Raw genomic sequence first — 115,343 nt, 5'->3', positions numbered from 1 at the left:
ATATGAAATCATCTGCCCCAGTATTATATGGCGGATCAAGATATAAGCACTTTACTTTTTCTTTGAATCGATCTTTTAAAACTTCAAGTGCTTGGAAGTTCTCTGAATTTATCAGTAGACCGTCACATTGCTCATCGAACTTTTCAATGTTAGAGATAAGGTTCCACTTGAAAGTTTCGCTGAAAAATGCAGTATCTAAAACAAAGTAAGGATTCTGTTTCAGAAAATCCACACTTAACGGTATAGCAAATCCAACTCTATCTTCCGTAAATAAACTACTTGCCTTTTGCTCCTTAATTTTATCAATAGCAAACAACTTAATCCACTCCTGAATTTGCGCTTCATTTTGTGCTATTTCAGGATAAAGCTCCTCAGGCACACGATCAAGTGTAATGCAGTAGTTGGTTTCAACTACAAACTTCTTCTTCAGCCATAGCTTCTTCTGGAAGTTCTCGAGCTGCGCTAAAAAGGCAATGATTTTCTCACCAATCTTTTTGATAGCTTTTATCTGGCTCAGCTGCTTCAGAAACTCCTGCTCATCGCGCGTGTTTAAGTCATCAATAAACAGTACTTCATTTTTGATGTAAAAGTCCAGTTCGCGGGTCAGGAAACCGCCTAAATCTTTGTGTATAAAATAATCAAAGGTATTTCGGGCGGTATAGTCTTGTAAGTGCTTTTGCAGTAGCGTTCTTTTCTTGTCTGCTTTAGTTGGTTTAAGTGTCAGCAGTTCTGTAAAATCAGCAGGTATATGCGGTGTAAGCGTATCAAATGCCTTAGACAACAAACCATCTTGTTTTACTTTTTTATCAGCTGGCTCATAGGTAAAGTATAACTTCAGCTCATCTTCAAGCACCTCTAATGGCTTATCTTCATAAAGTTTAAAGCGCCTTATTTTATCTTTCTGTACTTTATTGTTGTTTTGCTCGGTACTGGCCTCTACAAGCTCAAAAGTTACCTTTTTTTCATCGCTTAGCTTAAAGCTATAGTTTTTAAAGTACTCACTTGTTTTAATGTAGTACTGATCAGCATTAGCCCAATGCAGCTTTACTTCCTCACCTTCGTAAGGTATGGCATACACGTCCCTCTTATAGCGCCTCATTGAGATAAAGTCGCCATTATCAAAGTAGCGCTTAAAGAAGTTAGTTAATAAAGAAAATACTTCATTCTCTAATCCTCCCAAATCAGCTGCTTCACCTAATTTCGCTCTTAGTTGCTGTACAACAGGTGATGTTTCTGGATCATGCCCTGAGACTTTAGATGCTTCAATAACATCATCTATTTTCTTTTGTATAACTTGCTTATCTACTGATAGGTTTTCTGTTAAAACTTGCTTTACCTGTGGTACCAGGTCATGCTTCAGAAATTTGGTAATATCTTCTCGCTTTTGGTTCATGATGCGGTAAATGCCAAAGTCCAATTCGGCTTTATCCAGCATAAAAATCTCCTCAAGGGTAGCGATAAGTTTGTCGTAGTTCGTCATTATGCGTTCTTAAACTAATTTCCAGTTAATGGTAAATAACTTATGTTTTGATATTTCCTGCTTCATGCGTTTCTGAATATCCTCAATCATTTGATCGCGCATGTCAGCAATTTCATCTTCTACTGTAAAAATTTCCTGTCTTTGTTTTCGCTGTTTTTTGGATAGCTCTTGTAACTGCTGCTGAATTTTAAGTTGGGCAGTAGGGTCTGTTGTATTCTGAGACTCCCTTGTTAACTCTTTTATTCTGGCCTTGGTCTCTTTTATAGCCAGTTCAGCTGCTGTTATTCTATCCTCAGCCCACTTGTTTAACTTCTCGGTTTCCAGCCTTAAGTAGGTGCTGTCTTTCTCTGCGATGCTTTTTAGTAGCGAGTCCAGGTGCAGTTTTTCAGCGCTGCTTACACCAGCAGTATCCAGTATACTACCATTAACATGAGCTTCTTTTACTGGAAGCATGAGCAGGCGCTTAGCCTGGTCCTCAGATAGCTGCATATTGTTGTTTGTAGCGCCAAAGGCTAGCAAGTAGTCAGAGGCTTCGAAAGAATCCACGCTTACGGAGATTGTGCTTAGCCAACCGGATTTCCCCTTAAGCTCTTCTAGTATGCTCACATTTCCTTCGTAGCCTGTTAAATCGAAGGTTAAGGAAGCTGATGTGAGCTGCTTCTCTTTTATGCTTTCAATAATCTTTTGCGCCAGCGGGTGACCCATGCGGTACACATGAGCTTCGGTGTACTGCTTACTTAACCTAAAAGGCTCTTTCGGGAAGTGAAACCCTTCATATGGTTGGCTCTTTAACTGAAAGCTCAGGCTGCCATCGTTAAAGTTTGCATGATGGTTAAGCTCATACTTTGTAATTGCCCAAAGCCATTGCTCATACTTATTCAGATATTCACGGCTCTCTGTTAACCTTAGCTTTAGCTTTTCAACAACTTCCTCATCAAAGTTCGCTAATAGCTTCTCCCGCGTAGAGAGCATCTTACTATTAATCTGCTCATCCAGCTCTTTCTGAAGCAGGTCAAACTGTTCTACTATTTCAGCTTCGCTTCTATACTTTCTGTAAATCTCGGCAATGCGCTTCTCAAAATCTACTCCGGATTCGATACTTCCTAAAACATCATCGCTGGCTCCAAATACCCCGCTAAACAACTTAAACTTTTCGTCCAGCAGCTGGAAAACACGCATGTCTGCTGCATTTTTAACATTCAGAAAGTTAACCACTACTACATCATACTTCTGTCCATATCTGTGGCATCTTCCTATGCGCTGCTCAATTCGCTGGGGGTTCCAGGGTAAGTCGTAGTTAATGAGCAATGAGCAGAACTGTAAGTTTATACCTTCAGAAGCAGCTTCTGTGGCAATCATAACGGTTGCCTCGTTGCGGAAATGATCTACCAAGGCAGCACGTTTGTCTGCTGTTGGGGAACCTGATACTTTATCTGTACCGCTATATTTGCTCAGCCAACTCTTGTAGATCTTGTTTGACAGCTCATCATTGTTAGAGCCGTTAAACAAAACCACCTTTCCTGGATAGTGCTGGCTAAGTAAGTTGAAGAGATAGTTCTGCGTTCTGGTAGATTCTGTAAAGATGATAGCCTTCTGATTTGCCTCTTTGTCCATTTTTGCAAATCCTTCTTTTAAGGCAGTAATCAGCTTTTCTCCTTTAGCGTTTTGCTTGATAGACTCCGCTAAATCACGGTATCTTTCCAATTCCTGAATTTCAAGCTTTATAGCTTTAATGTCCTCTTCAGTTAGTTGGCTTTCCTCTTGCTCATCATCTTCATTCCATTCTTCATCCTGCTCTTCAAAAAGCTCATAATCTTCTGTAATCTCATCGGCCATACTTAATCGCTGATGATCTACAATAGCTTGGTTAAGCTTCTTAATTAAGCCGTTTAAAGTGCCAGCAATTGCATAGGAAGAAGAGGCCAATAGCTTGCGCAGGATAAGAGTCATTAAGTGACGTTGGCTTGCTGGTAAAGCATAAATCAAGTCTCTTTGCAGATACCTGCTAACTTCTTCGTAAAGCTTATGCTCTTGTGGAGTTGGCTCAAATCTTATGGTTAACGGAATCCTACTGGTATAGCGGATATACTCCTGTACCTGCCTTCTAAGGTTTCTTATACAAACAGATTTAAGCCTATCGCGCAGGTCTTGGTAATTATCTCCATCTACAGCTCTGGCAAATTGGCTTTTAAAAATCTTTATATCGCCAAAAGTATGCTCGTCAATAATACTTACCAAGCCATAAAGCTCATTCAAAGAGTTCTGTAGGGGAGTAGCTGTAAGAAGTGCTTTTCTTGAGTGTGAGAGTGCTTCTTTTATGGCTTTCCCAATCTTATTGCTGGGTCTATATACATTTCTTAGCCGATGAGCTTCGTCGATTACGGCTAAGTCCCAGGAAACTAATTGCATTAGATCAGCCTTTGCTCTGGCAAATTGGTAAGAGCATATAACTATTTTAGCTTGCTCGAATGGGTTCTTTTTGCCAGCTTTTCTAAACTCATTAAAACTTTTTCTTTCTAGAATAGTCGATTCTAGAAAGAACTTTTCCCAAAGCTCCTGGCTCCATTGTTTTCGCAGGTTGGCAGGGCAAATGATTAATAGCTTTCTTCTTTTCTCGGCCCAAAGCTGAGATAATAGTATACCCGCCTCTATTGTTTTACCTAAACCAACCTCATCTGCCAGTATAGCACCCTTAGATAGGGGAGACTTAAAGGCAAATAAAGCAGACTCCACTTGATGGGGGTTCAAGTCAACCTGAGCATCGAGAAGGGCGGCATTAAATTTTTCAGAGCTGCCTGACGGGAAGCGTCTAGTTAGCTCATAAGCGATATACTGAGCCTGGTGTGCTGTTAAATTCATACGGTAAAGATATTTGAGCAAGAAGTTACTTTTCAAAAGAAGCTTCTTGCTCAAAAGAAATAAAACTTAGGTTAGCTTATTGGCATCTTATATCACCTGAGCTTCTTGCAAGAGGCCTCGGAAATATCTGTTTTCTCTAACTTCAGGATGCCGCTCTACATATTGAGCTATTTGCGGCAGTACTCTTTCATAAAAAGAGACAGCCGCAGGGTTTATATTACCTCGATGAATTCGTCTGCTATCTCTTCTATGCCGAAAGTACAGCGCTTTAGCTAGCATTATACAAATCTCAAAATTTGTATTATTTAATAACCAATTCGCCTCCTGCTCTAATACTTCGTAATCATTTAAGGAATGTATAGTAGGTTCTATGCTACCAAATAGTAGCTCAATTATGAGTTTAGCTTTTTCTGGTTGCTGGCTTGTTGCCTGGCGTAAGCTTCTTGTGAGACGAAGCAACAACTGTTCATCAAGAGTATTGGGGTTTATACTTTTTAGGATAAGTGCATAAGCTGGTAAATGCTCAGGGCGAGCCTGACGAGTGAACTCTCTTAGCAAACTATTAGCACCTTCGCACCCAGAATATTTTAACAGTAGTTCCAGGCTACTTTTTGTAATCTCTATTTCACTACGTCTTACAACAGCTGGACCTATTGGTAATCGGTTGTTAACATATAACCGAAAAATATTGGTGAAAAGCCTGGTGTCATTTTCATTTTCGGCTGTATTAACGCCGTTTGCCAATGTTTGTGCTAGGCTAAGGAAGTATTCTAATTTGTTCATGCAGTTTTAACAGTAGTCAAAAGTTATTCCTTAACTGATGTCGCCTTTGTATCTTTCTCAATAGTTAAATCAACGGTTTCTCCCGGAGTAACTCCGTTATCGTCTTTAGTATCTGAAGTTAAAAGGGTAACTTCAGCCTTCAACTTCTTTTTACTTTTGGTAGACTTGGCGCGAAGTTTTTTGGGTTTCTTTATATCAGGCTCGGCAATAGGCTCAATTCTTTCATTATTGCCTTCTTCCTGTATCGGATCTGTTGAGTTAGAAGGGACTGCATCATTTGTAGTTAATTCAACATTGCTTATAGATGAATTGGAAGGAGAATCTTGTTCTTTGCTGATAAAGCTAAAGCCTAACTGTGTTTCAGCATCTTTTGCACCATCAGTCTCTTTCTCTCTAATTTCAGAAATGTCTGATTTTGCTTCTTCAGATTGACTAACAATTTCAGGAGTAGCTTCATCTGTAATATTAGCTTCAAAAGTTACACGTGAATCTATTGAATCAGTAGAAGCTTCACTTTGTAATGGATCCGGTACTACATCAGAAGTAGGTTCTTCTACAGATAGAACCTCTGTAGATTCTATCTGTAGATGTTGAACATCCGGTGCTTCTGTAGCAGAGAGTTTTTCTGACGGCTCTAATTGTTCCGAAGTTTCGGTCGTCGTTTGATTCTCTGTTTCTTGCTCCGTTGCCGTTATAGCCTCAACCTGGGTTTGCTTGATGCTTTCTTTTATTACTGGTGGTAACAGTGGCTGAGCCTGATAAATGTCTAGATTAACGATATTATAGTATTCATCATAAAAAGCTTTGAACTTGAAAAAAGCTCCTAAAAGAATAATAGCTGCTTTGAATTCAGCATTGAAGTTTTCTCTTGCATGTGTGAAGAAGTTTGAATCTTTCACAGCTGAGAAGCTATCTGCATTTCTAATGTGGTCTTTTAGTAAAAGAAAAAGAGGGGTGAGTACATATTGCCTTATTCCATCTACCGTATTCATAGATTTATAAGGTGCAGCTAACGGCTCATTTTCAATTTTAGATACTACTTTATCAAAACCTGCAGTACTTCTTTCTTTATAAATTTGATTAAGCAGACTGTGTAGCTTTCCGCCCTCAAAAGGTTTGTTTATGGAGTGAGCAAAGATTTGCCCTGCATCATAAAAGTACCCGATACCTTCTTTAGGAAAATAGCCATATCGCTCGTAGGTTAATAGATAGGCTAAATAACTTTCATCTTTTAGGTCAGAAGGCTTTCTGCCCTTACTTCTCAGACTTAGCGCATTTAGTATGCAATCTAAATCCAAAAGTGTGATATACTTATCTTTTTCTGTGTCGTTTTCTAAAAAAATGCTCCAAAGGGCTTCAATACCCTTTATGGTTTCCTCTTTTTGAATTGTGTCTTCAACTTTAGCAAGGCTAGATTCAAAAAGAGGATTACCTAACGTTATACGCTGGTCAATTTTTTGTGCAATTGAAGCTTTAGCCTGCTGAGAAAGCGGATATACAGATGTAAGCTGCTGAATATCAAATTTAATATTACCACCTATAGCTTCACCTTCACTTTGAACGTGAAGTATTACATACTCTTCATCGTATTCGAAGGGCGTAACTTGTAAAAGGAATTTTAATACCTCATTTACCTGTGTTTGACCTACTACTCCATCAAAGGGGATGAGTAGAGCATTAGGAATAAAAGTGTAGCCAAACCTGTAATATAAATTAAACTGTTGCCTTAGTACAGGCGCCAAATAATGATTCATGTTCTAAAAATTAAAATACGAAGTCATCGTCATCTTCATCAATGTCCTCTCTAGGACCAAGATATTCTTCTATATTGATATAAGTGCAATCAGCAATAAAACGATCAACTAAATCATGTGTGTAGCCTTCAAAGGTAAAGTATAAATTCTTTCGGCTACGAGTCATTGCCACCATAAATAGAGTTTCCTCATTGTCTTTACTTATATAAAGGTCATCGTTGGCAAAGGGAATAAAGACATTATCAAAATCTAATCCTTTGGCACTATGATATGTCATGATAATGATGTCCTTACTAGCTTCTGCATCTTTCAAAGAACCATAGTTGCTGCCAATGTACTGTGCTTTAATTCCGTTAGCCTTAAGGTAGTTATTCATTTTGCCATAATCAGGCTTTCTCCAGTAATTGTATTCTGTTTCCCATGAGTCACAATCTTCATTTTCAAGAAGAGTATTCACAAACTTCAGAACCAACTTTGATGTTGGAAGCAGAATAGCACAGGTGTCGCCAACATTGGCACCCTTTCTGGCTTCCTGGTAAATGTACGCTACTTCTTCCTCAACAGAATTTGCCTCGCAGACTCTAATATTGACATCTATTTTAGTAAGATCTCTTTTGGCTCCCCAGATATTCATGGATGGCAATATCTTCTGAACAGCTGAGATGATAGATTGAGTTAATCTATGTATTGTATTAAGCAGGAAAGGACGGGCGTTAATGAGGTCTCCGATAATTTCAGGATCAACAGTGTCATCTCTCCATTGCGGGTCTTTATCATAAATAGATTGATTAGAATCGCCAGCAACTATCACCTTTTTGGCTCTCGCTTTCATTGCATAGAGTACACGGGCAGGTAGATCCTGTACCTCATCACAAAAAACATAGTCGTAAGTTGCTGTTCCCCTTACAAAGTCATAATAAGTCATTACTGGAGCCTTTTCATAAATACCAAGTTCCTTTAAACCGGCTCCAAACATGTCTTTTAAAGAGTGAGTGAAAACAATAATAGCCACCTTTGCATTTGGCTCTTTTATTAGAATATCCCGTAACGAATGTACAAGTAAAACAGACTTACCACTTCCAGCAAATCCTTTAATCCATATGTTACCTACTTTTTTTGACTCAGTATTTACAAAGTCCCTCTGATCGGGATCTAACTGGTCTTCTCTAATCATCCAGGCCATAATTCTGTTTTTAAGCTTTAATAAGTCCGCCTTCTATAATTGTTTGTGTAAGATTTTCTGAATTGTACAGGTTATCTCCTTCAAAGCGGGGAGTTGCTTCTCTAACTTGCTGTGCAAAGGCTCTCATACCTAATTTCTCTGCAGCTGACGATAACCAACTATGATTAGTTTTTGATAATTGATTTGATTCAAATTCTTTTTTCCAAGTTTCGAAAGCTCTCCTGATCATATCTACACCCTCAGGGTTACCTTCTTTTTTGTACCAAGAACCTAGTTCATAACAGCAATGTGGGTCTTCTGGATCTATGTTTAGGGCTTCTTGCAGTAGTTCTTTCGACTTCTGAGGATTTTTATACTTTAATTTATAAGCATAGTTAAAAGCCGCTTTAGCATTTTTAGCATTTTGATAGCCTAGCTCATAGTATTCCAGAGACTTTTCCTCATGGCCAGCCATTGAGAAAAGCACGCCAATATGATTATAGTTGTAGTTCTTAGGGTATAATTCATTTAGAAGCTCAAGTGTCTCAGCAGCCCTTAAATAACTTTCAACTTTTTCGTATGCTTTAACTAGTTCTCTTAGACCTTTTTCTGTAGGTTTACCTCCATTTTTCTCTGCTTCTAAATTGGCTTGCCTTTCCGCTTGTAGCACAATCCTTTCCTCGGCAGTGAGTTCTTTGTTAGCAAAAGGATTCATGGGTTTAACCTCACAGGTTTGTCCAGCTGCAGATGCTCTTGCTAATAAAAGTTTATCAGAATTAATCTCGAGTTCAAGCCGTACCGGTGTGTTCCTCTTGAAGCCTTCTTGGTTAGGGCTAACAATTTTAATATTGAAGAGTAACTTGTTTATATTACCAAGACATATAGGAAGCTCAATGGCCTGTTGCCCATCTGAATGGGTTACAAGATCATCTATAACTATAAGGTCGCAAGGAATTGAAGTGCCAGCTCTTAGAATAACTTTTGGAGTTTCATCCTTAGTTATAACTAGAAGAGGTTCGCTAGTGATCGGTTGAATAATGTTTTTATTCAATCCATTATAAACTAGCGAATGAATAGCGGCTCCTGCCGACACATGCGTTTGTAAGTCGCTTGGTATTAGTAAGTCAGAATCTTTGAAATACTCTTTCAAAGAAGCTTGTATGTATGGGTTTTTAGAGCTACCACCAATGAAGAGTACATAATCAACTTCTTTCTTATCTAGATTTGCTTTATTTAATGCGCTGTAGATAGGGTTATAAATACTGATAAATTCATCTTGTCCAATCCCTTTTCTTGTTGATGTCTTAGTACCTGTTTTTGTAAAAACAGCCATAACATCAGCAAACTGCTTGTAAGTTAATTTAGGTTCGGTTAATGTTAGCTTTCCTTTCCTAGAATCAATTTCAATTGTGTAACCCAATGACACTGATGTTGAGCTAACAGCCGTAGAGGGCAAGATGCGATCTTGCATTAATAGGCCTATTTTGTTGCAGATAGAAATTTTTAATTCTTCTGCTGTTTTCATCAGCTTAGGGATGAAATTTTTATTGATCTCGGGGGTTCTAAAATCCTCCTGATCAAAGCCATTTTCTTCGTATAGTTGAGGAAGCAGATACTCTAATACAATGTATCTATCAATATCATCGCCACCAAGTTTTTCAAATTTAGAAATAGATAGATTTTTAGAATAAACCCCTTTATGATCTTTGCCAACTTCTAATACAGATACATCGCAAGTCCCGGCGCCAAAATCAAATACTAAAGTGTTAAGGTTGTAGCTGTCAGGGAGCTTTAAAGCATTTCCTAACTTGGATGATTGTTGTACATAACTTAAGAAAGCAGCATTAGGCTCATCTATAAGGGCTTGTTTATTTATTGCAATACCATTCTGTTCTAGTGCCTGTACTAACTCTTTTCTTTGATTTGCTTCAAAAGAAGCTGGTATACTAACTGCAAAGTGCAAATTAGTGGGTAAGTTGTGTTTTTCTATATAATGATCGATTTGTGCTTTGATAAACTTAAAAAAGATTTTAGCTGCATCTTTAGGGGTGTAAATCGTGTATTTACTGCCTTTGTTAAGTTGGCTATTAAAGTACTTTGGTCCAATATCTTCACCTAATTCCATTTTAAAGGAATACCAAACATTAACTCCCTTTTTTAGAAGATACTTTAAATCAGCTGCACCCTGCCCAATAAGCAGCTGATTATTATACCAAGCAATAACAGTAGGTATTCTTTCTGATGAAGTTCTTCCGTCTATCAATTTTTGATTTAACCAAATTGCTTTTGTGTCGATACCAGAACCTGCATTAGTGAGAGTAGCGATAGTAACTACTGTAGTAGATGTGCCAAAGTCAATGCCTATAAATGTTTTATTCGATAGATCTGTGTTCGATTGAGCAAGCTGAGGATTTTGGAGTACAGGTACTAAGTTTTGTACCGAGATTTCAGTAGACATATTAAGTTTATAAAGCTTATTATAATGATTCTATAGTTTACCAACACAAGATAAGAATAGGCTAATCATATTCCTATATAAGGATATTTTATTTAATTATAGTTGGGTCTATATCATTTATAACCTCTATGAACGATGTTTAATAATTTATCAAAAAAAGATCCCTCGCTTTTCTTTTTACAGTAGCCAGTAAAGTCGCATTTATAAGGAAAATTACAATGGTCTCCCATTGAGGTGGCGGGCTCTAAGTTTGAGTTAAGAATAGCCTTAAATTCAACTAATTCATCTTTGATAGATTTGACTCTTTTCTCTAACGCAGCTTTAAGATCAACTACTTTATGGGTGCCGGCTTCATTGAACACTAAGTTAAAATTCTTAATCTTTTTAAGATTCTCCTTAAGCACATAGTACTGGATCGCCATATCCCAGTAATGTACTTCCTTAATTTCAGAGCTGTTCTTTATTTCATAAACAGAGTAGCTTCCGTCATCATTTCTCTGTAGAGCATCAACCAGAACCAAAACGCCTTCGAAAGTAAAACCGGCCTCAAAAACCAATTCTTTTTTCAGTTGCATAAGCTTTTTTGTAAAGTAGGGGTAATAGCTGAAAGCATGTCCTAATTTATCTTTAAGATTAACTCCTTCTCCAAGCTTGTTTCTAAATTCATCTTCAAAATGCCTTCCCTTCTTAAATAGTAATTTAGTTTCAGCACTTAATTGATCACGAACTTCCTTTCTATTTTTATTTAGAAATAGAGATTTATGGCATTGTTTCCCTCTTACATAAGTGCTTTTCGAAAGCTTGTAGTATGAATTTATAGATTCAAGCTCATCCTGAATTCCAGTATGGAAATTTATCAAAGCCATAGCATCACCATCATATTCAAAGGCTTTTGCTTTTACCTTCTTAAGGGTTTCAATGTAGCCTAGGAAATCATAAGCAGCTAACTGTTCTTCTGCCTTAGCATAGCCATCAAAATCCATATAGGCATAGTAGTCTCTCATTATCTTTTAATTAATAGTTTCTCTGTTACCGCCCACAAATCCCCGCGTACCCACAATACTCACAGCCTTTAGCATCCTCCCGCTGATCCAGCACACCATCTAAAGACAGTACTTCTTCTAATAAATTGCTGAGCTGTTGCCCCACTTCTTCAGATTGTACAGTATTTAGCGCAACTAGCTTTTCGTCACCAGCTTTTAAGATAGCATCAAAACCTTTGCTGTATAGCTCTTTGCTATTATACAGCGCAGGAACCACACTTTTACCATCAAGTGCTTCTTTGTTATGCTGGGTATAGAGCAGCGAGTAGATTAATACCTGCATGGCAGCTTTGTTTCTGTCTTTTGTTTCGCGGTCGAAAAGCTCAGGTATGGTTGTAAAGGCGCGGGTGTCTTTACCAGTCTTGTAATCCAATACTCTTATTTCTCCGTTTTTCTCGTCAATCCGGTCGACGTGGCCTTTTAGGCGCATGGTTTTGGTCCCATTGCCATAAGGAACCTGTATGGCCATATTAAACGTTTTTTCGAGCCCTACGATAGAGAAGGGAGCATAGGCTTTATCCACTTCCAAGACTTGGTTTACCATCTCAGCTACCATATGCAGGGGCATACTATTGCGGCCCAGGAAGGGTACGACACCAGACTTTTGCTGATAAGCCACTATAACCCTTTGCAGGAGTGGCAGCTCGGTGAGTTTCTGTTCTATACTCTCTTTGGTTACCTCGGCGCCTTCTCCATATTCTTCATAGAAGTTTTGAAGTACCTGGTGCATGAGCAGACCGAAGATTGAACTATCCACATCTTCCTGTACTTCATCAGGCTCTTTAATACCGACCAAGTAGCGGAAAGCGAATTGGGTACGGCAATGCAACCAAGTGTTCAGCGCACTAGGGGAGAGGGCCTTGGCAGGCTCTCCGTTATCGGTATACTTTAACAAAGCTGCTTGTAGCGTTTCTTTCTTTAAGTCAAGTGCAGCAGTTGTGCCCAGCCTGGCATTTAGGTGCTGCTGGTGCGGTTTCACATCAGGCCATAGCTCGTACAGGAGCTGCCTTACAAAGCGGCTGAGTTCGCCTTGTTTACCACCACTGCGGTAGTTACTGTAAAACAAGTGTACCTTTTTAGCACGTTGCAACAGCCTGTAAAAGTGATAGGCATAAACAGCATCATGCTCGTCGGTAGTAGGTAGCCCATATGCGCTGCGGATGAAGTATGGAATAAGGGACGGTTCATCAGAGGCAGCCGGCAATACTCCTTCGTTCAGGCTAAGGATGTACAGGTTGTCAAAATCGAGGCAGCGGGTTTCCAGCATACCCATTACCTGCAGGCCCTGCAAAGGCTCGCCTGTAAACGGAATGGTTAGCTGTTGCAGCAGGTGGCGAATCAGCTTATCCAGCAAATCGGTGCTCAGCTGAATGTCTGCCTCTTCTGCAGTTTTTAGCATATTCTCCAGTTGCGTGCGAGTACGGGAAATATACTCTTCTTCCAGCGTTTGCTGGCTTGTCTGCTGATCGCGGAGCTGCTTATTAACTAGCTCCATTACCTTCAATAAGTAGTTCCCTAAGCCTGCCCCTGAAGCGGCACACTGAAAGATGATGGCTAGGCCTTTGTCTTCCTGCAGCTCAGTTTCGCTAATGTGAATTTTACTGTGCCTCTCAATGTCCCGAAGTACTTTGTAAGTAAGTGTCGGATTGAGACCTCGTACATAAGGGTGTCGGAGCAGGCTGGTAACCGGCTTGTAATGAAACAGCATTGGGTCAGGTGTGCAGGTTTTCTGGAGCTCTAGCAAAGCATCTAATAAACTGTAAACAGGCGTTACCCGCAGGGGCACACCCATAGTTACATTTACTGTAGAATGCTCCAGTTCTGATGGTAACTGGTACAGAAAGGGGAACAACTGACTTTCATCTGGTAGTACAACCGCAGTACGCGTCAGCTCCTGATCAGTGGGCACACCATTTTCTGCTAACTGCTGCTGCAACTGTCGGCCTGCCTCGCGTGCCTGCACATGGTCCAGCGGCAGTTCTGTGAGCTGTATGGTTTCCTGTAACTTTTTAGCTAAAAGATCAGGGACTTGTGCAGGGAAAGTTGGCCCTAAGACATCGTCTTTCCGCCAGCGGCGCATGAATAGGCCTGCTTCCTGCTCTGGTTTAAGTATATGCGCATCCACATCCCAAAAAATTCGGGCAGTGCCTTTTTGTAGCAGTTGCTTGATAACAGTCTCTTCCACTTTGGTGAGATCATTAAACCCACAGAACAGAACGGTTTTACCTTCTGGTGCATCCAGGTATCGTTTTTCTTCTGCCACGCTTCTGGCAATGAGACCGCTATACCCAATGTTTTCCTGTATCAGTTTTTCTCTGAATGCTTTGTACAACTGAGGCAGAACCTCCCAGAAAGCCAGAAACCTTTCTTTATGTCCCGATAACGCTTTTTGTTCCCCGAAACTGCCGTAAAAGGCCTGAAGCGTGTCTTTTTGCTCTTCACTTAGCAGGTCATCGCTTTCCAGCGCTTTTATGTCTTTTAAGTGGTAAAACACTTTGTCAGCATCAGCGCAGGCTTGGTCTAGGTTGTTAAAATCTTTCAGGATGATTTCTGCCCAGGCATAAAACTGGTCAAAAGTCTCATCCCCTGGCATCAACTCTTTATAAATCGGGTATAGCTTAAAACAGAGCAGGAGGTTGTCAGCCCGCTTTAAATCAGAGAATTGTTCCAAGTATTCCCCCATGCTCAATACCTGCGGCGCCCAAGTTGGCGTTTGGCTCAAATCGGCCAGGTGCTTTAGTAGAAACTGACCTGCCCTGCGGTTTGGAAACACTACCTGTATTTGTTCAAAACGTCCCTGATAGTCTTTGAATAGGGTGTTGGCTATTGTTTGTAGAAAATCTATGTTCATAAGGTGAAGTCGTTAGGTGATAAAGAATGATAAAGAGAAAAAACAGGCTATGCAGGTATGGCTTCCCTTGCCACGCTTTCCACAGGATTTTCTTCTTCGATATAGAGTAGGTAGCCTTCGGTTTCACAGCCCATTTGCGCTAGCTGGCTCATGTAGCGCTTTAGCTGTGTATGGTGCGACTTGCTGCGGTTTCCAGTTTTATAGTCTATCACGATTGCTTGCTTCCCTTTCAGTAGCACCCTGTCTGGCCGGTGTATTTCGCCCTTCACTCCTAATATAGGCTGCTCGTTTAGCACCTGCCAATCAATACTAAACCAGGAAGTTACCTGAGGGTGCTGCAAGAGCGCTTCCATTTTTGCTTGCAGGATTTCCGCATCCTTTTGTGTGATCTCCGACTTCAACTGCATACTTTTCAGCACGGTCGGCAGGGAGTCCAGGTAGGTTACTTTAGCCAGTACATCATGTACCAGGGTTCCATAATCTATACTTTGCGCAATGTGCTCGTTCGCTTCAATGTAAACAGGCTTTGCGTGGCGGCGCAGACGCAGAATATGGTCCCAATGCTCTAGTGGCGTATGGTAAGGGGTTTCTGCCTGGGTGCCAGTTGTTGACTGTTTTGTGTGCTGCATAAGTTTGCCAAACACAGCCTGTGTATAGGGAAACTCCTTTTCTCCGATAGAGCAGCTCTTTTCTTCTACTGGTGCATGCATGGCAGCAAGGCACTCTTTCATCACCCAACCCACATGGCGACTTTCACTGTTGTCCTTGAGGTCCTGAGCGGTAATGAGTAAGACATCTTCTGCACGGGTTAGCGCTACATACAACAGGTTCAGGTTGTCAAGATAGGCTTGTAGCTTTTCCTGCAGATGCTCAAAACTAAAGTATGTGGAAGCCAGTTCGCTCTTATAAGTAATGGGTACCCCAGCGAGAGGCAAACCATTAAAAAGCTGGCTATGTATGGATGGAACGCCTTCAGGCTTACAGTCTGCCCAGATGATATTCGTCTTTCCCTGTGTATCAACATCAAGCTTCCAGTTACAATAAGGTATCATGACAACCGGGTATTGCAGCCCCTTGCTTTTGTGGACGGTTAAGATACGAATAGCGTTCGGTGCCTGATCCCGTTTCAAGCTTTGTCTGGCACCTTCGTCTTGCCACCAGTTCAGGAAGCCGCCAAGGTCACCATTTTCTTCATGGCTATACCGGTGCACTTCGTTCATAAAGGCCTCCAAATAATGCTCTTCGTCCCGCAGCCTGTCGAGCCCGAACAGGCGTGTCAGGCGGCTACACAGGTCATAAAGCGCCATACGGCTCAGGCTGATATGATTTTTTGTAAATTCACCGGGCAAGAGGTCTTCCAGCTCTTTGATATCTGCAGTAGCTACTCTTTGCAGTGTGGCAGTATCAGGGCCTGCCGTCTTTCTAATAGCGGCATATAGCTTTACTGAGGCTACAATGGCTGGTTTGTTTTTGATATTGTGCAGCAAATGCAGCAGGTTTACCAGCAGCTGTACCGATTGCGCTGCATTCAGTCGGAGTGCTTCCTCGCTCAAAACATCCAGCCCGTGTACTGATAGGTAAGCCGCTAATTCTCTTGCTTCACCGTTACTACGCACAAGGAGCGCTATATCTTGCAGGGTATATCCTGCGTTACAGGTTTTCTGAATGTTTTTCAGCAGTAATGCTTTCGCCTGATCTTTAAAGGAAAGTTCAAGGGAATCTCTGCCTCTGCTCTGGTCCAGCACCATTTGTACCTGCACAAAACCGCTCTTACAGTCAGGCGAAATTTTATCAGCTGGGAAAAGTTGCGCACTCTCTTCATAAACAGCTTCTATGTTATTCAGCAGGTCCTGAATAATGACTGACCGCTTCTCAGGAAACTGCTTGCCTCTTGCGGCTTCTTCAGCTTGTTCGGCCACTACTTCTGCAGCATGCTTAAACAGACAGTTGTTAAAGTTAATGACTTCTTCGCAGCTGCGCCAGTTATGCTGAAGTTGCTCCTGAAATGCACCTGGTAACTGTTTGCTAACATCCTGCAGCATGAGGCGCAGGTCGCCACCACGCCAGCGGTAAATGCTTTGTTTGGGGTCGCCAACTATCAGGTTCTTGTTGCCGGAAGCGATGCTGTTATCCAGCAAAGGGAGAAAGTTGTTCCAGTGCATGCGGCTTGTGTCCTGGAACTCATCAATCAAGAAGTGATTATACCGACTGCCTGTTTTTTCATACACAAAGGGCGCGTCATCTTCGCCAATAATCTTATTGAGCAGTTCGGCTACGTCTGAAATGAGCAATACATTGTTATCGGTCCGGTAATCTTTAAGCAATTTCAAGTACTCACCCAGCAGGGCACAGGTCGTGAAATGCTCGAGTACGGTACAGGCTGAGCTGTATTCTTCATTAGCGGTAGTAAACAGCATTACAGCTTGTTCCAAACATTCGTCCAGGCATTGTGCTGCCAGTCCATCGATTAGCGCTTTAATCGCTTTATCCTGTTTGTTAGAATACCAGTTCTGTTCTTTGGCTAACACATCCAATACCCGTTTACCGGGTGCATAATCATTTCCCGCAATTATCTTATTAAAGTAATTTGCTACACCAGCCTTGCCATAGCTAAAGTCAGTTATGGAAAGCCCGGCATTTTCAATCGCCTCCAGCGCATCTTCACCAATTCTTCTCATCTCACCCTCAAAATCCCACCTGATTTTGCAAAGGTTGTTTAAGAATGCCTGGGCAACTGTTGGGTCTTGATTGAGTGCCTTTAATCCCTCGCTCTGCTCTGTAAAACCTTCTTTGACAACTTCTCCTATCAGTTTGTGCAGGTTTTTACGGATATCCCAAGACTTACCCTGATTAAGTTGTTCACTGGAGAACCTGATGAGCCAGTCCTTCAGAAAGGTATCAGTAGCCGCCTTGTCCATAAGTTGATCAGTTAAATCCTCTAGGACCTTGGCTGTATTGAGCTCTATCTTATAACCAGCCGGCAACTCTGCTTCGCGTGCAAAAGAGCGAACCACTTTTTGAAAGAAGCTGTCGATGGTGCTCACACTGAAGTGGCTATAATTATGCAGTATGCTAACCAAGGCATTATCTGCTCTCTTTTGCAATTCCTCAGCTTCAATACCAATGGCTTCTAGTAGCGCCTTACCCATTCCCTTATCTGTTTCTCCGGAGGCAATTTTTTCCAGCTCCTTCAAAATACGGGCTTTCATTTCCTGAGTGGCCTTGTTTGTAAAGGTCACGGCCAGTATGCTCCGGAAATAAGCAGGATTATCCTGGCTCAGAAGCAGGTGAAGGTAATTCATGGTCAGGGCGTATGTTTTGCCACTGCCAGCCGAGGCACGGAGTATGGTTAAGCTCATGTAGAATATTTAAGAAATGGTTGAACAAGTATAAGCGCAGTAGCTTGTGCACCTAGCACACTATTTTCTATTTTATCGGACTAAGGTATGAAGTAGCTAGTAGTGTATTCGTTGTTTACAAGCTTGTAATTATCCATTGTCGAGAACTGTGCCTATTCATGGTGAGTACTTAAAAGGTGCTCTTAGTAGTAGATCAAATGTTTAAAAGGAACTGTTTTAAGGCTAATTGTTTATTTTTTATCAAAACTGTACCTGTCCGCTTATAAGGTGATGGAGTGTCAACTACTGAATAATGCTATCCAGTTTTGACAGGCAAGGGCGAAATGATACTCCAATGTTTTAGTAGCGTTCATGCAGGGCGCTATGGTCTTCAGGAAGTGGTATTACTTCATTATAAGCAGCCAAAGCCTCCTCAAACTCCTCCCGCATACTCTCCCTCAAGTGCCCAGGCTCCAGCACCTCCAACTCTGCCCCAAAGCTGAGTAGCTTCGCTTTCAACTCCACATTCACACCTACTTGTAGCGAAAAGGTATGGCTGGCGTCGTCGAGCAGTTGCTGCGATCTGTGCAGGGGTTTGGTTTCGATGTACTTGCGGCGGAAAGGGGAGATGCGGAAAACCACCTGCTCTATACCTGTCGCGGGCATGCTCACGCCAATGAGGTGCTTGAGCTGGTGCAGCAGCTCGTCTGAATCCACAGGTATAGGCAGTGTATTGTTAATTTGGACATCGTGCAGTCGGTCCAGAGCGAAGTTTTGCAGGTTGCTATACTTGTGGTTGTAGCCCACCAGAAACCAGCGTCCGTTAAATTCCTTTAGCAGCAGGGCAGTGGTTTCGTAGGTATTGGGCGCTTCGTGGCTGAAGGGCTGGTAGATAAGGGTCAGGCCCTGGCGCGATTTCACGTAGGGCAGCAGACGGCCCAGCCATTTCTCAGCAGCTGGGTACTCGGTTTTCTCAAACTCGATATAGGTATGCTGGGCATCCGGAGTGCCTACCGACAAACTCTGCTGCAGCTTGGCTTCAACCTGGCGCAAGGCTTCTAACTGCCCCAGTTCGCTGAATTGTTCCAGCACAGCTAGGGCGTTCTGTATGGCTTTGTAATCGTCGTCGGTCAGCGGACTGTTGCTAATCGTGAAGCTGGGGTCGCTATAATAATATATACCGTCTTCGCACACGATAGGCGCTATGTAGCCAAACTTGCCGCTGCGCATGTCTTTTATATCCTCTTGCACGCTGCGCTTGCTAATGCCTTTCTGCACCCCCTCGTACTCGTACAGCGCTTTAGAGCAAGCCTCAACTAGATCATCCAGGGTATAACGGCGGTATTTATTGCGCAGGCAGGCATCTAAGGCCTGCAGGCGAACCAGTTTGTTTTTGTTGGCCATAGCGTTCCGAATATATAGAGAAATTGCTATTGATACAACCTGTGTTAAAAATATGTTTGTTAGAACTTTATTCTTGCCAGTTATAAGCCCCGAGGCTTTATTTTGGGAGATTTTTAGGAGTGCAGAAAGGCTGCACTTTCGGTGAGTATGTTTGCTCCATATAAGTTAATTAAGGTCCTGTAAGAGAAGAACTATGCGATTTGAAGTAGACAAGTATGAGCCTCAAAGCCCCTATTATGTGGAGGTAGAAGACAGTACACCATTCCCTTACCCTTTTATGCAAGCTGCATACTCAGAGGGCTACATCGAAAGTGTCACGTACAAAACCACCATCTATAGAAGCGGCAAGCGAAAAGTAGTGCAGCACCATGAGCCACGCACTATACTTGGTAGTAGGTTGCAGAAAGACAATGAATGGATAGACAAACGCAGGCACTCTAACTATTCTGCTCAATACAAATTCAAGATATATGATGCCGATGTGAACATAATTGCTGAGTTATACCTAGATGAGTTGCAGCATAGTGGTGTCTATGATCTGGTACTAAAAGGGGGGAAGTGGCACATGGAGGGTGAGGGTACGTACGAGAAAAGCACATATGCAGGCTTTCTGATGCAAGAGGTTTCTGTGGAGGAAATAAAGCGGTTGAAGCAAGAATTAAAGACCCCCAAATAAAATATTTTCACAATTTTCTGTGGATGCAGAAAGACTGCACTGCCTATCCGTTCCTTTGTAACATCAATTCACCACACACCCAAGGAACATGGAAAAGCAGACAACTTACATCCCCACCGCGGCCGACTTTATGGACATGTGGCGCCACCTTAACTACTTGGCACATATGCATGGCATTGTGCAGAGTGCCCTGAGCCACCACGGCAACAAGGGCTCCGACTGGATGCACTACTATCTTTTCCGGAACAATTACGAAACCGTAGGGCAGTCGCTGCTGGAGTACTGCCTGCTTCAAATGCTCGATGTAGCAGCCACTGACCAGTTCTCCGACTTCGACCTGACCGGCTATGCCCTGGAGCCCTCCACCGACGAGCCCGAGGAAGACGGTACTGTGGTGCGGCAAGCGCTGATGGAGGAGGATATCTTCCACTTACAGAGTTTCTACAGCCTGCAAGAGGTTAAGACAAAACTGCCGCGCCTGATAAAAGCGCAGGGGAAGCTCAAGGTGCTTGTGCTGCCTGCCTACGACCTCGATAAAATGAGCAAATGCCTGCGCTACATCGAAGAAACCCTGTTTGCCCAAGAGGAGCTGCAAGGCGAGTACATCGTACTGCTCGGGCGCCTCACGCCGCACAACGAGGTGAGCTGGGGCTATCGCCTGTACGATAAGGAGGGGGCCTCGGACTTACTGATGATGCAAGAACTGGTGGAGGAAAACGACTAAACGCAAAACATGAACAACGATACAACGAAGATACCCCTGACTGAACTCGTACTGCTGCCAGCGGGCGGTAGAGCCGCGCTATACCGTGTGCAAGGCGATAACCTGACCTGGCTGGAAACACTGCCCATTGATTTCAAGCACCGCCATGCCCTAGGTGGCAACCGCTGGATTGTGGCGATTGTGAAGGATTCCCTAAAGTATGACACCCACTTGCTTGAGGAGAAAGAGGAGCACGCTCCCTACCTGTTTCGTGCCTTTGTGGAGCACGATGGTACCGTAAATGTTTTCCCAGACGTTCCGCTGCCCCAACTGGCGCTTAACCAGACCCTGGCACTGAAAGGTGAGGTGGTATATCTGGGCGGGCATAAGCGCAGCGCCAAAAAGGACAACCGCGTGATGGGCGAAATGGCTGGGTTCATGGATCTGCGCCTGGAGAACCCCACCTGGAATCCGCTCCCCCTGCCCGTGGAAATGCAGGTGGGCAAAAGCATAGACGATGTGCTGGTGTATAACGACAAGCTGGTGCTGGTGGATAACATCATGTACCCAAAGTACCTGTTCGAGTACGATGTGAGCAATCCGCTGAAGCCTGTGTCCACCAAGACGATCGAGCTGCCCAATAATGGCACCTACGAGCATATTCATCGTGGCAGCATCAACGGCAATTGGCTGGCGCTGCTGTCAAGTAGCGTGGGCCGAGGAGGGAGCCAAGCCTATGTGTCGGTGTTTAATTTGCCTACGTATGAGGTATGCCTGACGGCCAGCTTACAAACATTCCGTAGCCCTGAGCTTGGTAATTCTGAAGCATTTACAACTCTTAAAGAGGAATTAGAGAAGGCTCGTAGGCATGTTGAAATTCATGACTTTGCCGTGGCAGATAATTACCTGCTTGTCGCGCTGGGGCACCGTGGGCTGGCTGTGTTTTACTTGCCTGATTTTCTTGCACAGTACAGAGCTAGTTCCAGCAACCTAGAAGACCCGGATGACTTCTTCCGCCACTTCCGGACAGGCATCAGGTATAGACTCAGCCAAATAACCAAAGATCCTACGTGCCTGCGCACCGTGCCAGGTCTGTACAAAGTACATAAGCTGTTCCAGCTGCCTGACGGACGTGTGGTAGTAGACGGTGAGGGAGAGATCGGCTTTGAGCATACCCGCCGCATTATTGACGTAACAAAAAACGACCTGCATGCATAATCTAGCATTACTGAAGAATAACTTGGACTTACTGCTAGCTCATACCGATGCGGTGCTGGCGCATTCACCTTATTACCACAGTCGCATTTTCTGTTTTCGGCAAGAAGGCAGCGCAGACTTTGTGCCGTCATTTCCGCTCGGTCCATACCTGGAGTTTTGGCGCGAAGTACCCCTGAACAACGCCGCCAAGCTATACCTAACTTACGAGCTGCTGCGCTTCATCCGCATGCAGGATCTTGGCATACGGGATTTATTTGAGGAAGCGCCGAAAACGTGGTTGGAGGAGTTGCTGGAAGAAACGGGCTTTATGGACCGCGACCCGATGCCAGGCATCAGCCGTAGCCAGCTGGCTGATATTCTGCGCCGCTACATGCGGCAGTTTAAAGATGTGGAGCAACTGCCTGTCGGGGCTCCGCTATGGCTGGTGGTGCAGGAGCTCCAGCAGAGCCAAGTCCCGGGCACTCGCAAAAGCAACTACTACGGCATGCTGCGCTCGGAGCTGCGCGACGCCACGCAGGACCTGACAGGTATACCTGCCCTGTACTGTGTGCCTGAGCCAAGTGCAGGTATAGGGCATGCGGCGTATGAGTCAGGGGAGGAGCCACAGCAGGCACCTGTTACGTTTAGGGTGGAGCCGCAGCACAATGGCACCATACAATTGGTGGTGGAGCTGGCCGTGTCGGTAAAGCACCTGTATTATCCGCCCCGGTCGAAATACAAAGGCGCGGCCGCCGCACTGAACGATAAGCTGATCGGCTGTCTGAAAGCCATGGAGCCTCTGCTGGAGAAAGCGGGTTTTACGAAGCTCAAAAGCTATACCTCGGTGAGCGGAAAGGGGCTGGAGGGATTGTTTACCCACGAAATTACTGACCCCGAAGCCCAGCTGGGGCCATCTGGCTTGGCTGATTTTGCCCTGTTGCTGCGCCAGCTCTATGAGATTATAGCGGCTAACGAGCTTTCGGGGAGAGGAAAATAAAAACTAAGCTAAAACCAATATGAAAATCAGAATTAAGATAACGAAGCCAAAGCGCTAGGGTATAGCGCAAGAAGTATTATCAGTTCAACTCAAAAGGATAAAATTATGTGGATTGCATCAAAGTACGGTTTCTTCTCTATTGTAAAAAAAGAAGACGGCCACCATGTGCGGGCGCGTGTAAAGCGCGACCTGGAAACACTAATTGCGGAGACAGGAATAGAAGAGCCGCTGCAGCAATGGCCCGCAGCCGACTACAGGTATAGGGTAGTGGTAAGCGCGCAGGCTATACCCGCTTTATTTGAAAAACTAGGCGAGTCTATCGATTACAGCAATTTTAAAAGCAAGATTGCAGCTACGCCCACGCAGCGTGACAAGGAGCACGCCTATTATGAAATATGGCGTGTAATGTACGGGTTGCAGGAAGATGACGAGGCGTATAGCTAAACTTAGGAGTTATACCTACTGTATAATCCACATGAGGGTGCGCTTTCCTGCCTGTTGCAGCTTCTGGTCTACAATACGCATGGTAGCATTCGACACGACGGGGCAGCCCCAGCCTTCAGGTGTGCCGTTGGGATGTACTTCTTCATCGCTCACCCGCTCCCACGAATGAAAAATGATATCGCGCTTTGTAAAGTTGTTGTTGGTCTGGTCTTGTCCATGCATGAGATATTTTACCTTAATGCCCCACTGGCTGGGGCCGTGCTCGCCTAAGATGTACTTACCAACCGACGAGCAATGGCTGTTGTTCACGTTGCTAAACATGGCCTGCTCTTTTGAGTAGTCGCCGGACCAGGGGTTGTCGCAAGAACCGTGGCTTACCAAAAAACTATCGGTGATGCCGCCCTGGTTGAAGTCCCAGATAAAAAAGCGCTTCAGCCCGGAGTGCATGCTCAGGTCAATAATGATACAGAAATCGGTATTGAGATTGCGGGAGGCTCAGAAGGTAATGGCCGCCTGCGCCGTTCTCGCGATTTTGATATAGTCCAATTGAGGTGTTACATCTTCTGCTTCTTCTTCAGTTGATAATCTGCCGCAGCTGATAATAAATGCTATAAGCAATAATGCTTAGTGATGGAAGGGGGAGATATAAGGTAAAAATGTAGGATTCATATACGATGCAGATTTTATCAACTTCATCGATTCTGTTACGCTCACGAACTACATTACATAGAAGTCTCATCACAAAAAGGGAATTGCATGTGTACCTAAAAATACATAAACAATCCTTTACTTAAATATAACTACAAGTCCCGCTTGGTAATCTTTTACAATTACCTATATTAGCTAAAGAATATATTCTGGAGGTTATAACACAAAGCGTGAAGGTTGATAGTCACCTTTAAGATTAAATTTGTAACGCTTTACTTGCCAATGAGATATTCATGCTCAAGTTGAAGGAAGTTCTTCAAAATGAATCCATCTTGTGAAAAGTGGCTAGATACTCTAATTGAATTCTATCCCGATCCAACTATTAATTAATTTGTAAAACCTTTGGATATAAATACAATATCTCGTCACAATTACTTAATAAGTAAAAACAAGTTTTCCAAAAGTTGTTCAAAGAGCTGCATCTGTTTAAGGTGACAGGAACTGAAAGAGATCTTATGTACTAGATTTACCGAAGACAAGAAAATATATTCAAAGTGATATTTAATTGGGCAATGGGTAGATAGTCAGTTTTAATAATTACTTAGATTAAAATAAATACAATGTTAGATAAAAGCGAAGAGCAATATATTGTTAATTACAAAAGATTCAAGAAACTATTGGAATATTTTGTTGCGCATTTAGAGTGGGTACATAGTGAAGATGTTAATAATAAGAGGGTAGAGGAGTATATAAAACCTTTATTAGATGAAAATATTTTCAAAAGTACGGGCCAAGGATACAAGGGTGCAAATATCCAAAATCAAATAAAGGATTGGGATACATACCCGAATGGTAAAATATATATAAATATACAGCCGAATTTTGGCAGTTATGTTTCTACAAAATGTTACTTAAACTGGGAAGGAACCGGGATAAATGTAATTGCTAAATGGAATAGTAGCAAGACAAGTATTGAAAGTCTTTCACAAGAAGAATATCAATATTGGTTAGACGATCCCCAAAGGAAGGATTTAGATGCTGAAAGAAGCATAGATTCACTTGGCCTATTTGATAGTAAAGAAAATGTTACGGAAGCTCTTAAAGGCTTCTTTGACAACTTCAATAAAAGGATGACTAATTACATCAATAGACAAAAGAAAAATATGGATAAGAAAAGAATAGAATCATATATCTCTCTTCTACAAAAGAACAAAAACCTAATTTTAACAGGGGCACCTGGAACAGGGAAAACATTTTTAGCAAAGGAAATTGCAAAAGCAATGGATGCTGAAATCGAATTTGTTCAATTCCATCCCTCATATGATTATACAGATTTTGTTGAAGGGCTTCGGCCTTTTAAAAGAGATGGATCTGATCTGGGTTTTGAATTAAAAGATGGAGTGTTTAAAAGCTTTTGTAAAAAAGCAGCAAAGAATCTTGAAGACAGTAATAAACCACTAGAAGAACTTCAAAAGCAAAAATCGTTATCTGATAATTTAGCTCTTTTTATTGAAAATCTTGAAAATGAAATAGCTATAAATGGGCATTTTAAATTATATGGAATCGGAGGTAAAGAATGTGCCCAAATGATAGAAATTAGTGCTAATAGTTTTACTACAAGATCTGTTAGTGGTAATAACTTAGTGACCCCATTAAGTAATATATTGTTGAAATATGAGAGATACATGCAACATAATGATATAATTTGGACCTACAAAGAAGTTTCTGAGAAGCTATTGGTGTCATATCATCACACCTACTTTTTTGCTTTTCTTAAAGCATTTGATAGCTTCCTTAAAGAAAATCATACTGTTGCATCAGATGTAGAAATGGTAGAAAGAAAGAACTATGTTATAATCATTGATGAAATTAATCGTGCTGAAATTTCTAAGGTATTTGGCGAATTGTTTTTCTCTTTAGACCCGGGTTATCGAGGCATCAAGGGAAGAGTTAAAACTCAATATTCAAACCTTCAAGATGATGGAGATATTTTCAAAGATGGATTCTATATACCTGAAAATGTTTACGTCATAGGTACAATGAATGACATAGACCGCAGCGTTGAGTCTTTTGATTTTGCTATGCGTAGACGTTTTGCGTGGAAAGAAATAAAAGCAACAGATAGAATCTCAATGTGGAATGATAGAATTGGTGATTGGAAAGATGAATCATTGAAAAGAATGTCATCAATAAACTCTAAAATAGAATCGATTCAAGGTTTAGGTTCCGCATTTCATATAGGTCCAGCCTACTTTCTACACCTTAGTAATTACCAAGGGGACTTTGGGCAGCTTTGGGAAAATCACTTAGAAGGAATCTTGTTCGAGTATTTAAGAGGGTTACCTGATAATGAAATACGGCTGAAAGAATTAAAGTCTGCCTACAATACTACAGTTGAGCCCGTTGAGTATGTTGAGAACGACTGATAACAACTGCGGAATTGAAGTTGGAACAAATTTACTACCCGATCTTAAACTAATTGCAAATAAAAAAATTAGCAGTTTGATTTCGGATGATAATCCTAACCTACTTGTTTTCCCAAATGATTTAAGCCAATACGGTGATAAAATTGGTAAAGAGTTAATTTTTTCACTACATGAGACTACATTAACCACAGGTAATATAATGGGGTTTGTCGGAGTCAATAGTAGTGAAATTACAATACACTCAAGATTTGCAAAAAAAGATAACGACTACTTTTTGCACTACATGCTTCAAAAGGTTTTTTCTATAAATCTTTTTGACTTGAAACATGGAATGAACCAAGAGTCAGTATTTGATTTTTTAATATACCTTTTTCCATTTTATTTGAAGAAAGCCTTAAGACAAGGCTTATACAAAGAGTATCATAAGCAGAATTATAATGACTCAAATGTTCGAGGCACAGTAGATATAAATAGACATCTCAGAAAAAATATTCCCTTTTCAGGGAAAGTAGCTTATCGTGTAAGAGAACATAGCTATGATAATAAGATTACTCAATTGATAAGGCATACAGTTGAGTTTATAAAGCAACATAAATACGCACAAGGCATATTAAATCTTGATTCTAAAACACAAAGTTGTGTGAATCAGATTTTACAAAACACGCCTAATTATGAATACAAGCAAAGAGTAGCTATAATTAACAAGAACCTGAGGCCTTATTCTCATCCGTACTTTTTTGAATATAAAGCATTGATTAAGATTTGCATGCAGATCTTGAGATATGAAGGATTAAAGTATGGAAAAGAAAAGGATAAAGTATATGGGTTATTGTTTGATGGAGCTTGGTTATGGGAGGAGTACCTCAATACTTTCTTAAAAAGTTGTGGATTTGAACATCCTCAAAATAAAAACTCAAAAGGAGCAATCTATCTTTTTAAAAGTTCATTAGGACCACGTTATCCTGACTTTTGGAAAGAAAACTTTATTCTTGATGCAAAATATAAAAGATTGGCAGGTAAAAATGCTGATAGTATTGACAGAGATGATATGAATCAAATAATTTCATATATGTATGTCAAAAAAGCTCAAATTGGTGGGTTTATTTGTCCTTCAGATAATGATGAGCCTAAAGCAGAAATTACTAAAATCGGTCAACTAAATGGATTTGAAGGCGAAGTGAATATTTGTACTCTTTCTATTCCCCAGCAAACAGATGATTTTATTGATTTTTGTTTTAAAATGAAAGAAAATGAAGAGTTTATGACAAGTCTTATTAAATCATGTCAAAAAGAAAGACTTGCGATAGTAGACGGTATTTGTCTGAATTAAATATAGACAGTTTGATTTTTAAACTGTCTCGATTTTAGGGGCACTTACACAGTAATTATACTGTTTGTTAATTTATTGAAAGGAGTATTTCGATGGTGCTGTCTTACACGATTAAAAGTAGTCCCCACCATCCTAACCGAATCTGAAGTGAGTCTGCATCGGTTCTGAAACCTAGCAGTATAGGAGAGGTTGATCTTAGTCTATGTACTGCAAAGCAGTATCTATAACAACCTGCTGCGGAATCCTCTCTTGTTCCAATCTCAAGTTCTCAGCTGACAGTAACTCCAAAACATCCCTTTCCTCTGCCGTCAAGTGAGGCAAGCTTAGACAGTTAGAGGCAGTGCCTTTTACTATATATTCTTTATAATCCTGTAAGACTTTACTATCCATTAGCATGGACTTGGTTTGCGGAAAACAGGAGCGGAGCTGCGAGAGCATCTGGAATCCCTGCACATCCAGGTCACTCCAATAGCAGATGTTTTTGGAAGATAGCCACGCTGCCTCTTTTAAGCTCTCCACGGCAAACCCCTTCCCCCAGATCACGATAGAGGCTAGGACTTGGGGAAAGGTCAGAAAGTTCATCAGGTTCTCAACCACAAAGACATACTCACACGGAAGGGCGAGTGCGGCAAAGGTGTCTCTGGGAAGCGAGACATCATCCAACTGACCGGCCAGGAACAGCTGTTCATCCAGGATGCGAAACCGGATGCAGGGCTGCTCGAACTTAAGCCTGAACCGTTTCTCAAATTCTGTCGCTGCGGGATCTACGATATGGGGGACAAGCTCGTCCAACAGCTTGCGCAGTAACCCTTTATGCTCTTCAATGAACTTGGTGTGAACCGGAATCGGAAGCTCCCGGATGTAATAGCGATCCGGTGCATGCCCCTGCAAAAACCAGTCGCATACAGCAAGCAGGTCATGCCATTTACCATGATGATCCAGCACATGTTGCACATGCTGCACGACCCACGCCTTTAGGGATGGAATCCTGTGAAGGATAAGGCTTACATCCTCCAGGAAAGCGAGGTATTGTCGTTGTTTTCCTGTGAGCCGGAGATAGTCTTCGAGCGTATCAAAGACAATGGAGGCTGGTCTGTCCTGTACCCCATGCAGGCGGGTTTTGACTTGTTCGTAACAGATGGAATAGCCATATCCCTTTCTGTCTTTCGATTCAGCGATCAAGGGTGCCAGCTGGCGGGACATGGCGCTAAAATCACTCGACAACTTTTTATTTGCCCGGATCTCTTTCGGAAAAAGAGGGGCTCCCAATACAGCACACCGGAGAACCTCCGGGTACAGCTTGTCTGCTTTGCGTTTGATTTCTTCTACCGTTATCATATGGCTAGTTCAGCGATTCAAAATAAACCTGCCGGTGCTCCTGCAGTTGCTTGATAGGCATATCATAAACAACAGAATTCCGGTTATTTTTGCGCTGCACAAAGTGCACCCGGGCGATATAGGGCTCCACGATGGCCACTTCCTCTGCTTTGGCCGGCGAGACGACGATCAGCTGAAGATGCAGCTGCTTGCATAGCTCCATTAAGAATCGGGCTTTTTCATCGTCCTGCTTGCTGAAGGCCTCATCCACACAGATAAAGCGGAAGGAGTTTGGGTTCAGGCCATCGCTGTGAATCCCGAATTGATAGGCGATGGCAGAGCTCAGAATGGTATAGGTGAGCTGAGAGCCTTCCCCTCCCGAAAGTTTGGCCGTGCCCGTGTAGCTGCGGAAGGGCACCGTGGGATTTTCGCGGTAGTACTCCACGGCTTTAAACTTAAACCAGTTGCGCACATCCATCACCTCTTTTCTGATACTCTCGCTCGCTGTCAAATCATCCAGCAGGGATTTGATCTTGTTAAAGCTTTCTTCTAAGATGGTATCATCCTGCGTACGCTGGTATTCTGCCATGTTCGGCTGCCAAGTCTTTAAGCGCAGCTTGAAATCCCTGACATGCGGCGAGTAGTCTTCCTCAGCCTGTAATTTGATGAAGGTAGGGGGATTGTTTTTAAAGTTGATCTGGTGCAGGGAACCGTTCAGCACATCTATTTTCTCCTTGATTTCATCTTCCTGTTTGTAGAGCCAAACTTGAAGGTCACTCATCATGGTGATCATTTCCTCGTCTAGGTATTTCTTGAACTGCTGCTTGTACTTCACCAGTTCCTGTGATTCGATACGCGTTAGCAGGGCAATGTAGTCCTCTATAAACTCCACGCTTTCCGATAACCGGTGCGTGTCCACATGCCAATCAGGAAACATTGTTGCGATGGCCGTATCCGGTGTTTTAAACTTTCGCATCAGCCCTTCTGCTGCACTTTCCTCTTTGCGGATGGCGTTTTTCAAGTTATCCAACTGCTTTTGTATCGTCCCCCTTACTTCATATTGAAGAGATGCCAGGGTAGCCAGGTCAACTATTGTATCTTTTACAAAAGCCTGCTCGAAGCGGGACAGGTTCTCCGCATTGGCCGTACCAGGATAATGAGAAATGGTGTTTTCGGCCTCGTGCAGCTTCCGCTGCTTCTCCTCCAGGTCCAAGGATAGGGTGTGAAGCCTGTTATTTAAAACTTTCAAGTGTTGTTTTACCGCCTGCAGCTGACCAAGCACGACCTGCTGCTGTTCTTTCAGCGCCTTTACTTTGTCGTTCGCCTGCTTTAGTTCGGCGATGGATGCTGCATTGGCCTGTATTTTTTCAGCTATATCCCACCAGTTAATTTTTTCAAATGCTTGTATGTCAATGAGACGGTTCAGATCGGCCACATGGTTTGTCGCTTTCTGTTGCCGCTTTTCAAAATGAGTGATCTGCTGCTGTACTTCTGTGAGCTGCGTATGGAGCAATTCGGCCTGGCTTTGCAGGAGGGCAATCTTTTCCTTATTATCCCAGCCGAGCACATAATGCTCGCGGCTCAGCCTTTCTGGGCGATCATCTTTTTCATGGCGATTACCCTGTTTGATCAGGCCTGTTTTGGTCACTGCTTTCTCACAAAGGCTCCATTCCCTCATGTTCTCGGTGCAGATAAACCCAAAGTTGGTTTGGATTTCGTTTGTAAGCCAATCCCTATAGCTCCCTTCTTTAAACGCAAGTTTGTGGATGAGTTCTTTTTCCCCCGCTTGCTGAAAGAGGGGAGGGGCGGATTGTTTGCTATTTATTTTTTGGTAAGTGATGCGCCCTTGGAGGTTATGTTGCTGGACATAAGCATTTACCTGCTCGTAATAAGGCTCCGGTACGCCAATCTGTAAAGCGAAATCACGTAAAAGCCGCTCAATAGCGGGTTCCCAGGATTTTGCTTCTTCCTTTACTTTGATAAGTTCCCCGAAAAAAGGCATTTCATGCACTGTCAGCTCAAGCTGTTGGAGAAGTTCATTCCGGATTGCCGCCGTGCGTCCTGTGATGTTGTTTTTCTGTGATCGCAGCTGCTCTAGCTCATCGGTAACACCCTTGAATTGCAACTGGAGGCTATTGCTACGCGTTTGGGCTTCAAATTCCTGGTGTTTGCAGTGTTGAAGGAATTCGTTGAGCTTCTCCCTTTTCTCCACCGCTTCCTGACGCTGGTCCTCAAACAGTGCCACCGTGTCCGGGTTTTGCTGTAAGTCGAGCGCTTCCGCTAAGGCGTTATAGCGCTGCAGTTCGTGCTCGCGGTTTCTCTTTTCTGCTGTGAGGTTTCTGTTTTGGTTTTCCAGATCGGCGATTCGTTTTCCCACTTCATCGTTGCGGATTTGGATATCCAGCTCCCTTTCTATATTGGATAGTGCTGCCTCGGCCTCTTCTTGCTGCTGGATGGCAGCCTCCGTGACAGCACGTTCCTGCTGCTTTTGCTTGATGAAATCCCCCACCAGTTGCTTTTGTTTCAGGGCAAACCAGAGGGGGAGCGCGGACTGATACGTTTCTTGCTGCAGTTGATCTGCCTTTAAGGAGGACAGTAACACATGCTTAGCACGAATAGGCGCCAATAGCTCGATTTGCCGGTGGGCCTTCACGATGGCCAGGTGCGCGTCGTTGAGCGTCTTAAAGTAGTCTTTGATTTTCTGGAATTCCCCCTCCGCATCCTTTTCCTCCAGCATCTGCATCCGCACAAATTCATCCAGGTTGCCGAGCACCTTGAGCCCTATGGTCTGACTGAAGAGCGTGTGGGCCTTTTCTGACAACATCCCAAATGTTTTGCGCATGAGACGCCCGTACTCTCCCGGGCTGTCTGTCAAATGAATATGCGCTTTGGCGCTCTGCTTGGCATAGGCCTGCTTCAGTCTCTTTTTCCACTCTCCATTGCTGTCCAGGCTAGAGAAGTCGTCCACGATGGAGAGGTCCTTATGTGCCAGGATAAAAGTTCTTTTGAGCTCACCACCGGCGAACCACCGCACCTGCGCGAGCGTGACAAAGCTGGCTTCATTTTGAAACACGGCCAAAAGCACGGACTGGGCCTGTTGTTTGTCGCTTCGCAGCCGTTTAATCTCCCTTGCTTTGGTTTCTGCATTCTCCGCTTCCCCGTACTCCCCCAGCACATAACTTTCTTCTGAGCGCTCTCCCTTCGCGCCAGCCGTCTGATTGTAGAAGCGCATTCGGCGTTCAGGGACCAAGAGCGTCAGCAAACCATCTACCAAGGTGGTTTTGCCAGAAGCGTTGGGACCAATCAGCAAGGAGCTCTCTCCGCCTGGCTCCAGGGTGTAGACTTCACGGTCAAAGGTTCCCCAATTCCAAATCTCATATCTATGAAGTCTGTAACCGGATTCGCTGGGCTTATTGCTAAAGAGACTGTACATCTTCCTCTAATTGTGTTTTAAAATGTGCCAATTCATCGTTGGTGATGCGGGCTTTTAGGATGCGCCGTACTTCGTAACGGTAGTCATCCTTGTCTAGGGACTCTTTGAAAACGAGCTTCAGAAAGCCCATTTTCTCACAGGCCTCTAGGTGGCTGTTCAGCTCTTTGATGAACTTGAGCTCGTTGGTTCTCTCCTGAAAGAACATGTCCATTCTGTCCCGAAACTGCTTGGGGGTGATGTACAGGCGCGCAGCATCCAAGTCGTCTAACTCAAACTCCTCGATCCACTCGCGCAGGAGGACGCAGACGAGGCTCAGCTCATAGCTCAGGGGCATGCGTCTGACCAAGCCAATGGTGCTGCCGTTATCATCCAGCTCCATTTGTTTTAAGTAACTGTAGCCATCGCGGGTATCGATGATGAGCTCTAGTGCGATTTGCTCGAAATATCGTGTGAGCTCTACTTGGTAGCGGATCAGGTCCTCCCACAGATCCGCTTGATCTTCGAATACGGGGCCTTGTAGCAGCTTGGCGGCTACTTTGGCGTAGGGCGCCACGGCGGGGTTGGTGTGTTGCATAGGTTAGGCGGTAAATAGGACTTGTGGCACTTCTAGGTACTTTCCTGCTAATGGGTCAAAAAGAATGATCTCCCGGGTGTGGTTATTGATGAAAAACTTTTCAGAGCTATTCACAAGTGTGAGATACGCTAGCAGCTCGGCAAGGCCTTTGGTGATACCGGCGTGCTCCACTACTTCTTTCAAGGATACCTGGGAGCGTTCTTGCAGCAGCTGGTATATATTACGCAGTAGTTTGGCTTTGTCGATCAGGTCTGCTTGGTAAAGCTTGGCAAAGTCCTCGATGTCCTCTAATTGGAGTGCTGCCTCTGTCGGCGAGGCAACGTGTGTGTTGGTGACAGGCTTGTCACTTAGCTTACGCTCCAGTGGAAGGTATACCTTCGGGTTTTCCGCTAAGGCGAGGTAGGTGTCTCGCTCTTGGGTGGAGGAAAGCCGTTGGAGGGCAAGCTGGCGAATGGCTGCCATCAGCTCACGGAATTTGCGCGTCTCCAACTGATTCTTGGCCATGATCTCACGCGACAGCTTATCAGCCAGCAGTTTGTTTTTATCCAGCACTTTGCGGGCAGCCGTGTGGAGGAAGGGTTTTAACTTTTTAAGAAACCTGGAAGAGATTTCGATCTCTCGTTCTTCCAGTATATGATAGACTTCCTTTGTCAGCTGTTGAAGTTCCTGCTGACTCTCCTCATCCAGCATAAAGTGCCAGAAGGCGTAGAAACTTTTCCCTTGGTCTGTGTTCTTTAAGGCATAGAGCGCATCAAAGGTATCCGCTAGCAGCTGGCCCTTGCTCAAGCCATGTTGCTGCTGTTTCTCGTATATTTTTTGCGTGATTTCCTTGAAGTTATCCTCCACTTCTTTGAAATCACCCATCAAGTCATTGGCAAGACGATTGACCTCCTCGAACCGGGACTTGATTTGATAGTCCTCATAGGTGCTGACATAGCCATCTACCTTGATTTTTCTGATCTCTTCCTCAATGGCCAGTTTCTTTTTCTCCAGTTCGGCAAGGCGCTTTTCCTGATCGGGGTTCGCATGCTCGACTAGATCGCGTAGCTTATGGAAGATGTCCTTGAACTTGGACTCGGTACCGACGAATTCCTTTTCCTTGAGAAGCTCCAATACCTGAAAAACCTTCTCTGTATGCTTTGTCAAGAGCACATAGGGCTCTTTGGTGGACTCATCGACCACGTTGCGGAGGTAATGGGCATCAATCCATCGGTCGAGGTACAGTTTGGCCCGATCTGCATAATCCGAAAAGAAGCGTTCAGGATGTGTTTCCTCGTCCTCTTCGCTGTAATTGTGCTCTTCTAGATAATCCCCAAGCTGTTGCAGCAAATGCTGATAAGGAACCGTGACCTCCTGCGTTTGCTTGAAGGCTTTAAACAGGAAAGCGACAATCAAGGGAAGTTGCCTGGCCCTGAGCAGCTTTAAGCTGACAGAGGTATCCGTCAGCGATTTTGATTTAAGTAATGTTTCCATTTAAGTGATGGAGTTGGGCGTTGATCTTCTGGGCACCTGATGCAACTGAGTCATAGTAACGGCTACAAAATTCTATTCCTCATAGAGTGAGCAGCCCCGAGAACTCAATCTATAATTGCAATCTCCTAGCGCTTATGAAATAGCGTTAGGAAATATGTAGTGAATGACTAAAGTATATCCTGTTTTAACAAATATATAAGAATATATATAATTTTGAGTTTAAAATGCCGGTTTATGTAATGCGCTGGGGAGAAAAGAGCTATACCATATGAAGTTCTGTGTTCGATAGTCAAGCTCAGAATTCTTGGCGAAACCGCTACACTTAAGCAGGGACAGTACTTGCATGATGGGCTACTATCTCCGATTCACATGCTTTTAGATACGCTTTAATCTCATCCCATAAGGCCTCTACGTAGTTTTGTCTAAAATCCGGCTGGATCAGACGCAGCGTTGTTTCATTCCGGAACAGGGTAAAGTTAATCGGGTTGGAAAAATATTTTTTACCAATCCACCTTTGTTCCTGCTTATCATTCAAGTGCCTGATGCTGTGAGCAAGAGGCAAATACGTAGGAGTGCAGCTGATTTCCCTGTTCCCCTTTTTATCTAAGGCGGTGATGCCGTAGTACAGGTCGTTTTTCCCTCGCTGGATGTATAGACAAATCTTGTCAGGACCAGAAGTTGCCAGCTGGAGCATGATGCCATAGGAAGCGCTGCCTTTCTTTTTCCCTGTGACTTGTTTTCGCACGAGTTCATGGTTTACCTCTCTTGCAGGAAGAATAGGGTAGCGCTTTTCCTCTTTGATCAGCGCTTTCAACTCCTTCCAAAAGTTCCATTCTGACTTCTTCCCATGCCTCTACTATCTTGGCTGCCTTTAAAATGTTATCGTCTGTTCTTAGGAGCTCTATGACCTCCGCTCTTTCGCTATCACGCATCGTGTTGCCGGTTAATTGTCTGATGATATCTTCGTATTGTTGTAGGGTTTGGTGGAGGATAGGCAGTTCCGTTGTTTGCCGCTGGCATGCCTCCAGCCATTGTAGGGTATTACTTTTATAGGAGATAAGCTGGATTGAGTCCTTATCTAAATTCCCTCTGTTGTAGGTTGTGGAGCCACGGCCGCTTAAGGTTAAATAGATGACTTTTATGTCCTCATCCCTATAACCTTCCTCCCGCATGACCTCATAATAAGTTTGAAGCTGGTGCTTCCGATCGGAGGCCCAGATCTTATTTTCTATGATGAGGGCTTTGTTGTCCAGCCGGATGAGAATGTCTATATTTTTGTGCTCCTTATGGACTTAAGCTTTTGTATAACTTGAGTGGGGAAATTCTAACTCGTTGAGAAATAGGTTCAAGAATAACGTGCCCTGCCCATGCGATCCCTTCGGGTTCAATAGTTCAGCGATGAACCTAGAGTGCACACGTACTTCATCTGAGTGGCTTCTCAGGACGGAGAAAATATTAAAGCCTTCCTGCTTCTCTAGTTTTTGGTACTTATGGTGAATGGCACCGACATTATCTAATAAATTTTGCATAGACTAGTTCAATAGGCAGATCATGGGTGAGCAATGTGTAAAGTGGCATGCAAGCTGCTTTGTTCGTTTCATGCTTTTATGAAGGTAGCGTAGGATGCGTAGGGAGGTTTGCTGCCGGTTCCATTTCTGCCTTTAGTTGCTTTATCCCTTCTGCCCAGGCAGCTAGATAAACTTCGACCTGCTCCACAAATTCCTGCACGATTTCATCCATTCGGGTGGCAAGGTCATAGTTCAGGCTAGGAGAGTAGAAGCTGTTTCCTTTATCCAAGGCAATATACTCTTTGAGCGCTAGCCAATATTCCGAGTAGGTCAAACCGGGAATGCTAGCTGAGAGTTTGCTCATAACTTTGCTCGCTGCGAGCTTTTCGCCATACAGGAATGTATTTCTCTGACCCTCTTCTGTTATTTTAATTCCGAAGAGGCCGAACGACAACGCCTTCTTGTTGTGTTCTATGTTGAAATATAGTTGATGCACTTGGTCTATATCCAGGACATAGTCAGGATCAGTAAAGATGAAACCACTGCAGCCTGTCTTAACCACTTCACTGGCAGGAATTAGATTGACAATGCCTTTGACAGTCTGTGTTTGATACTGTCTTTTCTGCAGTTCTTTAGCGACAGCGACAAAGAATAGGCTTCTGTAGTGCTCCGTAATGGGGCTCTCTGCCGCTTTGATCTCTTCCCAGTATTTTAGGAAGAGCAGATTTTCTTCTTTTAGTAAAAAGTCTTTGATATCCATGAGAGTGGTATGATGTGGAAGATGGAGGATGTTGTGTTTTAATAGATTTTGATAGTAGTGGATCCCGGCGTATACCAAGGGGTATTTCCACGTTTCTTTGATACATGTCTCCAGCCAGGTGACAATGTGTTCTCGGTATGACAGCTTGTAGTAAGGCTCATCGCCGGCTTGAAGGGAGCCTACACCTTCTAGGGTGAGGTAAAGCACCAAGTATCTTTTCCCCTGTGTTTTACAATACTGGCTGTACCTTTTGATCTGATCAGCCTGTTCTCCTGCTTTGATTTTATTTTCAATGGCAATGTTGAGGGTTGCCGATTCTAGGTAAATATCGATGAACCCGTAGATGTCACCCTGAGTGGATCTGCCGATATACTTTTCCTTATTGACTTGAAAGCTTCCTACCTCCAGCACCACATCAGCGAGCTGTTCTTCAATGCCTGGTATAATTTTGAGCGTTGCCAGAAACAGTTCTAAGAACAGGCTGCCGCAGTGGTGTAATTCCTGCGGATCCAGTAAGTAAGCGATAAAGTTTGAGTGAAGCTCCTCGAGGTGATGTGCCGTCAGGCAGCTAAGGATATTAAAGCGTTCCTTAGAAAATTGGGCGAGTGTGTTTTCCTTGATGCTGCTCTCATGGGTAAGGAGACTAAGCGTTTTGAGAATCTTATGAAGCACTACACGCTCTTTTGCTTTCTCGCCTTCTACTTGTCTCAGAGAATCCATGAAGTTTAGCCAAAAATTTTCTCGAGAAGGAGCGGCAATTTCAACCTGTGTCTCATCTCCAGGTGTTGCATGTCCCATGGGTGCTTGTTTTGGTGTTTTGTCTGGTTGTCTGTGGTTTCAATAAGGCTTTCTTTGCCCGTTATTGTTTGGCTACCTCCAAATGAAAAGAAAGCGCCCCGGTAATCGCTTCAGGCAAGGGAATACTATCGGCAAGTTCCTCGGCAGTCCGAGCGTTAATAGTAAGCTTTTCTCCCATCACGACCTTAAACCATCTCTCCCGGTCTTTCACCACCCGAAACATTTTTTCATCCTGTGTTTCAGCAATGTAGGGCAGGTACACATGGATGGATTTGCCTGTTTGTTCAACTTTTGCTCCAATACGGTCTACCCGCCCTGTTCTTTGCTCCAAGGTGCTGGGGTTCCAACAGAGGTCATGGTGAATGATGTATCGGCAGTTCAGGTGCAGGTCTACACCTTCGGCCATGACACTGGAAGCGATCAGAATGTCGGGATAAAACGGGGTGTTGAAGGTGAGCATTAGCTTCCGGCGCGTCTCCTGCTTTGTCGCACCATATACCAAGCGCACATTGGGCAGCACCACTTCTTTGTCTGTCTCATCGACTTCATCTACCTCATAGTGCTCGGCTATCTCGCGGCTGAGGATTCCCCCGGACTGTATGCTATTCAAGGTGTCAATGTATTCCTTCCTTTCTTCAGGCCCTCTATCCTCGAGAAATTTAAAAAACTGCTGTAGCATCTGGCGTAGGCTTAGCCCACTATCATCTTTGTTGGAGAAGGCGAGGCGTATTGCCTCGTCATCTCGCACGGTGTGATTCAAGGGATAGAAGCGGACAAGGAAAGACGGTGTTCTTAAGTACCTTCTAACCAGCTCCTGTAGTGGGGCAATGTACTCCTGGAGGCTAGGAAAAGGTAAAAGGAGTGCATCGATCTCTTCTGCTATGGTTTTCCGCAGCAGACTATCCTCTCGAAAGAACCTCTTGCCAATTATATCCAATTGGTCCCACACCTCCTCCGCGTCACATGTTAACTTTTCTGCTGCATGGTCCCTGATGCGTTTGCGCATTTCTTTGGAGACATGTGATCGTAAGGCCTTGGCAGTGGCGATATAGTGGCAAAAGATCAGTACTTTTTCGCCTTTTTCCCAAAGGTCCAGCGCCTTGGTGACCGTGGCCTTCATTTTCGGATGAGCGCTTCCCTCTTGTTGTTTGGTATAACCGATCGCGTTGTTGATTTGGCTTAGGTACCAGTGGTCCTTATCACTCATGGCCATTGTGCTGCCACCCTCTTCAGCATCAGCGTCCAGTACGCTTTTCAAATCCTTTTTACGGGTGTCCCGAAATGCTTCAAAGCTGGAGGAGAGGCCTTCTGCAAAGACAGGCCTTTGCTCAGGGGTACAGGCGGTGTAGCGGGCTGCCAGCAGGAAAGGGAGAAGGGCATCCGGTGTTAATTCCAAACCGCCTACGTGCTGCGAAAGGGGCATGTTTGTGGAGATAGCCTTGCCCGACACCTCCAGTCTTCTGTCCACGGTCGCATCCGCTGTATGGATTTTGCGTGACCTAATATGCCGGATCACATAGCCCCGCAGGAGCTCTTCTGCCTTGTCTTTTTTAGCTTTAGCACGGTTATAAAGCGAGAGCAGCTCATGGGTAGAGTCGGTTTTATCCTCAGCCTCACAAACCGCTGCCCACCACCTGTCTGGACAGGTATACCGCTGACCTTGAAGCTCCATATCAGAAAGCCTGAGCTTCCGCCAATGCCGCTCCAGCTGAAGAACGGCGTACTGGTTTTCATCCAGTCTACGACGAAGTGCTTCAATTTGCGTTTCATAGCGCTCTTTCCCCCCTTCAGGGGCGTCTGCAGTGTCCCAGGCTATCCCTTGAAACCTATCTAGTACATTACACAGCTCATAATGACCCAGCTGGAAGGGGGTTGCGGTCAGGAATAGCATACGCTCAAAGGTACCTGCCAGGGCGCCATCTGCACTGTAGTAGGATGCATCTTTGGCGGAATCACTGCTTTGGAATAAGGAGGCGAGCTGCGTTCTGCCGTTCTTGAGGTGATGCGCCTCATCCAGAATTAACAGGGGTAGGCGCTCATCCAGTTCAGAGAGGCACTTTTTCCAGACCTTTGCCATTTCAGCATTGAGCACCTGCCGTGCTTGGTATACCCGTTCCTCCAGTGTAGCGGAAGCCCTTCGGGGGGTGAACTCATCTAATGCATGAAACAAGTTTTGCAAGCTGGTGCGGCTAAATTCTTTCAGGACATTCGTGACCGCTTTTGGAACGGGGTCATCCGCTAAGTAGATTCCCTTTTTCTCTAGAAGACTGCGCCAGTGCTTTGTTTTGTTACTGAGAAGGATGGCGAAGAAATCTGGGCATTGTCTCTCAAAGTGCTTCCTGGAATTAAGTATTTGCCCCAGGTGTTTTGCCAGCCCCTTCTTAAGCTCCTCCGTGTGATGCTTGCCAAAGAGAGCATGCTTCACAAAAGTCACCTTGATAAAGACATCCTGCAAGCCAAGGTGCATGGCTCCCTGGTTGAGGAAAATGATTTGCTTCCGGCTATCTTCCGGATCATCTAGTAGCTTGAGGAAGGCAGCGGCATCCCTTGCCTTGGCACTCCTAAGGGGAAATTCGCCCCTGCCACGCCAGCAACTATGGGCAAACACGTTAAAGTCCCTTTCCCATTTATCCAGCAATTTAGAAGGGACCATAATAACGACAGGCCGCTTTTGCTTGTCGGCAAGCGCCACGGTGACGGCCACAGCCAGGGAGACAAAGGTTTTCCCCATGCCGACTTCATCAGCTAAGATAAGGCCGGGCTGGTGAGCGAGCCTCTCCAAAATAACCTGTGCGGTTTGTTCCTGCCTCCGTGCGTCCATTTCCTGTATCTTGTTTTCAACATACAAGTTGATTTGGGAAGATAGGGGATAAGGGGTAATCATACTTCCTCCTTTGCTTTTTGAAATGCTACTTGGGTATAGGCGGCTATGTCTGGGGAGATTTTACCTGTTGGCAACATCCCTTCTAGAACACAAACCATCGCTTTTAGCTTATCTTTTATCAACTCAGGAGGCAGGGTGCGCTCATGTCTGATGGGCTCAATACTGGAGAGCTCTAAGGCCAGCTCAGCCAGGATAAAGGCTTTTTCGTCCTCTGTCTTGCCTTCCCTGCAGATGGCTTCTGCAAGGGCCTGCACACCCACCGGCCCCTGCAGGCGCCAATGAAGTGATTCCTTGGTATAAATAGGCTTTCTTAGCCTTTCCTGTAGGGCAGTCATGCCAGCAGATACTCTCCTGGTTCGCTGCAAAAGAAAAGCGGAAGTATCTACCTGCTTGTGCGGGTCGAGCAAGATCATATCTTGAGAGGCTTGTCCACCTTCTTCCCTTTTTGATCTGAGAGAGCCCTTCAAGACTTGGTGCAGCGGTCGTGCAGCGCCTAGGACTAAGATGAGCATATCCAATGAAAGGTCCCGCAGCTCTTCGGGAGGGGGAAGCATCGCATAATCCTCTATGTTGATAGGCCACCAGGCTCTTTTTCCTGCGCCAGTCCAGTTAACAAACAAATGAGAGGGGGTAAAACTGCCTTTCCACGCTAGGGTTACCTGATGTAACTGTCCTGCCGCACGCCAGTCTGGCTCGGAGTATATAAGGTTCTCCAGTTGATCAAACAGTTGGAAGTTAGCCGGTGGGAGGGAGTTGGTAAAAGTGAGCGACAGCTGCGCTTCACCTGCTGCGCTCTGTTCCAAAGTCGCGGCACCAAAAAAGGCATCCAGGGGTGTTTCCTCAGACACTTCAACTTCCTCTTCACTGGGAAGAGGAGCCCAAATCATCTGCTTTTTAATCTTTACTTCTTCGGGCCATACGTGGGATAATTGCTTATACAGCTTTGGCTCTTTGTTCTTATTAACTACAAAGACAAGGTTCGCCTCGCGCTGCGTGCTGTTGCCGAGTCCAAGTCCTCCCGAGGTAAAGTTGCTAGATCCAATCACCGTGAGGGCCCAATCATCGTTTTCCAGCCAGATGCTCTTCATGTGCAAAGGGCGGTATACGCCATCTGTCCCTTCTTTGGTGTGCTCTGTTACCTTGTAGAAATTGACTGTAGCCCCATTTCGGTACAAGGGAGCATTCTTTTTCAAGCTCTCTGGGGCATGAACCACCACTTCATTCTGAGAGTCACTTTCTTTGCCTGTCAGCGTATAGTTCACTGTGGCGTCTCCACGGGTCGCCAAGAGGTTCCAAAGCTGGGAAGCGGGGAGGTTCTTACTCTCCGGACTGTCGAAAAAAGGGCTGACCACAAACGCCTCCCGGGCAGGGCTACCAGTATGCCTATTCCATATCTCTTTAAGCCTGAAGAGGAGGTTTCTTTTCTCTGGTGTGCCTGGGGCTAGGAGCAGCGGGTAGATAGCAACTCGCTCCTTGGCGCTGTTAACTGGCTGCGCACTTTTGTGCCAGCTATTTGTCGTTTTCGTCGTCCATTGAAGAAGCGACAATACCCGCTCCGCCGCAGCGGGGGCCATCTGTGTCTGCTCCTGCATAAGGTCTGTTAAGAAAGCAAGCACTTCTGTGAGCACTTCGCTTGGGCCTGAGGCAGACAGGCTATAATCCAGCGCTGCGAATGCCTCTTGGTTGAACCTGTAACCCTGCTCTGTCATGTTAGCCGAAGCAACCAGCAGGCGAACATGGTTTTCCCAACAAATCAGGCTGATTTTCGCATGCATGATCCCGCTGCTGCGCAAGGGCACAAGGTCCCATCGTGGGCTGTGCGCTCCCTGACACTGGCGGTAGTCTGCCAGTACGGCAGCACATTGCACACCAGCCATCTTTTCTTCTCGCTCAATGAGATACAGACTAGGCTCGGCGTCCAGGTCTGACTCCATCCTTAGGAAGCGTGCCAGGCACTCCTCTTCAAAGAAAGGCGTGCTCAGGGTGAAGGTTGTCGTGATGCAACCGATTGGGATGCCTGCACCGGGTGGGGGCGTCCAACAATCGAGCAGCTTAGGCAACTGGGCTTGGGACATGATCTAAGTCTTTTAAAAAGGAAAGAAGCGAGAATGAGCGGTAGGCATTCACGTATGCGCCGGAGAAGGAGGGGGGATCCTTTCGGGTATAGGCTGGCCTAACGGAGTAGTATCCTTTGGACCAATCTTCGATCCAGGGCCTTTTCCCGAAGGGTGGCTTTGCTTTCTGAATCACTTGGTGGTGCGCTATCAGCTTTTCGATAAGTTCTTCCCCCGATAAGGGATGGCTGAAGAAGGCAAATTGGTTCTCAAAGGCAAGGTGAAGCTTGACTGCGGCTAGTTTTTTAGTGGCGTTTACCCAAGCAGTGTGCAGGAGGGCCACCGCATCCTGGACAGCCCTGCAGGAGGTCATCTCGGTTACAGCCAGCTTCGTTTTTGTTTGGGAAAGCAGGTAAAGTACCTCCTCCCACACATTTTGGAGCAGCCTGGCAAAATGCTCATAAGCTAAAATAGCCTCCAAGTGCCCGGCTAAGGGTGTGGAAGCATAGGCCAGCAGGTGCTCGTGGAAATAGCGTTCACTGCGATGCATAGCCAGGATGGCGGCACCATCCCCGGCCATGAACTGCAGTATTTCAGAGCGGTAGCCTTTTTCATCTTGACTCAGAATTCCATACACGAACGTTGCCTCCTCTCTTCCAATTGTATTGGGGTGCAGGCATTCTGCAAGCTCCCTTAACCCTTCCCACCCCCAATTTTCAGAGGTGCCCGATTGCAGGCAGCGCCTGATGGATGTGGTATATTTTGTTCTGAACGCTGCTCCAGGCCCGCTGCTGCTGCTTAAAAAGCCCTGTAGGTTTTGTTCTTTTTCCCATACCTGTACCAGCTTGTGACCGCATTCCCCTAACTGGTGCCTGCCTAGTAGCTGGATTTCTGTGGCCAGGGTGCGGTAGACCCCGTGGAACCCGAAAGTGCCAGGGTTCTTGAGATAGGAAGTGGCAGACAGGGGCTGCTTTAGTTCCAAAGCCCTTCTAGCTTTCAAACTTCCTGGTAAGCCTACTACTTCGGCGCCTCCCTTGTTGAGCTTAGTGAGCGCCTGCACAAGGAGCCATTCATATACCATCCAGGGAGGGGACTGCCCATCTGCAGCTACTTGCTGTTCATCAAATTCCTGACAGAGCACATGTCCCACGGCCATGGCAGTGAGGAACCGTGGATGACTCATGCGCTCCCGAAGACCAGGCACCAAGGTGGTGGCTAATCTCTCGGAGATAAGATAAAGTCCTAAAGGGTCGATGGATCCTTCACTTGTTGCTACGGGATCATAACCTGACAGCTGAGGCAGAAAACTTAACGTCATAGTGCAGCGTGGCATAGGGTGGCGATAGGGATAATCAAATTCCTAGCATGTATATGAAATTTTAGCAGGCTTGTCCTTTAAGCTGATACTCCAAGTATGGAGTTTATATGTCAAAAAAGACTCTATTATCGGTTCCAAGTAACGTAAAAAAACGGATTTATCAGAATATTTTAATATTTTGATGCTCTTCTGCAGTACGATTTCAAAGCCAGGTTCGGAGCTGTTGATTTGCAGCTCGCGTTTGGAGCGGATGCACTCTGCCAGCTTGGTGGTGTCTTTGTTGTGCTGCTTCTCCGTTTCGTCTTTAGGCTGCTTAAAGGTTTAGGGTTTGAGGAACTCGTACTTTCGTTCACCTTCGCAGTAGTAGTCCAGGTAGAGGCTGTTCTTGCCGCTGACCAGCTCTTTCTTTCTTAGCGTCACGCTCATTTGTCTTTGTTACAGGGTTTGATTTTTCTTTAAGACTTCCGTTGTCTGGAAACAAGTACGAAGAAACGGGTAACATACGGGTAACAGAAAAAACACAATTAAGGCAAAGAATAGAAAGTAAAAATTTTAAAAAGGACTTAAAACAAGAAAGGAAGGGGTTTCTGCCTACCTTTGGTTTCTCTTGTTTGCGGGTTATGTAGTCCGTATGGGAATCGAATTATCGATGCCTGTACAGGTGCCAATATAGCTACCTCTCAATAAGGTTCTTTATGGTTGATTTTCTGTATCTTAAGTCTTATTTTTGAGCTGAGAAATCCTGACGGTTGAGCGAGGGTGCAAAATCGGGTACCTAAGTCTGGCTGAAGGCTTAATATGCTGATTATAAACGGCTTACGGTGAGTGCAGAAATCCCTCACTCTCTGCTGCATAACCTGAAAGCCTGTAAACGAGTAGTTTACAGGCTCTTTTGTTTCGTTAGGTATTGCTAACGTTCATCAAATTTCACTCGGCATGACAGGCAGGCAAAAAGCTGTGTTTAATCCTGGGATTGATAGATGGGCCAGAGTTCCTTCCTCCTGAGTATCTGTAATTCTTAGAATTGGGTTCCTCTACTTTCTGTTGAAAAGAGGTATATTAGTATTGCACTATGAATTAATCTAGAAAAGAAGCAGCTGTGTAATTATATACCTAGTTGCCATCTATGACACTCCACACGTAGTGCAGCTAGTGTGAGTTGGTACTCCATAGAGCAGGTAGTTAGCGTTCATAAATAATTAATGAAGACATTTATAAAACTTGGTTCTATAAGAATAGTAGTTACTACAGGTTTATGTCTGTTTTCAGGAATATTGTCAGCTATACTATTTGACAGATTCAAAGACTGTCAGTTAGCCTTATTCACTTTGCCTGGTATTTTGTTTGGGTTGGCAATAGTTGTATCAAACTTTAAGGCGTGTGGGAATAAAATAAAACAAGCGCTAACAACAATTCTTCTCTGCACAATATGCTGGATGACACTGTTGCCATTGTCTTCATTATTAATCTTATTGCCATTTCATCCCTTAGTTGGATTATCAATAGTAGGCTTTATATCCGCAATTGTTGTTCTTTTGATTTTTAGCATCTTCTTGAAGTTTTCAAACTTATTGGAAACAGCAGGTATAGTTGGAGTTGCGGGCATAACTGCATTTGTCATATTTTACTTTATTACAGACAGAAAAGCTGGGGCAGCAGAAAATTTAGAATATCTGTTTGTACTATAGAAAACCTTAGTGGGCTTTGCAATAAGTCTAGGTACTAAAAGAACTACGTCTGCTAATCAAGCACAAGAGCAAAGCTTCGGCTGATGCCTCGCTCACCTCATGTACAAGACCATTCCCCTCAATCATGATGGTACTTCTCACCCCTTAAAATGGTAAAACCACGGTATAACTGCTCTACAAAAAACAAGCGAACCATCTGGTGCGAGAATGTCATTTTGGAAAGGGAGATCTTATCATTGGCCCGCTCATAGATAGCTGGAGGAAAGCCGTAGGCGCCCCCAATAATGAAGATCAGGTTAGTGGTAACGGAGTTTAGTTTCTTTTGCAGGAAGTGGGCATATTCTATGGAGGTAAAGGTTTTTCCTTTCTCGTCGAGGAGCACCACGTGGTCACCGTCCTGTATCTTTTGAAGCAGCAGTTTGCCTTCAGCCTCTTTCAGATTGTCGGCCGTAAATTTGCCGCCCTGCTTAATGTCCGGTATGATCGTAAACTCGAAGGGATGATAATGCTTCAGCCGCTTCATATACTTTTGTATACCTTCCTCCAGAAATACCTCATCTGTTTTGCCGATCGCAATGAGCTTGATTTTCATGTAGCGCTTTTCCTGCCAATTTCGGTCTAAATACACTGTTTTGCAAACTGGCGTGCGTTGGTTCAGGTATAGCAATGTTCTCAAATGAGTTTACTCTTGACCAAACATGTTCGCTAGCCTATGCGCATTCAAAGCTCAGACGCTCCATTTTACCCTAGGCAGTAGACAAGTGATTTCAAAAGGACGATGCTGATAAAAGCGTGAGCAATATAGTTTAGCCTGATTCTAAATTACTGAATAACAGTAGGTATACGTAACCTGCGACGGGTAAAGACAGGTAAATAAGGTATAGGAAATCGATGTAAGACTTATAATAATTCTGATATGGAAGCAACATGCAATAACTGCAATCACTGGGAGCAGGACCAGAACAAGGTTCAACTTCAAAGCAATGAATTTGGTTTGTGTGACGAGTTAACCGGCCAGCATGCCCTGGAGCCAGCTTATGTACTTCCGCTGGTACATGAAGGTCCGGAAGACAAGAAGCCCAGAAGATTTGAGATGATCACTGGCGCTCAGTTTGGCTGCAATCACTTTAGTGAGCGCAAAGGGTGGGTATAAGCCCACCGGACAAGCCTAAAAAACAAATGCCCTGCAGGTGACTGCGGGGCAAATGCTTAATTTAAACACAAACAACCAACACTAATAATATCTATTCTGTATTAAACTATTTTCTATTCTATTTCTATTCTAATCTATTTACAAGGTATAGCCGCCTTGCCGGCCAGTGTTAGTAACGTAAGTAGGGCATGTTGTTCACGCCCGAGAGCGAGTCCAGTATACCTACAAAGTAATCGCCAATAAATAGACCCGTTCCTTTCTTTACAGCGTCCGAGCCTAAAGACGAATTAATCACTTCCCCGTCAATGGTCGAATAATCCTGCGACTCATCGACATGGGAGTTCTGTTTCACTGAATTTAAGTTGTTGAGGCAGCCATTGTTCTTCTTCGGCATACCTATTGAGCTTTCATAGATGTTCATGTGACTGGTGTGGTTTGGTTTTGTATGATACAATAATACAGCACAGCCAGCTCCTAACACAGGAAAGATATTTGAAATAGGTAACATTTAATACTTTTAGTTTAAATATCAATATACCTATTTAAGAGAGGTTTTATATAGACAAATTGCAGTAATAGGTCATTTGAGAGTTGTATCCGTGGTAGAATTGGTTGAAAAGTAACGTGGGCTGATTAGTTTTTATTCTGAAGTGAGCGCAGCACATAATAGCTGACTGTTTGTAAAGCCAGTACGGTGAACGATAATACAGCCCCAGGTATAGCGACCAGCCACCAGGCGGCTGTGTTGGTACGTATACCTGCTATCATCCTTCCCCAGCTAACCAGATCCGTGCTAACCCCAATGTTCAGGAACGACAATGTAGACTCCAGCATCAGCAAGCCTGCTAACCCAAACGAAAAGGCAACCAGTACCGGCCCCAGCAAGTGTGGAAGTGCATGCCGAGCCAGGAGGCGCTTCTGTGTAAATCCCAGACTGATTGCGGCTTCAAAAAATGGAAGTTCCCGGATGCGAAGCATTTCTGCCCTGGCCAGACGGGCTGTTCCCGTCCAGAAAGTTAGCACCAACAGTACAGACAAAGCCAGCAGTGTAGGCAGCACGATAGCTGCCAATACCAATATCAACACAAGCCTTGGAATGCTGGTCTGTATTTCGATCAGTCTAAGTAAGAGCTCGTCAGCCGGAAAATGTATTTTCTTATTAAGGAAAGGAAGTTGGTTGAAAAGAAACGTTAGAACAAATACCAAGGGCAAACTAACACAGACAGCTGCTATACCAGTAAGAATGAAATCTGAATAGGCGGCGCTCTGGCTGAAGAGTAAAGCCGGAAGGTAGATGCCGTAATAAGCGAAAGGTAACAAGCCGATGAGTAAAGCCACTACAAAAGCCCGACGCAGGTGCAGCCGACGGTTGCCAAAAAGTCCCGCCATAGCACCAAGTAACAAGCCGATGAAACTGGCGATTAACATGACAGGTAAGCTGATGGCAAATGCCGTTCGGGCTCCATGTAATATGTTGGCCAATACATCGCGACCCAGACCGTCTGTTCCAAGCCAGTGGCGGGGTTTGTTTGCCTTAGTTACCCAATCAAAAGGGGCCTGATTAATTTGCTCGAGATCCAGTTCGTTTGGCCCATAGCCCAGCGGCAACCAGGGAAGAGCCAACGCGACAACAGCCAGCAACAACAGGTATAGCATAGACAGCCGGAAAGCGAGCGCCTCCTGCCATAATTCACGCGTTATATGCCAAAGGTTTTTCATGAAGCGTGCGAGCGTATACGTGGGTCAGCCAGGGCGTAAAGCAAATCAGACAGCAGGTGCGACAACAGCCTGAAAACGGCCACAATAACAACAATGCCTACAATTACCGGATAGTCACGCGCCAGCACGGCATCGATGAGCAATCGACCCACGCCAGGTATAGCAAAAATAGTTTCGATGATAACTGCGCCCGCCACTAGGGCTGGCAGAAAATCAGACAGCAAAGTGATAACAGGCAGCAGTGCGTTGCGCAGCATGTGGCGGCGAATGACAAGGTGCTCCGGGAGACCTTTTGCACGTGCTGTGCGGATATAGTCCTGACCAGCCACCGCCGCCATGGCCTGGTAAAACTGATTGGTAAGGTATGGCAGATTGGCCAGCACCAGGCAGATCAGCGGGAGCGCCATAAACTGCAGCCACTGACTGGTTTGCTGCAGCCAGCTCTGGTCGTAAGCGTTGTAATAACCCATACCGTATACTGGGAAAAGCTGCAAAAAAGCCGGATTTGCCAGCAACACCAGCAACAGCATCGCCAGCACAAAGAGCGGAACACTATCTAGCAGGAAAAGGGAAGGGAGAAGTGTGCTGCGCCAGACGCGGCCTGATCTCCGAACCATCAGGATGGCCAGTTCCATGGCCAGCAATGTTGCCAAAAGTATACTTGCCAGCAGTAGCCACCAAGTGTTCCCAATCGCATCGCCCAGCACCGTAGCCACCGGACGCCCGTCTCGCAGCGAAGTACCCAGGCTACCTTTGAGCAAACCGGCTAACCAACGGTGGTACTGGTTCTCAGATCCATGCCATTGTACTGACGGAAAAAGATAGGTATAGCCCGGAGAACTCACCACTAAGGTAGAGCCGTTCGCCAATACTTCGCTTTGATATGGACTGTTTGCGGGCAATTGCGCTGCTATACCTGCCAGCGCCTGCTGAAGTTCACCGGGCTCTTGATGGCTATACATGGTGTAGAGATTTTCCTTTACCTGCAGGCGCTCCGTTTCGGACAGGTCTGCTTCCATCTCTTTCAGACTTCTGAAAAACCGGGCGGCGGCATCCGGGTTGCCGTATTGCCAGGAAAGTTTTTTCAGGAAATCACGGTCACGCTCCGGAAAAACCCGGTGCAGGGTGTCAGGTAAGGCGGCAGATGTAACGCTAAAGTAAAATAAAGGCTGGTCCTGACCAGTGGTCTGCAGAAACTGGCGGTAGTTTCGGTCGCGCGCTGCCACATCACTCTTACTATAATAGCCTGCTTCCTGTTCTGCCAGGTATGTGCTTCCAAAAGCGCCCGGCATCAGTTTGCTTAACAGAAAGATGGCAGAAGCAATAAACCAAAGTGTAGGTATAGCCAGCAGAAGCCGCCTGAATACAAAATTGGTCATGGCACGATTAAGGCTTAAGCGTAAACGAACTCAGGTCGTAATATGGCTTCACGCCCGACACCTTTGTATTCGTAAACCTGCTGTGTATCGCAATCCGTTCTTTTCTGAAATAGAGGGGCAGAAAAGCAGCTTCTTCCTGTATGATTTCCTGTAATCTGTGCAAAAACCGGGCTTTCTCCTCTTCACTTTCGGCTTCATTGATCTGGTTCAGAATCAGATCGCTTTCTGGTGTGCCAAACCCTGTTGAGTTGAACCCGCCCGGTCCGGCAAAACTTGTATGAAATAACGGCTTGAAATTAAAGACAAAAGGGTTACCTGATATGCCCCTGAAATGCATGTCATAATCCAATTGCTCTATTTTCTGGCTGTAAACATTTCCCTCAAGCGGCAGCAAGGTAACAGGTATACCTGCTTTGGTGGCGTGCTGCTGAAAGATAAGCGCCATCTGTTCATACATCGTATTGCCGGCTCTGTACAGCAACTCAATGCGCAGGTCTTCCCGCTGGCCGTTTATGTTTCGGTACCAACCCTTTTGATCCTGTATCCAGCCCGCAGTTTTCAATAAAGTGGTTGCCTGAGCCGGATCGTAACTGCGCAACTGTAGCCTTGGGTGATAAAAGTCTTCCCGGTCAGGAGGTATAGGGCCTACTGTTGGCGTCGCGTAGGACTGTTGGCTTACCCGGATCATACCCGGTATATCCAGGAGGTGCGCAATGGCCTGCCGGGTCCGCTTGTCGCGGAACTTTGGCTTGCGCGTGTTGATGGCAGCATAGATCAGGTCATAGCCCTGTGGTGTATGCAGGTCGTAATCTTTAAGGAAGTTTTCATCTCGCCGCAGCTGCTCAAATTCATTGACAGGTATATTATCCAGTACATCAAGCTGTGCGTTCTTAATCGCCAGGAGTGCGGTGGTATTATCTGGGATGATCTGGAAATTGATCTGCTCCGGATTGGCGGTGAGGTAGCCGGCAGCACTGCCCGTGTTATTTCCCCACCAGTTTTCCTTTCGTTTCAGCACAATGTACTGACCAGTTGCCCATTCTGCTAATTGGTAGCCGGCGCTTCCCTGCAAAATGTCTTTGCTATCAGGCGCGCCCAGCGTGTTGCAGCGCGCAGCCACAGCCCTTGTACGATCTGTGTTATATTGGGTGCTGTCAGCCGTGGACCAAGCCTGCAAAGGTATAGTCGTGTATACCTGTTGAGGATCAAGAAGATAGGAGGGGAGGATAAAAAAATCGCCTGTTAGAAGTTGCATTTCAGGTGTATAGCCCAGGCATATGAACGTGAATTTTCTGGGATCAGAAGGGTGAGGTTGAACATCCTGTATGAACTCTAGTTGTGAGCGGATACTCTCATTGCGGATGAAAGGAGACTTGAGCACCTTCAGGGTGAAGGCAACATCCTGTGCAGTAACGGGACTTCCATCCGGCCATTCAGCCTCGGGGCGCAGCTGGTAATGAAAAAAAGTAAGCGAGTCCCTGCGCTCCACTTTCGGGAAAGTGGAGGCAAGGCCTGGCTTCAGTGTGTTATCATCAAGATCTACAGTCAGTAAGCTTTGGTATAGCAGATTAATTATCTGCAAAGCTTCCTGCGAGTTATAGCTTATCGGGCTAATGCTCCCAGGGTCTATAGCCAGGCGCAGACGTACTTCATCGGGCTGTCTTGCTGGCTGACCGCAAAAATTTAATAGTAATAGAAGTAAGCTTAATAGAAATGCCTGATGTTTCCGCATTATTTCTTGACTCCCTTAGCTAAACAGGGTAAAGGCAAGATAGGGAAAATACAGCAATTCCCAAGGACCGTTTGGCTTCCTATTTCTCAATAGTTGTCCAAGTACCAGATCCACCCATGGCGTTCATGACTTCACCGGGTACCTGCGTGGTAGTTGTTGTGGTAGTGCTTGTAGTAGTGGCAGTCTGGTTAGCCTGATCTTTGTTTGTTTCAGTAGGAGTGCCTAACAGAACGTTCAGAATGATTGTGATGATGATAGTTGCCATGATTTTTAGGGTTAAATCGGTTTATAGTGTAACAAAGATTCACTTAGAAGAAGTGAAAAGAAAAGAAAGTTTTTATAAAAAGGTAACTATCAATTTATTAATTTAAATTATAAATAAAGTAATATTTAATTAATAATGTGTCATATAAAGCTTAATATCTATATATTGTTATCTTATATGTTATTAATAGGTAACATATATAGTTTACTTTGGAGCCGAAAATAAGTGGAAACAGTTGTTTTTAATGCAGGCTAGACATTTGAAAGCTTTATAGAATTCTAATATATAGATTTTTAGTTGATCCTTTGCATGAAAGAAATTAAAAAGTTGATTGAGATTGTGCTTTCCTGTAGTCAGGCAGAAACTGCTTTGCTTGATGTGCCAAAGCAGAGTGTAAAGGAGAAGAAGTTTCTCCAAGGTATAGAACTTGGCCTTTATAATTCTGATGAGGAAGCGGCAAAAGATCTGTATGACACCAACCCCAATGATGTGAGGTATAAAATGCTAAAGCATCGGGTTAAAAAGAAGCTTTTTAATGAATTGAACTATGTAAATGCTGAGAAAGTAACAACAAACTACGTACGGCAAAAGGAGATTCAGTGTAACAGTCTCATCTATCAGGCAAATATTGTACGCGCACGCTATGAGTTTGATCTGGTAATAAGTTTAGCCAACAAAGCACTCGCAGTAGCTCATGAATTCGATTTTGTTGACTTAAAAGTTTCTGCGCTGGAGTTGCTTTGTCTGGGTTATTCAGACCAGGGCTTGATCAAGAAATTTACAGTAGCGCAGAATGATCTGAAAACGACGATTCAGCGCTTTGTGAAGGAGCGGGAGGCGGTTTCGATGTTTCAGTTTATTAACATGCAGCTGCGCAAATCGACAAAAACCAGAAAAGAGTTTTTGCCGCAGCTACCGCTCCTTATAAAGCAGTTGGAAGGACTATGGGAGGAATCAGGGACTTTCAGCGCTTACTATGCTTATTACAGAACCTATATCTGGTACCATGAACTGGAAGGTAACTTCAAGGATATTATTGCAATAACCGTTGATGCGCTCAGGTTGGTTGAACAAAACAAAATTAACGCGCATCGTTTCGATCTTACTTACAATAATTTCATCATGGTGTATGCTCACCTAAGAGCTAAACAGCTGAGTGATGGACTAATGTATGCACAGGAGAACCTTGAATATTATCAACCCTCTACCCGAAACTGGTTTGCTTACATGGAGAACTATTTCCTGTTAGCAGTACACGCACGCAGGTATGATCTGGCAGATATTTTACTACTGCAGGTTTTTGAAAACAGCGGTTTGCAGACGATCCCGACCATTGCCAAAGAGCGCTGGATACTGTATCGCTCTTATTTCAGGCTGGTATACCCGCAGGCAACTGTACCGGAAGGAGAGGCCAATAACCCATACCTGCTTTCTTTGCCGGAATACAGTAAAGATAAGCTGGGGTTCAATGTGGCAATCCTGACATTACAGTTCATCTACCTGCTGGAGCGAGGCGAAACTGAGGCATTGCTATACCGGATTGAGAGTATCAAGAAGTATGTTTCCACGCACTTAAAGGACGCCTTCAGTTTGCGCAGCAAACTCTTCCTGAAACTGCTGGTGCTAACCGTAACAGAAGATTATGACGCAGTGGCCTGTCGCACGAAAGGCGAATCGCTTTATAAGAAACTGCTGGATACGCCCGCTCCCGGAGACGCTTATGCTGAGATTGAGATTGTGCCTTACGAACACTTGTGGGACCTGATTCTACAGATCCTGGCAAAAGCCGAAGCGAATACCAAGGCGCGTACGCGCTAAGAAATTATTTTGCTATATTTCTGCTATGCAAAAAAACAACCCCACTATTACCAGAGCCTGGTGCGTATATGATTGGGCCAACTCGGTGTATTCGCTGGTTATCATCTCCACGATCTTTCCGATCTATTACAGTGCGGTATCCAAACACCCTGGTACGGGCTCTACCCTGGTTAACTTCTTTGGGGTAGAACTTCAAAGCTCCGTGCTGTTTTCTTATGCGGTGTCGGGTTCTTTTTTGCTGATCGTGCTCCTGAATCCCTTCCTGACCGCTATTGCAGACTACAGCGGACGCAAGAAGCTGTTCATGCAGCTGTTCTGTTATATGGGCTCCATTGCCTGTGCCAGCCTGTACTTTTTTACCAGAGAGACATTTTCGATCTCGATTATACTGTTTATGCTGGCGTCCATTGGTTTTACAGGCAGTATCGTTTTTTATAACTCATACCTACCCGAAATCGCCACCGAAGATCAGTATGACCGCCTGAGTGCCCGCGGATTTGCGATGGGGTATGTGGGCAGCGTGCTTTTGCTTCTCTTTAACCTCGCTATGATTTTGAAACCAGGCTGGTTTGGCATTGCCGCAGACAATACTAGCCTGGCTCCCCGTATCGCTTTTCTGACTACCGGTATCTGGTGGTTTGGCTTTGCGCAGTATACCTTCTATCACTTACCTGCCAATGTTTATCAGAAAAATCCGCAGGGCAGCTGGATACTGAACGGAGTGAAAGAACTCAAAAAAGTGCTGAACCAGGTAAAGGAGCTGCGCCTGCTCAAACGCTATTTGCTGGCTTATTTTTTCTTTAACATGGGGGTGCAGACCGTGATGTACGTGGCCACTATTTTCGGGATAGAGGAATTAAAGTTGCCGAGCGATAACCTGATTATCACCATCCTGATCATTCAACTGGTTGCAATTGCCGGTGCCTATGGCTTTGCGGCGCTTTCCGCCAGGTATGGCAACATCAGCGCTTTGATCATTGCCGTCATCATCTGGATTGGTATATGCATTGCCGCTTATTTCACGACTACAGCCCTTGAGTTTTATATACTGGCGGCTGTGGTAGGCTCTGTCATGGGAGGTATACAGTCACTTTCCCGCTCTACTTATTCCAAGTTGATTCCGGCCACTACTACAGACCACGCCTCTTATTTCAGTTTCTACGATATCACGGAAAAGGTTTCCATTATGCTCGGTACGCTGGCCTATGGCGTTATTGCGCAGGTAACAGGCTCTATGCGCTACAGCATACTCGCCCTGATCGTATTCTTCGCACTCGGGCTTATCTTCCTGTCGCTGATAAAAGGCAAGAAATCGCTGGAGCCACAAGCAGAAGCCGAGCCTGTTGCCGGATAGGTATAGCAGAGGTATAAAACAAAAGCGGCAGCCCGATCAGGCTGCCGCTTTTGTTTTTAAATAATCAATTTTTACTGTCAACTGATCACTGGTAACTGATTACTATTTCACATATACCTGTACGCCGTTCACGTAGGTGCGGAGTACTTGCAGGCCGCGCATCTGGTCGTTAGGGATTTTCATCAGGTCGCGGTCCACGATGATAAAGTCGGCGAACTTGCCGGGCTCGATGCTGCCTTTTTCTTTCTCTTCAAAAGCAGCTTTTGCAGCCCAGATCGTCATGCCACGCATCGCTTCTTCACGGCTCAGGGCGTTTTCCATCTGGAAGCCACCTTCCGGCCAGTTTTCCCCATCCTGACGTGCCACTGCAGCATGAAATCCGAAGATTGGGTTGATATCCTCTACCGGAAAGTCACTACCGAGCGGAATGTAACCGTTCTGGTCGAGCAGCTGCTTGAAAGGGTAGGCGTGCGCGATGCGTTCTTTGCCCAGTCGGTCACCAGCCCAATACATATCCGAAGTGGCATGTGTCGGCTGCACCGATGGCAGCACGCTATACCTGCCAAACTTGTCCATATCAGCAGGATTAATGATCTGAGAATGCTCTATACGCCAGCGCTTGTCATTCTTCTCCTTCAGCACTTCTCCGTAGATGTCGAGTAACAGACGGTTGGCCGAGTCGCCAATGGCGTGCGTGTTCATCTGGAAACCGTGCTGGTTCATCAAAGCGGCCAGATCACGGAACTCCTGTTCAGAAGCAAGCAGGAAACCATAATGCCCATGCTTATCACTATAAGGCTTGAGGAGGCTAGCACCACGGGAGCCCAGTGCACCATCAGAGTATACCTTGAAAGAGCGCACATTCAGGCGGTCGGTCTTATAAGGTCCATTCGCAAAATAGTGGTCCTGGTTCGTCTTGCCCGGGTTCATCATGGCGTACACACGCATCTGCAACTCGCCGCTTTTGTGCATCGCATCCATCAGATCGACGGTTGACTTGTCAAGACCGGCATCTGCTACGGAGGTAAGACCTACGGCAAAGCAGTTTTTCTCGGCATTGATCAGTGCCAGACGCTGTTCCTGCTCGTCGGCTTCCGGTATCTTGGAGCTCACCAGGTCAATGGCATTGTCGATCAGGATACCGGTCATTTTTCCGCCTTCTACTTCCACCAATCCACCGACCATTTTGGTCTGCGGCGTAATGCCAGCCAGGTCCAGCGCTTTTTGGTTAACCAAAGCGGCATGGCCGTCTACACGGGTAAGAATAATGGGCGTGTCCGGAAAGAGTTTGTCCAGCGTGTCTTTGGTCGGGAACTCTTTAACTGTCCAATCGTTTTGGTCCCAGCCTCGGCCCCTGATCCAGTCTGCCTCCGGGTAGGCTTTTTGCTGGTCCACTACTTTCTGCACCACTTCTTTAAATGAGCCGGTGCCATACAGATCTGCCGACTGCAGTTCAAGACCGTAGCGGTAAAAGTGAGCGTGTCCGTCATTCAGGCCGGGGTAGATGGTTTTACCTTCGGCGTCAAGTTCTTGGGTGGCACTGTACTTAGCCCGGATGTCGGCTGTTGTTCCTACGGCTACGATTTTGCCGTCCTTCACAGCAAAGGCTTCGGCCTGATCAAAATTATCATTCACTGTGTACACGTTGCCATTGTACACGATCAGGTCAACTGACTCGCCGCCGGAGTTAGTGGAGTTGCAGCTACTCAGGAGGCTGAGGCTCAATAGGGCAGTGGCTGCAAAAGAGCGTAGTGTTTTTTTCATGTATCTGCTTATTCGAAACGCATATGTTTCACTGATTCGCCCGAGTTGATCAGTTCGATCAGGGAGTCTATACCGATGCTCAGGTGTTTTTCTACATAATTGGTCGTTACCAGTTTGTCGCTTTCAGAAGTCTTTACACCTTCCGGAATCATCGGGTTGTCCGATACAAGCAGCAGGGCGCCGTGCGGAATTTCATTGATAAAGCCTACGGTAAAGATCGTAGCAGTCTCCATGTCGATGCCCATGGCGCGGATCTGGCGCAGGTATTCTTTAAAATCCTCGTCGTGCTCCCACACCCGGCGATTCGTAGTGTAAACGGTACCGGTCCAGTAGTCCATTTCGTGTTTTTTGATCATGGACGAAACGGCACGCTGCAGACGGAACGAAGGCAAAGCAGGAATTTCTGGTGGCAGGTAGTCATCAGATGTACCCTCGCCACGAATGGCCGCAATTGGTAGAATCAGGTCACCAATAGCCGTTTTTCTTTTCAAACCACCACACTTACCCAGGAAAAGGGCTGCCTTTGGTTTAATAGCCGACAGCAGGTCCATCACAGTGGCCGCCATGGCACTACCCATACCGAAGTTGATGATGGTGATGTTATTGGCCGTAGCTGTTTGCATCGGTTTGTCCAGGCCTCTTATCTCCACGCCGAACCGGTCGGCGAACATACGCACGTAGTTAATGAAGTTGGTGAGCAGGATATACTCGCCAAATTCGTTCAAAGGCACACCGGTATACCTTGGTAACCAGTCACCTACAATTTCTTCTTTGGTCTTCATGTTTTAAATATAAGTAATTAGGTATAAAAAAGCCGCCTTGGCAAAGGAGTTTGCTGGGGCGGAGGCGTTAAAATTGGTAAATTGCGGAATGGAAATGCTGAATTTACCGACGTTTGAATACAAAATTAAGCATTCTGGCGCTAATATCATGATTTTTGACGCCTTGAGGCGTAAATATGTGCTGCTGACGCCGGAAGAGTGGGTAAGACAGCACTTTGTGCATTTCCTGATCGGTACGCATCGCTACCCTAAAAGCCTTATCAGTATAGAACGGGGCACCACCTATAACAAGTTGCAGAAACGCACCGATATGTGCGTATACGATCAATCGGGCAAGCCATACCTGCTTGTGGAGTGCAAGGCCGCCCATGTGCCCATTACGCAGGAGGTAGTCAGGCAGGCGTCGGTCTACAATCAGGTATTGCAGGCCAGGTATGTGGCCATCACCAACGGTCTGGAGCACTATTGTTGGGAAGTGGATTTTGAGACGCGCCAGTATACACCCCTGCAAGGTATACCTACTTTTGAAGCACAGGTATAGCACTTGTCATTAACAAAGCGCTTAGGATTTGTTTCCCTTTATTTCTTCTCCAGCCAGAAGTACAAATCATTGGTTAGCATCTTGTTTTTGAAGTACTGCACATAGGCTTTCAACTGCTGCTCCTGCGCTGTATTTGACTGTTGGGCCGGAGCCATTTCGGGGAAGGTATGGAAGCGCAGCTCGTCGGTTGCCGTCAGTTCGGCCACGCCGCCCTGCTGCACCATGTAGTATGCAACGCCATTGTAAAGCAGCGCATGTCCGGTAGCGGAACTGTCCAGCACCGACTGGCCGAAAAGCATCAGTTTATCGGTAGGAAGTTGCAGGTAGTCTACCATGGTAGGCAGAATATCGACGTGTTGTGTTACCTTTTGCACATCAGCTTTCAGTTTTTTGGCAGGATGGAAGAGTAGAAGCGGTACCCGATGATAGCCCAGCTCGTTCTGGTACTCCGGGCGTATACTTTTCTGGGTATGATCAGCCACCAGTATAAACAAGGTGTTCTCGTACCAGGGCTGCTTGGAAGCTGTCTTAAAAAACTCCCGCAGCGCGTGGTCCGCATAACCTACCGACTCGTGTATCTCTAGTTCACCTTTCGGAAATTTGCCTTTGTACTGAGCCGGAACGGTATAAGGCTGGTGGGAGCTGAGCGTAAAAACCGTGCTGAAGAAGGGCTGCGGAAATTTACTCATCTCCTGCACCGTGTACTGCAGGTATGGCTCGTCAAAAATGCCCCAGTTGCCATCAAAATGCGCTGCCCGAAGTTCTGCAGGATATTCATCCAGACCATAATACTGCGTTATACCTGCCATTTGAGTATACTGATTAAAGCCCATCGTACCATTGGTCGCGCCATGAAAAAAGGCAGTGGTATAGCCAGCGTTTCGTAGTAGATGCCCGGCACTGTAAATGGTGTTGGACTGGTAAGGCGAGGTGATATAAGGATCGGATAGGAGCGAGGGCATACCCGACAGAATGGAAGGTAGCGCCTCAATCGACTTTCGGCCATTGGCAAAACTGTTCCGGAAAAGCAGCCCTTCACCGGCCAGCGAATCCAGAAAAGGGGTATAGCCTTCGCCGTTGTTCAGGGCTCCTATATATTCTGAAGCAAAACTTTCCAGGATGATCAGCACCACATTTTCCTGGAGCGGCGCTCCGGCAGGTATAGCATACCTGCCCGGCTTTACAGGCAGATGCGCCAGCAATTCCTCATCAGATGCAAAAAAGTGCTTTTCTTCTACAGTTGTCTTGCCGATGCTTTTGATAAAAGTAAAAGGTGTATTAAGTGACAGATGCCCCAAAGCAGCATGCTCATGCACAAATGCATGGGCCGGACGCAAGGGTTTCAGCTGAATTCCGCCCCGTATACCTAGCACGACAAAGCCGGCCACCAGCAACAGGCGCAGGTAGCGCTGCCACAGCACCGGCCCCTGCTCAGGTATAGCACCAGACCTGGGGTACAATTTAAATATTGCAAAAACCAACCCGGCAAAGACAAGGCCCATGTACCAATAGTAGCTGGCCAGCTGACCTAATTGACCCAGCACATCGCCCGTAATCGTGAATATTTCATTACCTGACCGTCGGCCGATAAACTTAAAAAACTCTACATCGACCAGTGCCAGGGCGATAAACGGGGCGTTGGTGAGCACAAACAGCCACCGGAGCGTTTGTTGGTAGGTCGGGTGCTGCAGGTTGCCATGTGGCAGCAGCGACAGCAGTATGAAAAGCGAGTTGATAATAACGAGTGCCGCCACATCGAAGCGGAGTCCGTGCACAAAAGCCAGCGCTACCTGACCGGCAGAGGCTTCAGCAAAGTAATCGAAGTTGAATAGGAAGAAAACGGCTCGCAGCAAGGTATAGAGTAGGAAAACAAGCCCTAATCGGCGCAGCAGCAGTTGAAATGAACTGTCAAACATTTTCAGGTAAGAGAATCTTAGCATATAGGCTTCCGCTGTGGTAGAAGCGGGCCGGCATTAAAACACAAAGATATCGAAATTGGTGCGCATTTGGTATGCTGTGTAAAAGAAGAGCGCCTTCCCGATCAGATCAGGAAGGCGCTCTATTATTATCAGGCTATAACTTGCTTACAGGATAGAGTCAACTTCTGTATACTCCAGGTTGAAAGCCTCGGCAACGCCTTTGTACACCACTTTGCCGTGTACCACGTTCAGACCTTTTTTCAGTTCTTCGCTGTCAGCGCAAGCTTTCTTCCAGCCTTTGTTCGCAATTTGGATCGCGTAAGGCAGAGTAGCGTTGGTAAGTGCCAGTGTTGAAGTATAAGGAACAGCACCTGGCATGTTAGCTACGCAGTAATGCACCACATCGTCGATGATGAAGGTTGGGTTTTCGTGCGTAGTTGGCTTACAGGTCTCGATGCAACCGCCTTGGTCAACGGCTACGTCTACCACTACAGTTCCTGGACGCATTTCCTTCAGCATGTCGCGTGTGATCAGACGAGGAGCCTTAGCACCCGGGATCAACACAGCACCGATGATCAGGTCGTGCGTAGGAAGCAATTCGCGGATGTTGTATTCATTTGACATGAAGGTGTTTACGTTGGCTGGCATAATATCGTCCAGGTAACGCAGACGGGCCAGGTTCGTGTCCAAGATCGTAACATCGGCTCCCAAACCTGCCGCCATTTTGGCTGCGTTTGTGCCTACGATACCACCACCCAGGATCATTACTTTAGCAGGACGCACACCCGGTACGCCACCCAGCAAAATGCCACGGCCTTTCAGGGGTTTCTCCAGATACTTGGCTCCCTGCTGAATAGACATACGGCCGGCCACCTCTGACATTGGTACCAGCAATGGAAGGCTTCTGTCAGCGCGCTCTACTGTTTCGTACGAAAGGCAAACTGCTTTGCGCTCGATCATAGCGTTGGTAAGAGGCTCATGAGAAGCAAAGTGGAAGTAAGTAAACAGCAGCTGGTCTTCTTTGATCAGGTTGTACTCTGACTCGATCGGCTCTTTCACTTTGATGATCATCTCGGCGATGCCATATACTTCTTCGATGCTTGGCAGCACGGTAGCACCAGCATTGGTATAGTCATCGTCCATGAAACCGCTGCCTTCGCCGGCGGTTGCCTGTACGTACACGGTGTGGCCATTGCGCACCAGTTCCACCACGCCGGCAGGAGTCACGCCTACGCGGTTTTCATTATTCTTGATTTCCTTTGGAACACCAATAATCATGTCTTTATTTCTTATAGTATTAGTTATTGGAAAAGCTGCGCAAATATACCATATCTATCTTGAAATAAAAGGCTAAACACAAATCCTGTTTCAACAATGTTTAAGCATCTGCATCCGGCTGATTTAAAGAGCCTTGTAAAAGCAGCAGGGGAGGAAATATATGTCTGATGAGCCAGCGTTTTAAGTTCGGCCTGCATTAAGGTACCCGTATACCTGAAAATTGCATCGTGCTACGCTGACGTGCTTTTGCGGAAAGGTACAAAATGAAAAAAGGCAGTGATAGAATCACTGCCATTAGTACAAAATAAAACTATGAAAAAAACTATCTGAAAGGTACCGGCTGACTGCCCTCCCTTAACATATTCTTTTGAGCCAGACTCTCTACTATATTCGCCTTAAGCGTGAGCTTCAGGTCTGGCATTACGATATCATTTGAAACGATGGTTACTACCTCATTTTGCTCCTTTAACATTGTAGGAATATAGGTTAGTTCCAAAGTTGCCTGCTGTCCCGGTTTTAATGCTGGTTCCGAAACTTTATACGTTACGCAGTTGCAGTTTGACTTCACGCCCTGCACTACCAGGTCCTGCCGACCTGTGTTTTTGATTGTAAACTTTGCTACCGCTTTTTGTCCTTTTTCAAGTTTTCCGAAGCTGTGTGAAGTAGTTCCAACAGCCAAACGCGGCGAGTTTGCTTTTTGTTCCGGCGTGAAACTTGTTTTTAAATCTTTTGGTCCAACCTCTCCCTTAATGAAGATAACAGCCTGTGGCGTAGCAGCATTAGAGATCACAGAAATTGACTTGTGAAACGGACCCGGACGGCCGTTGCTGTTGTACATCGCCTTGATCACTCCTGTTTTGCCCGGCATGATCGGGTCTTTGGTCCACTCCGGCGTGGTGCAACCGCAGGAAGGCTGTACCTGAGCGATAACCACAGGCTTGTCGCCTACGTTCTTCACTACAAACTCGTAAGAAGCGATTACGCCCTCGGCAAATTTGCCGAAGTCATGCGTCTCTTTCTCAAACTTGAGTTCGCCTTGCGCCTGGGCCGTAAAACCGGCCAGCAGCAGGCTAAGTACTGTGAGTAAGTAAAATTTTCTGTTCATGATGCGAATTAAACAAATTTTGCGAATGAAAAAAGAGGTTCTGCAAACAAACAAAGATATAAAATCTTTTAACAAAAAGACAAGTCTAAGTCTAGGTGTGTGACGGTCTGACCGGCGCTCCAAATTTGATTTTAGGCTAATGTTCTGTACTTTTGAAGAGAAAATCCACTATAAGCTTTTATAGACAAGACATGCAAACTGCTGAAGCATCTATAACTCAACGAATAAGCACCCAGGAAATACTCAACGACTACCGCATTGCGTGGGAGAGCCGTCATGCGAGTCTTGCCGGCCGCAAAGAGGTTTTTATGGGCAAGGCCAAGTTCGGTATTTTCGGCGACGGTAAGGAAGTAGCCCAGCTGGCCATGGCCAAGTTCTTTCAGAACGGCGATTTTCGCTCCGGCTATTACCGTGACCAGACTTTCATGTTTGCCATTGGTGAACTGACGCTCCAGCAATATTTCGCTCAATTATATGCGCATACCGATGTAGAGGCAGAGCCTTCCACAGCCGGTCGCGCCATGAACGGTCACTTCGGTACCCGCCTGCTCGACGAAGAGGGGAACTGGAAGAACTTGATGGAACAGAAAAACTCCAGTTCTGATATTTCGCCTACCGCATCGCAGATGCCCCGCCTGGTTGGTTTGGCTTATGCATCCAAATTATATCGCCAGAACCCTGATCTGCAGCACTTTCAGCAGTTTTCGGTGAACGGCAACGAGGTGGCTTTCGGTACCATTGGCAATGCTTCTACTTCGGAAGGGATGTTCTTTGAGGCTATCAATGCCGCCGGTGTGTTGCAGGTGCCGATGCTGGTTTCGGTATGGGACGATGGTTACGGTATTTCAGTGCCGGCTTCGTATCAGACTACGAAAGGCAGTATTTCAGAGATTCTGGCCGGTTTCCAGCGCAACGGCCGCGAGGAGCAGGGCTACGAGATATTCAAAGTAAAAGGCTGGGATTATGCCGCCCTCTGCGAAGCCTACGAAGCAGCCGTAAAGATATGCCGCGAAGAGCATGTGCCGGTATTGGTGCACGTAGAAGAGGTAACGCAGCCACAGGGTCACTCAACTTCCGGCTCGCATGAGCGCTACAAATCTAAAGAGCGTCTGGACTGGGAAGCAGAATATGACTGCTTGGTGAAAATGCGTGAGTGGATGCTCAGTGCAGGTGTGGCTACAGCTGATCAGCTTGACCAAATTGAGATGGAGGCCAAAGAAGCGGTGCGCCAGGCCAGAACTGCTGCCTGGGCTGCTTTTGCAGATGGCATTAAAGTTGACCACGAAGAGGCGCTGAAACTGATGGATAACCTGGCAGCTGCCAGCGACCATATCACCGAAATTGCCACCATTTCCGAGGAGCTTCGCAAAACATCGACTCCTATCCGTAGCGACGCTGTTAGGGCGGTACGCAAGGTGTTACGCTATGTGCGCGACGAAAACAACCAAGCCAAACGTGAACTGGTGGGCTGGTTGGAGCAAACCATGGGCGAGAACACCGATCGTTTCAACTCTTATTTATACAGCCAGTCGGAAGAGGCTGCTTTGCTGGTAGAAGAAATCAAGCCTGAATTTGCGGAAGATGCACCCCTGGTGGACGGCCGTGAGGTATTGCAGGCCTGCTTCGATGCGATGCTGGCCCGTGACCCGCGTGTGTTTGCTATCGGCGAAGACGTGGGCCGCATCGGGGACGTGAACCAGGCTTTTGCCGGTTTGCAGGAAAAGCATGGCGAGCTGCGCGTGACCGACACAGGTATACGCGAGTGTACTATCATCGGACAAGGTATAGGAGCTGCACTGCGCGGTCTTCGCCCGATCACCGAAATTCAGTATCTCGACTACTTATTATATGCCATTCAGATTCTGTCTGATGACGTAGCCTGCTTGCAGTACCGTACCAAAGGTGGCCAGAAGGCGCCACTGATCGTGCGTACCCGCGGTCACCGTCTGGAAGGTATATGGCACTCCGGTTCACCGATTGGTATGATTCTGCACAGCATCAGAGGTATGCATGTGCTCGTGCCACGCGATATGACGCAGGCCGCAGGTTTCTATAACACGCTGCTGAAGTCTGACGAGCCGGCGCTGGTGATCGAGTGCCTCAACGGCTACCGCCTGAAAGAGCGTATACCTGGCAATGTAGGCGAGTTTACTGTACCATTGGGCAAGCCGGAAGTGCTGAAAGAAGGCGATGATATTACCATTGTAACGTATGGCTCGATGTGCCGCATCGTGATGGAAGCTGTTCGCCAGCTGGAGGAGTTTGGTATCTCTGCTGAAGTAATCGACGTGCAGTCATTGCTGCCGTTTGACCTGGAGCACATCATCACCGATTCAATCCGCAAGACCAACCGCGTGTTGTTTGCTGATGAAGACGTGCCGGGTGGCGCTACAGCTTATATGATGCAGCAGGTAGTGGACGAACAGGGCGCCTGGCGCTACCTGGATTCCAAGCCACAATGCCTGGCAGCGCATGCGCACCGTCCGCCATACTCTTCTGACGGCGATTACTTTTCTAAGCCGAACCCGGAAGATGTATTCGATGCAGTGTACGAGATCATGCACGAGGCGGATCCAAAAGCTTATCCGGTAATTTATTAAGTAGTAAACTCTAAGACAAAAGCGTTTTAGAGAAAGGAACATAAGACGAGTTGCTATACCTGTGCTGATGCAAAACAGGTATAGCAACTCGTCGTTTTATACCTGCTTCCGTTCTTACAATTAGGTATAGAAACAGCGCTGATTCCTTTCATCCTGCACCCTATAAAAACGTCAGGCCCTGCACCAAAAGATACAGGGCCTGACGTTTTCTATACCTGCTGTTCGCTAGCCTCCTGTAGACTGGAACAAAGTTATTTCATCTGTCGTCACGACGTTACTGCGATTGGGTACGGGAGTTGTCCGGTCGTATATATAGATGTCAAATTTGATGACGGTGCCCGGTTGCAGCAAAGGAAATTCTGATGCATTGATCTCGTTGATGCTATACTTGATCTCACCTTCCAGCGGTTCGGGGCGATCATCAACAGAAAGTCGCTGGAAACGTCCGGAGAACTGAAAACCCGGTACCGGGAAAGGATAGGGTTCGAAACGGGAACTGCCCGGATTGTCTGGATCCTGTACCTTAATGTACATCACTGTATGAAAATTCTGCTCGAATTCTGAGCCTTCGTTGAAAGGGGGCAGAAAATCCTGCGAATCCTGATTGCTGGAAAGACCCAGGTTACCATCTCCGTCCTTAAAGCCGATGACCAATACAAGCGAATCGCGTAAAGAGGTGATATCCGGTCTCTGAGGAAAGGGAGTGTCCACAAAATGGTACTGCTCCACACGCCTGAATTCAATCTCAGGCACTGCATCATAGACAGGTTCTTTGCGGCAGGAGCTAAGGGTTAGCGCCAAGAAGAGGCTGGCTGCACCATACTTTAGCATGTATCTCATGTGGGATCTCAGAAAATGAAGCTAAATTTACTAAATCAAACGATGAGATACTTGAATTGTTATAAATAATTTGGATGGATTTCAAAGCCCGACATCTGCAGCTATTACTGGCTGATCAACCCTTTGATTTTGAAGAAACTGCCCTGGCATTATTCAGCTACCAGGCCGAGCATAACCGGCTATACCGTGACTATTTGCAGCACTTAGGCCGCGACCCCGGGCAGATCAGCCAACTGGAGGATATCCCTTTTCTGCCCATCGAGTTTTTTAAAACCCACGAGGTGAAGACAGGTTCGTTTGAGCCTGAGGTGAATTTTTACAGCAGCGGCACCACCCAGATGACACGCAGCCGCCACCAGGTAGCCAGTCTGGATTGGTACCTGCACACGACCCAGCGTATATTCGAATCGTTCTACGGCCCAATAACCGACTATGTGGTGCTGGCGCTGCTACCCTCATACTTGGAGCAGGGCGGCTCGTCACTGGTGGCCATGGTCGATTATTTTATGAAGCAATCCGGGCAGCAGGAGGAGGGCTTTTACCTCCGAAATCATGACCAGTTGCTGCAAACCGTAAAAGGAGCCCGGCGCAGAGGAAAAAAAGTGTTGTTGATGGGTGTTTCCTACGCCTTGCTCGACTGGGCCGACGAGCTGAAGGGGCAGGAGGATTTTATTGGCGTGACTATTATGGAAACCGGCGGTATGAAGGGGCGTCGCCGGGAGATGATCCGGGAGGAACTGCACGCCTACCTGAAGCAGGGCTTTGGGGTGGAAGCAATACACTCAGAATACGGTATGACGGAACTCCTGTCCCAGGCCTACTCGTTGGGCGACGGCCTTTTTCATCCGGGCTATACCTTGCGTGTGCTCCTGCGCGACCTCAACGATCCCTTTGATTTCCGGCCAGGTATACGCTCGGGCGGTATCAACATCATCGATCTGGCCAATGTAGACTCCTGTGCTTTTATCGAGACAAAAGACATTGGGCGTCTGAAGCCGGACGGCACATTCGAAGTACTGGGTCGATTCGATAATTCGGACATCCGGGGTTGCAATCTGCTGATCGCTTAATATCCAAAACATCAATTCACCGTTTAAGCTGCCCATGGGTTACATATTTTTTATTGCACTGGTGGCAGGTATGCTGCTGCTATTTTACAGGTGGGCTACCCGCCGAGAACGCTATCGGAAGCAAATTCTGAAAAAAGGTTTTCCGGCTGAATGGCGCAAGATCCTGCTGGACAGGGTGGGGTTTTATCATACCTTAAAGACCGATGAAGAAAAAGAGCGCTTTGAACAGAAACTCCTGCTTTTTGTATCCGAAAAGCGCATCACAGGTATAGATACCGAAGTAGACGACACGACCAAAGTGCTGGTTGGCTCGAGCGCCATCATTCCGATTTTTGGTTTTAAAGACTGGGAATACCACAACCTGGGCGAGGTGCTGGTGTTTCCGGGCAGCATTCACAGGTATAAGAAAGAAGATAATGAAGCGGTTTCGGAGGTGCTGGGGCGCGTAAATCCTTTCCAGAACGACCATTACGTCACCTTGTCCAAGCCGGCACTGGAGCAGGGATTTAACGATATGGCCGACCGTAAGAACGTAGGTATACACGAGTTTGCCCATATGCTTGACCAGGCTGATGGCGAAATAGACGGTATACCCAAAGCCTACCTGCCCGATGACCTGGTGCGCCCCTGGAAAGAACTCATGTACCGCAAGATCAGCCAGATCGAAAAAGGAAAGTCAGACATAAACGACTACGGTGCGACCAGCGAGGCGGAGTTCTTTGCGGTGGTAACGGAGTATTTTTTCGAAAAACCAGATCAACTAGCTGAGAAGCACCCGCGTTTGTACGAATTATTGACCAAGGTCTTTCAGCAGAATCTCAAGAGGAGGTTTCGCATCAACTTCCGGGAACTGCTCAACCCCTATGGCAAGCGCCTCGGTCGTAACGAGTCCTGCCCGTGCGGTAGTGGTAACAAGTATAAGCAGTGCTGCATGCTGAAGCAGGGCAAAGCAGCTGCCTAAGGTATAAAACAGGTAGATAATAAAAGCGCCCCAGTCAGCAGGCCGGGGCGCTTTTGCATTAGTGAGAACAGTAAAATAAAAGAGAACAGTATAATATCATTATGCCACAGCCGGTCGGGCATAGGCCTTGGCATCTTCGAGTGTTATTTCCTGACCGCTCATGATCACCAGTCGCTCCACCACGTTTCGCAGTTCGCGCACGTTGCCACGCCAGTCGAGTTGCTTCAAGTACTCCAGCGCATCTGCTGTGATGTTCTTGGGCTTGTTGCCGTAGTCGTTGGCGATGTCCTGCAGGAACTTCTGCACCAGGTCAGGTATATCCTCGCGGCGCTCGTTCAGCGGCGGCACATGCACCAAGATTACACCCAGGCGGTGGTAAAGGTCTTCGCGGAACGTCCTGGCTTCGATTTCTTCCAGCAGATTTTTATTCGTAGCGGCCAGCACACGCACATCTACCTGTATGTCTTTGTCGCCGCCTACGCGCGTAATTTTGTGCTCCTGCAGTGCCCGCAGCACCTTGGCCTGTGCCGACAAACTCATGTCACCTACCTCATCCAGGAAGAGGGTGCCGCCGTTGGCCTGCTCAAATTTACCGATGCGCTGCTTTACAGCCGAAGTAAATGAGCCCTTTTCGTGGCCAAACAATTCGCTCTCGATCAGTTCGCTAGGTATAGCGGCGCAGTTTACCTCAATCAATGGCCCATTGGCGCGGTTGCTGTGCTCGTGAATGGCACGTGCCACCAGTTCCTTGCCCGATCCGTTCGGACCTGTGATCAGTACACGGGCATCGGTAGGGGCTACCTTTTCGATCGCCTGCTTCACGCGGCCCAGTGCTTCTGAGGAGCCCACCATTTCGTAGGTCTTCGATATTTTCTTCTTCAGGATCTTGGTTTCGGTCATCAGGTTCGACTTGTCCAGCGCATTGCGCACCGATACGAGCAGGCGGTTCAGATCCGGTGGTTTCTGCAGAAAGTCGTAGGCGCCTTTTTTGGTGGCCTCTACGGCCGTGTCGATGGTGCCGTGTGCCGATATCATGATGAAAGGAGTGTCAGGAGCCATTTCCATGGCTTTCTCCAGCACTTCTATACCATCCATACCTGGCATTTTGATATCGCAAAGCACCACATCATACTTCGACTTGCCGATTTGCTGCAGGCCTTTCTGGCCGTCTTCAGCTTCGTCTACGGTATAGTTTTCAAATTCCAGAATTTCTTTCAGGGTGCTGCGAATGGCCCGTTCGTCATCTATGATCAGGATTTTGGGCATATATTTTTCGTTCGGTTTATGCTGTAAATGGTAAGTATAGAAAATAAACAGCCGCTAATCAAGCGGCTGCAGCATTTGTACGATAAATCCAAAAATTTAGTCTACCAGTCAGGTATAAGCGGGCCTCAGGAGTTGGTAAAATTGATTACGCTATACAGTTCCGGCTCCAGGAAAGGACCGCCCGGATAACCTGCCGTATAGTCGAAGTTGATCCAAAGCTCACCGTTGGTTTCATGGAAGTGGATCTTGCCGCCGGTTACCTCATCTGGAAACAGCGAGCGCACGGCATAACTTACCTTGTCCAGATCCTCCACAGTGCCCATTTTTACTTCGGTATACATGTGGTTGGGCGAAATCACGATGCGGGCCTCACCGCCAATGGCCATAATAGAAGAAGCCATCAGGATAGCATAATCGTCGCAGTCGCCGGCCAGCAGCTGGATGCTCTCAGTAGGTGGCGAGTAGTAGTCGAGGCCGAGCGGATCGTTTACGTAGCGCCAGCTGTTGCGCACATGCTTAAAGAGCGAAAAGTAACGCACCATTTTGCCATACTTGCGGTAGTACTCGTCATGAAAAAAGCGGGTGGAGTGCTCCACGGCAAAGGACCGCACAGCCGGATGGGTGGGCTGCATAGCACTTTTGACACGGCGCTCCTGGAAATAAGTGCCTTTTACGGGCTTGAAATAAGATACTTTGCTGGAATTGCTGGTCATGTTCACCAGCATGGCGTTATAGTCGGCGTAGAGGTTCTCTACGGTATAGTCGTCGAAGGTGCTGTTGAAGAACATGGCCCCCATAATGCCCACAAAAGCCAGCAGGATAAGTTTTTTGTTAATGCTGGTTACAATCACGGAAATAACTGCCGCCAGAATAACGCACAGTAGGAAGTTCAGCTCATAGTCGATAAAGCTGATGGGGGGTAGGTAAAAACTAATCAGGACCGCCATCGGGAACACGATGATGATCTGGATGAACCGAACTAAAAATGTAGTCAGATTAGAGAGCTTGAACAACTGCGTCATGATTCCCTGCTTTTGTGGTTTCTGGCGCCTATAGCCCTTCTGGCTTTATAAGTGCATTGGCTTGAATTATGTTATACCTGTAACGCAAAATCCGCGCCTTTTTACTCACTGCTGATCCCGAAAATTTCAGATTTCTTACCTGCGTGCCGGTATGCTGATAATTTCGGCAATATTTTCGATAATCTGAAAGCCTTTTTGGCGGGATGGCGAAATTTTTTAATCAGTATCTGGGTCATACCTGCTGCATAATCGAGACTACCGCTTTACTGAGGAGCGCATGATCCAAGGGCCCTCATTCTATTTTAATGTCAACCTGAAAGGATCTTGGCAGCGCACAGCATAGACTTGACTAAATCTTATGGAGCTGATATTTTGGGTGAAGCGCAAAATAAGAAGAGCGTAGCAGGCAGCTACGCTCTCTTTGGTTCTATTGGTACTGAATATAAAGTGGTTTCGGGTCTAGCTTGAGAATCTCCTCGGGTGTCATCAGGCGGGAGTTGTTGCGCGTGTCGTTCTTGTAAAACACTTTGAAACCCGTAAACTGCACCGGCTCTTTGGCAATAAAACGACGATACGTGTCTCTTTTAAGTGCCGGCGGTCCCCAACCATCCATGTGCATGACTACCTGTACCTCCGGTCTTAATTCAATGTCCTGGGAGTTCTGAATCATGCGCTGCGTGAAACGGTGAATGATCAGCAATTTAGGCGGCAGGTTATGCTCCTTGGCAATGTCAGCCAGCAGGCCGGTGGCGTAGTTGATGTCCTCGGCATCGAAGCTTCCTATTTTCTTGCCCGGTACTTCTCCCTCCTTCATCGCAAACTCGGCGTCTATACCCAGGTGTACGTTCGGAAGCTTCAGGAACTGTGTCAGGCGAGGAAGTTCTTCGGGCAGGGTGCTGCGGCCCACCTGCACGTCCAGGAACACAATGGCGTCGCGTTGTCTGGCCATCTCCAGCACATCCTCGATCATTTTGTCGGTCATGCGCAGGCGGTATTTGTCGCCACGGCCCGGGTGGCCTTGTGCTGTTACCACAATGGCATGCAGGGCGGGTTGCACAGGTGTCAGCGAGTCGGCTTTGGCCCAGTTGGCTACTTCCTCATCCAGACGGTTTAACATTTCCTCCACCGGATACTCGCCCAATATACCCATGCGCTTGGACAGCGGGTTGCCATAATAGGCCAGTATGCGCTTGTGAGGCAGGATGGCGCCAGGCAGCGGCTCGGGTCCAGGGTAGACGGTGCGTGCTTCAGTGGCAGGAGTTAGCGTTGGTGCAGCAGTTGGTGTCTGTGCCGCTACTGTGTCGGCAGAGGCAGTGCTGGTGCTGTCCGTTGACTGCCCTGGCAGTGCGTAGTTCTCTGTAGTGGCAGGCAGTGTAGCGGAATGCGCTTCTTTGTCCTGGGTGCAGGAAGCAGAGCCCAGCAGCAGGACAGCCGCTAGTACGGCAGTAGCGGGTTTCAGGCTTTTTTTTAGGTAGTAGGGTGGTAAGTTCTTCAGCATAAAGCGTTTGATCGCTTCATGTGTGCGGGGTAAAAAGGAATTCATGGCCAGGTATAGGTATTCGGTGTAAATAGTCTATTAAAGTATAGATATTTCGTGAGAATACAGCATCTGACTCCCTTTTTTAGTAAAAAACTTATTCGTGTGTATAGTGGCGCTTCAGCCATTGACTCAGGCCCTGCAAACCCGGAAAAAGCACCCGCTCTGTAATATTGGCCTGGTCCAGCTTGTCACGGATCTCCCACTTCAGTCCGGCCGGTATGATCACTCTAAAATACAGTTCCGGGTGCTGCTCCAGCCATTGGCTCATATTGGCCTGCGCATTCGACATAAGCGAAAAAAGGGCATACTGGTGCACAATGCGCTCATCCAGCGATGGCGGTTCCAGGAACACCACAAATTCCTCGTTCTGCAGCAAGGAAAGTTCTTTGAGGGACGAGCAGACCGGCTGCAGGATCTCGGGCGTAAATACGTTGGAGCCTTCTTCCTTGATAGCGGTCTGAAGTTTTAACGGCAGGAAGTCATTGGCTTTTACGTAATCCACGCACCAGATCGCTCCGTCTTCGTTGTAGCTGGCCAGGTTTTGAGTGGCAAAGTGCAGTGCTACATAAGGGGAGTAGGTCCAGTCCAGCAGACGGGTCGGCAGGCCATGGTGCTGCGCCACGGCCAGCCAGTTCCATACCGAGTCACCGGGCGCGGCATTGCTGTGTGCGTATTTCCGGAAGTTGCGCAGGATATGGGGCTCCAGTTCGTAATAGTGGCTTCCGAGTCGGGTTAGGCTGGTGCTCAGGTCATACTCCTTGCTCCAACTGCCGCGGTAAACGTGAGAGGAGCGAAAGCGCTTGATGTTCTCGTTCCAGCTATGGTCAAACAAAGCCGACTGTACCTCAGCCCAACTGTTTACTATAATATCGTTTTCGTGTTCCATTCAATCGTTTTGCTGTCGTGAAATAGCAGGCGGCGGGGCTGTTTCCTATACTTTATTAGCCAGCTAAATGTTGTAGTTTGTTTGTTGCCAACCTTGACAAGGTACCAATTGGATTTTACTATACCTATACCTTAATTCAACTATATTTTTGAACTTTATCACTGCGTATTTGTGCTTATTTGATAACAACCAGAGTCACATGCCGTAAGTTCTGAAATGTTTTACCTATAAGTTTTATAGTCCTATGTTTTATCATGATAACAAACTTCAGTACAGAGTAAGAGTAGAAAAGCCGAATCCCGCCTTCGCCAGAATGCTGCAACAGGCTATTGGAGGCATCGAAGGGGAGATACGCGTTTGTATGCAGTACCTGTTCCAGGGCTGGAATAGCAGGGGGCCTGCAAAGTATCGTGACATGTTGCTGGAAACCGGTACAGAGGAAATTGCGCACATTGAGATGCTGGCAACAGCCGTAGCACTTAACCTGGAAGGAGCCCCTTTGTCTTTAAAGGAAGAAATGGCCAAAGATAAAGCGATTGGGGCCGTTATGGGAGGTATGAACCCGCAACATATACTTTCGGCAGGTCTGGGAGCTATGGCTGTAGACAGTAACGGTAACCCGTTCAATGGCTCCTGGATCGTGAGCAGCGGTAACATTGCAGCTGATATGTATGCTAATGTAATGGCAGAGTCTACTGGCCGCGTGCTGGCCACCAGGCTGTGGGAGGCAACCGATGATCCGGGCATGAAGGATATGCTGTCTTTCCTGATCGCCCGCGACACCATGCACCAGAACCAGTGGCTGGCGGTGCTGGAAGAACTAGGCGGTCTGGGAGGTGTTCATCCAATTCCAAACAGCTTCCCGCAGGCTGAGGAAAACCAGCAGTTCAACTATGCTTTTGTGAGCACAGCAATTAACGGGGCGCCGCCTGCTGAGGGCAGATGGTCTCAGGGAACCTCCATGGATGGCAAAGGTGAGTTTAAGCTGGTGCCGGCAGAGCCGCAAGGTGGTGAGCCGCAACTCAGCCCACCAGATCCAAGAGGGCACGCACAAGTAGAGCAGATGGACGGAAAGGCAGGAATTATCAATAAGATAAAGGGCGCATTTTAGGTTTCTGCTGAGCAGTAGAGGAAGGAGCGGGTACAGGTTTTATACTTGTGCCCGCTTCAACTTTTAAAAGAGGTTCATCTGTATACCTGCTCTGGTACAGAAGTGCTTATTGTTGTAGGGTTTCATGCTGCGGCCTGCCATGTAGCGGTTGCGGCTCATCCGAAAAAGTTTGCTGATGGCCTCGGCAAATTTGCCTTCGCCGCGCATCCGTGTACCGAAGCGACTGTCGTTAAGTTGGCCTCCATGGCAGTCAGCAATCTGGCTCAGTACTTTGTCGGCGCGGTCGGGAAAAGCTTCTCTTATCCAGTCTTCGAAGATGGGGCCAATGCTGCCATTGAGTCGCACGATGGTATAGGCTGCACTACTGGCGCCCGCCCCGGCAGCACTTTTGATGATGGCCGGAATTTCGGAGTCGTTGAGACCAGGTATAATGGGCGCCACCATCACATTGACAGGTATACCGACCTCCGCCAGTTGCTTGACCACCTGCAGGCGTCTGGCTCCCGTGGCGGTGCGGGGTTCCAGCTTCTGGCGCAGCTTCTCATCGAGGGTCGTGATGCTGATGTTCACGTGCACCAGATCCAGTTTGCTGAGCTGCTGCAAGAGGTCGAGGTCACGCAAAATAAGGGCATTCTTGGTGATGATACTGACCGGGTGGCGGTATTCCAACAACACCTCCAGCATGCGGCGGGTGAGTTTTTTCTTTGCCTCAATGGGCTGGTAACAGTCGGTATTACCTGCCAGCATGATAGGCATCACCTGCCAGTTCTTGCTTTCCAGTTGCCGGGCCAGCACCTCCGGGGCATTCTCTTTGATGATGATCTTGCGCTCAAAATCCAGCCCGGCGCCATAGCCCCAATACTGGTGCGTGTTGCGGGCATAGCAGTACACGCAGCCGTGCTCGCAGCCCTGATACGGGTTCATGGAGTAGGATAAACCCAGGTCCGGACTATCGATCTTGTTTACAATTTTCTTAGGGTGTTCGGCAAAAAATTCGGTTTTGCTGTTAGAAAGCATCGTCTCGTCCAGCCCCTCGATGTGCTCAGCCACGTACTCCTGCTTCAGAAAGGGGTTGGCGGGGTTGTACTGTGCGCCGCGGCCTTTCAAAAATTCTTTTGCTTTCATATGTCTAAATGTTGTTTATTGAGCTTAGCCGGCGTTTGAGGCAGTCTGTCTATACCTGCCAGCTTTGCGTGTTTTACCATACCTCCAACAGTTCCTTCAACTTTGTGGTATAGCAGCGTGACTTCTTCTCGCACTTCAGTTGCCAAGGCCGGGTGGTGCCCTGGGCAGCACAGGTAACCGTGTCGCGGCCCCATACATTGTTAAGTTTGTCGAGGGTCTGCATCAGGCGCTGGTGTTTATCGCGGTCTAGGGTGTCAAGCAGGCTAGTCTGTACCTGGTTCTGTGGCCGTAGCTCCGACACAATCACACCGCTCTTCTTGTAGCGGTAGCCTTCGCGGTAGAGCGTCTGCAGCGCCAGGTTAGCGTACTGCACCAGTTCGAGTGTGCTGTCGGTGGCGGTAGGCAGGGCGATGGTTTTGCTATTGAAGTATTGCGAATCCGTTTCCCGGAAAGGATTCGTTTCCAGAAACACCGTGATGGCTCCTGCACAGCTTTTCTGGCGTCGCAGCTTGGCGGCACAGCGCGAAGCATAGTTAGCCGTAGCTTCTTTGAGTTGTGATAAGTCTGTAACAGGAGCCCCAAATGAGCGGGAAGTGCAGATGTGCTGCTTGTTGGGTGCTACCATCTCAAGATCCTGACAGGGCTCACCGCGTAACTCCTGCACGGTGCGCAGGCCCACCACGGTTAGGTGCTTTTTTGCGAAGGCATCGGAGGCGTTGCGTAGGTCCAAGGCGGTGTGTATGCCAAAGGGGGCCAGCTTATGGACGTATCGTCTTCCCACGCCCCACACGTCGCCCACTTCTGTGCGCCGCAATGCCTCCTGTATGTGCCGCTCGTCGGTCAGCACCAGCACGCCATCTGCCTTCTTCGATTTTTTAGAGAGCCGATTGGCTAGCTTGGCCAGTGTTTTGGTCGGGGCTACACCCACCGACACCGGTATACCTGTCCAGGCTTTCACGGTATAGCGTAGCTCCCCGGCATACTGGTTCAGGTCACGGCCGTAGAAGTTGCCCAGGTCGAGGAAAGCTTCGTCAATGGAGTATACCTCCAGGTTCGGCGTAAACTGCCGAAGCGTTTGCATGACACGCGCCGACATGTCGCCATACAAGGTGTAGTTACTGCTGAAAACGTGTACGTTATGCTGCTTGATTATATCCTTTGCTTTAAAGGCAGGTTCACCCATTCTGATGCCCAGCGCCTTGGCCTCGTTAGACCTGGCGATGATACAGCCGTCGTTATTGGATAGCACTACAATGGGCTGGCCTTCCAGCTTCGGGTCAAATACCCGCTCGCAGGAGGCGTAGAAGTTGTTGCAGTCTACAAGAGCGAAAAGACTAGTCATGGCTGCTGTTTACTTTATGAAGCGACCACACCACCACACCCCAGGATCTGAAGTCCATTGCTTCGGTGATTTCCATAGACGGAAACTGCTCATTGGCCGGTTGCAGGTATTTCTTCCCCCCTTTATGCAAGAGTCTCTTTACAGTGAACTCACCATCCACCACCGCAATGATAATGTGCCCATGGCCCGGTTTCAGGGAGCGGTCTACGACTATGATGTCGTCGTTGTGCAGACGAGCATCACGCATCGACTCGCCTCGCACCCGCACCAAGAATGTGGCTGTGGGGTTATGAATGAGCAATTTCTCCAGGTTGATCTTGTCTTCCAGGTAATCTTCGGCTGGAGAGGGGAATCCTGCCGCCACGTAGCTCTGGCTGAACGGAAGCTCTAACAGGTCAGGTAAGTGCAGATGCACTATTTCCAGGGTATCGGGGAGGGTGTCCAGGGTATATGCTTTTTCCATAGTGTTGTCTGTTTTGTCTCTTTTGCAACATCGCCTCAAATATAGGCTTTGCTAATATATTTGGCAATATATACTAAAAATTTTAGTTTTTAGTTTTCTGGGAAGATAAACCTTGAAGAGAAGCAAGAGTACAGATAGGTGAAAAATTAATGCAAGCGCATGGAAGCGAGCATTTTTTGCGGGATACAAGCCAGCGGGAAATCTACTTTTTATAAGAAACATTTTTTCAACACCTATGTGCGCATCAGCCTGGATTTGCTACGCAGACGCCATCGGGAGAATCTTTTTCTGAAAAGCTGTCTGAAGACCCAAATGCGCTTTGTGGTAGATAACACCAATCCCAGCGTGGAGGAGAGGGTAAAATATATTGAACTGGCCAAAGCTGCCAGGTATGAGGTAGTAGGCTATTACTTTGAAACGGAGGTGGAGCGCAACAGCCAGCGCGTTGGCCGGCATTAGATACCAGAACGGGGTCTTTAGGGCACCTACAAGTGCCTCGTGCGCCCTACATTGGACGAGGGCTTCGACAGGCTATACCTGGTGCGCCTGCAGCAGGACGGAAGCTATATTATTACACCTCTGCACGCTCCTGGTCCTGCTTAAAGAGGCGAAAAGGCCTTAGAAAGAAGAAGGAATGCATTCATTAAGAGCTTATAATACAGTTTTATAGCTATTGTTATATTATGTATTTCTACGTGCGCTTTTACGTGTTTTTTCACCGACTTAACGGCAGGAGCGCCCGTTTAAGAAACATGGCAGAAGAAGCATTACTATTCTGCTGTTTAATTATCAGTATTTTAACCTTAATAATTTGACTATGAAAAGAGCGAAGGATTTGAGATGGGGAGTATTACTGCTTTTTATGTCGCTTGCATTTTTAGCAGCCTGTGACGATGATGATGATGACAACATTGATGGACCGCGTTTGACATCGCAGGAGTTTGTGCAACGTGCTGCTGCCAGTGATATGTTTGAGATTCAGACAGGCAACATGGCACTTCAAAAATCAACGATGCAAGAAGTAAGAGATTTTGCCCAGGAGATAGTGACAGACCATACTGCTTCCAGTCAGGAACTAATGACACTGGCGCAGCAGAAGAACCTGCAGGTGCCCACTACGCTTCCGCAGGAAAAGCAGGCTATTGTAACCCGACTGGACGGTAAAACAGACACTCCGTTCGATAAGGACTTTGCCGATGTGCAGGAAGATGCGCATGAAGAAGCAGTAGAGCTATATGAACAGGCCGTTGAGGATCTGGAGGATACAGAGTTGCGAGCCTTTGCTCAAAAAATACTGCCTAAGCTGCGCATGCACCTGGAGCATGCCCGTGAGCTGGACGATATGACGGACGCTCTGTAAGGTATAATGAATCTTGCTGTAAAGCCCCCGTTTAACTGACGGGGGCTTTTTTTAAGTGATTGAAGACCAGGCTTTTTGATATAGTTGTATAAATTATTGATAGAGGTGAAGGTGCCATGTTTTCAACATCTTCAGTCTGGCGAATGCCTTATGAAACGCAAAAGAAACCGCCGCGTGCAGGCAGATTTTAATAGCGAGAAGAAGGTGCATATTTATGCTTAGTGGCGGCGCAGTATGTGGGACAAACCCTTATTTTTGGGAAAACTTATACCTGTATGATACAACGCAGCACACGACTTGATGCGGTTCATTACGAACTGTGCGGGCCCATTTACGAGAAGGCAAAAGAACTGGAGTTGGAGGGGTATCGCATCACAAAGCTGAACATCGGCAATCCGGCGCCCTTTGGCTTTGGCGCACCCGAAGCAGTCACCCGAAGCATTATGGATAACCTGCGCCATGCCCAAGGTTATGCAGACCACAAAGGTATTCTGCCTGCCCGCGAGGCGATCCGGGATTACTACACAGCAAAAGGTATAGCCGGCATTCACACCGATGATATTTCGATTGGCAACGGGGTGAGTGAGCTGATTCTGCATGCGGTGCAGGGCCTGCTTAACCATGGCGATGAGGTACTGGTTCCTTCGCCCGACTATCCGCTCTGGACGGCAGCCGTACGCTTTTCGGGCGGCAAAGCCGTGCACTACCTCTGCGACGAAGCCTCCGACTGGAATCCCGACCTGAGCGACATCAAAAGCAAGATCACGAGCCGCACCAAGGCCATTGTTATTATCAATCCCAACAATCCGACTGGCGCGGTATACGCCCCGGAACTGCTGCAGGAGCTAGTAGAGCTGGCAGCCGCACACAATCTGGTGGTATTCTCAGACGAGATATATGATAAGATTCTGTACGATGAAGTGGAGTACCGCTCTACGGCCACTTTTTCAGACGAGGTGTTAACGGTGACTTTCAGCGGACTTTCCAAAAATTACCTGGCGGCCGGTTTCCGGGCAGGCTGGATGTTGGTGAGCGGCAATAAAGCTAAAGCCAGGAGCTATAGTGATGGGCTGAACACGCTGGCCAGCCTGCGGGTGTGCAGCAATGTACCGGCGCAGTACGGCATACAGGCGGCTTTGGAGGGGTACCAGGAGATGCAGGATCTGGTATTGCCAACCGGCAGGCTACGGCAGCAGCGGGATAGCTGTTATGAAAAACTGACGGCTATACCTGGCATTACCTGCGTGAAGCCAAAAGGTGCCTTTTACCTGTTTCCGAAGATCGATGTGAAGAAGTATGCTATTGCCGACGACCAGGCTTTTGTGCTGGACTTTCTGCAGGAGCAACACGTGCTGCTGGTGCAGGGGAGCGGCTTTAACTGGCAGCAGCCGGACCACTTTCGCATTGTATACCTGCCGGAGCTACAGGAGTTAAGCCAGACCATGGACAAGCTCGCGCTGTTTCTGCAAAACTACAAGGGAACAGGTATAGCAGCTCCGTGGCAGTTAACGGAGTTGCTGTAGGTATAGCTAATTGGAATAAAGCAGAAAAGGCTCCCGCTAAAGGAGCCTTTTCTGCTTTATAGGATTAACTGTCAGGTATAGCGCTCACGCTGCAGGTATAGCAAAGTACAGCGCGAAGGTAACCATCAGGTATAGGCTTACTCTACCAGGCAGGCTTCCTGCTGATAAGCTTTCAGGTCCTCGAGTAGCGGGATCAGGCGATCGATCGTTACGTGGTCCATCACCACTACCTTGTACCAATTGGCGTCATAGTGATTGTCCGGCACAAGGCCATATTTGCTGGCAATGCCTTTGTTGAGGTGCTCGCTCCGGATCGTGATGATGTTGGAGTGCGGGTTGCGGTAATAGGTTATACCTGCCTTATCGAGTTCAGCGGCCAGCCAGGCGGCACGGTTGAGCAGGGTAGTGGTTTTCTCCTCCCAGCCGTAGCGGCCGTAAGTCATCAGGATCATCCAGACGGCAATGGCATTGGCGCCGGAGCGACTGCCAATCAGCGTAAAATCCTCTCCCTCCACGTAGCTAGCCTCCTTGGTGTTGGCGTGTTGCATAAAGCCTTTCCGGATCAGGAAGATGCCCGTGCCATAAGGTGCCTGCACCATCTTGTGCGCATCCAATGTCACAGAAGTGATGTACTTATTCTGGAAATTAAGCGCATTGCCCGGATTGGTGAAAGGATAGATGAAGCCCCCAAAAGCCGCATCCACATGGATCATGAACTGGCTCTTGCTTGCTTCAAGTGCTGCTGCATATACCTCAACGTTGTCCACTGATCCAAACATAGTTGTCATCATGTTGGCTATCACAATAAAGTGGCTTTTGCCCTTCGCTTTCTGGGCAGCGATTACCTCCTGCAAGTGGGCCTCGTCAATGGCACGTGTGTCATCGTCCACCTGCACGGTAGCGATGTCGAGGTCGAAGACGTTGGCAGCTTTGCTCATGGAGTAGTGGCTGTCGCGGGAGCACAGAATGCAGATGCTCCCGTTGCGCACGCCGTCGCGGTTGCGTAAGTAATTGCGGTAGATCCAGATGGCCTGCAGGTTGGCTTCGGTACCGCCGGCTGCCACATAGCCGTCGCAGCTGCCGGGCTCGGCTTTCAGGATCTGCTCAGCACACAGGCCGATCAGTTCGCGCTCGATCTGGTGCGTGCCCCTGAAAAAAGATTCGGAAGCGCCCAGGGTATGGCAGCCAATGTGGTTTGGGTTATGGATGAGCGCTGTCAGGAAAGGGGCGTCTTTCAGAAAAGGCGCATCCTGGTAAAATACTTTATTGTCGAGATGGGAGCCAGGTATACCCAGTATATTCTCGTCATAGAAATTTACGTTCTCTTCCAGGGCGTTGAGCACGATGGTCCGGATCGTTTCTTTATTCAATTTAGTCCACGGTTGCATACTCGTAAGCAGGTTTAATAGTAAATGACAAGGCTATGCCGGTACGGGGCTACCCTGTTGTAAAGGCAGCAAATATACGACATTCAACAGACAAACTCCTCGCGGGGTAACGCCGGTCTCTCCCTTGCCGACTGCGATTTACGAGCTTGTACAGCTGAAAACAATGACTTACATCATGGTGTTGGTAATAAAAATTACTGAAAATAAAATTGGGAATTAAAATGGGCAGTGCTTTACTTTGTGCTATTAAAGTAAAGCTATTGCATGTTGTCTCAAGCCTATACCTGTAAGAAAGGGTCTATGGCGTTCGGTATGGCTTTGTTTTCAGGTATAATGGCCGGCTTTGTAGCGGTTCACAGCCGGGCGGACCTGCTGACAGGTATATACAGGTATAGGGCGGGTATCCGCGTGTGCCTGAACGGATTGAGAACAGCATCCAGCTGAAAAACAAATGGAATTTGGACGGCGAAAACCGGAATACGAAGGGATGAAATTCTGAAAACATCCGAACTTTGAGCACAGCTTGCTTGAAGGTAATAACCCAATGATCAAAAAAGATTTAAATCCATGAGAACACAGAACAAAGAAACACAGGCAGAACTGACCCCGCAGCGTGCTAAAGAGATTCTGTTGGAAGGCAACAAGCGCTTTGTAAGCAACCTGAAAGTAAACCGCAACCTGCTGCAGCAGGTCAACGAAACGTCAGCCGACCAGTTTCCGTTTGCCATCGTATTGAGCTGCATCGACTCGCGTACATCGGCTGAGCTAATCTTCGACCAGGGGCTGGGGGACATTTTCAGCACACGCGTTGCCGGCAATATCGTAAACGAAGACATCCTGGGTAGCATGGAGTTTGCCTGCAAGGTGGCTGGTTCCAAGTTGATTGTGGTGTTGGGGCACAGCCGGTGCGGCGCTATAAAAGGAGCCTGCGACCACGTAGAAATGGGCAACCTGAGCACACTGCTGCACAAGATCGAGCCCGCTGTAAATGCTGTGGAGTATGCCGGAGAAAGAAGCTCTAAAAACAGCGAGTTTGTAGAGAGAGTGGCCGAAACCAACGTGGTGTGGGCCGTAGGAGAGATAAAGAAAAACAGCCCGATCCTTCGGGAAATGATAGAAAAGGGCGAAATTGGTATTGTAGGCGGGATGTACGACGTGGAAACCGGCGTGGTGAACTTCTACGATAACGTTGAAAACATGACTGAAGCACTTCATGAAGAACTTGCTGGCAAATATTAAGATCAAAGTAGAAGAGAAGGTATACCTCAAAGATCCGGAAGGTTCTGAGAAAGGGCGTGATATCGTCAGAAACGGTACGCTCCTGATCGATGAACTGGGACTGGAGGCCTTCACCTTTAAGAAACTGGCTGAGCGCATCAACAGTACGGAGGCAACCATATACAGGTACTTTGAAAGCAAGCACATGCTGCTCTCATACCTGATCTCCTGGTACTGGAACTGGCTCGAGTACAGGTTGGTCTTCGCCATTAACAACATCGACTCACCTGAGGAACGCCTGCGCATAGCAATTCGCATTTTGGCGGGCCAGATCGAGAACGACCTGGAGTTTGAGCACATGGACGAGGTAACCCTGCAGCGCATTGTGGTGGCTGAATCGGCCAAAGCTTACCTCACCAAGGCGGTGGACGCTAATAACAAGGAGGGTTTCTTTTTGAGCTACAAGCGCCTCTGCAAGCGCATAGCCGACATCGTGCACGAGATCAACCCGGATTATAAGTACCCGGCCACCTTGGTCTCTACCGTAGCCGAAAGTGCGCATTACCAGCATTTTTTTGCGCTTCATCTGCCCTCGCTCACTAACATAAACGAAGATGGCAACGGGCAACTGGAAGATTTCCTGACGCACCTGGTGTTCAAGGCCATCGAAAAGTAGACAGCCTCGCTATGCTGCTGAAAAGGATGATACCGGCAACTGAGTCGGTATCATCCTTTTCTGTTTAGGCGGCCTGTTGTAAATAAAACATAACCCCCCGAGCCGGTTTTGCATACACTAATAGGTATAACAAGCAGAGCCTATGAAAACCAGAAGCATTTTATTGAAAAGCCGTCCGCAGGGCATGCCCACGGAGGATAACTTTGAGTTTAAAGAAGAAGAACTTCCCGACTTGCAGCAAGATGAACTGCTGCTCAGGTCGCTCTATGTGTCAGTTGACCCCTACATGCGCGGCCGCATGAGCGATGCCAAATCCTATGTGGCGCCCTACAAGCTGAACGAGCCCATTGCAGGAGGCGTGGTGGCGGAAGTTGTGGAAAGTCGCAACGGCAGGTATAAGGCAGGTGATGTCGTGTTGGGAAATCTTCCCTGGCAGACCTACAGCATCTCCGAGGGCAAAGGCCTTAGTCCGCTGGACCCCCATCTGGCGCCGCTGAGCTACCACTTAGGTATACTGGGCATGCCGGGCATGACGGCCTATTGCGGTTTGATGTATATCGGTGAGCCAAAGGAAGGGGAGACCGTGGTGGTATCTGGCGCGGCGGGTGCGGTAGGGACCGTAGTCGGGCAGATCGCTAAACTGAAAGGCTGCCGCGTGGTAGGTATAGCCGGCTCCGACGACAAGATAGATTACCTCAAGAGCGAGCTTGGCTTTGACGAGGCCATCAACTACAAAACTACTTCCAACATGCGCGAAGCTTTGACAACTGCCTGCCCTGGTGGCGTGGACATCTACTTCGATAATGTGGGTGGGGAGATTTCAGATGCCGTGTATAGCCTGTTAAACAAATTCGCCCGCATTGCGGTTTGCGGACAGATCGCGCTTTACAATGCCACCTCACTTCCGACTGGTCCGCGTGTGGAGCCTATTCTGCTCAAAATGAGTGCTTTGATGAAGGGCTTTATTGTGAGTGACTATGCCGCACGCTTCCCGGAAGCGGCAACTGAGCTGGCAAACTGGCTAAAAGCTGGTAAATTGCAGTACGAAGAGCATATTCTGGAGGGCTTCGATCAACTGCCACAGGCCTTCTTCGGCTTGTTCAGAGGTGAGAACACGGGCAAGCTGCTTGTGAAAGTGGCAGATTATAACACCAATTAATTAGCAGATTTTAATTTATGAACAATTTCACTTTTTATAATCCCGTTAAGATCCTGTTCGGAAAGAGGCAGATTGCAGCCCTGGCCACTGAAGTGCCGGCTAATGCACGCGTGCTGATGGCTTATGGCGGCGGGAGTATTAAGAAAAACGGGGTGTACGATCAGGTGATGGAGGCCTTGAAGGGTCACAAAGTGGTGGAGTTTGGCGGCATCGAGCCCAACCCACGCTACGAAACCCTGATGCAGGCGGTAGATCTGGCAAGACGCGAGCAAGTGGATTACATATTGGCCGTGGGTGGCGGCTCTGTCATCGACGGGGTTAAATTCATCGCAGCGGCTATACCTTTCGAGGGCGGCGATCCCTGGAAAATATGTTCTGAAAAAGCGCCCGTGACCAAAGCCATCCCTTTTGGTGCCGTGCTGACCTTACCGGCCACAGGTTCTGAGATGAACTCCGGTTCTGTGATCACACGGGAAGAAACCAGGCAGAAACTCTCATTCGGCTCGCCGCTTACGTTTCCTAAGTTTTCCATCCTCGATCCGGAAACCACTTTCTCGCTGCCTTTGCGCCAGCTCAGCAATGGTGTGGTAGACGCCTTCACGCACGTGCTGGAGCAGTACCTGACCTATCCGGTCAATGCGCCGCTGCAGGACCGTCTGGCGGAATCCATTCTGATCACGCTGAAGGAGGAGGGGCCGAAAGCACTGCAAAACCCAACCGATTATGACACGGCTGCCAACATCATGTGGTGCGCGACTATGGCACTCAACGGGGTAATCCGGGTAGGCGTCCCGACCGACTGGGCCACGCACATGATCGGCCACGAACTGACTGCCCTGCATGGTATCGACCATGCACGCACCCTGGCCATTGTGTTACCGTCGCTGTTGCGCTACAAGCGCGATACGAAGAGAGAAAAGCTGCTGCAGTATGGTGAGCGGGTATGGGGCATTTGCCAGGGCAGTGAGGATGAGCGCATCGAAGCCACCGTGCAGGCCACCGTCGATTTCTTTGAATCGCTGGGTATCCGAACCAGACTCAAGGACTACGAGGTAGACAATAGCACGATCCAGCAAATTGTGAAGCGTTTTGAGGAGCGTGGTGTGAAGAATCTGGGAGAGCGAGCCGATATTCAGGTGCCGGATGTGGAGCAGATCCTCACCATGAGCCTGTAGCAGGTATAGGTATACAGTCTAAAAAGAAAGAGCGCCTTTGTTTTTGCAGAGGCGCTCTTATGGTTTTATAGCAAAGCATACAGGCTTAGGCGGCAATTTGCGGGCTTTTCTCTTGTTCTGCTTCCTCAAAAGACTTAGCCTTGGCAAAAAGCGAGTCGAGGCGGAGGAGGCGGAACATGCGCTCTGTGGTAGCATTCATATCGCAGAGTACCACCTTTACATCCTGTTTTCGGATCTTGAGCAGTTCGCTTACAAATGAACAAATGCTGCTGTTGGTCAGGTGCAACCGGTCTACGTGCGAGCAGTCAATCCAAAGTTCTTTCTTATTATCAGTTGGCGCCCCGGCAATTGCCTGCCGGATCTGATCGATTGCCTGCTGCTTTATAAGGCCCTTTACAAAAAAGATATGGCGATTCTGGTGCGAGGTGTGGTTGGTTATTTCCATGGCGACGTCCCTTAAAAAGATTTAAAAAATAAAGGAGGGTGCTTTAATAGCGGGAGAGTCCTTTATTAAATTCCATAAAATTTAAAACAAGCTACTGGGTGATTATTGTATTTTTAAAGTACGAGGTTATTGGTATATAGTTATTTTGTTTTCAATTAAATTAGCTAATCAATCAAATAGCTCTTTTTTATTGGGCTAAAGCTTACGGTTGCTTATAAAAGAATGCAGCCGTAATAGGATTCATCCTGTGCGACTTTGTTTTGGCAGATTATTGTTAAAATGAAAAAACAGTGTAGTCTTTGGATGCAGACCGCTAAGAAAGTTGCCTGACCATGCGCAGCTGTTTCTGAAGGGGCGGTTTGGTAATCAGGTATAAGAACATACTATTTTTAGTATATTGATAGGGAATTGACCCCACCCCTATGCTGAAACAACTACTGCTGCTTGCCTTTATTTTCTTGTATTCCGTGCCTGCCTTCGCGCAGGGGCGTTTGGCTAACTCTCAGCTGCGAAGCCCTTATACCTACATCTACAAAATTACCGACGAGCAGGCCCTCAGGATTTATGAAAAGGGGCCGGACGTGGTGAAAAACAGCTTCTTCCACACCGTCATCGATTCATTTGCGATCAACAAGTCCTATACCAAGCCGCTGCCTCATGGCCACTACCTCTACATGCACGCCCAAGGTCCTGACCTGGTTTACTGGCTCGAGACAAAGAGCCAACTGCAGGCGAAGCTGCTGCATCTGCAACCGGAGCTTGCCCTCTTGGTGCACGACAGTCTGGGACAACTGGTAAGGGATGCAACAATAATGGCCGGAGATAAGCGCGTGCCCTTCGATAGCAAAACAAACACTTACCGGCTGAAGAAAGGACCCAAGAAGGGTATTGTCAGCGTAAGTCACCAGGGCCATACCTTTTATGAAGAACTCGCCTCGCAGTACGAATTTTACAAACCGAAGTGGTGGCAACGACTGATCAACACCTGGCCGATGCGCTATACCTGGCAGCCCTTTCGGGATATGTACAGAACCATACAATGGGGGCAACCGGAAGGCTGGATCCACAGTGTGGCTGCTATTTTTGACGAAGACTATCGCCGCGAGAAACCTGAAAAATACAAAGGGTATCTGGTCACCAATAAACCGCTATACCAGCCCGGCGATACGGTCAGGTATAAAGCCTATGTGGTGAACAGGAATGGCAAGCCCGTGCCGTACAAGGCGCAGCTGGTGCTATATGGTTATGATAGCAAGCGTAAAAAACTGGGAGAACTCGATCCTTACCGTAAGGGTGCATACGAAGGCTGGTTTGTGTTGCACGACAGCCTGAACCTGCGGCTGGATGCCAGCTATAACTTGCTACTGGAAAGAACCAATAAGCGGGAAGATGTGCTGGTACGCCACTCGTTCACCTACGAAGACTATGAACTAAAGGAAAATAAGTATACCCTGCGACTGGCGCACGAAGAGCACCAGGCCGGTGTGGAGAACCAGGTGCATGTGCGCGGCACCGACGCCAACGGACTCAATCTGCTCGACGCCCGAGTGGAGGTTGTGGTGCTCACCCGGCAGGTGTTCGGGTCACGGGAGCAGCAGGTGTTTGTGCCGGATACGCTCTGGAAGCACAGTCAGCCACTGGAAGCTACCGGTGAAACAAGCATTTCCATACCTGCCACTTCTTTCCCGACAGCCTCCCTGCGCTATCAGGTGAGGGCTGATTTTCTGAACAGCAGCAACGAACGCAGTTTCCAGTCCTGCCAGGCCAGCTATACCTATACCCCGGGGCAGCTGAAACTCTCCCTCTCGCAGGACAGTCTGCTGGCTCAGTATCTGGAAGGCGACAAGCCTGTACCGCAAAAGGCACAGCTCATTGCCGTAGACGCAAATGGCAACAAAGTGCTGGAGCAGCAGGTGCAACTGCCTTCCCGTTTGCCTGTGAACCCTTACATGCGACGTTACATTCTGCAGACCCCGGAGCAGGAGGCATCACTTGCTCTCAATACCGAAAATGCACAACTACAGGCCTATACCGACCGCAGCAAGGACTCGCTTTACTTTGTGCTCGACAACCCGCGCAAGCTGCCTTACTGGTTCTTTGTGTACCGGGGCGATAAGCTGGTGGAGCAGGGCAAAGGGCAGGAGCGGGACTTCCGCTATACCCGGGCACTGCGCGGCGATGCTCCTTATTTTGTGACGATGCGCTACATGTGGGGCGGTGAGATCCGGTCGGATGAAAAAGTGGCTCCGCACCGCAGGTATACCCTGAACCTGGAGGTGGAAGCGCCACAGGTGGTCTACCCGGGGCAACAGAGCAACCTGACCGTGACCGTGCTTGACGCCAAAGGCAAGCCGGTACCCAACGCCGACCTCACGGCCTATGCCATCACCTCTAAGTTCACGGCACAAGGCGTGCCCACGCTGCCCTCCTGGGACAGGTATAAAGGCCGCAAGCCGTACCAGAAACTGAAGCTGAACAACGATACCAAAGCTTCCTCGCAGCTGATGGACTGGCAGGTATGGAGCCGCCGCATGGGGCTGGACAGCATGGCTTACTACAATTTCCTATACCCGAAGCAGGGCATCTTTACAGAATACAGCCTCTCCCGCGACAGCCTCACGCAATTCTCGCCTTTTGTAGTGGACTCCGGCCGGGTGGTGCCGGTGCATGTGGTATACCTGGATCGGGTGCCGGTGTATTTCTCCGGGACGGATGTGATGCCCGCCTATTCCTTTGCAGCAGACAGCGGCTATCATACCATCATGATGCGCACCACTGACAAGCTGATCAAACTGGACAGCGTATACCTGCGTCCTTATCACAAACTGGTGCTGAGTGCTGACATTACAAAGTCTGATGTACCCTATGCGGCAAAAGCTGAAAAAGAAAACGTGCTCTCAACCCGGGAGCGCAACAACCTGCACGGCTACCTGCTGCAGGTGGAGCAGAACTTCGACAGCGATCTGGCTTACCTGAAGCAGGGCCGCCGGGTGCTAGGCATTCAGGACAACCCTGCCCGGAACAACCATTATTACTCGGCTACAAAGTCTCTGCTGGCGGGGCCGTTCTCGCCGGGCTATCTGCAGTTTACAAGGTATAACCGCTTCAACACCACCTTCGATATGGAGCCGGGCTATACCTATACCTTTGAGCGGGAGCTGCTCAGAATGCGTGAGCGTCAGCTCCTGCCCGAGCATGTTCATCTTGGCAACTGGAACAAGCAGGAGCGCAATCCGGTGCCACTTTATGATAAAGCCTCAACTGAACAGCACCTGCAGCAGGAGTGGGAGGAATTGAACCGGGAATTCTGGTTACAGAAAGCCTTAGGCAATAATCCGCGCTACGACGACTACCTCCCCAAAGGCCGCGTAGGCTGGCGACTCGACAACGCCTTCACACAAAGGCCCGCCATTGCTGTGCTGCACAAGGCCGGCCAACCCGATTCTGCCCGACTCTACAGCGGCAACACACTGCTGGTGTCAGGTATACCGATTGGCAAATACCAGCTAACACTGCTGTTCCCGGACAGCAGCTACGTTACTACTGACCTGCAGGTGCAGGCAAACGGACAGGTGCAGCTATACCTGCAACCAGCCGCTCAGAAAAAGGCCGACAGCTCTAGCCAGACGCTGCAGCAGTTGATCAACAGAAGAATCAGAGAAGCTCAGCGTGGGGTGAGTATCGAGGTGCAGCAGCAGGTGATCCGGCAGATGCGCAATGACAACTATACCTCTGGTCTGAATGAATACAGCACCACCGTATCAGGCATCGTCGTGGATGCAGGGTCAGGTGAGCCGCTGCCGGGTGTGGCCGTGTTGGTGAAGGGAACACACATCGGGACGGCTACCGATGCGAACGGCTATTACCAGCTTGGTGTGCCTTCTAATGCTGTGCTGGTGTTTAGATACATCGGCTATGCCGGTACTGAACTGCCTGTTGATGGGCGACGAATCCTGGATGCCAGCCTGCAGGTGAATATACAGGAATTGCAGGAAGTAGTGGTGGTAGGCTATGGGGCGCAGGAAAAGAAAAGTATGACATACGCTGCTGCTACTGTAGTGGAGGGAAGTGCAACGGGGATACGCATCAGAGGCAATGCCTCCATCCAAAGCGCCAGTTCGCCGCTTATTATAGTGAACGGCATGCCTTACGGCGGTAAACTATCCGACCTGGATCCGGCTCTGATCGCTTCGATGACGAAGCTGGATGCTGCGGCTGGAATGGCGATTTATGGTTCCGTAGCAGCGGGTGGTGTGATCATCATCGGTGGCAAAACTGGTCCTGAGGGGCTAACCGCGGAACTGCCGGTAGATGAGGCGGGTGCCATCCGCGAGAACTTCTCGGACTTTGCCTTCTGGCAGCCACGCCTACTCACCGATCGCAAGGGCCAGGCTACCTTCCCGGTCACTTTCCCGGGCGATATCACCAGCTGGAACACCTATGTATTAGGTATGGACGGCAGGAAACGCACGGGCATCTACAGCACCAGCATCAAGTCCTTTAAGGCGATGATAGCCACGCTGGCGATGCCGCGCTTTCTGGTGGAGGGCGACAAAACGCAGGTCATCGGCAAGGCGCTCAATTACCTGCCGGACTCTTCCAACATCATCACACGCTTTGAAGTGGCAGGGAAGCAGGAACGTGAAAGCCAGATTTTGCTCAAGCGCGCCTATACCGATACCCTCACTTTTACGGCTCCGTCTGTGGCTCCTGACTCAGTGGAAGTGCTCTTTGCCCTGCGGTCAGCTGAAGGTATGGCCGATGGTGAGCGGCGTCACATCCGGGTATACCCAAAAGGCACTGAAGAAACTAGCGGCCACTTTCTGGCTTTGCACGCTGACACGACTTTGACGCTGGACTTCGACCCGGCCAAAGGCCCTGTGAAGCTGCACGCAAAAGGCAATCTGCTGGAGGTGATGCTCGAGGAAATCGACTACCTGCATAGATATGAATACTGGTGCAGCGAGCAGGCAGCCTCCAAACTCAAGGCGCTACTGCTGGAGAAACGCATACGAGAGCAGCTAGGCGAAAAATTCACACACGAACGTATGGTTCGCCGCCTGGTACGTCATCTCGAAAAGACACAGTTGCCGGAAGGTGCCTGGACCTGGTGGCAGTCCGGTCCGGCCTATACCTGGATCACAAGCCACGTGGTAGAAGCGCTGTCGCTGGCTAAAGCGGAAGGCTACGCCCCGAAATATGACGAGCAGAAACTGCACAATTTTATGGTCTACCGGCTGGAACAGGCCCGCTTCACGGACAAACTGCTGATGCTCGAAACGCTGCACAAGCTGCAAGCCAAGGTCGACTATACCCGCTACGTGCAAGAGCTTTCGAAGCGGGAGGGCTTATCTTCAGAAGAACAGCTGCGCCTCACGCGCATGCGGCAGTTGCTCAAACTGGAGGCCCCACTCGATACGTTGCAGAAATATAAGAAAGTAACCACACTCGGAGGTCTGCACTGGGGCGAGAACAGGTATAGCCTCTTCAACAACCACATTTCCAACACGCTTTTGGCCTATGACATTCTGAAAGCAGCCGGTGGTCATGAGCAGGAACTGGCCAGCATCCGTGCCTATTTATTGAGCGAGCGCCGTAGCGGTCACTGGCGCAATACTTATGAGTCGGCCCGCATACTGGAAACGCTGCTGCCTGACCTGCTCAATAAGAAAGAAAGCGATCAGCCACTCCAAAACACCCTGCAGCTGACGGGGCCTTTGCGTCTGGAAGTAAGTAAATTTCCGGTAGATACCACGTTCCTGCCGGGCCAGCCGTTGGTCATCCGCAAAACCGGTAAGTTGCCGCTATACCTGACTGCCTACCAGACCCACTGGAACGCCAGCCCGGAGCCGGTACAGAAAGACTTTGTAGTAAAAACCTCCTTTAAAGGTATAGTAAACCAAGTCGTTTTAACAGCTGGCAAGCCAATCGAACTGGTAGTGGAGGTAGAAGCCAAAGCCGATGCCGATTATGTACTGATTGAAGTGCCTATACCTGCCGGCTGCTCTTACGATGAAAAAACGGGCAGGGGATCTTACGAGGTTCACCGGGAATATTTCCGGCACAAAGTCGCCATTTTCGCTGACCGTCTGCCTAAAGGCAGGCATACCTATACCATTAAGCTATTGCCACGCTACAGCGGCGTGTACACAGTTAATCCTGCTAGGGTAGAGCTAATGTATTTTCCGGTGTTTTATGGCCGAACCGGGCTGAAGGAGGTTAGAATCAAATAAGTTAAACAAATACGCTGCAATGGCTTGTTCTTTTTCGGGATAAGGCAAGTTTTGATTAGGTCTTTTGGGAATACAAGTAGCTAGTTATGAAGATCTTATCATTTATAAATGCTTTATTCAGGCTCTGAAAAAGGCATTTTAAGGTACTATTAATATATTGTTAAATATTTTTACAACAATTATTGTGATTTAGATTTAAGTCGCCTAAATTGCACTATGCTGTTTAAGATTAAACACATAAGCAATCTATACCTGACAACAAAAACACGAAACCTGATTTGAACTAAAATGTGTACTTTTCGGCTTTATACCCTAAATGGTACACTTCCTGGGAAGAATCAGAACCAACATTTAACTTTTAGCCAATGTTAGATATCATCAATTTTATTGCGCTTGCCGGCATTTTTAACATTTGTTTTTTCTGGTACGCATCTACCAAAATGAGAACAAAGCCTGATCCGGTGAAGACGCTTGTTGTGTCTTTTGTATTCTCTATCCCACTCAGTTTTTTGTTGATCGCCGTTTATACTACCATGCTGCTTTATGCGGCTAAGATCGGCGCCAGCGAAGATGCCATGTGGGAATACATGGAGCAGGAAGAATTGCAGTAGTACTACAGGTATAGCTTCGGCTGACCTGATAGCTTAAACGCATTGCGGGCACTTGCCAAAAGCAGGTGCCCGCAATGCGTTTAAGGTTTATTGTAGCGCAAGTGCTTTACCTCCGGGAGATGGGGCTTATGCGTTCTGCTACCAGGATCCTTTCAGGATGACAAAAAAGTTAAGTGTATAGTGAAGGAGCTTGTAAAGCCTAACTCAAAATCCGTAACTCGTCGCGCTTGATGAGCGGAGAGCCTGCATAGCGGTCTTCCCGTGGTCCATTTTCCAGCTTCAGCACTCCACGCGGACAAACGTGCGCACAAATGCCGCAGCCTACACACGAAGCCCGGATGATCGGTTCGCCCTGCTGCGCATACCAACGCACATCAATGCCCATTTCGCAGTATGTAGAACAGTTGCCGCAGGAAATGCACTGTCCGCCATTAGTACTGATGCGGAAGCGGGAAAAGTGCTTTTGCAGCAGGCCCAGGTACGCTGCCATCGGGCAGCCAAAACGGCACCACACCCGGTTGCCCATCAGCGGGTAGAAGCCCACGCCAACCACACCCGAGAACATGGCCCCGATAAAAAAGCCATAGGTACTGGCAAAGCCTCCGGATAAATCACCCAGCAAACGGCCTTCACTCCACGAGTTAATCCAGAGAAAAAGCGTTGTAAGAATGACAAAACCCAGAATCGGGTAGATGATGGCCACTTCCCAGCGCCAGGCTTTGCGGCTTTTGTCGGAGAGGTGCCGGTAGGGGTCGCCGGCAGTTTCGGCCAGTCCGCCGCAGCCGCATACCCAGGAGCAGTACCAGCGCTTGCCATAAAAATAAGTGAGTACCGGCGTAGCCAGAAAAGAGAAAACCGCTCCCCAGAACACCATAAACACACCCAAAGCGGCTCCGTCGCGCACCAGATAATCCACAGTGCCCGGGAAAAGATAATCGTACTTGAGCGGCCAGAAATAACTGAAGTAGTATTCCGGTTTGTTGAGCATGAGCAGCAGGCCCGGCAGCAGAAAAGCAAAACCCAGCTGGAAAAACATCACCGAGATGGTGCGGATAATGTGGTAGCGGCTGGAGCGGTATTTGAGCAGGGCAAATACACCCATAATGAGTACAGCCAGGGTATAGAAAGTACCATACAGGAACCACTGGTCGCTGGGGCGGTTGCGCAGCCACTGGCTCAGCGGCTCCATTGCCTGAATCAAGCCTTGCAGCGTGTTCGGAAACCAGTAGAGCAGCACGTAAAAGCCGGTAAGTACAAAGCCGATGACCCAGGCTGAAGCCCCGCGGGAAGTAGCCTCTTTTTGCCAAAGTCCGTGGTTCTGCTCGGCAGGAGATTTTTGTCGGCGGCTTTGCCATATGTAGAGCAAGGCTCCTGCCGTAAACACAGCAGTACCACCCAATCCGGTGAGAACAGGGGAAATATAATCAGCACCAACGGCGGCTACCAGTATACCCAACAGGCCGATGCTGATGAGAATCAGCCCAATCATTTTCAAGGGGCTTTCGGAAGCAGGAGCAGGTATAGCGGTAGTAGGCATCGTATCGGTAATTAACAGGAAGCAGAATCAGAAAACAGACCGAAACGTTTACGCAGTTCCCACCAGTTAGTGTGTTTGACGGGTGGCTGTTGGTCCGGGAAACGGGTATAGTACTGGCGCAGGAGCGCTTCTTCGTAACGCTGGAAAAACTCCGGATCGAAGTTGACGGCCGGCAGTTCCTGCATCACCTCATGCAAGGTATAGCCTTGTCCCAGCCAGTGGTGACAAAGGTCGTGGCGGTAGCGTATACCCAGCAGATTTATACCTAAGAGCCTGGCCGTGACTTTTTCATAGAGCAGGCGGATGGCCTTGGTGGCCTCTTCGTTCTGCCAGTACAGCGACTCGTGTTGCTCCGTGAAATGTGCGGGGACAGTGCCATAAGTCTGGTATTCAATGTCGAAGAACTTGGCCGAGTTGAACCACGGGCCCCGCTGGTAAGGCTTGCGGTCGCCGAGCAGGGTAAAAGCCAGCGCCTCGGCGTGCAGCCGACCGGTATACCAGAGCTGCTCCATCGTGGGCTGACCCGGCGCAGGGTTCCGGAACTGGGCACAGTCGCTGAGGGCGTATACCTCAGGCTGGCTGGTCTCGAAAAACTCATTCACCAGAATACCCCGGTCGATGTCTATACCTGCATCTTTGAGGAATTCCACAGTCGGTTTTACGCCGGTGGTGATGCCTACAAACTGGCAGGGCAACTCCTTGCCGTTGCGTGTCCGGATGGCGCGTACCTTGCCTGAAGTATCACCCAGAATTTCCTGCAGTTCTTCCTGTAGCAACAGCTCTATGCCATGGTGTTGGATATGATCGGTCACTAGTTGAGCCTCCTGCTGGGGCAGTACATTGTGCCAGTAGAGTTTATCCCGGATCAGCATGGTGACGGCAATGCCACGGCTTCGAAGCATTTCGGCCATTTCCACGCCGATCAGTCCACCACCAACGATCACTGCCTGTGCTATACCTGCCGTGTTGGTTTCCATCAGCTCCAGATCCTGCAGCGAGACAAGGCCCTGCACGCCTTGCAGTGTCTGGCCCGGCCAATTGTAGTAGGTGGCACTGGAGCCGGTAGCCAGCACCAGTTTATCGTAGTGCAAAGGATCGCCCTGGCGCAGCATCAGTTTTTTTTGGCTGATGTCTACCCGTTCCACAAAATCGTGCACGAGCTCTATTTTCTGTTCCTGCCAGTACCAATCGGCATAAGGCACAATGTCCTGAAGGCGCATGTGGCCCATGTACACATACATCAGGGCAGTGCGGGAAAAGTGCAGCCGCGATTCCGCTGACACCATAGTGATACGACAGTCACTCCCTTGCCGCACGCGCTGCGCCAAGGTGACGCCTGCAATGCCGTTGCCGATGATGACTAAGTGCTCCTGAGAATTGATTTTCTCCATTGAAAAAACGGGCGCCTTAAAGGCTATACCTATTATACCTTGCTACGGCAGGTATAGCCAAAGATACGAAAATAGACAGGCATAAAAACAGGAAAGCCGGGTCATCCCCGGCCTTCCTGTTTACAAATCTAGTTAAATATTAGCGGCTACCGGCGCTACTGCCGACATCCTGTCCGCCATCTTCTACACTTTTTCCACCCTGACGACCGCCGCTGCGTGGCTCGTTGCCCATGGCGCGACCGGCCTGGTCATTTTCCTCTGAGCGTGCAATCTGCTCTGACGGATTTTTCTGAGCCGTCGGGTGGATGTTCGGCACTTTGTTGCCTTCGTTTACTTTGTTTTTGTTCTGATCTGTATTCTGGTCTTTATTCTTATCTGCGTTCATCTTCAATCTGTTTTAAGTTTGTTGTTTTTACTCTGTATTGATGCGAAGGTTATACCTATACCTTAGTAGCGGTCATAATCCGGGTTGGAACCAGTGTTGTCCGGTGGACCGTAGCGGCGCGGCTGGCGTTGTTGATAATTCATATCATGCTGATGCAATTCGCCGGTAAGCGGGTTATAGCGACGGTTGTAATCCGGATCTGAATTGTCGTCGCCGTCGTAGCCATAGCTTAATGAGCCGGCCATGTTGCCATAGTTCTCGCCGCGGCGATGCGGGTAGTGGTCAGGACGGTAGTCGGCATCGAAGTTGCTGGCGGTACGGTGGCTGTAATAATCACCATATTGCTGGTTGCCGCTGCGCTCATTTCTGTTAGGCTCGTTGTAGCCTGAGCGGTTGTTGCGCATACCTGCACTGCCTCCGTAGCGGCCACCGAAGTCGTTGTAATTATCCTGTCGTAAACTGCTACCTGGGTTGCTTTGCTGGTATTGGTGCTCGGTATAACCATCGTTGTCCTGCAGGTTTCGGCTGCGGCGGTATACATAATCGCCTCCCTGGTTGTCGTTGTAAGGGTCGCGACCGCTGTTTCCCATGTCTCCCTGGCGGGAGTGGTTGTAGGTGCTGTAATGTCCGTCTTCATCTAAACGGTAAGCACCTCTGTATCTCGATTCATCCAGAAGACGGCCGTCGCGTCTGCGCTCATCGTCTCTGTCCTGCCAGTTATCATATCTGTTCATCGTTTTATCTTGATTAGTGTACACTCTATTAACGCACAATCGGGTTGGGAGTTTACCCTGTTCCTTTAACCCAAAGCGGGGGCATGCCCGTAAACAGTAGCTGGATTATGTACGAAATAAAACGCAACGCTATGAGAAACAACAGAGAAGGAAACCGCGACGAACGTAACATGGAGCCACGCTGGGCGCACAGTCACCACCATGGCGAAAACTCAGACCGCGGCAACTACACCGTAGATTCACGCTTCAACAGCGGCTATGGTGCGCAGGAAGATGATTACTACGATACCAGGTCTTTCAACACCAACATTGACCAAGAGTATGGCTCCCGGCAGGGCCGATTCCAGCCGGGCGGCGCGCAGTACAGCGGTGAGAATTTTACAGGCCAGCGCCGCAGCAGAAACGACAATCCCTATGGCATGAGCTATGTGCCCAACGACGATTACAACTCAGGCCGTCACTACGATGCGCAGGCCGACTACAGCAACCGTGACTACGATGACCTGCGCCGTCCGGGCACCTCATGGACACGCTCTGGCCAGTATGATGAGTCCTTTGGGCATGATGTAGGACGCAGCAGAAGAGGTTCTGAAAGTTTTCAGGGACACGCTTCCATGGGCGACTACGAATCTTACCGCCGCTACGAGATGAACAATCCGGCTTATGATAACGACTACAGCGGGGGCTTTGCAGGACGTAACCATACCGAGGGACGTGATCATTTTGGCGAAGACAGCTACTACAGTAACCTGAACCGCTGGGGACAGGAAAACCGGCCGCAACGTCGCTCCGAAGACCGCCACAACCGACATTAATCTGTAAAACCAAACAGCCGCAGCAGAGTGCTCTGCTGCGGCTGTCATTTTAAAATATAAAGCAATGAGAGATTTCAGAGATTATTACGAAGACGACTTTAACCGGCAATACGAACAAGAGTATCCGCGCCAGCAGCACTACCAAAATGAGCGCCGCGACTGGAACAGAAGACCTGAAGACGAAGGTGCCGGCCGTCAGTATCGTGCAAGGTATAACGAGTCTGGTATGCGGGAAGGCAATTACCGTGGCAACATGGAAGATTACTACAACACCACGTATGACACCAACAACTACAGTGGCGTGCCCCGCCATGATGAGTACGGACTACCGCACGGCACCGAAAATGACTTGGGAAGGGTAAGTCGCGGCAATCCGCAGTTTTATAACCCGGACAGTTTTGAGCGGACCCGTTACCGCTACAGCACAGGGTATAACCCAAACTACGATAACCCGGAGGAGGGCGACCTGTACCGTAACTTCGATAGCCGGGGCAACCATGGTTACCGCCACGACGCCTCGTATGGCAACGCCGATGAGTTTCGTGATTTCGGAGATGACCACTATGGCTCCCGCGACCAAGGTGGCCAGCGCTACTAACATGCTACCCAGGAAATGATTACACGCCATTGTATACTTTTTGTAACTATTGCGTATAAGTGACTATACATTAGTATTGAATTTCCATCTGAGAAAGGCCACAGCGTAACAGCTGTGGTTTTTTTCATTTTTTATGAAATTTTCAAAATTGTATTAAATTTCTTTAGATTGATAAAATTTTACGTTTACAATTGACTTATATGCATGTCTTAAAGTCTTTATTGCTCGGAGCCATCACGTTGATCGTTATACTGGGCGTCATTTCCATCAGCTTGCCACGCCAGATCCATTTGCAGCGTGACATCATTATTAATGCGCCAGCTGAAGTGGCTTTTGAGCAACTAAGCGACGTACGAAACTGGCCTAAATGGCTGCCCGGATACCAGATCGATTCAGGAAAGTCGGCCAGGTTTGCCGGTACACACGTAGGAGCCCGCTATAATTGGACAAGCCAGCGGCGGGGAATCGGAGAAAGTATTGTCACGATTGTAGCTGCAGAGCCTCCAAGCCGACTCGTCACAAATCTCGAATTTGAAAAAGCAAATAAAGCGCACAGCACTTTTGTATTGGAAGAGACAGATGAAGGCACTAAACTTACCTGGCATTTTGAGCAGTACACCGGCGATAACCCCATCCGGAAGTTTTCAGGTTTGCTGATTGACAGTACCATAGGAGAGGAGTTTGAGGACGGACTAGCAAATATCAAGAAAGAAGTAGAGTCGAAATATGTACTGACCGACAATTAGCCATACATCAAATATCCAAAGTCAAGAATTTCAAGGTATAGCCTAAAGAAGCTATACCTTTTTTAATGCCTATTATTCCTCTTTTTTGGGGATGATAGTGATTTTTCCGTCTTTTTCCAGAATGGCGTATTTGATCTGGTCGAGGCGTTGTAGCCCCTGCAGCTCCCTAGCCGATTCCAGGATATCCGCTTCGTCTACCCGCACCTTCTTCAGCCGGTCGTGCAGCAACTTGCCGTCGTCGAGAATAATAACCGGTACTCCGTCCAGCACCTTCCCAAAGTGTTTGAATTTCTGTTTCAGAAGCGAAAGACTGATGTCGGCCAGCAAAAGCGTAATGATCATCACAAATCCGCTCATGATGGAGTGGTCTTCGCCAACAAGCGCCTGTTCCGCCGTTTCAGCAATAATGAGCAAGAGCACAAAGTCGAATACCGTGGCCTCGTATAAGGTTCTTTTGCCGCTAACCCTGAAAATGATCAACAGGAACACATATAAAACCAACGCTCTGATAACGGTTTCCATAGTGTAAACTTAAGGGTATATGAATTGTGTGATGGCTACCTTTTTTTTGTCTGTAGCGATGTGTAGGGGCAGAGAGCCTATACCTTTGGGGGTCAGATAGAAGGTAACTGAAAATGGCTGATTGGCAGTGGTAAAGCGGTACGTGATGCCCTGTTCGTGTGTGTATACCTCTGAAGGTTCTGGTACAATATTGTCTACTTCAATATCCTCGTAAAATTTTTTGTTGAAGTGCAGTTCTGTGAGCGAGTTGTCGGTGGAAGGGGCCAGGTTCACTTTAATTTCTGCAGGAGCGGTGCGTCTCAAAAAGCGTTCATATTCCACTTCGAGTCCTTGTGCGGCGTCACCGGCTTTTAAGTGCTGGAGTTTGGCAATGCCACCATCGCCGGTAAACCCAAGCAAAGCGGCAACGACTACAAGTGCCATGATAACCCAGGCGAACCGCTGGACTTTCCAGTTGGCGCTTTCCAGTTGAATATCCTCGTCTATCTCGAGTTCACCCCTGTGTTTTTTCACGGCTATACCTTACGTTCGTTTTCGTAGGTATATAACGCTCGGGCAAATTTATGGTTTTGCTACGCTATCGGGGCTGGCAATTTCAGGATAGGCTTCTGTTTTAAAATCGGCCACCTTCTTATAAAGTTTCCCTTTTTCGGCGAGCGATGACAGAAAAAGCGTGACCTTGGAGGCGTTGAAGTGATTGGACAAATCGGCCAGCAGATCAGGTATACCGTCGCGGTCCAGGTCACCGACCCAAAGGAGCACATAGATGGCACTCTCAAAGTTTTCGTCAGAAGCCAGTTCCTGCGAAATCCTGCGTCCGTTTTTGGTACCTGAGATAATCCACTTGTAGTTTTCCACCGCGTATGAAGCAGAATCAGCTTGCCGTATGCTGTCTCCGCTGGCCGCCAGGGTATAGGTCTTGCCTTTATACCTGAGGTCGATGGCGGTGTTGGGCAGAATCACTTGACTGGGGTAACCCACGGTATCTACTTCACTTGTTTGCAGTTTGGCTATACCTGTCACGAAAAGGAGGGTGTTCGGGTATTCACCCCGCACTTCACGGCCCGATTGTACCTGCCGGCCTTTGTCAAATACCGGATCGAAAAAAGTGGTGACCTGCAGGCGGCTGGGCTGTAACCGGAAAACGCTGTCGTGCTGCACCAGCGCCATCCAAGGCTTATTTTCAGCGCCCTGCCATACCTCGTGTTTATGGAAACGCCCTTCGATCATAACTTTGGCAGTTGTGCCGGGTTCGGGGCTGAGGTTGGTCGTGTCGGGGGTATAGTGCTGCAACTCATCATCGGCAGGCAACTTTGCTGAGTCAGGCGCCTGCACCAGACTACTGTCTGTTTCGAGCAAATGCGTATGATCCGTTTTGTTGTCCTGCGACTGATCAGGAGAATTGTTGCAGGCCGCCATGCTCAGCGCTAAAAACAGGATCGCAGGTATACGCATTGTGGTAAGGTATCAGGATAGAAGAAAACGAATATAGCGAAAATATCTTTTGGTCGGACAAAAAAAGCAGGAAGGCCGGCCAACGCCAACCTTCCTGCTCTGCTTGCTATACCTGGCCTGGCTGACTACAACTGCTTGTAAAGTCTGTCTTTGAGGCCGGCAGAAGCCTCCACCAACGGAAGACGCACCGCGCCACCGCATACGCCGAAACGCTCCAGTAAAGCCTTTACGCCCACCGGATTACTTTCTTCATACATCATCGGGTTGATGTCCACGAAATCGAAAAGCAGGTCAGATGCTTCTTTGAACTGATTAGATAAGCCCAGGCGAACCATGTTGCTGAATTTCTCAGGGAAGGCATTGGCCAGCACGGAGATCACACCCACGGCACCGAAAGCGATCATCGGCAGCGTAAGCATATCGTCTCCGCTGATCAGCAAAAAGTCGGCTGGCTTGTGCTTGGCAATGTACATGCACTGTTCCAGGTTGCCGGAAGCTTCTTTAATGCCGATGATGTTCTTATGTGCCGCTAATCGTACTGTAGTTTCAGGGGACATATTGCTACCCGTGCGGCCCGGCACATTGTACAGGATCACCGGCACAGGGCAGGTGTCGGCTATCTGGGTATAGTGCTGGATAATACCCTGCTGTGAAGGCTTGTTGTAGTAGGGACTCACTGAAAGCACGGCAGCTATACCTTCCAGATCCGTTTTCTGGATCGCATCGAGTACCTCCCGCGTGTTGTTGCCTCCCAGACCGTATACCAATGGCACCCGCCCATTGACATGCTTCTTAACGAAAGCCAGAATTGCGGTTTTTTCTTCAGTTGTGGTTGTTACCGATTCACCTGTGGTGCCGTTTACCACCAAATACTCCACACCGCCCTCTATGGTGAAATCGAGCAGCTGGCGCAGCCCATTGTAGTCCACGTCCTGGTTGCTTGCAAAAGGCGTTACCAGAGCAACACCTGTTCCTTTAAATGTATCTTGTATCATGCGCTGTTTTTCTAAAGCACGAAGTTCGAATTATGAATCGGGATCTGCAAACAGGAAAACAGGAAACAGTGAGCAGTAATCAATAAACAATTACCAGTAAACATTAAACTAGTGAGGGCAATTAGAATATATTCAAATTATGGCTCACTGTTAACTGATTACTGAATATTATTCTCCTCCACCCAATGCAGGAAGTGGTCTTTGTATACCTCGCCGATCGGGATTTCTTTGTTGCCGATGCGGATGCGGCTTTTTTCGATGCTGTCGATTTTGTGCAGGGCCACGATGAAGGAACGGTGCACACGCATGAACTTTGTCTCCGGTAGTTTTTCCATGGCTTTGTTCATGGATAGGAGCGTGATAATCTTCTGGTCTTTGGTCTGGATGATGATGTAATCCTTTAAACCTTCTATCCAAAGGATGTCGGCAAAGCTTACGCGTACGGTTTTGTAATCGGCTTTCACGAACATGAAATCCTGCTCAGGTGCCTGTGGGGCAGGGGCAGTTACCGGAGCCTCCGGTGATTTGGTGCTGCGCTGCAGACGTTCCTGCGCCTTGTTCACAGCTTTCAGGAAACGGTCAAAAGGGATGGGCTTGAGGAGGTAGTCCACGGCATCGTGGTTGAAGCCCTCGAGTGCGTAATTAGGATAGGCCGTCGTGAAAATGATCAGTGGCTGGTGCTTGAGAATATTCAGAAACTGTAGACCTGTCAGTTCGGGCATCTCGATGTCCAGAAACATCAGGTCGATCTGCTCTTGCTGCAATACCTGCATGGCCTCGGTGGCGCTGGAGCAAGTTTTCACAAGTTGAAGAAAAGGCAATTTGCTCACATAGCTCTCAATTATATCGAGGGCAAGCGGTTCGTCGTCAACGGCAAGGCAGCGGATGGTCATAGGTTTATTTTTTTGGTTGGAAATACAATTTCAGCGAGGCAAAAAATGTATCTTCTTTTTCTTCAAGGTATAGCTCGTGTCGGTGAGGGTATAGCAAGTTAAGGCGTTGCTTCAGGTTTTGCAAACCGATGCCGCCAAAGTCCTTTTTTTTGTGACTGCTGCTGTTATTCACCGTCGAAAACTGCAGCCATTCGTCCGTTACGACCAGGTTGAGCGTAATGCCGACCTCGTTGCGACTCACTAGTCCGTGTTTGAACGCATTTTCGACCAGCGTCATCAGCAGCATCGGAGCGATCTGTTTTCCGGTCAGGTCGCCTTCTGCGTTCAGCCGGATGCTGGTCTGCTCGCGCAGGCGTAATTTCTGCAGGTCGATAAAATTCTGGATGTGCTCTACTTCCTTCTCCAGACCCACCAGCGTGTCGTTACTTTCATACAGCATGTAGCGCATCAGGAGTGAGAGTTTCATGATGGCGTCCGGTGTTTCGGGTGACTGCTTGTAGGCCAGTGAATATATATTGTTGAGCGTGTTAAAAAGAAAATGCGGGTTTACCTGCGACTTCAGGAAGTTCAGTTCAGCGGCCAGTTTCTGATTTTCCAGCTCTTTGTTGCGCCGCTCGTTGCGGATATAGTTGCCGGTTACTTTCAGGGCCGAACTGATAAATACCACGATCAAACCGGCAAGCACATAGTTGAGGATGCGGTCTGATGAGTAGAGCACCGTCATGCCCGGGTTGAACTCCCGGAACACGTAAAAGTCCAGCGGGGAACGTACCAGCGCTACGACCGTGAGCGTAAGCAAAACAACGCCCAGGTAAGCAAAAATCCGGTTTTTTGCCAGAAACTTGGGGATCAGCGCATACCAGTTGAGGTAGAAGATCATCATGGCAAAACTCAGTCCTACCAGCGAGTCAACCGCCTTGTTGAAGGTAAGGCCGCGCTGAAACTGAATGTAGAAGATCCAAGCTCCAAAAAATGCCCAGGCTGCCACGTGTATGGCTAATTTATACCGCTTCTTCATGGTAAATGGTGGTAGGGCTATCAAGTTCAAGGCCGTATCAGGCATGTGTAATAAATACTTATTAAATATCAGTCTTTTGCTGAAGTTAAGCAATATTACCACGCTTCCATATAAACACGTCGCGATACTATACGGAAAGGCAAACACACCCTATCAATTCGTCTTTTTAAAAGATAAAACCTGAAAAGGGAAGAATCGGTTGTTCGTATATCCTTTTCGGCTGTTCGTCTATTTCATTTTTATTTGTCCGATTAAAAGGCTCCATTTGTAGCATAGTTTCCGGCCTTGAAGCTGTGTCGGGAAGGCGGGCCAATGGCCTGTGTCAGAATTTAATTGTTTTATTGTTTGTTTGTAAATTGATAAGCGCCAGCCTTTTGTAGACTGGCGCTTAATTTTTGCAGTATGTTCTGATCAGATACTCACCATACCTAAAAACTCGTCTTCGGAGAGAATTGTGATGCCGAGTTTGTTGGCTTTTTCGAGTTTGGAAGGCCCCATCTTATCGCCGGCTATCAAGTATGAGAGCTTGGCTGAAATAGAGCTGACCACCTTGCCGCCGTGGCTGATGATAATACGCTGTAACTCGTCGCGGCTCACGCTTTCAAACACGCCAGAAATCACGAAGGTTTTGCCCTCCAGCTTGTCACTTTCCATTTCAGGGGCGGTATTTTCACTCTTAAACTGCAGACCCGCAGCTTTCAGGCGCTCGATGAGTTCCTGGTGCTCGGCTCTGCTGAAGTATTGTATGAGTGACTGCGCAATGCGGTCACCGATCTCGTTCACGGCAATCAATTCTTCATACAGGGCACCACGCAGCGCTTCGATATCGGGGAATTGTTCAGCCAGTTTCCTGGCCACGGTACTGCCCACGTAGCGTATACCTAGCGCAAAGAGCACGCGGTCGTAAGGCGTCTGCTTCGATTTTTCCAGACTATTGAGAATGTTGTTGGCCGATTTCTCACCCATGCGCTCCAGATTTACCAGATGCTCAAATTTGAGATCATAAAGATCGGCTACATTGTGCACCAGTCCGGCTTTGTACAACTGCTCAATCGTTTTGGGGCCGAGCTCGTCGATATTCATGGCTTTGCGGGAAATGAAGTGCTCCAGCTTGGCTTGGATCTGCGGCGCACAGCCTTCCTCGTTCGGACAGTAAAAGTTCGCTTCGCCTTCGGTGCGCACCAACTCAGAGCCGCAGGCAGGGCAGTGGCTCGGGTAAATGATCGGCATGGAGTCGGCAGGACGCTGACTGACGTCCACACCCGTGATCTTAGGTATAATCTCGCCCCCTTTCTCTACATGCACAATATCACCCAGGCGCAGGTCGAGACGCTGAATCTCGTTGGCATTGTGTACGGAGGCGCGTTTCACAACGGTTCCGGCCAGCAGCACAGGCTCCATGATGGCCACAGGCGTAACGGCTCCGGTGCGGCCGATCTGGTACTGAATTTCAAGCAGGCGGCTAACAGCGCTCATGGCCGGGTACTTGTAGGCAATCGCCCAGCGCGGACTTTTAGAGGTATAGCCGAGCTCTTCCTGCAAGGTATAGCTGTTCACTTTCACTACCACGCCGTCGGTGGCGATGGGCAGTTCATGGCGTTTCTGTTCCCACTCGTTGATGTAGTCGAGCACGGTATCGATGGAGCTGCATTTACGCCAGGTGTCCGATACCTTAAAACCCCATTTCTGAATAGCCTGCAGACTTTCGGAGTGCGTGTCAAAGGGACTCGAGGAGCTCATGAAACCATAGGAAAAACAACCCAGTTTGCGGCTGGCTACAATCGCCGAGTCCTGCTGCTTGAGCGTGCCGGAGGCAGCGTTGCGCGGATTGGCCAAGAGTTGTTCGCCTGCTTCTTCGCGGTCGGCATTGAGTTGCTCAAACACCTGCAGGGGCAGAAAGACCTCACCACGTACCTCAAAACTGTCCGGGTAATCTTTGCCGTGTACCTGCAGCGGAATGTCCCGGATCGTGCGCACGTTGGCTGTAATATCGTCGCCTCGTGTACCGTCGCCACGGGTAGCGCCCTGCACAAACTCGCCGTTCTCGTAAGTCAGGCTAATGGCCACACCATCAAATTTCTGCTCGCACACGTACTCCACTTCATCGCCCACGATCTTGCGCACGCGCTTGTCAAACTCGCGCAAATCTTCCTCGGAATATGTGTTGCTCAAAGACAGCATCGGGAATTTATGGTATACCGTCTTGAAGCTTTTGGTTACGGTGCCGCCCACGCGCTGGGTAGGGGAGTTGGGCTGGCGCAGTTCCGGGTGCTGCTGCTCCAGTTGCTGCAGGCGTTCGAGCATCATATCAAACTCGTAGTCGGAGACTTCGGAAATGCTGTTCTGGTAGTATTGGTAATTGAGGTAGTTGATGCGTTGGGTGAGCTCCTGAATCTCAGTAGCCGGATCGTGTGCTAAGTCCATAGGATATTTCTGTTTGGTCTGTAAAAATAGAGAACAGGGCGCAGGCTGCCAAGTACCGCCAGCTTTAAAATCTCTTTTGGGCTGAGCGTAATTGGCCAGGTATAAGGTATACAGGATCGTATAAAAAAAGCGGCTGCTCCGGAAAGAACAGCCGCTCAGGTATAGGTATAGCGGAACCGCTTATTTCAGTTTCACGCCGTCGGCTACAAAGCGTAGTTCTTCTCTTGGTTCGGTAATGGCGGCAATCTCCTCGGCTGACTTGCCGGCATCCTCTGCAAAGTGGCGCTGGTCCTCCACCGAAATTATTTCATGCTTGGCCGTACCTGTGAACACCGCCGTTTTACCTGACAGGTCTTCTACGGGCAGGAAAAAACCGTAGTCACGGAAAGTTACTTTCATGGTGCTGCCGTCCTCCAGCTTCACATCCATCCAGCATCCTTTCGACTGACAACTTTCCACGATCTCGGCAGCAACGGTAGCCTGAATGGAATCGTTGCCGCTAACAGCTTGCTGCAATTGCCCGGCTGAAATCACGTTTTCGTCTGTGAATGACGCACCGTATGCATTCGCCTCTGTTTCGGCTACGGCTTCTGAGGCCGTTTCCTGACCTTCGGTGGAGGTGTTCTGTGAGCAGGCCTGCAGCACGGCAGCAGTCAGCAATAATGCAAATAGTTTTTTCATGGAGCTGTTGGGTGTTTTGTAATTGTCAAATATAGAGATTATTGCGTAAGTGCAAAAGCATTGCCATCCGATCCTGCCAAAAAGCAGGTATACACCGTTGAACAGTTAGCGCGCAGCTACAAATTTACTCCAGTGCCCTGTTTTGATACAGCAGAAAGCCTATGTGAAACAGCACGCCCCATTCTTTGGACTGGTCGTTGTAGTAATTCAGGCTGAGGGCGGCCGGGCCAAGTATGCCGTGGTACACTACGGCAGCCGTGGCAGCTACGCCGGTACCCGTTAGTTTCTTTCCATAATAGGCTTGCTGGTCTTCACTTTGCAGGATTGGCCGGTAGGGTTGAAACAAATAGCCTTCTGTGCGAGCCTCAAACCGGGGCGTGATCAGGTATACGTATTGCAGTCCTCCCGCCACAAATTCATGTGCCCGGAAGCGATCCAGAAAAAGGGTGCGGCTATCTGAAAGCGGATGAAAGGCCGGTGCGATGGTGAGGGTAGAGCGGTAATTGCTGAAGAATGGCTGCGTGGAGAACACGCCTTCGAGCCTGTAGCCGAACCGGTGACTGCCATTACCCAGAAAATTCTCATAAAGCAGCCTGCCATAAAACCAGCTGTGATCTGCTGAAAGCGACTGCGATTCGTTGGCTGTTGAGCCTGGGTTGTATTTCTCTGTTGCGCTCACCAAGCGACCAGTCGCCGTAAACATGCGCCCGCCAGACGGGTACTGTTTCCGGTTAAGTCCACCTCGCCTGAAGGTTGCGCTCACGGTCAGACCGCTCGTGCCTGTGCGGTCCAGCGTGTCGGAGCGTTGTATCTCGAGTCGGTTACTATACCTGTCGATATGCTGTGCATAGGCCGTGCTGAGCACCAGCCTGCCTTTGTAGGTATTGGTAAAGCCCAGGTTCAAGGCAAAATTACGGTCGGTCTGTTCTAGTAAGGGCAGATTGTTGCGCTCCAGCAGCAACCCGGTCGTGGAAAGAAAATTCCAGTGATTGTAGGTAAAGGTAGGTTCAATGTAGTAAGGCAGACTGGCTGGCACGTCGATGCGAGTGCGCAATTGGGCACCCTGGTAAAAACGACCTGTCTGAAAGCTTCCGGCAAAGGTATAGAGCTGGCGGCCGAGCACGCTGTACTCCAGCCCGGCGTATATATTATCGATGGGGCGCGAGGCGATCACACCTCCCAGGGCTATTTTTATACCGTCTTCCTTCTTCACGTTCAATAGCAAGTCATAAGCTTTCGCCCTGGCATCGTACCGCATGGAGGGGTACAGATTACGGAAGTTGTCGATGGCAGCCAGACGGAAGTAGCCCGTTTTCACGTCCTGCATGGTATAGCCGTGTTCCTGGGAGCTCCGGAAAAAACGCTCTACAAAGTCCTGCTGATTTTTTTTCAAGCCCTGTATCTCCACGCTGCGGAAGGTATGGGGCTCAAACCCGCTTCTGAAATTCTCCCGCTTTGCACCAAGGTTCTCAGGACTTACCCTGCGTTTTATTTTCTGCAGAATCTGATCCATGTTATCATTCGCCTCTTTATACCCTGCTGCGAAAAGTTCTTCTACATTTTTGAAATCAAGCGAATTGAGGCTGCCCAGGTCAGGCTGCAGGTAAATGTCCTTCTCTGTAAGAGCTGTAGAGTCTGAGTTCGACATCATGGCGTAGAGCAAGGTATAGGCCAGGTCAAAGTCGTCGTTGTCGTAAGGGTACTGGCTGTAGGTTTTAGAAGACACGTTTACCCCAATGATGATATCCGGGTTGAAGTCTTTGCGCGCCACATCCACAGGAAAATTATTGTACAAACCACCGTCAAAGAGCAGGCGCTTTTCTATCCGGATAGGCTTGTAAAAGAGCGGCACCGTAAGTGTGGCTCGCACGGCATCGGCCAACTGACCTTTTCGGAGGATAACCTGCTGCTGCGTGAAAATATCGGCGGCAACGCAGCGGTAAGGTACCATGAGCTTGTCGAAGTTGTAGCCGGCGCGCGCGGCAGGCTGGGAGAGAAGTTGTGCCAGGGCAAAGTTGAGCGAAGCATCATTTACCAGATTGGAGGTAAGCCTGGCCTGAAAAGCGGAGTCGAGTGCTACGTGCAGTTTCAGCAGGGCAGGGTTGGGGTCAGGCGAGGCAAAGTTGTAGGTATAGTTCTGTTCCGGTTTGCCCGTGGCCCATGCCTGAAATGCCTCGGTATGGATCAGGTATTCGATCTCAGCAGGCGAGTAACCGGCCGCATAAAGTGCCCCCACAATACCGCCCATGGAGGTGCCCACAATGTAATCGATCGGGATGTTATTTTCTTCCAGCGCCTTGAGTACGCCCACATGCGCTATACCTTTGGCACCGCCGCCGCTCAGCACAAGGGCCACTTTTTGGGCATAGCTAACCTGCGGACCACTTAGTAGCAGGACCAGAGACAGCAGGTATAGAAGGGTGCTTTTGTATACCTGCATCAGAGTGAACTGGCGGGCAGCCTGCAGTAGGCGCATAGCAATGTGTTTATCGGTTTCTAATGTCGGCCCAGCGCGCACTGTGTATCGTAAACAGCATGCGCCCTGTCAGCCTGGAGGTATAGCGGGCGGGTACACGCAGGCGCAAATCCTGCAACATCAGCTCAAAGCTGGTGCTGAAGGTAATCGTGTTGCGATCTGGCGTGAAGGTGACCGGGATAACCATTTCTTTGATAATGCCTTGGATGTTGATGAAAACTCTGCTGTTCAGTGTCTGCCTGTTTCGTTTACCGGCATTGAGCTGCTCGATCGGCGCTTCGACCTCAATGTACAACTCTGGATAACGAGATGCAAAAAAGATGTCCTGCACCATGGCTACCGGACTGGAATCGTTGGCTGGCAGCAGGTTTTCGATGGGGAGGAGGCACTCAATTTTGCGGGTGTTCTCGTCGTAGCGCACCAGCATTTTGGTCGACTGAAAGTCGTAAGTGCTGCGCTCTCCCTCCAGGCTGATTTGCATGGTGTTATTGGCCGTGTAAGGTATAGGCGGTTGCTGTGCCTGTGCGCCTGCAGCAATCAGTAGAAAACAAAGTACAGACAGTAGAAATTTGGTCATAACCGGGCTTATGGTAGCATGTAATTGTGCTAACGCAAAACAGCCATGAAAGGTAAAGCAGGGGCTAAGCTTTTATCCTGGTAAATTTCCCCGGAATTAGCAGTATGCTGCCCTGAGCAGGTATAACTTTGTTTGGAGAATAAATAAGACCGCTAAATCTTATTTTTTGTGAAGTATTTTCAAAACTATAACCTCCTGTAGTTGGTATATAGAATAGGATAAATTACCTGAATTTCAAATTGAACAGAGGAGGCCCGCAGCCATAAGTCGGGTATGCTCGGGGAGATGACTCGACATGAACCAGGACAGAAAGAAGAAGGTAGACGCACGCCAGGGCTCAGCATTTGGCAAAATAGAGCATCTGCACCCGATCCGGATGCTGCTATACCTGAGCATGGTAGGTATAGGCGTGCTGTTCTTTGTGCTGGTGGTGGCTTTCGTACGGACGGGCGGTTTCGGTAGCGAACAGTTCTCTCTTCCTAAGTTTTTCAGTATAAGCACGCTGATTCTGCTCTTTAGCAGCTACACGATCAGCAAGATCCCCCGCATTTACAAAAAAGACAAGCTCCGCAAAATGACCCGCTACCTGGCCTTGACATTTCTGCTGGGAGTTGCCTTTATCGGAGCCCAGATTCTGGGCTGGCGTGAACTGACCTTATCCGGTGCCTACTTTACCGGCAAAGCCTCGGGCAGTTACCTATACCTGATCACGGCACTGCACCTGCTGCACCTGTTGGGCGGTATGATCTTTCTGGCTTTCCTGCTGATCAAAACAGCGCACATGGCAGGCGATGGCGTCCGCAGCCTGATCTTTATCCGCGACCCTTACCGACGACTGCAGCTATCCATGCTCAACACGTACTGGCACTTTCTGGGAGCACTCTGGCTTTCGCTATACCTGGTCATTCTGTTTATGGCCTGATCGGGTTACCGCACCAGTGTAACAGAACCTCTGAACTTATCTGCCCCATAGTCAATCACGTAGTAATATACTCCGTCATTTACATCCTTGCCGTCCCACTTAAAGTTGTGTGCTGTGCTCGAGAAAACTTCCTTGCCCCAGCGGTTGTAAATGCTGATGTGCTGAAATGAGCTGGTGCAGGCATCAGCCGGCATACCTGGTATCTCAAAGAAATCATTCAGCCCATCAGCGTTGGGCGTGAAGATATTAGGTGGTGTAAAATCCTTATAGTCCGGTACTTTAACTTTAAACTCCATCGTGATCAGCTGCATTGGAGAAGGGGCACAGGCATCTTCCAGCAGCATAAAGTCTACCCGCAGCACACCCTGCTGAAAGGCCTCACAATTCGCTGCCCAGTTAAACTTGCCCGCCGCCGCACCCTGACCACCCGTAGCCGTAAAGCTCATGCCCATGCTGGCCAGGTCGAAATTCTGACCTCGTGCCTGCATACTTAGCAGGTGCTTGTCCAGGTCAGTACCTCTAAAATTGGCCTCGAAAGGCTCGTTCAGATCCAGTTCAAACACCAGCACCTGTTTGTCTGTTGTTAGCACCGGCACTTGATTTGGGTAATCTGTTCTTACTTCAATAACTTCTGTTCGTGTCAGTTCCTCGCCGCATACCATGGATGTGGCCGTAAATTCAATCTGATAAGAGTCCTGCCTGAGCGTTTCGCAGTCTATCTGCCAACTAAAAGGGGACTGTACCTGCCCGATGCCGGTGCTGCTCTGGAAGCTGATCGGTAAGGAGTTCATATCAAAGTTCAGTCCTCTGGCTGAAATGGTTACCTCATCATTATCGGTGTCAGAACCCAGCACGTTGAAGTCAATTACATCTCCTTCCATTACCGTAAACAGTCGGTCTGGGTCTGAGAGCTGAATAGAGGGCGGTTCGTTCGGGATGGGGTCAATGACAAAGCTTACTTGCAGCGTATCCTGCCGGGGCAGACTGCAGCCATTGTCTTTCACAATCAGGTTGAGCTTGAACACCTGCCCTTTCGTGTCGAAGCACTCATCAAAGCATACATTAGCGTTCAGGGATTTCTGTCCATTAGGTCCGTTTACTACGCCGTTTGTTGTGCCGGAGAAGGTATAGACATCACTGCTGAAATTCACGGGGCGGGCATAGAGGGTCAGTGCCGAGTTAGCGTCCGGATCAGTAAACTCCACATTCAGGCAGCGGGCGTCCGTTGGGCTGATCCGAATGATCTCACCTTGTTTGTAATTCGTGGTCTGGCCATTTACCCTTGCCTGAACAACCGGGCTGTCGTTACGTGGACAGTCTTTTACAAGCAGTTGAAAGTCGCGTCTTACTTCCCCGATTTTTACCCCGGCACGGTACTCCTGCACGCGCACTGCAAACACAAAAAGGCCTACGCGATCCGGGCGAACCGTCAGGCGACCGGTTTGCTTTCCAATAATGATGGGTGGGGAGCCTTGAATTTGGTTATCGCGGTTATACCCGGGTAACCACCTTACCTCAGGGTAAGGAGCAGGGCTCGGGATCGGTGCTGCATTGGTCGGATCGGCGGTAGCATAGCCATTGAGCGGGTTAACCATGTCATACACAAGCGAATCACCGTCGGCATCAGTACCGCTAAAATCGTAGTAAAACAGCTCGTTGGCGCAGGCATAGTCACTCAGCGGCGGAAACAGGCGCGGGGAAGAGTTGACAAATTGTGATCCGTTTCTGGTAACAGGCGGAAACTCCATGTAAAAGACCTGACCTGCTGCATCCGGCATTATAATGTTGTTGATCGTGCGGTTACGGCAGCAGCGCTCCCAGGCCATGTAGTAGCCCTGGGGACTGTTGAATGCATTAGGGGACAAGATAACATCCTGGGAGTATACAATGCGACGTGTACGAAGCTCTCCAGTTGTGCAGGCGATATCGGTGTAGTTAACAAACGTGTCGCTACGCAGTGGCAGCTGCACATCCATCATAAAGCGGTTGGTCTGCTTATCGAAAATCCGGATGTTGGCAGAAGGGTCCCGGGCGCCCGGGGTACCGTTCACATCATCAAAATACAAGTTCATGGTGATGCGGTAGGTATAGCCTGAGCGGTGCTCTATCTCCAGTTCGCCACCAACAATATGTGAGGCTGCAGCAGGCAGACAAACGAATAGAAGGCACATTAAAAGAAGTAGAGCGTGTTTCATGTAAGGCGGCGGTTTGAGATTTACTTCAAATTCTTGTGATAGGGCACTGGTACAAGGGTATAAGTTACAGGAAATCCCGAAACTTCGCTATATAGTCTAAAATATTATGCTGAATGCATCCAACATTCAGACTGGTTATTCGTTATATGGCATCTGGGAATCAGCTTGATATTGCAATATTGAGTAAAAATGTTACTTTTTATACGCAATTAAAACAATCCACGGCTATTGTAGTTTAAGCAGATACAGATTTTTTAATGCCCTTCAAAATTGATCGTTTACCGGATAATGCATAGACCATGATGACGCTAACACAAGAACTTGAATTAAAGAAAAAACTGCTGCAGGAGTCTACCAAACTACTGAACATGCAGATACAGGCAGCAAAAGAAGCTATGGACGAGGCGCAGGAAAGTGCCAACGAACACCATGGCGCCATCGAGGATAAATTTGAATCCTTCAGGGAAGCATGCCAGATACAACGGGACATGTATGCAAGGCAGCTGGACGAACTGATCACGACCATGGGGGTGCTGAAAAGAGTGAACTCAACGAAGGAGAATAAGGAAGTGTCGTTCGGGGCTGTGGTGATGACGGAGTTGCAAAACTACTTTATTGGTGTGAGCCTGGGCGAAATTAAAATCGATGGCGAGTCCTTTTATGCGATCTCCGGATTGTCGCCGCTTTACAAGGCGATGGAGGGCAAAACCAGTGGTGAAAGCTTTGTGTTTCGTGATAAAACCTATAAAGTGCTGCAGGTATTTTAATACTGACTGACAGTATAGTAAACCTTTTACAAAAAAAACAGTTTAATAAAGCAGTAAAGGGTTGAAAACAGAAAAGGTTAGCTTTAGGGCTAACCTTTTCTGTTTTACAGATTGCGTTGTATCGCTTATTCTACCCGCGTCCAGTTTTGCGTTCTGCCAATTAGGGAGATACCGATATAGCCTTTCACCTCCATCTTGTCTTTGCCCGTCATTTTCATGTAGCAGGAGTATGTTTTGCCGCTCTCCGGGTCGTAGATCGTGCCATCGTCCCACTTGTTACCACTGTCGTATTTAAAGTCTTTCATGAACACCATACCTTGTAACGGACGGTTGCGCATCTTCTTGTCAGGGTTATTCTCGTCCAATTTCGGTTTGCCGTTTCTGAGTGGTTCCTTCAATTGCACGATCTTACCATACAGTTTATCGCCTGACTGGTAAATCTCGAAACGCGCTTTGCCTTCTTCATTGGTCCATATGCCAACAGGAGAGAGTTTCTGTGCCCAGGCCACAGTAGAAAAGAGCATTAGGGCTACAAGGGTTAGCAGGTGTTTTTTCATGATTTAGTTTATGTTTGATAAGATTAGTAACGAAATATAGGAAAAATAATTCATTTTTCAACTAAGATACGCCGCTGGTCGATTTTTTGATGAACGAAGCGGTTTAGTGTATACCTAAAAATAAGAATGGCAGCATGTGTTAAGTTTTCTTATACCTGATCGTAGCCCGTAATCAGTTTGCACTCACCTTACTTTGAGCAACTTAAGATTACAGTGTGCAATATACGGGCCATTGCGTATGCTTGAAAAAGAAAAGATGATAAAATAAGTGCTAAACCTTGTGAACTTATCAGCGTTATTTTAACTTTATACAATCAGTGAAAGCGGCGAGTGCTGCAGCTTTGCGCAAGACTACTACACGTAGCGGCGCAAGGTTTATGTCGGACTAAAGAGAAAGGAGGTGCTATGTCTAATCCATCAGTCGTCTTAGTAAGCCTTGGTAATAGTGTTCACCTTAACAGTGAACTGGCTTAGTAAGCAGTGATTATCTACTGCTTACGCAGTAAATATTACCTTTGGTCTTGAGTGATGGTGCTGCTGCAAAACAGGGTGCCGCTTGTTAAGATTTGAAGGATTCTTAAAGCGCTTGGTGTAACTTGACGGGCTACATCAGGCGCTTTTTCCTTTGCCCATACCTATAACCCGGATAGTAAGCTCCTAATCCCTACAGATCCTCTTTGTAAATTGTATTATTGCGCAGCCTGCGTTCCTTCAAAAAAGAGGCTACAAAAGATAACACCGCTAAAAAGCAGCTTATACCCATCAGCAGTACAAGGATATGCTTGCCATCCCAAACAAAATTTTCCAAATCAATGCTCAGGATCAGCAGGAAGCCCGCCAACAGAGTGAGGGCCGTTACGGTGTGAAAAACAAACTGATTATGCCGTTTCAGGTGATAGGTAGTCGCTAGTAGCAATATACCAAACATAGGAGCCACTAAAGCAGGTAGTGGGCGAGAAGGAGAGAGGAAATAGACTGCCAGCCCGGCGAGAATCAACACCAGGGCGTTGATGGAATTGGCTACGTAAGGATGCACCATAATCATTTCTTTTAGCGGAAATTTGCCCGACCAGCAAATGCCAGTCGGGCTATATAGTGTGTCTTACGTAATTATCGTGGATTTTAGTTAGGCCTATACCTTAAAGTACGCGTCTCACACCCAGAAAGCGGGTGTCGTAGCCGCTACCTTCCACCTGACTGATCTTAACACCGCCGTTGGAAGAGGAGTGTACAAAACTGATGGTATCACCTGGCTCAGAAATAACGATACCGACATGACCCGGCTCACGCACCTGTGGATTTGTTCCTGTAAATATAACAAGATCTCCTGGCCGTGCCTCATCGCGGTCTACCGGTATACCATCCTCTGACTGGGTAGTGGAGGAGCGCGTTACTGGTACACCAAATTCCTGGAATACATGCGATGTGAAGCCGGAGCAGTCAAAACCACTGTTGCTTGTACCACCATACCT

At 47.8% G+C, this 115,343-nt stretch carries 91 protein-coding genes and 1 pseudogene (2 of these 92 cut by a window edge); 31 read left to right on the top strand and 61 right to left on the bottom strand.

Going from position 1 to position 115,343, the window contains the following annotated elements; translation table 11 throughout:
• From K3G39_RS06920 to K3G39_RS06875, 10 genes are all read right to left on the bottom strand, one after another.
• Positions 1-1,480, bottom strand: partial view of a DNA methyltransferase gene (locus K3G39_RS06920; RefSeq protein WP_220625450.1) — the beginning only. Its footprint begins 1,571 nt before the window's first position; only the first 1,480 of its 3,051 coding nucleotides appear in the window; its start codon is at positions 1,478-1,480; its stop codon lies beyond the left edge, outside the window.
• A 9-nt stretch (positions 1,481-1,489) separates the two neighbouring features.
• Positions 1,490-4,393 carry an SNF2-related protein gene (locus K3G39_RS06915; protein WP_255594086.1) on the bottom strand — a complete coding sequence of 968 codons (2,904 nt, stop codon included), beginning with the start codon at positions 4,391-4,393 and terminating at the stop codon, positions 1,490-1,492.
• A 33-nt stretch (positions 4,394-4,426) separates the two neighbouring features.
• Positions 4,427-5,122: a hypothetical protein gene (locus K3G39_RS06910; RefSeq protein ID WP_220625449.1), complete on the bottom strand. Its 696-nt coding sequence runs from the start codon at positions 5,120-5,122 to the stop codon at positions 4,427-4,429.
• 23 nt (positions 5,123-5,145) lie between these two features.
• Positions 5,146-6,876 carry a hypothetical protein gene (locus tag K3G39_RS06905; RefSeq protein WP_220625448.1) on the bottom strand — a complete coding sequence of 577 codons (1,731 nt, stop codon included), beginning with the start codon at positions 6,874-6,876 and terminating at the stop codon, positions 5,146-5,148.
• 10 nt (positions 6,877-6,886) lie between these two features.
• The gene (locus tag K3G39_RS06900) at positions 6,887-8,059 is read right to left on the bottom strand and encodes a 3'-5' exonuclease (protein ID WP_220625447.1); all 1,173 of its coding nucleotides are present in this window, start codon (positions 8,057-8,059) and stop codon (positions 6,887-6,889) included.
• A gap of 10 nt (positions 8,060-8,069) precedes the next feature.
• Positions 8,070-10,496 carry an Hsp70 family protein gene (locus tag K3G39_RS06895; protein ID WP_220625446.1) on the bottom strand — a complete coding sequence of 809 codons (2,427 nt, stop codon included), beginning with the start codon at positions 10,494-10,496 and terminating at the stop codon, positions 8,070-8,072.
• Positions 10,497-10,609: 113 nt separating this feature from the next.
• A complete protein-coding gene (locus tag K3G39_RS06890) occupies positions 10,610-11,500 on the bottom strand; it encodes a Dna2/Cas4 domain-containing protein (RefSeq protein ID WP_220625445.1) in 891 nt (296 codons plus the stop codon).
• A 25-nt stretch (positions 11,501-11,525) separates the two neighbouring features.
• Entirely contained in the window at positions 11,526-14,390 is a 2,865-nt protein-coding gene (locus tag K3G39_RS06885) for a PD-(D/E)XK nuclease family protein (protein ID WP_220625444.1), read from the bottom strand.
• Positions 14,391-14,437: 47 nt separating this feature from the next.
• On the bottom strand, positions 14,438-17,749 hold the full coding sequence (locus tag K3G39_RS06880) for a UvrD-helicase domain-containing protein (RefSeq protein WP_220625443.1): 3,312 nt from the start codon (positions 17,747-17,749) through the stop codon (positions 14,438-14,440).
• A 339-nt stretch (positions 17,750-18,088) separates the two neighbouring features.
• Complete coding sequence (locus tag K3G39_RS06875) at positions 18,089-19,132, bottom strand: YafY family protein (RefSeq protein WP_220625442.1); 1,044 nt, start codon at positions 19,130-19,132, stop codon at positions 18,089-18,091.
• 193 nt (positions 19,133-19,325) lie between these two features.
• Between K3G39_RS06875 and K3G39_RS06870 the strand changes: the two genes are divergently transcribed.
• From K3G39_RS06870 to K3G39_RS06850, 5 genes are all read left to right on the top strand, one after another.
• A complete protein-coding gene (locus tag K3G39_RS06870; RefSeq protein ID WP_220625441.1) occupies positions 19,326-19,808 on the top strand; it encodes a hypothetical protein in 483 nt (160 codons plus the stop codon).
• Between the two features lie 88 nt (positions 19,809-19,896).
• Positions 19,897-20,532, top strand: coding sequence for a hypothetical protein (locus tag K3G39_RS06865; protein ID WP_220625440.1), 636 nt, complete (start codon positions 19,897-19,899; stop codon positions 20,530-20,532).
• A 9-nt stretch (positions 20,533-20,541) separates the two neighbouring features.
• Positions 20,542-21,729 (top strand): hypothetical protein, encoded by a 1,188-nt coding sequence (locus K3G39_RS06860; protein WP_220625439.1) that lies wholly within the window; start codon positions 20,542-20,544, stop codon positions 21,727-21,729.
• A 22-nt stretch (positions 21,730-21,751) separates the two neighbouring features.
• Entirely contained in the window at positions 21,752-22,705 is a 954-nt protein-coding gene (locus tag K3G39_RS06855; RefSeq protein ID WP_220625438.1) for a hypothetical protein, read from the top strand.
• Positions 22,706-22,810: 105 nt separating this feature from the next.
• The gene (locus K3G39_RS06850; RefSeq protein ID WP_220625437.1) at positions 22,811-23,149 is read left to right on the top strand and encodes a hypothetical protein; all 339 of its coding nucleotides are present in this window, start codon (positions 22,811-22,813) and stop codon (positions 23,147-23,149) included.
• 15 nt (positions 23,150-23,164) lie between these two features.
• Here K3G39_RS06850 and K3G39_RS06845 read toward each other — a convergent pair whose 3' ends face one another.
• A complete protein-coding gene (locus tag K3G39_RS06845; protein WP_370627210.1) occupies positions 23,165-23,611 on the bottom strand; it encodes a murein L,D-transpeptidase catalytic domain-containing protein in 447 nt (148 codons plus the stop codon).
• An 806-nt stretch (positions 23,612-24,417) separates the two neighbouring features.
• On the opposite strand from K3G39_RS06845, the gene K3G39_RS06840 reads away from it, so the two are divergent.
• Together K3G39_RS06840 and K3G39_RS06835 are read left to right on the top strand one after the other, a co-directional pair.
• The gene (locus K3G39_RS06840; RefSeq protein WP_220625435.1) at positions 24,418-26,223 is read left to right on the top strand and encodes an McrB family protein; all 1,806 of its coding nucleotides are present in this window, start codon (positions 24,418-24,420) and stop codon (positions 26,221-26,223) included.
• Entirely contained in the window at positions 26,207-27,553 is a 1,347-nt protein-coding gene (locus K3G39_RS06835) for an McrC family protein (protein ID WP_220625434.1), read from the top strand. The genes K3G39_RS06840 and K3G39_RS06835 overlap by 17 nt, the downstream gene beginning before the upstream one ends.
• 195 nt (positions 27,554-27,748) lie before the next feature.
• Here the strand turns inward: K3G39_RS06835 and K3G39_RS06830 are convergent, their stop codons facing one another.
• The 11 genes and pseudogenes from K3G39_RS06830 to K3G39_RS06775 form a co-directional block, all read right to left on the bottom strand.
• A complete protein-coding gene (locus K3G39_RS06830; protein WP_220625433.1) occupies positions 27,749-28,891 on the bottom strand; it encodes a Wadjet anti-phage system protein JetD domain-containing protein in 1,143 nt (380 codons plus the stop codon).
• Positions 28,892-28,895: 4 nt separating this feature from the next.
• The gene (locus K3G39_RS06825) at positions 28,896-32,303 is read right to left on the bottom strand and encodes an ATP-binding protein (protein ID WP_220625432.1); all 3,408 of its coding nucleotides are present in this window, start codon (positions 32,301-32,303) and stop codon (positions 28,896-28,898) included.
• Entirely contained in the window at positions 32,287-32,877 is a 591-nt protein-coding gene (locus K3G39_RS06820; protein ID WP_220625431.1) for a DUF4194 domain-containing protein, read from the bottom strand. The genes K3G39_RS06825 and K3G39_RS06820 overlap by 17 nt, the downstream gene beginning before the upstream one ends.
• Before the next feature lie 3 nt (positions 32,878-32,880).
• Positions 32,881-34,350 carry a DUF3375 domain-containing protein gene (locus tag K3G39_RS06815; RefSeq protein ID WP_220625430.1) on the bottom strand — a complete coding sequence of 490 codons (1,470 nt, stop codon included), beginning with the start codon at positions 34,348-34,350 and terminating at the stop codon, positions 32,881-32,883.
• 322 nt (positions 34,351-34,672) lie between these two features.
• The gene (locus tag K3G39_RS06810; protein ID WP_220625429.1) at positions 34,673-35,164 is read right to left on the bottom strand and encodes a hypothetical protein; all 492 of its coding nucleotides are present in this window, start codon (positions 35,162-35,164) and stop codon (positions 34,673-34,675) included.
• Positions 35,100-35,879, bottom strand: a pseudogene (locus K3G39_RS06805) (PD-(D/E)XK nuclease family protein). Before K3G39_RS06805 ends, K3G39_RS06810 begins: the two are co-directional and overlap by 65 nt.
• A gap of 76 nt (positions 35,880-35,955) precedes the next feature.
• Positions 35,956-37,416, bottom strand: coding sequence for a PD-(D/E)XK nuclease family protein (locus K3G39_RS06795; protein WP_220625427.1), 1,461 nt, complete (start codon positions 37,414-37,416; stop codon positions 35,956-35,958).
• A gap of 61 nt (positions 37,417-37,477) precedes the next feature.
• The gene (locus K3G39_RS06790; RefSeq protein WP_220625426.1) at positions 37,478-40,264 is read right to left on the bottom strand and encodes a helicase-related protein; all 2,787 of its coding nucleotides are present in this window, start codon (positions 40,262-40,264) and stop codon (positions 37,478-37,480) included.
• Positions 40,265-40,296: 32 nt separating this feature from the next.
• A complete protein-coding gene (locus K3G39_RS06785) occupies positions 40,297-42,375 on the bottom strand; it encodes a hypothetical protein (protein WP_220625425.1) in 2,079 nt (692 codons plus the stop codon).
• Positions 42,353-43,672: a hypothetical protein gene (locus tag K3G39_RS06780; protein WP_220625424.1), complete on the bottom strand. Its 1,320-nt coding sequence runs from the start codon at positions 43,670-43,672 to the stop codon at positions 42,353-42,355. Before K3G39_RS06780 ends, K3G39_RS06785 begins: the two co-directional genes overlap by 23 nt.
• A gap of 321 nt (positions 43,673-43,993) precedes the next feature.
• A complete protein-coding gene (locus K3G39_RS06775; RefSeq protein ID WP_220625423.1) occupies positions 43,994-44,098 on the bottom strand; it encodes a hypothetical protein in 105 nt (34 codons plus the stop codon).
• Between the two features lie 776 nt (positions 44,099-44,874).
• Between K3G39_RS06775 and K3G39_RS06770 the strand changes: the two genes are divergently transcribed.
• Positions 44,875-45,360 (top strand): hypothetical protein, encoded by a 486-nt coding sequence (locus K3G39_RS06770; protein ID WP_220625422.1) that lies wholly within the window; start codon positions 44,875-44,877, stop codon positions 45,358-45,360.
• A gap of 118 nt (positions 45,361-45,478) precedes the next feature.
• Here K3G39_RS06770 and rlmH read toward each other — a convergent pair whose 3' ends face one another.
• The gene (gene rlmH, locus K3G39_RS06765; protein ID WP_220625421.1) at positions 45,479-45,952 is read right to left on the bottom strand and encodes a 23S rRNA (pseudouridine(1915)-N(3))-methyltransferase RlmH; all 474 of its coding nucleotides are present in this window, start codon (positions 45,950-45,952) and stop codon (positions 45,479-45,481) included.
• 324 nt (positions 45,953-46,276) lie between these two features.
• Between rlmH and K3G39_RS06760 the strand changes: the two genes are divergently transcribed.
• Positions 46,277-46,513, top strand: coding sequence for a hypothetical protein (locus K3G39_RS06760; protein WP_220625420.1), 237 nt, complete (start codon positions 46,277-46,279; stop codon positions 46,511-46,513).
• Between the two features lie 169 nt (positions 46,514-46,682).
• Here K3G39_RS06760 and K3G39_RS06755 read toward each other — a convergent pair whose 3' ends face one another.
• The 5 genes from K3G39_RS06755 to K3G39_RS06735 all read right to left on the bottom strand — a co-directional run bounded on the left by K3G39_RS06755 (position 46,683) and on the right by K3G39_RS06735 (position 51,608).
• Positions 46,683-46,934: a hypothetical protein gene (locus K3G39_RS06755; protein WP_220625419.1), complete on the bottom strand. Its 252-nt coding sequence runs from the start codon at positions 46,932-46,934 to the stop codon at positions 46,683-46,685.
• Positions 46,935-47,146: 212 nt separating this feature from the next.
• Positions 47,147-48,232 (bottom strand): ABC transporter permease, encoded by a 1,086-nt coding sequence (locus K3G39_RS06750; protein ID WP_220625418.1) that lies wholly within the window; start codon positions 48,230-48,232, stop codon positions 47,147-47,149.
• Positions 48,229-49,611 (bottom strand): ABC transporter permease, encoded by a 1,383-nt coding sequence (locus K3G39_RS06745; protein WP_220625417.1) that lies wholly within the window; start codon positions 49,609-49,611, stop codon positions 48,229-48,231. The genes K3G39_RS06750 and K3G39_RS06745 overlap by 4 nt, the downstream gene beginning before the upstream one ends.
• A 7-nt stretch (positions 49,612-49,618) precedes the next feature.
• Positions 49,619-51,193, bottom strand: coding sequence for an ABC transporter substrate-binding protein (locus K3G39_RS06740; RefSeq protein WP_255594082.1), 1,575 nt, complete (start codon positions 51,191-51,193; stop codon positions 49,619-49,621).
• Positions 51,194-51,422: 229 nt separating this feature from the next.
• The gene (locus K3G39_RS06735; RefSeq protein ID WP_220625416.1) at positions 51,423-51,608 is read right to left on the bottom strand and encodes a hypothetical protein; all 186 of its coding nucleotides are present in this window, start codon (positions 51,606-51,608) and stop codon (positions 51,423-51,425) included.
• Between the two features lie 309 nt (positions 51,609-51,917).
• Between K3G39_RS06735 and K3G39_RS06730 the strand changes: the two genes are divergently transcribed.
• Positions 51,918-53,426: a hypothetical protein gene (locus K3G39_RS06730; protein ID WP_220625415.1), complete on the top strand. Its 1,509-nt coding sequence runs from the start codon at positions 51,918-51,920 to the stop codon at positions 53,424-53,426.
• A 25-nt stretch (positions 53,427-53,451) separates the two neighbouring features.
• The gene (locus tag K3G39_RS06725) at positions 53,452-54,780 is read left to right on the top strand and encodes an MFS transporter (protein ID WP_220625414.1); all 1,329 of its coding nucleotides are present in this window, start codon (positions 53,452-53,454) and stop codon (positions 54,778-54,780) included.
• A gap of 102 nt (positions 54,781-54,882) precedes the next feature.
• On the opposite strand, the gene K3G39_RS06720 is transcribed toward K3G39_RS06725, so the two are convergent.
• Both K3G39_RS06720 and K3G39_RS06715 read right to left on the bottom strand, forming a co-directional pair.
• Positions 54,883-56,544 (bottom strand): amidohydrolase, encoded by a 1,662-nt coding sequence (locus K3G39_RS06720; RefSeq protein ID WP_220625413.1) that lies wholly within the window; start codon positions 56,542-56,544, stop codon positions 54,883-54,885.
• 8 nt (positions 56,545-56,552) lie between these two features.
• Positions 56,553-57,326 (bottom strand): AMP nucleosidase, encoded by a 774-nt coding sequence (locus tag K3G39_RS06715; protein ID WP_220625412.1) that lies wholly within the window; start codon positions 57,324-57,326, stop codon positions 56,553-56,555.
• 88 nt (positions 57,327-57,414) lie between these two features.
• On the opposite strand from K3G39_RS06715, the gene K3G39_RS06710 reads away from it, so the two are divergent.
• Entirely contained in the window at positions 57,415-57,867 is a 453-nt protein-coding gene (locus tag K3G39_RS06710; RefSeq protein WP_220625411.1) for a type I restriction enzyme HsdR N-terminal domain-containing protein, read from the top strand.
• Between the two features lie 38 nt (positions 57,868-57,905).
• Here K3G39_RS06710 and K3G39_RS06705 read toward each other — a convergent pair whose 3' ends face one another.
• From K3G39_RS06705 to K3G39_RS06695, 3 genes are all read right to left on the bottom strand, one after another.
• Positions 57,906-59,807: an LTA synthase family protein gene (locus K3G39_RS06705; RefSeq protein ID WP_220625410.1), complete on the bottom strand. Its 1,902-nt coding sequence runs from the start codon at positions 59,805-59,807 to the stop codon at positions 57,906-57,908.
• Between the two features lie 144 nt (positions 59,808-59,951).
• On the bottom strand, positions 59,952-61,064 hold the full coding sequence (ald, locus tag K3G39_RS06700; protein ID WP_220625409.1) for an alanine dehydrogenase: 1,113 nt from the start codon (positions 61,062-61,064) through the stop codon (positions 59,952-59,954).
• A 322-nt stretch (positions 61,065-61,386) separates the two neighbouring features.
• Positions 61,387-62,169, bottom strand: coding sequence for a DUF1573 domain-containing protein (locus tag K3G39_RS06695; RefSeq protein ID WP_220625408.1), 783 nt, complete (start codon positions 62,167-62,169; stop codon positions 61,387-61,389).
• A gap of 191 nt (positions 62,170-62,360) precedes the next feature.
• On the opposite strand from K3G39_RS06695, the gene K3G39_RS06690 reads away from it, so the two are divergent.
• On the top strand, positions 62,361-64,769 hold the full coding sequence (locus tag K3G39_RS06690; protein ID WP_220625407.1) for a thiamine pyrophosphate-dependent enzyme: 2,409 nt from the start codon (positions 62,361-62,363) through the stop codon (positions 64,767-64,769).
• A 225-nt stretch (positions 64,770-64,994) separates the two neighbouring features.
• Here K3G39_RS06690 and K3G39_RS06685 read toward each other — a convergent pair whose 3' ends face one another.
• Positions 64,995-65,609 carry a hypothetical protein gene (locus K3G39_RS06685; protein ID WP_220625406.1) on the bottom strand — a complete coding sequence of 205 codons (615 nt, stop codon included), beginning with the start codon at positions 65,607-65,609 and terminating at the stop codon, positions 64,995-64,997.
• Positions 65,610-65,683: 74 nt separating this feature from the next.
• Between K3G39_RS06685 and K3G39_RS06680 the strand changes: the two genes are divergently transcribed.
• Positions 65,684-66,679, top strand: coding sequence for an acyl transferase (locus K3G39_RS06680; protein WP_220625405.1), 996 nt, complete (start codon positions 65,684-65,686; stop codon positions 66,677-66,679).
• 34 nt (positions 66,680-66,713) lie between these two features.
• The gene (locus tag K3G39_RS06675) at positions 66,714-67,640 is read left to right on the top strand and encodes a zinc-dependent peptidase (protein ID WP_220625404.1); all 927 of its coding nucleotides are present in this window, start codon (positions 66,714-66,716) and stop codon (positions 67,638-67,640) included.
• A 99-nt stretch (positions 67,641-67,739) separates the two neighbouring features.
• Here K3G39_RS06675 and K3G39_RS06670 read toward each other — a convergent pair whose 3' ends face one another.
• The 4 genes from K3G39_RS06670 to K3G39_RS06655 all read right to left on the bottom strand — a co-directional run bounded on the left by K3G39_RS06670 (position 67,740) and on the right by K3G39_RS06655 (position 72,354).
• Complete coding sequence (locus K3G39_RS06670) at positions 67,740-68,906, bottom strand: sigma-54 dependent transcriptional regulator (RefSeq protein ID WP_220625403.1); 1,167 nt, start codon at positions 68,904-68,906, stop codon at positions 67,740-67,742.
• Positions 68,907-69,031: 125 nt separating this feature from the next.
• Positions 69,032-69,928 carry a transglutaminase gene (locus K3G39_RS06665; RefSeq protein WP_220625402.1) on the bottom strand — a complete coding sequence of 299 codons (897 nt, stop codon included), beginning with the start codon at positions 69,926-69,928 and terminating at the stop codon, positions 69,032-69,034.
• Between the two features lie 427 nt (positions 69,929-70,355).
• On the bottom strand, positions 70,356-71,471 hold the full coding sequence (locus tag K3G39_RS06660; protein WP_220625401.1) for a hypothetical protein: 1,116 nt from the start codon (positions 71,469-71,471) through the stop codon (positions 70,356-70,358).
• A gap of 91 nt (positions 71,472-71,562) precedes the next feature.
• Positions 71,563-72,354: an FRG domain-containing protein gene (locus K3G39_RS06655; protein ID WP_220625400.1), complete on the bottom strand. Its 792-nt coding sequence runs from the start codon at positions 72,352-72,354 to the stop codon at positions 71,563-71,565.
• 244 nt (positions 72,355-72,598) lie between these two features.
• On the opposite strand from K3G39_RS06655, the gene K3G39_RS06650 reads away from it, so the two are divergent.
• Positions 72,599-73,465 (top strand): manganese catalase family protein, encoded by an 867-nt coding sequence (locus tag K3G39_RS06650; RefSeq protein WP_220625399.1) that lies wholly within the window; start codon positions 72,599-72,601, stop codon positions 73,463-73,465.
• Positions 73,466-73,528: 63 nt separating this feature from the next.
• Here the strand turns inward: K3G39_RS06650 and K3G39_RS06645 are convergent, their stop codons facing one another.
• The 3 genes from K3G39_RS06645 to K3G39_RS06635 form a co-directional block, all read right to left on the bottom strand.
• The gene (locus K3G39_RS06645) at positions 73,529-74,590 is read right to left on the bottom strand and encodes a PA0069 family radical SAM protein (protein WP_220625398.1); all 1,062 of its coding nucleotides are present in this window, start codon (positions 74,588-74,590) and stop codon (positions 73,529-73,531) included.
• Between the two features lie 73 nt (positions 74,591-74,663).
• The gene (locus K3G39_RS06640) at positions 74,664-75,932 is read right to left on the bottom strand and encodes a Y-family DNA polymerase (RefSeq protein WP_220625397.1); all 1,269 of its coding nucleotides are present in this window, start codon (positions 75,930-75,932) and stop codon (positions 74,664-74,666) included.
• A complete protein-coding gene (locus K3G39_RS06635; RefSeq protein WP_220625396.1) occupies positions 75,925-76,395 on the bottom strand; it encodes a LexA family transcriptional regulator in 471 nt (156 codons plus the stop codon). The genes K3G39_RS06640 and K3G39_RS06635 overlap by 8 nt, the downstream gene beginning before the upstream one ends.
• Positions 76,396-76,554: 159 nt before the next feature.
• On the opposite strand from K3G39_RS06635, the gene K3G39_RS06630 reads away from it, so the two are divergent.
• The 3 genes from K3G39_RS06630 (at position 76,555) to K3G39_RS06620 (ending at position 79,278) form a co-directional block, all read left to right on the top strand.
• The gene (locus K3G39_RS06630) at positions 76,555-76,854 is read left to right on the top strand and encodes an AAA family ATPase (protein WP_255594081.1); all 300 of its coding nucleotides are present in this window, start codon (positions 76,555-76,557) and stop codon (positions 76,852-76,854) included.
• A gap of 358 nt (positions 76,855-77,212) precedes the next feature.
• Positions 77,213-77,755, top strand: coding sequence for a DUF4142 domain-containing protein (locus K3G39_RS06625; RefSeq protein ID WP_220625395.1), 543 nt, complete (start codon positions 77,213-77,215; stop codon positions 77,753-77,755).
• A gap of 275 nt (positions 77,756-78,030) precedes the next feature.
• Complete coding sequence (locus K3G39_RS06620; protein WP_220625394.1) at positions 78,031-79,278, top strand: pyridoxal phosphate-dependent aminotransferase; 1,248 nt, start codon at positions 78,031-78,033, stop codon at positions 79,276-79,278.
• 137 nt (positions 79,279-79,415) lie between these two features.
• On the opposite strand, the gene K3G39_RS06615 is transcribed toward K3G39_RS06620, so the two are convergent.
• Positions 79,416-80,666, bottom strand: coding sequence for a pyridoxal-dependent decarboxylase (locus K3G39_RS06615; RefSeq protein WP_220625393.1), 1,251 nt, complete (start codon positions 80,664-80,666; stop codon positions 79,416-79,418).
• 264 nt (positions 80,667-80,930) lie between these two features.
• Between K3G39_RS06615 and K3G39_RS06610 the strand changes: the two genes are divergently transcribed.
• The 5 genes from K3G39_RS06610 to K3G39_RS06590 all read left to right on the top strand — a co-directional run bounded on the left by K3G39_RS06610 (position 80,931) and on the right by K3G39_RS06590 (position 84,894).
• On the top strand, positions 80,931-81,110 hold the full coding sequence (locus K3G39_RS06610) for a hypothetical protein (RefSeq protein WP_220625392.1): 180 nt from the start codon (positions 80,931-80,933) through the stop codon (positions 81,108-81,110).
• 123 nt (positions 81,111-81,233) lie between these two features.
• Positions 81,234-81,905: a carbonic anhydrase family protein gene (locus tag K3G39_RS06605; protein WP_220625391.1), complete on the top strand. Its 672-nt coding sequence runs from the start codon at positions 81,234-81,236 to the stop codon at positions 81,903-81,905.
• Positions 81,880-82,560 (top strand): TetR/AcrR family transcriptional regulator, encoded by a 681-nt coding sequence (locus tag K3G39_RS06600; protein WP_220625390.1) that lies wholly within the window; start codon positions 81,880-81,882, stop codon positions 82,558-82,560. Before K3G39_RS06605 ends, K3G39_RS06600 begins: the two co-directional genes overlap by 26 nt.
• 142 nt (positions 82,561-82,702) lie before the next feature.
• Positions 82,703-83,719, top strand: a complete 1,017-nt coding sequence (locus K3G39_RS06595; protein WP_220625389.1) for an NADP-dependent oxidoreductase — start codon at positions 82,703-82,705, stop codon at positions 83,717-83,719.
• A 17-nt stretch (positions 83,720-83,736) separates the two neighbouring features.
• The gene (locus tag K3G39_RS06590; protein ID WP_220625388.1) at positions 83,737-84,894 is read left to right on the top strand and encodes an iron-containing alcohol dehydrogenase; all 1,158 of its coding nucleotides are present in this window, start codon (positions 83,737-83,739) and stop codon (positions 84,892-84,894) included.
• Positions 84,895-84,979: 85 nt separating this feature from the next.
• Here the strand turns inward: K3G39_RS06590 and K3G39_RS06585 are convergent, their stop codons facing one another.
• The gene (locus tag K3G39_RS06585; protein WP_220625387.1) at positions 84,980-85,339 is read right to left on the bottom strand and encodes an STAS domain-containing protein; all 360 of its coding nucleotides are present in this window, start codon (positions 85,337-85,339) and stop codon (positions 84,980-84,982) included.
• Between the two features lie 422 nt (positions 85,340-85,761).
• On the opposite strand from K3G39_RS06585, the gene K3G39_RS06580 reads away from it, so the two are divergent.
• Positions 85,762-91,572 carry a carboxypeptidase-like regulatory domain-containing protein gene (locus tag K3G39_RS06580; RefSeq protein WP_220625386.1) on the top strand — a complete coding sequence of 1,937 codons (5,811 nt, stop codon included), beginning with the start codon at positions 85,762-85,764 and terminating at the stop codon, positions 91,570-91,572.
• A 440-nt stretch (positions 91,573-92,012) separates the two neighbouring features.
• Entirely contained in the window at positions 92,013-92,183 is a 171-nt protein-coding gene (locus K3G39_RS06575) for a hypothetical protein (RefSeq protein WP_255594079.1), read from the top strand.
• 199 nt (positions 92,184-92,382) lie between these two features.
• Here K3G39_RS06575 and K3G39_RS06570 read toward each other — a convergent pair whose 3' ends face one another.
• The 4 genes from K3G39_RS06570 to K3G39_RS06555 all read right to left on the bottom strand — a co-directional run bounded on the left by K3G39_RS06570 (position 92,383) and on the right by K3G39_RS06555 (position 96,230).
• Positions 92,383-93,720 (bottom strand): 4Fe-4S dicluster domain-containing protein, encoded by a 1,338-nt coding sequence (locus tag K3G39_RS06570; RefSeq protein ID WP_220625384.1) that lies wholly within the window; start codon positions 93,718-93,720, stop codon positions 92,383-92,385.
• 11 nt (positions 93,721-93,731) lie between these two features.
• Positions 93,732-95,111, bottom strand: coding sequence for an NAD(P)/FAD-dependent oxidoreductase (locus tag K3G39_RS06565; RefSeq protein ID WP_220625383.1), 1,380 nt, complete (start codon positions 95,109-95,111; stop codon positions 93,732-93,734).
• A gap of 139 nt (positions 95,112-95,250) precedes the next feature.
• Positions 95,251-95,496: a hypothetical protein gene (locus K3G39_RS06560; RefSeq protein WP_220625382.1), complete on the bottom strand. Its 246-nt coding sequence runs from the start codon at positions 95,494-95,496 to the stop codon at positions 95,251-95,253.
• Positions 95,497-95,558: 62 nt separating this feature from the next.
• Positions 95,559-96,230 (bottom strand): hypothetical protein, encoded by a 672-nt coding sequence (locus tag K3G39_RS06555; protein WP_220625381.1) that lies wholly within the window; start codon positions 96,228-96,230, stop codon positions 95,559-95,561.
• Between the two features lie 131 nt (positions 96,231-96,361).
• Here K3G39_RS06555 and K3G39_RS06550 point away from each other — a divergent pair, with 131 nt between their 5' ends.
• From K3G39_RS06550 to K3G39_RS06540, 3 genes are all read left to right on the top strand, one after another.
• Complete coding sequence (locus K3G39_RS06550; protein ID WP_220625380.1) at positions 96,362-97,045, top strand: hypothetical protein; 684 nt, start codon at positions 96,362-96,364, stop codon at positions 97,043-97,045.
• Between the two features lie 64 nt (positions 97,046-97,109).
• Positions 97,110-97,643 carry a hypothetical protein gene (locus K3G39_RS06545; protein ID WP_220625379.1) on the top strand — a complete coding sequence of 178 codons (534 nt, stop codon included), beginning with the start codon at positions 97,110-97,112 and terminating at the stop codon, positions 97,641-97,643.
• Positions 97,644-97,843: 200 nt separating this feature from the next.
• A complete protein-coding gene (locus K3G39_RS06540; RefSeq protein ID WP_220625378.1) occupies positions 97,844-98,389 on the top strand; it encodes an SRPBCC family protein in 546 nt (181 codons plus the stop codon).
• Between the two features lie 72 nt (positions 98,390-98,461).
• Here K3G39_RS06540 and K3G39_RS06535 read toward each other — a convergent pair whose 3' ends face one another.
• The 10 genes from K3G39_RS06535 to K3G39_RS06490 all read right to left on the bottom strand — a co-directional run bounded on the left by K3G39_RS06535 (position 98,462) and on the right by K3G39_RS06490 (position 109,430).
• Positions 98,462-98,911 (bottom strand): DUF421 domain-containing protein, encoded by a 450-nt coding sequence (locus K3G39_RS06535; RefSeq protein WP_220625377.1) that lies wholly within the window; start codon positions 98,909-98,911, stop codon positions 98,462-98,464.
• Between the two features lie 9 nt (positions 98,912-98,920).
• Positions 98,921-99,424: a hypothetical protein gene (locus K3G39_RS06530; RefSeq protein ID WP_220625376.1), complete on the bottom strand. Its 504-nt coding sequence runs from the start codon at positions 99,422-99,424 to the stop codon at positions 98,921-98,923.
• A gap of 48 nt (positions 99,425-99,472) precedes the next feature.
• Positions 99,473-100,366, bottom strand: a complete 894-nt coding sequence (locus K3G39_RS06525) for a hypothetical protein (RefSeq protein WP_220625375.1) — start codon at positions 100,364-100,366, stop codon at positions 99,473-99,475.
• Between the two features lie 125 nt (positions 100,367-100,491).
• Positions 100,492-101,361 carry a 4-hydroxy-tetrahydrodipicolinate synthase gene (gene dapA, locus K3G39_RS06520; RefSeq protein ID WP_220625374.1) on the bottom strand — a complete coding sequence of 290 codons (870 nt, stop codon included), beginning with the start codon at positions 101,359-101,361 and terminating at the stop codon, positions 100,492-100,494.
• Between the two features lie 158 nt (positions 101,362-101,519).
• On the bottom strand, positions 101,520-102,254 hold the full coding sequence (locus tag K3G39_RS06515) for a LytTR family DNA-binding domain-containing protein (protein ID WP_220625373.1): 735 nt from the start codon (positions 102,252-102,254) through the stop codon (positions 101,520-101,522).
• A gap of 4 nt (positions 102,255-102,258) precedes the next feature.
• Positions 102,259-103,272 (bottom strand): sensor histidine kinase, encoded by a 1,014-nt coding sequence (locus K3G39_RS06510; RefSeq protein WP_255594078.1) that lies wholly within the window; start codon positions 103,270-103,272, stop codon positions 102,259-102,261.
• A 411-nt stretch (positions 103,273-103,683) separates the two neighbouring features.
• Positions 103,684-105,696, bottom strand: coding sequence for an NAD-dependent DNA ligase LigA (gene ligA, locus K3G39_RS06505; protein WP_220625372.1), 2,013 nt, complete (start codon positions 105,694-105,696; stop codon positions 103,684-103,686).
• Positions 105,697-105,876: 180 nt separating this feature from the next.
• Positions 105,877-106,377 carry a DUF4920 domain-containing protein gene (locus K3G39_RS06500; RefSeq protein WP_220625371.1) on the bottom strand — a complete coding sequence of 167 codons (501 nt, stop codon included), beginning with the start codon at positions 106,375-106,377 and terminating at the stop codon, positions 105,877-105,879.
• Between the two features lie 124 nt (positions 106,378-106,501).
• Complete coding sequence (locus K3G39_RS06495; RefSeq protein WP_220625370.1) at positions 106,502-108,853, bottom strand: patatin-like phospholipase family protein; 2,352 nt, start codon at positions 108,851-108,853, stop codon at positions 106,502-106,504.
• A 10-nt stretch (positions 108,854-108,863) separates the two neighbouring features.
• Positions 108,864-109,430, bottom strand: coding sequence for a hypothetical protein (locus K3G39_RS06490; protein WP_220625369.1), 567 nt, complete (start codon positions 109,428-109,430; stop codon positions 108,864-108,866).
• A 295-nt stretch (positions 109,431-109,725) separates the two neighbouring features.
• Here K3G39_RS06490 and K3G39_RS06485 point away from each other — a divergent pair, with 295 nt between their 5' ends.
• Positions 109,726-110,352: a cytochrome c oxidase subunit 3 gene (locus K3G39_RS06485; RefSeq protein WP_220625368.1), complete on the top strand. Its 627-nt coding sequence runs from the start codon at positions 109,726-109,728 to the stop codon at positions 110,350-110,352.
• Between the two features lie 5 nt (positions 110,353-110,357).
• Here the strand turns inward: K3G39_RS06485 and K3G39_RS06480 are convergent, their stop codons facing one another.
• Positions 110,358-112,547 (bottom strand): gliding motility-associated C-terminal domain-containing protein, encoded by a 2,190-nt coding sequence (locus K3G39_RS06480; RefSeq protein ID WP_220625367.1) that lies wholly within the window; start codon positions 112,545-112,547, stop codon positions 110,358-110,360.
• A 299-nt stretch (positions 112,548-112,846) separates the two neighbouring features.
• On the opposite strand from K3G39_RS06480, the gene K3G39_RS06475 reads away from it, so the two are divergent.
• Entirely contained in the window at positions 112,847-113,314 is a 468-nt protein-coding gene (locus tag K3G39_RS06475) for a hypothetical protein (protein WP_220625366.1), read from the top strand.
• A 125-nt stretch (positions 113,315-113,439) separates the two neighbouring features.
• On the opposite strand, the gene K3G39_RS06470 is transcribed toward K3G39_RS06475, so the two are convergent.
• The 3 genes from K3G39_RS06470 to K3G39_RS06460 all read right to left on the bottom strand — a co-directional run.
• The gene (locus tag K3G39_RS06470) at positions 113,440-113,871 is read right to left on the bottom strand and encodes a DUF2147 domain-containing protein (RefSeq protein ID WP_255594075.1); all 432 of its coding nucleotides are present in this window, start codon (positions 113,869-113,871) and stop codon (positions 113,440-113,442) included.
• 664 nt (positions 113,872-114,535) lie between these two features.
• A complete protein-coding gene (locus tag K3G39_RS06465; RefSeq protein WP_255594074.1) occupies positions 114,536-114,910 on the bottom strand; it encodes a hypothetical protein in 375 nt (124 codons plus the stop codon).
• A 100-nt stretch (positions 114,911-115,010) separates the two neighbouring features.
• A protein-coding gene (locus tag K3G39_RS06460; protein WP_220625364.1) for a C40 family peptidase crosses the window boundary here: on the bottom strand, positions 115,011-115,343 show its 3' portion. 315 nt of this gene lie beyond the right edge of the window; the window shows 333 of its 648 coding nt (coding positions 316-648); its start codon lies off the right edge, out of view — the gene reads right to left on this strand; its stop codon occupies positions 115,011-115,013.

Origin of the sequence: Pontibacter sp. HSC-14F20, from assembly GCF_019599265.1 — a bacterium.
Classification (GTDB): Bacteria; Bacteroidota; Bacteroidia; order Cytophagales; family Hymenobacteraceae; genus Pontibacter.
This window is presented reverse-complemented; position numbering and strand designations above follow the sequence as displayed.

Coding starts and splice junctions, on each gene's coding strand:
- K3G39_RS06910 (WP_220625449.1), bottom strand. CDS start 5,122: ATGAACAAATTAGAATACTTCCTTAGCCTAGCACAAACATTGGCAAAC.
- K3G39_RS06905 (WP_220625448.1), bottom strand. CDS start 6,876: ATGAATCATTATTTGGCGCCTGTACTAAGGCAACAGTTTAATTTATAT.
- K3G39_RS06900 (WP_220625447.1), bottom strand. CDS start 8,059: ATGGCCTGGATGATTAGAGAAGACCAGTTAGATCCCGATCAGAGGGAC.
- K3G39_RS06895 (WP_220625446.1), bottom strand. CDS start 10,496: ATGTCTACTGAAATCTCGGTACAAAACTTAGTACCTGTACTCCAAAAT.
- K3G39_RS06890 (WP_220625445.1), bottom strand. CDS start 11,500: ATGAGAGACTACTATGCCTATATGGATTTTGATGGCTATGCTAAGGCA.
- K3G39_RS06885 (WP_220625444.1), bottom strand. CDS start 14,390: ATGAACATAGATTTTCTACAAACAATAGCCAACACCCTATTCAAAGAC.
- K3G39_RS06880 (WP_220625443.1), bottom strand. CDS start 17,749: ATGAGCTTAACCATACTCCGTGCCTCGGCTGGCAGTGGCAAAACATAC.
- K3G39_RS06875 (WP_220625442.1), bottom strand. CDS start 19,132: ATGGCCAACAAAAACAAACTGGTTCGCCTGCAGGCCTTAGATGCCTGC.
- K3G39_RS06870 (WP_220625441.1), top strand. CDS start 19,326: ATGCGATTTGAAGTAGACAAGTATGAGCCTCAAAGCCCCTATTATGTG.
- K3G39_RS06865 (WP_220625440.1), top strand. CDS start 19,897: ATGGAAAAGCAGACAACTTACATCCCCACCGCGGCCGACTTTATGGAC.
- K3G39_RS06860 (WP_220625439.1), top strand. CDS start 20,542: ATGAACAACGATACAACGAAGATACCCCTGACTGAACTCGTACTGCTG.
- K3G39_RS06850 (WP_220625437.1), top strand. CDS start 22,811: ATGTGGATTGCATCAAAGTACGGTTTCTTCTCTATTGTAAAAAAAGAA.
- K3G39_RS06840 (WP_220625435.1), top strand. CDS start 24,418: ATGTTAGATAAAAGCGAAGAGCAATATATTGTTAATTACAAAAGATTC.
- K3G39_RS06835 (WP_220625434.1), top strand. CDS start 26,207: ATGTTGAGAACGACTGATAACAACTGCGGAATTGAAGTTGGAACAAAT.
- K3G39_RS06830 (WP_220625433.1), bottom strand. CDS start 28,891: ATGATAACGGTAGAAGAAATCAAACGCAAAGCAGACAAGCTGTACCCG.
- K3G39_RS06825 (WP_220625432.1), bottom strand. CDS start 32,303: ATGTACAGTCTCTTTAGCAATAAGCCCAGCGAATCCGGTTACAGACTT.
- K3G39_RS06820 (WP_220625431.1), bottom strand. CDS start 32,877: ATGCAACACACCAACCCCGCCGTGGCGCCCTACGCCAAAGTAGCCGCC.
- K3G39_RS06815 (WP_220625430.1), bottom strand. CDS start 34,350: ATGGAAACATTACTTAAATCAAAATCGCTGACGGATACCTCTGTCAGC.
- K3G39_RS06795 (WP_220625427.1), bottom strand. CDS start 37,416: ATGGGACATGCAACACCTGGAGATGAGACACAGGTTGAAATTGCCGCT.
- K3G39_RS06785 (WP_220625425.1), bottom strand. CDS start 42,375: ATGTCCCAAGCCCAGTTGCCTAAGCTGCTCGATTGTTGGACGCCCCCA.
- K3G39_RS06780 (WP_220625424.1), bottom strand. CDS start 43,672: ATGACGTTAAGTTTTCTGCCTCAGCTGTCAGGTTATGATCCCGTAGCA.
- K3G39_RS06775 (WP_220625423.1), bottom strand. CDS start 44,098: ATGAGCGTGACGCTAAGAAAGAAAGAGCTGGTCAGCGGCAAGAACAGC.
- K3G39_RS06770 (WP_220625422.1), top strand. CDS start 44,875: ATGAAGACATTTATAAAACTTGGTTCTATAAGAATAGTAGTTACTACA.
- rlmH (WP_220625421.1), bottom strand. CDS start 45,952: ATGAAAATCAAGCTCATTGCGATCGGCAAAACAGATGAGGTATTTCTG.
- K3G39_RS06760 (WP_220625420.1), top strand. CDS start 46,277: ATGGAAGCAACATGCAATAACTGCAATCACTGGGAGCAGGACCAGAAC.
- K3G39_RS06755 (WP_220625419.1), bottom strand. CDS start 46,934: ATGAACATCTATGAAAGCTCAATAGGTATGCCGAAGAAGAACAATGGC.
- K3G39_RS06750 (WP_220625418.1), bottom strand. CDS start 48,232: ATGAAAAACCTTTGGCATATAACGCGTGAATTATGGCAGGAGGCGCTC.
- K3G39_RS06745 (WP_220625417.1), bottom strand. CDS start 49,611: ATGACCAATTTTGTATTCAGGCGGCTTCTGCTGGCTATACCTACACTT.
- K3G39_RS06735 (WP_220625416.1), bottom strand. CDS start 51,608: ATGGCAACTATCATCATCACAATCATTCTGAACGTTCTGTTAGGCACT.
- K3G39_RS06730 (WP_220625415.1), top strand. CDS start 51,918: ATGAAAGAAATTAAAAAGTTGATTGAGATTGTGCTTTCCTGTAGTCAG.
- K3G39_RS06725 (WP_220625414.1), top strand. CDS start 53,452: ATGCAAAAAAACAACCCCACTATTACCAGAGCCTGGTGCGTATATGAT.
- K3G39_RS06720 (WP_220625413.1), bottom strand. CDS start 56,544: ATGAAAAAAACACTACGCTCTTTTGCAGCCACTGCCCTATTGAGCCTC.
- K3G39_RS06715 (WP_220625412.1), bottom strand. CDS start 57,326: ATGAAGACCAAAGAAGAAATTGTAGGTGACTGGTTACCAAGGTATACC.
- K3G39_RS06710 (WP_220625411.1), top strand. CDS start 57,415: ATGGAAATGCTGAATTTACCGACGTTTGAATACAAAATTAAGCATTCT.
- K3G39_RS06705 (WP_220625410.1), bottom strand. CDS start 59,807: ATGCTAAGATTCTCTTACCTGAAAATGTTTGACAGTTCATTTCAACTG.
- ald (WP_220625409.1), bottom strand. CDS start 61,064: ATGATTATTGGTGTTCCAAAGGAAATCAAGAATAATGAAAACCGCGTA.
- K3G39_RS06695 (WP_220625408.1), bottom strand. CDS start 62,169: ATGAACAGAAAATTTTACTTACTCACAGTACTTAGCCTGCTGCTGGCC.
- K3G39_RS06690 (WP_220625407.1), top strand. CDS start 62,361: ATGCAAACTGCTGAAGCATCTATAACTCAACGAATAAGCACCCAGGAA.
- K3G39_RS06685 (WP_220625406.1), bottom strand. CDS start 65,609: ATGAGATACATGCTAAAGTATGGTGCAGCCAGCCTCTTCTTGGCGCTA.
- K3G39_RS06680 (WP_220625405.1), top strand. CDS start 65,684: ATGGATTTCAAAGCCCGACATCTGCAGCTATTACTGGCTGATCAACCC.
- K3G39_RS06675 (WP_220625404.1), top strand. CDS start 66,714: ATGGGTTACATATTTTTTATTGCACTGGTGGCAGGTATGCTGCTGCTA.
- K3G39_RS06670 (WP_220625403.1), bottom strand. CDS start 68,906: ATGCCCAAAATCCTGATCATAGATGACGAACGGGCCATTCGCAGCACC.
- K3G39_RS06665 (WP_220625402.1), bottom strand. CDS start 69,928: ATGACGCAGTTGTTCAAGCTCTCTAATCTGACTACATTTTTAGTTCGG.
- K3G39_RS06660 (WP_220625401.1), bottom strand. CDS start 71,471: ATGAATTCCTTTTTACCCCGCACACATGAAGCGATCAAACGCTTTATG.
- K3G39_RS06655 (WP_220625400.1), bottom strand. CDS start 72,354: ATGGAACACGAAAACGATATTATAGTAAACAGTTGGGCTGAGGTACAG.
- K3G39_RS06650 (WP_220625399.1), top strand. CDS start 72,599: ATGTTTTATCATGATAACAAACTTCAGTACAGAGTAAGAGTAGAAAAG.
- K3G39_RS06645 (WP_220625398.1), bottom strand. CDS start 74,590: ATGAAAGCAAAAGAATTTTTGAAAGGCCGCGGCGCACAGTACAACCCC.
- K3G39_RS06640 (WP_220625397.1), bottom strand. CDS start 75,932: ATGACTAGTCTTTTCGCTCTTGTAGACTGCAACAACTTCTACGCCTCC.
- K3G39_RS06635 (WP_220625396.1), bottom strand. CDS start 76,395: ATGGAAAAAGCATATACCCTGGACACCCTCCCCGATACCCTGGAAATA.
- K3G39_RS06630 (WP_255594081.1), top strand. CDS start 76,555: ATGGAAGCGAGCATTTTTTGCGGGATACAAGCCAGCGGGAAATCTACT.
- K3G39_RS06625 (WP_220625395.1), top strand. CDS start 77,213: ATGAAAAGAGCGAAGGATTTGAGATGGGGAGTATTACTGCTTTTTATG.
- K3G39_RS06620 (WP_220625394.1), top strand. CDS start 78,031: ATGATACAACGCAGCACACGACTTGATGCGGTTCATTACGAACTGTGC.
- K3G39_RS06615 (WP_220625393.1), bottom strand. CDS start 80,666: ATGCAACCGTGGACTAAATTGAATAAAGAAACGATCCGGACCATCGTG.
- K3G39_RS06610 (WP_220625392.1), top strand. CDS start 80,931: ATGTTGTCTCAAGCCTATACCTGTAAGAAAGGGTCTATGGCGTTCGGT.
- K3G39_RS06605 (WP_220625391.1), top strand. CDS start 81,234: ATGAGAACACAGAACAAAGAAACACAGGCAGAACTGACCCCGCAGCGT.
- K3G39_RS06600 (WP_220625390.1), top strand. CDS start 81,880: ATGAAGAACTTGCTGGCAAATATTAAGATCAAAGTAGAAGAGAAGGTA.
- K3G39_RS06595 (WP_220625389.1), top strand. CDS start 82,703: ATGAAAACCAGAAGCATTTTATTGAAAAGCCGTCCGCAGGGCATGCCC.
- K3G39_RS06590 (WP_220625388.1), top strand. CDS start 83,737: ATGAACAATTTCACTTTTTATAATCCCGTTAAGATCCTGTTCGGAAAG.
- K3G39_RS06585 (WP_220625387.1), bottom strand. CDS start 85,339: ATGGAAATAACCAACCACACCTCGCACCAGAATCGCCATATCTTTTTT.
- K3G39_RS06580 (WP_220625386.1), top strand. CDS start 85,762: ATGCTGAAACAACTACTGCTGCTTGCCTTTATTTTCTTGTATTCCGTG.
- K3G39_RS06575 (WP_255594079.1), top strand. CDS start 92,013: ATGAGAACAAAGCCTGATCCGGTGAAGACGCTTGTTGTGTCTTTTGTA.
- K3G39_RS06570 (WP_220625384.1), bottom strand. CDS start 93,720: ATGCCTACTACCGCTATACCTGCTCCTGCTTCCGAAAGCCCCTTGAAA.
- K3G39_RS06565 (WP_220625383.1), bottom strand. CDS start 95,111: ATGGAGAAAATCAATTCTCAGGAGCACTTAGTCATCATCGGCAACGGC.
- K3G39_RS06560 (WP_220625382.1), bottom strand. CDS start 95,496: ATGAACGCAGATAAGAATAAAGACCAGAATACAGATCAGAACAAAAAC.
- K3G39_RS06555 (WP_220625381.1), bottom strand. CDS start 96,230: ATGAACAGATATGATAACTGGCAGGACAGAGACGATGAGCGCAGACGC.
- K3G39_RS06550 (WP_220625380.1), top strand. CDS start 96,362: ATGAGAAACAACAGAGAAGGAAACCGCGACGAACGTAACATGGAGCCA.
- K3G39_RS06545 (WP_220625379.1), top strand. CDS start 97,110: ATGAGAGATTTCAGAGATTATTACGAAGACGACTTTAACCGGCAATAC.
- K3G39_RS06540 (WP_220625378.1), top strand. CDS start 97,844: ATGCATGTCTTAAAGTCTTTATTGCTCGGAGCCATCACGTTGATCGTT.
- K3G39_RS06535 (WP_220625377.1), bottom strand. CDS start 98,911: ATGGAAACCGTTATCAGAGCGTTGGTTTTATATGTGTTCCTGTTGATC.
- K3G39_RS06525 (WP_220625375.1), bottom strand. CDS start 100,366: ATGCGTATACCTGCGATCCTGTTTTTAGCGCTGAGCATGGCGGCCTGC.
- dapA (WP_220625374.1), bottom strand. CDS start 101,361: ATGATACAAGATACATTTAAAGGAACAGGTGTTGCTCTGGTAACGCCT.
- K3G39_RS06515 (WP_220625373.1), bottom strand. CDS start 102,254: ATGACCATCCGCTGCCTTGCCGTTGACGACGAACCGCTTGCCCTCGAT.
- K3G39_RS06510 (WP_255594078.1), bottom strand. CDS start 103,272: ATGAAGAAGCGGTATAAATTAGCCATACACGTGGCAGCCTGGGCATTT.
- ligA (WP_220625372.1), bottom strand. CDS start 105,696: ATGGACTTAGCACACGATCCGGCTACTGAGATTCAGGAGCTCACCCAA.
- K3G39_RS06500 (WP_220625371.1), bottom strand. CDS start 106,377: ATGAAAAAACTATTTGCATTATTGCTGACTGCTGCCGTGCTGCAGGCC.
- K3G39_RS06495 (WP_220625370.1), bottom strand. CDS start 108,853: ATGCGCCTACTGCAGGCTGCCCGCCAGTTCACTCTGATGCAGGTATAC.
- K3G39_RS06490 (WP_220625369.1), bottom strand. CDS start 109,430: ATGACCAAATTTCTACTGTCTGTACTTTGTTTTCTACTGATTGCTGCA.
- K3G39_RS06485 (WP_220625368.1), top strand. CDS start 109,726: ATGAACCAGGACAGAAAGAAGAAGGTAGACGCACGCCAGGGCTCAGCA.
- K3G39_RS06480 (WP_220625367.1), bottom strand. CDS start 112,547: ATGAAACACGCTCTACTTCTTTTAATGTGCCTTCTATTCGTTTGTCTG.
- K3G39_RS06475 (WP_220625366.1), top strand. CDS start 112,847: ATGATGACGCTAACACAAGAACTTGAATTAAAGAAAAAACTGCTGCAG.
- K3G39_RS06470 (WP_255594075.1), bottom strand. CDS start 113,871: ATGAAAAAACACCTGCTAACCCTTGTAGCCCTAATGCTCTTTTCTACT.
- K3G39_RS06465 (WP_255594074.1), bottom strand. CDS start 114,910: ATGGTGCATCCTTACGTAGCCAATTCCATCAACGCCCTGGTGTTGATT.